The sequence below is a fragment of the Streptomyces sp. NPDC127177 genome (genome assembly GCF_042672475.1).
Classification (GTDB): domain Bacteria; phylum Actinomycetota; class Actinomycetes; order Streptomycetales; family Streptomycetaceae; genus Streptomyces.
Genome location: NZ_JBHXUW010000010.1, coordinates 57,672 through 144,500, shown reverse-complemented (window position 1 = coordinate 144,500; position 86,829 = coordinate 57,672). Strand labels below are relative to the sequence as shown.

At 70.9% G+C, this 86,829-nt stretch carries 67 protein-coding genes and 2 pseudogenes (1 of these 69 cut by a window edge); 48 read left to right on the top strand and 21 right to left on the bottom strand.

Going from position 1 to position 86,829, the window contains the following annotated elements:
- Positions 1 to 372: 372 nt before the first annotated feature.
- Complete coding sequence (gene serA, locus ACFVJX_RS09610; protein ID WP_384133173.1) at positions 373 to 1,965, top strand: phosphoglycerate dehydrogenase; 1,593 nt, start codon at positions 373 to 375, stop codon at positions 1,963 to 1,965.
- A 76-nt stretch (positions 1,966 to 2,041) separates the two neighbouring features.
- Positions 2,042 to 2,638 carry a TetR/AcrR family transcriptional regulator gene (locus ACFVJX_RS09605; protein WP_384133170.1) on the top strand — a complete coding sequence of 199 codons (597 nt, stop codon included), beginning with the start codon at positions 2,042 to 2,044 and terminating at the stop codon, positions 2,636 to 2,638.
- A gap of 1 nt (position 2,639) precedes the next feature.
- Here the strand turns inward: ACFVJX_RS09605 and ACFVJX_RS09600 are convergent, their stop codons facing one another.
- The gene (locus tag ACFVJX_RS09600) at positions 2,640 to 4,061 is read right to left on the bottom strand and encodes a PLP-dependent aminotransferase family protein (RefSeq protein WP_384133167.1); all 1,422 of its coding nucleotides are present in this window, start codon (positions 4,059 to 4,061) and stop codon (positions 2,640 to 2,642) included.
- Positions 4,062 to 4,108: 47 nt separating this feature from the next.
- Between ACFVJX_RS09600 and ACFVJX_RS09595 the strand changes: the two genes are divergently transcribed.
- A complete protein-coding gene (locus ACFVJX_RS09595) occupies positions 4,109 to 4,597 on the top strand; it encodes a carboxymuconolactone decarboxylase family protein (protein WP_384133164.1) in 489 nt (162 codons plus the stop codon).
- Positions 4,598 to 4,610: 13 nt separating this feature from the next.
- On the opposite strand, the gene ACFVJX_RS09590 is transcribed toward ACFVJX_RS09595, so the two are convergent.
- Positions 4,611 to 5,750, bottom strand: coding sequence for a PucR family transcriptional regulator (locus ACFVJX_RS09590; protein ID WP_384133162.1), 1,140 nt, complete (start codon positions 5,748 to 5,750; stop codon positions 4,611 to 4,613).
- 187 nt (positions 5,751 to 5,937) lie between these two features.
- Between ACFVJX_RS09590 and ACFVJX_RS09585 the strand changes: the two genes are divergently transcribed.
- Together ACFVJX_RS09585 and pruA are read left to right on the top strand one after the other, a co-directional pair.
- On the top strand, positions 5,938 to 6,864 hold the full coding sequence (locus tag ACFVJX_RS09585) for a proline dehydrogenase family protein (protein WP_384133159.1): 927 nt from the start codon (positions 5,938 to 5,940) through the stop codon (positions 6,862 to 6,864).
- A gap of 37 nt (positions 6,865 to 6,901) precedes the next feature.
- Positions 6,902 to 8,533 carry an L-glutamate gamma-semialdehyde dehydrogenase gene (pruA, locus tag ACFVJX_RS09580; RefSeq protein ID WP_384133156.1) on the top strand — a complete coding sequence of 544 codons (1,632 nt, stop codon included), beginning with the start codon at positions 6,902 to 6,904 and terminating at the stop codon, positions 8,531 to 8,533.
- A 360-nt stretch (positions 8,534 to 8,893) separates the two neighbouring features.
- On the opposite strand, the gene ACFVJX_RS09575 is transcribed toward pruA, so the two are convergent.
- A complete protein-coding gene (locus ACFVJX_RS09575; RefSeq protein ID WP_384133153.1) occupies positions 8,894 to 9,904 on the bottom strand; it encodes an NADP-dependent oxidoreductase in 1,011 nt (336 codons plus the stop codon).
- 118 nt (positions 9,905 to 10,022) lie between these two features.
- Between ACFVJX_RS09575 and ACFVJX_RS09570 the strand changes: the two genes are divergently transcribed.
- Both ACFVJX_RS09570 and ACFVJX_RS09565 read left to right on the top strand, forming a co-directional pair.
- Positions 10,023 to 10,934: a LysR family transcriptional regulator gene (locus ACFVJX_RS09570; RefSeq protein ID WP_384133150.1), complete on the top strand. Its 912-nt coding sequence runs from the start codon at positions 10,023 to 10,025 to the stop codon at positions 10,932 to 10,934.
- Positions 10,935 to 11,164: 230 nt separating this feature from the next.
- On the top strand, positions 11,165 to 11,293 hold the full coding sequence (locus tag ACFVJX_RS09565) for a hypothetical protein (RefSeq protein WP_384133147.1): 129 nt from the start codon (positions 11,165 to 11,167) through the stop codon (positions 11,291 to 11,293).
- Between the two features lie 19 nt (positions 11,294 to 11,312).
- Here ACFVJX_RS09565 and ACFVJX_RS09560 read toward each other — a convergent pair whose 3' ends face one another.
- Complete coding sequence (locus ACFVJX_RS09560) at positions 11,313 to 12,884, bottom strand: purple acid phosphatase family protein (RefSeq protein WP_384133144.1); 1,572 nt, start codon at positions 12,882 to 12,884, stop codon at positions 11,313 to 11,315.
- A 130-nt stretch (positions 12,885 to 13,014) separates the two neighbouring features.
- Between ACFVJX_RS09560 and ACFVJX_RS09555 the strand changes: the two genes are divergently transcribed.
- From ACFVJX_RS09555 to cimA, 4 genes are all read left to right on the top strand, one after another.
- Complete coding sequence (locus ACFVJX_RS09555) at positions 13,015 to 14,055, top strand: 3-isopropylmalate dehydrogenase (protein WP_384133141.1); 1,041 nt, start codon at positions 13,015 to 13,017, stop codon at positions 14,053 to 14,055.
- Positions 14,056 to 14,294: 239 nt separating this feature from the next.
- Positions 14,295 to 15,383: a branched-chain amino acid aminotransferase gene (locus ACFVJX_RS09550; protein WP_384133138.1), complete on the top strand. Its 1,089-nt coding sequence runs from the start codon at positions 14,295 to 14,297 to the stop codon at positions 15,381 to 15,383.
- A gap of 264 nt (positions 15,384 to 15,647) precedes the next feature.
- Complete coding sequence (locus ACFVJX_RS09545; RefSeq protein WP_384133135.1) at positions 15,648 to 16,979, top strand: MFS transporter; 1,332 nt, start codon at positions 15,648 to 15,650, stop codon at positions 16,977 to 16,979.
- 278 nt (positions 16,980 to 17,257) lie between these two features.
- Positions 17,258 to 18,865, top strand: coding sequence for a citramalate synthase (cimA, locus tag ACFVJX_RS09540; protein WP_384133132.1), 1,608 nt, complete (start codon positions 17,258 to 17,260; stop codon positions 18,863 to 18,865).
- A gap of 80 nt (positions 18,866 to 18,945) precedes the next feature.
- On the opposite strand, the pseudogene ACFVJX_RS09535 reads toward cimA, so the two are convergent.
- Positions 18,946 to 20,403, bottom strand: a pseudogene (locus ACFVJX_RS09535) (glycoside hydrolase family 30 beta sandwich domain-containing protein); the annotation flags it as partial.
- Positions 20,404 to 20,692: 289 nt separating this feature from the next.
- Here ACFVJX_RS09535 and ACFVJX_RS09530 point away from each other — a divergent pair.
- The 9 genes from ACFVJX_RS09530 (at position 20,693) to ACFVJX_RS09490 (ending at position 34,137) form a co-directional block, all read left to right on the top strand.
- Positions 20,693 to 21,667, top strand: a complete 975-nt coding sequence (locus ACFVJX_RS09530) for a LacI family DNA-binding transcriptional regulator (RefSeq protein WP_384133129.1) — start codon at positions 20,693 to 20,695, stop codon at positions 21,665 to 21,667.
- A gap of 139 nt (positions 21,668 to 21,806) precedes the next feature.
- Positions 21,807 to 23,483 (top strand): ABC transporter substrate-binding protein, encoded by a 1,677-nt coding sequence (locus ACFVJX_RS09525; protein ID WP_384133122.1) that lies wholly within the window; start codon positions 21,807 to 21,809, stop codon positions 23,481 to 23,483.
- A 38-nt stretch (positions 23,484 to 23,521) separates the two neighbouring features.
- Positions 23,522 to 24,580: an ABC transporter ATP-binding protein gene (locus tag ACFVJX_RS09520; RefSeq protein ID WP_384133119.1), complete on the top strand. Its 1,059-nt coding sequence runs from the start codon at positions 23,522 to 23,524 to the stop codon at positions 24,578 to 24,580.
- Positions 24,577 to 25,557: an ABC transporter permease gene (locus tag ACFVJX_RS09515; RefSeq protein WP_384133116.1), complete on the top strand. Its 981-nt coding sequence runs from the start codon at positions 24,577 to 24,579 to the stop codon at positions 25,555 to 25,557. Before ACFVJX_RS09520 ends, ACFVJX_RS09515 begins: the two co-directional genes overlap by 4 nt.
- A 3-nt stretch (positions 25,558 to 25,560) precedes the next feature.
- Positions 25,561 to 26,571, top strand: coding sequence for an ABC transporter permease (locus ACFVJX_RS09510; protein ID WP_384133113.1), 1,011 nt, complete (start codon positions 25,561 to 25,563; stop codon positions 26,569 to 26,571).
- Entirely contained in the window at positions 26,568 to 27,593 is a 1,026-nt protein-coding gene (locus ACFVJX_RS09505) for an ABC transporter ATP-binding protein (protein ID WP_384133110.1), read from the top strand. Before ACFVJX_RS09510 ends, ACFVJX_RS09505 begins: the two co-directional genes overlap by 4 nt.
- Before the next feature lie 57 nt (positions 27,594 to 27,650).
- Positions 27,651 to 29,069, top strand: coding sequence for a GH1 family beta-glucosidase (locus ACFVJX_RS09500; protein WP_384133108.1), 1,419 nt, complete (start codon positions 27,651 to 27,653; stop codon positions 29,067 to 29,069).
- Between the two features lie 55 nt (positions 29,070 to 29,124).
- Positions 29,125 to 30,999 carry a discoidin domain-containing protein gene (locus ACFVJX_RS09495; RefSeq protein WP_384133106.1) on the top strand — a complete coding sequence of 625 codons (1,875 nt, stop codon included), beginning with the start codon at positions 29,125 to 29,127 and terminating at the stop codon, positions 30,997 to 30,999.
- Positions 31,000 to 31,056: 57 nt separating this feature from the next.
- On the top strand, positions 31,057 to 34,137 hold the full coding sequence (locus ACFVJX_RS09490) for a glycoside hydrolase family 3 N-terminal domain-containing protein (RefSeq protein ID WP_384133103.1): 3,081 nt from the start codon (positions 31,057 to 31,059) through the stop codon (positions 34,135 to 34,137).
- A 94-nt stretch (positions 34,138 to 34,231) separates the two neighbouring features.
- On the opposite strand, the gene ACFVJX_RS09485 is transcribed toward ACFVJX_RS09490, so the two are convergent.
- The 3 genes from ACFVJX_RS09485 to ACFVJX_RS09475 all read right to left on the bottom strand — a co-directional run bounded on the left by ACFVJX_RS09485 (position 34,232) and on the right by ACFVJX_RS09475 (position 38,201).
- Positions 34,232 to 35,860 (bottom strand): hypothetical protein, encoded by a 1,629-nt coding sequence (locus tag ACFVJX_RS09485; protein WP_384133101.1) that lies wholly within the window; start codon positions 35,858 to 35,860, stop codon positions 34,232 to 34,234.
- A 209-nt stretch (positions 35,861 to 36,069) separates the two neighbouring features.
- Positions 36,070 to 36,615, bottom strand: a complete 546-nt coding sequence (locus ACFVJX_RS09480; protein ID WP_384133098.1) for a hypothetical protein — start codon at positions 36,613 to 36,615, stop codon at positions 36,070 to 36,072.
- A gap of 212 nt (positions 36,616 to 36,827) precedes the next feature.
- Positions 36,828 to 38,201 (bottom strand): PQQ-binding-like beta-propeller repeat protein, encoded by a 1,374-nt coding sequence (locus ACFVJX_RS09475; RefSeq protein WP_384133095.1) that lies wholly within the window; start codon positions 38,199 to 38,201, stop codon positions 36,828 to 36,830.
- A gap of 96 nt (positions 38,202 to 38,297) precedes the next feature.
- On the opposite strand from ACFVJX_RS09475, the gene ACFVJX_RS09470 reads away from it, so the two are divergent.
- The 6 genes from ACFVJX_RS09470 (at position 38,298) to ACFVJX_RS09445 (ending at position 44,682) form a co-directional block, all read left to right on the top strand.
- Positions 38,298 to 38,753: a hypothetical protein gene (locus tag ACFVJX_RS09470; RefSeq protein WP_384133092.1), complete on the top strand. Its 456-nt coding sequence runs from the start codon at positions 38,298 to 38,300 to the stop codon at positions 38,751 to 38,753.
- Positions 38,754 to 38,796: 43 nt separating this feature from the next.
- The gene (locus ACFVJX_RS09465) at positions 38,797 to 40,200 is read left to right on the top strand and encodes a hypothetical protein (RefSeq protein ID WP_384133090.1); all 1,404 of its coding nucleotides are present in this window, start codon (positions 38,797 to 38,799) and stop codon (positions 40,198 to 40,200) included.
- An 86-nt stretch (positions 40,201 to 40,286) separates the two neighbouring features.
- Complete coding sequence (locus ACFVJX_RS09460) at positions 40,287 to 40,889, top strand: dihydrofolate reductase family protein (RefSeq protein WP_384133087.1); 603 nt, start codon at positions 40,287 to 40,289, stop codon at positions 40,887 to 40,889.
- Between the two features lie 184 nt (positions 40,890 to 41,073).
- A complete protein-coding gene (locus ACFVJX_RS09455; protein ID WP_384133084.1) occupies positions 41,074 to 41,979 on the top strand; it encodes a GH25 family lysozyme in 906 nt (301 codons plus the stop codon).
- Between the two features lie 151 nt (positions 41,980 to 42,130).
- Complete coding sequence (locus ACFVJX_RS09450; RefSeq protein ID WP_384133081.1) at positions 42,131 to 43,267, top strand: glycoside hydrolase family 3 N-terminal domain-containing protein; 1,137 nt, start codon at positions 42,131 to 42,133, stop codon at positions 43,265 to 43,267.
- Positions 43,268 to 43,425: 158 nt separating this feature from the next.
- The gene (locus ACFVJX_RS09445; protein WP_384133079.1) at positions 43,426 to 44,682 is read left to right on the top strand and encodes an MFS transporter; all 1,257 of its coding nucleotides are present in this window, start codon (positions 43,426 to 43,428) and stop codon (positions 44,680 to 44,682) included.
- Between the two features lie 73 nt (positions 44,683 to 44,755).
- Here ACFVJX_RS09445 and ACFVJX_RS09440 read toward each other — a convergent pair whose 3' ends face one another.
- Complete coding sequence (locus ACFVJX_RS09440) at positions 44,756 to 44,983, bottom strand: hypothetical protein (protein WP_384133076.1); 228 nt, start codon at positions 44,981 to 44,983, stop codon at positions 44,756 to 44,758.
- A 56-nt stretch (positions 44,984 to 45,039) separates the two neighbouring features.
- Here ACFVJX_RS09440 and ACFVJX_RS09435 point away from each other — a divergent pair, with 56 nt between their 5' ends.
- From ACFVJX_RS09435 to ACFVJX_RS09415, 5 genes and pseudogenes are all read left to right on the top strand, one after another.
- A complete protein-coding gene (locus tag ACFVJX_RS09435; protein ID WP_384133073.1) occupies positions 45,040 to 45,720 on the top strand; it encodes a GNAT family N-acetyltransferase in 681 nt (226 codons plus the stop codon).
- Between the two features lie 116 nt (positions 45,721 to 45,836).
- Positions 45,837 to 46,203 (top strand): annotated as a pseudogene (locus ACFVJX_RS09430) (ATP-binding protein).
- On the top strand, positions 46,200 to 47,243 hold the full coding sequence (locus ACFVJX_RS09425) for an NAD(P)/FAD-dependent oxidoreductase (protein WP_384133070.1): 1,044 nt from the start codon (positions 46,200 to 46,202) through the stop codon (positions 47,241 to 47,243). The pseudogene ACFVJX_RS09430 and the gene ACFVJX_RS09425 overlap by 4 nt, the downstream one beginning before the upstream one ends.
- A complete protein-coding gene (locus tag ACFVJX_RS09420; protein ID WP_384133067.1) occupies positions 47,240 to 47,872 on the top strand; it encodes an SAM-dependent methyltransferase in 633 nt (210 codons plus the stop codon). Before ACFVJX_RS09425 ends, ACFVJX_RS09420 begins: the two co-directional genes overlap by 4 nt.
- A gap of 143 nt (positions 47,873 to 48,015) precedes the next feature.
- A complete protein-coding gene (locus tag ACFVJX_RS09415; RefSeq protein ID WP_384133064.1) occupies positions 48,016 to 48,573 on the top strand; it encodes a DinB family protein in 558 nt (185 codons plus the stop codon).
- A 121-nt stretch (positions 48,574 to 48,694) separates the two neighbouring features.
- Here the strand turns inward: ACFVJX_RS09415 and ACFVJX_RS09410 are convergent, their stop codons facing one another.
- The 3 genes from ACFVJX_RS09410 to ACFVJX_RS09400 all read right to left on the bottom strand — a co-directional run bounded on the left by ACFVJX_RS09410 (position 48,695) and on the right by ACFVJX_RS09400 (position 50,288).
- On the bottom strand, positions 48,695 to 49,237 hold the full coding sequence (locus ACFVJX_RS09410) for a hypothetical protein (RefSeq protein WP_384133061.1): 543 nt from the start codon (positions 49,235 to 49,237) through the stop codon (positions 48,695 to 48,697).
- Complete coding sequence (locus tag ACFVJX_RS09405) at positions 49,234 to 49,479, bottom strand: helix-turn-helix transcriptional regulator (RefSeq protein WP_384133058.1); 246 nt, start codon at positions 49,477 to 49,479, stop codon at positions 49,234 to 49,236. The genes ACFVJX_RS09410 and ACFVJX_RS09405 overlap by 4 nt, the downstream gene beginning before the upstream one ends.
- A 188-nt stretch (positions 49,480 to 49,667) precedes the next feature.
- Positions 49,668 to 50,288 carry a YceI family protein gene (locus ACFVJX_RS09400; RefSeq protein ID WP_384133055.1) on the bottom strand — a complete coding sequence of 207 codons (621 nt, stop codon included), beginning with the start codon at positions 50,286 to 50,288 and terminating at the stop codon, positions 49,668 to 49,670.
- A 225-nt stretch (positions 50,289 to 50,513) separates the two neighbouring features.
- Here ACFVJX_RS09400 and ACFVJX_RS09395 point away from each other — a divergent pair, with 225 nt between their 5' ends.
- Complete coding sequence (locus tag ACFVJX_RS09395; RefSeq protein ID WP_384133052.1) at positions 50,514 to 51,035, top strand: hypothetical protein; 522 nt, start codon at positions 50,514 to 50,516, stop codon at positions 51,033 to 51,035.
- Positions 51,036 to 51,110: 75 nt separating this feature from the next.
- Here the strand turns inward: ACFVJX_RS09395 and ACFVJX_RS09390 are convergent, their stop codons facing one another.
- From ACFVJX_RS09390 to ACFVJX_RS09380, 3 genes are read right to left on the bottom strand one after another with little or no spacing between them, the layout of a single operon-like run.
- Positions 51,111 to 51,866 (bottom strand): copper homeostasis protein CutC, encoded by a 756-nt coding sequence (locus tag ACFVJX_RS09390; protein ID WP_384134068.1) that lies wholly within the window; start codon positions 51,864 to 51,866, stop codon positions 51,111 to 51,113.
- On the bottom strand, positions 51,863 to 53,386 hold the full coding sequence (locus ACFVJX_RS09385) for a M81 family metallopeptidase (protein ID WP_384134071.1): 1,524 nt from the start codon (positions 53,384 to 53,386) through the stop codon (positions 51,863 to 51,865). The genes ACFVJX_RS09390 and ACFVJX_RS09385 overlap by 4 nt, the downstream gene beginning before the upstream one ends.
- A gap of 23 nt (positions 53,387 to 53,409) precedes the next feature.
- Complete coding sequence (locus ACFVJX_RS09380) at positions 53,410 to 54,630, bottom strand: ROK family protein (RefSeq protein ID WP_384134074.1); 1,221 nt, start codon at positions 54,628 to 54,630, stop codon at positions 53,410 to 53,412.
- 286 nt (positions 54,631 to 54,916) lie between these two features.
- Between ACFVJX_RS09380 and ACFVJX_RS09375 the strand changes: the two genes are divergently transcribed.
- The 5 genes from ACFVJX_RS09375 to ACFVJX_RS09355 are packed head-to-tail and all read left to right on the top strand — an operon-like array spanning position 54,917 to position 61,275.
- Positions 54,917 to 56,734 carry a peptide ABC transporter substrate-binding protein gene (locus tag ACFVJX_RS09375; RefSeq protein ID WP_384134077.1) on the top strand — a complete coding sequence of 606 codons (1,818 nt, stop codon included), beginning with the start codon at positions 54,917 to 54,919 and terminating at the stop codon, positions 56,732 to 56,734.
- A gap of 50 nt (positions 56,735 to 56,784) precedes the next feature.
- Entirely contained in the window at positions 56,785 to 57,744 is a 960-nt protein-coding gene (locus tag ACFVJX_RS09370) for an ABC transporter permease (RefSeq protein WP_384134080.1), read from the top strand.
- Positions 57,741 to 58,637 (top strand): ABC transporter permease, encoded by an 897-nt coding sequence (locus ACFVJX_RS09365; RefSeq protein WP_384134084.1) that lies wholly within the window; start codon positions 57,741 to 57,743, stop codon positions 58,635 to 58,637. Before ACFVJX_RS09370 ends, ACFVJX_RS09365 begins: the two co-directional genes overlap by 4 nt.
- The gene (locus tag ACFVJX_RS09360; protein ID WP_384134087.1) at positions 58,634 to 60,343 is read left to right on the top strand and encodes a dipeptide ABC transporter ATP-binding protein; all 1,710 of its coding nucleotides are present in this window, start codon (positions 58,634 to 58,636) and stop codon (positions 60,341 to 60,343) included. The genes ACFVJX_RS09365 and ACFVJX_RS09360 overlap by 4 nt, the downstream gene beginning before the upstream one ends.
- Entirely contained in the window at positions 60,340 to 61,275 is a 936-nt protein-coding gene (locus tag ACFVJX_RS09355; protein WP_384134090.1) for an ROK family protein, read from the top strand. The genes ACFVJX_RS09360 and ACFVJX_RS09355 overlap by 4 nt, the downstream gene beginning before the upstream one ends.
- 117 nt (positions 61,276 to 61,392) lie before the next feature.
- Here the strand turns inward: ACFVJX_RS09355 and ACFVJX_RS09350 are convergent, their stop codons facing one another.
- A complete protein-coding gene (locus tag ACFVJX_RS09350; RefSeq protein WP_384134093.1) occupies positions 61,393 to 62,040 on the bottom strand; it encodes a peptidoglycan-binding protein in 648 nt (215 codons plus the stop codon).
- A 291-nt stretch (positions 62,041 to 62,331) separates the two neighbouring features.
- Here ACFVJX_RS09350 and ACFVJX_RS09345 point away from each other — a divergent pair, with 291 nt between their 5' ends.
- Positions 62,332 to 63,456, top strand: a complete 1,125-nt coding sequence (locus tag ACFVJX_RS09345) for a DUF4185 domain-containing protein (RefSeq protein WP_384134096.1) — start codon at positions 62,332 to 62,334, stop codon at positions 63,454 to 63,456.
- Positions 63,457 to 63,579: 123 nt separating this feature from the next.
- Here ACFVJX_RS09345 and ACFVJX_RS09340 read toward each other — a convergent pair whose 3' ends face one another.
- A complete protein-coding gene (locus tag ACFVJX_RS09340) occupies positions 63,580 to 64,800 on the bottom strand; it encodes a glycoside hydrolase family 64 protein (RefSeq protein ID WP_384134099.1) in 1,221 nt (406 codons plus the stop codon).
- Positions 64,801 to 65,198: 398 nt separating this feature from the next.
- On the opposite strand from ACFVJX_RS09340, the gene ACFVJX_RS09335 reads away from it, so the two are divergent.
- The 9 genes from ACFVJX_RS09335 to ACFVJX_RS09295 all read left to right on the top strand — a co-directional run bounded on the left by ACFVJX_RS09335 (position 65,199) and on the right by ACFVJX_RS09295 (position 81,143).
- The gene (locus ACFVJX_RS09335) at positions 65,199 to 69,068 is read left to right on the top strand and encodes an endo-alpha-N-acetylgalactosaminidase family protein (protein WP_384134102.1); all 3,870 of its coding nucleotides are present in this window, start codon (positions 65,199 to 65,201) and stop codon (positions 69,066 to 69,068) included.
- Between the two features lie 129 nt (positions 69,069 to 69,197).
- Entirely contained in the window at positions 69,198 to 71,531 is a 2,334-nt protein-coding gene (locus ACFVJX_RS09330; protein ID WP_384134138.1) for a polysaccharide lyase 8 family protein, read from the top strand.
- A 78-nt stretch (positions 71,532 to 71,609) separates the two neighbouring features.
- Positions 71,610 to 73,001: a trypsin-like peptidase domain-containing protein gene (locus ACFVJX_RS09325; RefSeq protein ID WP_384134105.1), complete on the top strand. Its 1,392-nt coding sequence runs from the start codon at positions 71,610 to 71,612 to the stop codon at positions 72,999 to 73,001.
- Complete coding sequence (locus ACFVJX_RS09320; protein ID WP_384134107.1) at positions 72,998 to 75,334, top strand: tetratricopeptide repeat protein; 2,337 nt, start codon at positions 72,998 to 73,000, stop codon at positions 75,332 to 75,334. The genes ACFVJX_RS09325 and ACFVJX_RS09320 overlap by 4 nt, the downstream gene beginning before the upstream one ends.
- Positions 75,335 to 75,489: 155 nt before the next feature.
- Positions 75,490 to 76,923, top strand: a complete 1,434-nt coding sequence (locus ACFVJX_RS09315) for a hypothetical protein (protein WP_384134110.1) — start codon at positions 75,490 to 75,492, stop codon at positions 76,921 to 76,923.
- On the top strand, positions 76,923 to 77,942 hold the full coding sequence (locus ACFVJX_RS09310) for a hypothetical protein (protein ID WP_384134113.1): 1,020 nt from the start codon (positions 76,923 to 76,925) through the stop codon (positions 77,940 to 77,942). Before ACFVJX_RS09315 ends, ACFVJX_RS09310 begins: the two co-directional genes overlap by 1 nt.
- A complete protein-coding gene (locus tag ACFVJX_RS09305) occupies positions 77,939 to 79,186 on the top strand; it encodes a carbohydrate ABC transporter substrate-binding protein (protein ID WP_384134115.1) in 1,248 nt (415 codons plus the stop codon). Before ACFVJX_RS09310 ends, ACFVJX_RS09305 begins: the two co-directional genes overlap by 4 nt.
- Before the next feature lie 164 nt (positions 79,187 to 79,350).
- On the top strand, positions 79,351 to 80,934 hold the full coding sequence (locus ACFVJX_RS09300; RefSeq protein WP_385744207.1) for an acyl-CoA carboxylase subunit beta: 1,584 nt from the start codon (positions 79,351 to 79,353) through the stop codon (positions 80,932 to 80,934).
- An 11-nt stretch (positions 80,935 to 80,945) separates the two neighbouring features.
- Entirely contained in the window at positions 80,946 to 81,143 is a 198-nt protein-coding gene (locus ACFVJX_RS09295; protein WP_384128039.1) for an acyl-CoA carboxylase subunit epsilon, read from the top strand.
- Between the two features lie 213 nt (positions 81,144 to 81,356).
- On the opposite strand, the gene holA is transcribed toward ACFVJX_RS09295, so the two are convergent.
- Positions 81,357 to 82,343 carry a DNA polymerase III subunit delta gene (gene holA / locus ACFVJX_RS09290; protein ID WP_384128037.1) on the bottom strand — a complete coding sequence of 329 codons (987 nt, stop codon included), beginning with the start codon at positions 82,341 to 82,343 and terminating at the stop codon, positions 81,357 to 81,359.
- Positions 82,344 to 82,424: 81 nt separating this feature from the next.
- On the opposite strand from holA, the gene ACFVJX_RS09285 reads away from it, so the two are divergent.
- Positions 82,425 to 82,670 carry a hypothetical protein gene (locus ACFVJX_RS09285; protein ID WP_384128035.1) on the top strand — a complete coding sequence of 82 codons (246 nt, stop codon included), beginning with the start codon at positions 82,425 to 82,427 and terminating at the stop codon, positions 82,668 to 82,670.
- A 12-nt stretch (positions 82,671 to 82,682) separates the two neighbouring features.
- Here ACFVJX_RS09285 and ACFVJX_RS09280 read toward each other — a convergent pair whose 3' ends face one another.
- From ACFVJX_RS09280 to ACFVJX_RS09270, 3 genes are all read right to left on the bottom strand, one after another.
- Positions 82,683 to 83,567, bottom strand: a complete 885-nt coding sequence (locus tag ACFVJX_RS09280) for a YceI family protein (RefSeq protein WP_384128033.1) — start codon at positions 83,565 to 83,567, stop codon at positions 82,683 to 82,685.
- A gap of 186 nt (positions 83,568 to 83,753) precedes the next feature.
- On the bottom strand, positions 83,754 to 84,629 hold the full coding sequence (locus ACFVJX_RS09275) for an arylamine N-acetyltransferase (RefSeq protein ID WP_384128031.1): 876 nt from the start codon (positions 84,627 to 84,629) through the stop codon (positions 83,754 to 83,756).
- Positions 84,630 to 84,738: 109 nt separating this feature from the next.
- Positions 84,739 to 86,829 carry the 3' portion of a ComEC/Rec2 family competence protein gene (locus ACFVJX_RS09270; protein WP_384128029.1) on the bottom strand. Its footprint extends 615 nt past the window's final position, so only the last 2,091 of its 2,706 coding nucleotides appear in the window; its start codon lies off the right edge, out of view — the gene reads right to left on this strand; the stop codon is at positions 84,739 to 84,741.

Below are 86,829 nucleotides of genomic sequence, written 5' to 3'. Positions count from 1 at the left end.
AACGAGTACAAGAAGGCCGACAGCGACCACCTGCTGGAGACCACCGGCCGTGAGCTGCGCAAGCTCATGAGCTGGGTCAACGACGACGACGCGTAACAACGGTGCCCGGAGGGGGCGGACCGCGGTCCGCCCCCTCCGGGCATCAGCCCTGCTTCACCGCTGGAAGAGGCGGCGTCGTACGTGTGTACAAGTCGTCGGGCCTCATGCGGGTGATCCTTCCAACGGGGCGCAGTGTGCGTCGTCGCGCATGACTACACTTCTCCACACATACACGCGTCAGGCCCACAGTGTCGTGCGTCTTCCACGCGGCAAGCCCCTCCACCGCCTGCGGCCGTCGGGACGGCCGTCCGCACTGGATCTGTGAGGACTCACGTGAGCTCGAAACCTGTCGTACTCATCGCTGAAGAGCTGTCGCCCGCCACGGTGGACGCCCTGGGCCCGGACTTCGAGATCCGGCACTGCAACGGCGCGGACCGCGCCGAGCTCCTCCCCGCGATCGCCGATGTCGACGCCATCCTGGTGCGCTCCGCCACCAAGGTCGACGCCGAGGCCATCGCCGCCGCGAAGAAGCTGAAGGTCGTCGCCCGCGCGGGCGTCGGTCTGGACAACGTCGACGTCTCCTCGGCCACCAAGGCCGGCGTGATGGTCGTGAACGCACCGACCTCCAACATCGTCACGGCCGCCGAGCTGGCCTGCGGTCTGCTGGTCGCCACCGCGCGCAACATCCCCCAGGCCAACACCGCGCTCAAGAACGGCGAGTGGAAGCGCTCCAAGTACACCGGTGTCGAGCTGAGCGAGAAGACCCTCGGCGTCGTCGGCCTCGGCCGCATCGGCGTCCTGGTCGCGCAGCGCATGTCGGCCTTCGGTATGAAGATCGTCGCGTTCGACCCCTATGTGCAGCCCGCGCGTGCCGCGCAGATGGGCGTCAAGCTCCTCTCGCTGGACGAGCTGCTCGAGGTCTCCGACTTCATCACCGTGCACCTCCCCAAGACCCCGGAGACGCTCGGCCTGATCGGCGACGAGGCGCTGCACAAGGTGAAGCCCTCGGTGCGGATCGTCAACGCCGCGCGCGGCGGCATCGTCGACGAGGAGGCGCTCGCCTCCGCCCTCAAGGAGGGCCGCGTCGCCGGCGCCGGACTCGACGTGTACACCAAGGAGCCCTGCACGGACTCCCCGCTGTTCCAGTTCGACCAGGTCGTCTGCACCCCGCACCTCGGTGCCTCGACCGACGAGGCCCAGGAGAAGGCGGGCATCGCGGTCGCCAAGTCCGTGCGCCTGGCGCTGGCCGGCGAGCTCGTCCCGGACGCGGTCAACGTCCAGGGCGGCGTCATCGCCGAGGACGTCCGTCCCGGACTGCCGCTCGCCGAGAAGCTCGGCCGGATCTTCACCGCGCTCGCCGGTGAGGTCGCGGCCCGCCTCGACGTCGAGGTGTACGGCGAGATCACCCAGCACGATGTCAAGGTGCTCGAACTCTCCGCGCTCAAGGGCGTCTTCGAGGACGTGGTCGACGAGACCGTGTCGTACGTGAACGCCCCGCTGTTCGCGCAGGAGCGCGGTGTCGAGGTCCGCCTCACCACCAGCTCCGAGTCGCCCGACCACCGCAACGTGGTCACCGTGCGCGGCACGCTCGCCAACGGTGAGGAGATCGCGGTCTCCGGCACCCTGGCCGGTCCCAAGCACCTCCAGAAGATCGTCGCGATCGGTGACTACGACGTGGACCTCGCGCTCGCCGACCACATGGTCGTCCTGCGCTACCAGGACCGCCCCGGAGTCGTCGGCGCGGTCGGCAAGATCCTCGGCGAGGCCGGTCTGAACATCGCGGGCATGCAGGTCTCGCGGGCAGACGTGGGCGGCGAGGCGCTGGTCGTCCTCACCGTCGACGACGACGTCCCGGCGTCCGTGCTGACCGAGATCTCGGCCGAGATCGGTGCGGCCTCGGCCCGTTCGGTGAACCTGACCGACTGACCTGTCCGACAGCCCCGTACCCGGCATCTAGACGTGCGTCTTACACGGACGTCTGCATGCCGGGTACGCTGCTGTCATGGGACATCGTGAGGATCTGCTCGAAGGCGCCAAGCGCTGCCTGCTGGAGAAGGGGTACGCCCGTACGACGGCACGCGACATCGTGGCCGCCTCCGATACGAATCTCGCCTCCATCGGCTACCACTACGGCTCCAAGGAGGCCCTGCTCAACCTCGCCTTCATCAAGGTGACGGAGGAGTGGGGCGATGTGATGACCGAGGAGACCGACGAGGGCCCGGCCGTCGAGGAGACCCCTCCGGCGCCGATCGACCAGTTCCGCGCGACCTGGGAACGGGTGATCGGCAGCTACGAGCAGACCCGGTCGGTCTGGCAGCTCCAGATGGAGGTCATCTCCAGGATCGACACCGATCCCGAGCTGCAGAAGGCCCTGTCGGGGCCGCAGCGCGAGGGCCGGAACGGGCTCGCCGAGAACATGCTGGGCATCGACCCGGAGACCGAGCCCGAGCGGGCGCGGGTGGCCGGGCTGTTCTGTCAGGCCCTGCTCGCCGGTGTCATGGTCCAGTGGATGATGGACAGCGATTCGGCGCCGTCGGCGCAGGATCTGACGGACGGGCTGAAGGTGGTGCTGGAGGGCCGGGTGCCTCCGGCCGGTTAAGTCAGACGGGCGGGGGCAGGGCACGGCAGAGCGCGTCGAGCGCCGCTCCGAATGCGTGCTCCGGCGGGGAGGCGTAGCCCACCACCAGCCCGTCCGGGGCGGGCATCGTCGCGGCCGGATGGCGGAAACCGGCGAGACCGTCCAGGCCGACCCCCTGCCAGGCGGCGGCCTTGACCGCGGAGTGCTCGGTGCCGGGCGGCAGCCGCAGGACCGCGTGCAGTCCGGCTGCGATGCCGGTGGGCGTGATGTGCGGGGCGTGAAGGGCGAGCGCGGTGACGAGCCGGTCGCGCCGTTCGCGGTAGCGCCGACGCATCCGGCGGACATGGCGGTCGTACCCGCCGGAGTCGATGAGATCGGCGAGGGTCAGCTGATCGGGCACGCCCGCCCAGGCCTCCCGCTCACCCTTGGCCGCCAGAACCGGCTCGACCAGCCGCTCCGGCAGCACCATCCAGCCCAGCCGGACGGCGGGCGAGAGGCTCTTGCTCGCCGAACCGAGGTACAGGACCCGGTCGGGATCGAGCCCCTGCACGGCACCCACCGGGTCACGGTCGTACCGGAACTCCCCGTCGTAGTCGTCCTCCAGGACCAGCCCGCCCCGCCGGCGCGCCCAGTCGACGACGGACGCGCGCCGCCGCGGATGCAGCGGACCGCCGGTCGGGAACTGGTGGGCCGGGGTGAGCAGTACGCCCCGTACGCCCGGCAGTCCGGCCAGCTCGTCGACGCGCGCACCGTCCTCGTCGAGCGTCAGCGGGACCGTGCGCACCGAGGCGGAGTCCAGGATCGACCGGTGGAAGCCGAGTCCGTACGACTCCACGGCCAGCGGGCCGCGCAGCACGCCGCCCGCGAACAGCAGCCGCAGCGCGTGGGCGAAGCCGGAGCACACCACGATGCGTTCGGGCGTGGTCCGTACGCCGCGTGAACGCCCCAGATAGTCCGCCAGCGCGCGGCGCAGTTCGATCCGGCCCTGCGGGCCGCCCGGACCGAAGGCGTCGTTCGGCGCGGCGTTCAGGGCGCGCCGGGAGGCGGCGAGCCAGGCGGCCCGGGGGAACGAACCGGCGTCCGGCTTGCCCTGGCGCAGGTCGTGGGCGGGTCCGGCCGGATCCGCCGGCGTCTTCTTCGGTACGCGGGCCGGGGGAGGGGGCGCGCTGCGCGGGGCGACCCGGGTACCGGATCCCTGACGGGCGGTCAGCCACCCCTCCGCGACCAGTTCGGCGTAGGCGTCGGCGACGGTGTTGCGCGCCAGTCCGAGGTCGGCGGCGAGGGAGCGGTAGGGCGGCAGCCGGGTGCCGGGGGTCAGCCGCCCGTCCCGTACGGCGTCGCGCAGTGCGCGGATGAGGACGGCCCGGCGGCTGCCCGGGCCCGCCAGGTCGAGGAGCAGATCGCTTCCGCTCGTCGTCGCGGAATTGACCCATGAATCCGGCATGAGAATGCACCCCGTCCGAGGTCTTTCGGGCTCCTAGCGTAGGGGACATGACGAACCACGAAGCAGCGGTCAGTGCCGTCGAGACTCCTCGGATCAACTTCGCCAAGGCCGCCCCGAAGGTGTTCAAGGCCCTCATCGGTTTCGACGCCGCCGCCCGGCAGGGCCTGGATCCGGCGCTTGTGGAGCTGGTGCAGATCCGCTCCTCGCAGCTCAACGGCTGCGCGTACTGCCTCCACATGCACACCACCGATGCCCGCAGGGCGGGGGAGAGCGAGGAGCGGCTGCACATGGTGGCGGTCTGGCGGGAGGCCACCCATTTCTTCGGCGCCGGGGAACAGGCCGCGCTGGCCCTCACCGAGGCCGTCACCCTGGTCTCGCACGGCGGGGTCCCCGACGACGTCTACGCGCGGGCGGCAGCCGTGTTCGACGAGGCCGAACTGGCCGGACTGCTCGCCCTGATATTCACCATCAACACCTGGAACCGCATCGCCCTGTCCACCGCCAAGGTGCCCGGCACGGACGAGCGCGCGGCGTAGTCACGGGCGGCGCTCACAGCCGGGACGCCTTCAGCGCCATGTGCAGCAGCAGCCGGTCCTCGCCGTCGTTGAGGTCCAGGCCGGTGAGCTGCTGGACCCGGGAGAGGCGGTAGTAGAGCGTCTGGCGGTGGATGCCCAGCTCGGCGGCGGTCCGCGAGGCCTGGCCCGCGCAGTCGAGGAAGACCTCGGCGGTGCGGGCCAGATCCCGGTGCGGCGGGGTGAGCAGCGGGCGGACCGTGTGGTCGGGCAGCGAGTGCGGGACGAGCGAGGTCAGCAGACGGTACGGGCCGATGGCCGACCACTGGGCGACCGGGCCGAACCGGGACTCCGCCGCGGCCGCCCGGTTCGCGGCACAGGCCTCGTGCCAGGCGTCGGCCAGCTCCGCCAGGCCCCGGCGCGGGACCGCGATCCCGGCGGTCGCGGCCGGCCCCGCCGATGCGCGCAGCAGGCCGGCGGCGGTGAGCGCCGGGTCCAGCACGTCGGGCGACCGGAGCCGGACCAGAGCCGCCAGGGCGGGCGGGCCCGTCGGGTCCGTGGAGGGGGCGCCGGACAGGGCCGCCGCCGATGGCACCGTGCGGACGGAAGGCGGATCGTCCGGCCACGGGGTCACGCACACCACCGTGTGCAGCCCCTCCGCGTCCGGGCCGAGCGCCTCGCTGAGAGCGGCCACCGCCATGTCGCGCTGCCAGCCGCCCGCGGCCGTGAGGACCGCGCCGAACTCGCGGGACAGGTCCGTGCCCGCCCGCGCCTCGTCGGAGAGCAGCGCCCCGATCCGGGCCGCCACCTCCATCGCCGCGTCCAGCTGTCCGTCGGTCGGCCGGGGGTCGGCGTCCAGCAGCCATACGTAACCGAGCACCACACCCCGATGGCGTACCGGCAGACATATCCGGTCCCGGTTGACGCCGGCCTCCGGGGCGGCCGGGATGCGGATCGGGCCGGTGGCGCGGGTGATGCCGAAGTTCTCGAACCAGGCGCGGACCGCCGGGGTCGAGCGGCGGGTCAGGATCGAACGGGTGCGGACCGGGTCCATCGCCGTGTCGTCGCTGTCGTGGGCGCCGAAGGCGACCAGGCCGAAGTCCCGGTTCTCCAGCGTCGCCGGAGCACCGAGCAGCCCGGAGATCTCGTCGACCAGCTCCTGGTAATCGCCCTTCACCCGGTCATTCTCGCACCCCTTCAGACATATGTCTGAGATCCAGGGCACGGATGCGTGACAGCTGTCGATGGCACAGGATCGGAGGGATCCTTAGATTTCACGGTGGTTCTCCGTGCTGTACCGCCTCTGTTCCTCTGTTTCATGGGTGCGGTACGGCCTTCGTTCGTACTTTCCGTGGAGGTGCCCCGTGCTGGGTCCCGTGATTCTCGCCGCGTCTCGCAGCGACAGGATGCGTCGTTTCATCTCGGCAGCCCCGGGCACCAAGCAGGTCGTCAGCCGGTTCATCGCCGGCGAGACGGTCGAGCAGGTCGTCCCGATCATCGAGGACGCCACCGGCAAGGGCCTCGAAGTCACCATGGACGTGGTCGGTGAGGACATCACCACGCCCGAGCAGGCCGCCGCCGCACGCGACGCCTACCTGGAGCTCATCGGCCGGCTGAAGGATCTCGGTCTGGGCACGAAGGCCGAGATGTCCGTCAAGCTCTCGATGTTCGGCCAGGCGCTGGAGGGCGGACACGAGCTGGCCCTCGCCAACGTCCGCCCGGTCGTCGAGGCCGCCGCCGAGATCGGCACCACGGTCACGCTGGACGCCGAGGACCACACCACCCTCGACTCGATGTTCGCCATCCACGAGGAACTGCGGAAGGACCACCCGCAGACCGGATGCGTCATCCAGGCCTATCTCTTCCGCACGGAGGAGGACGCGCGCCGCCTCGCCGCCGCGGGCAGCCGAGTCCGCCTCGTGAAGGGCGCCTACAAGGAACCCGCCTCGGTCGCCCACCAGGACAAGGCCGAGACCGACAAGGCGTACGTCCGCATCCTGCGGACGCTGATGGACGGCGAGGGCTATCCGATGATCGGGTCGCACGACCCGCGTCTGATCGCCATCGGGCAGGAGCTGGCCCGCAAGGCCGGGCGCAAGCTGGACGAGTACGAGTTCCAGATGCTGTACGGCATCCGCAGCGACGAGCACGTCCGCCTCGCGGCCGAGGGCCACCGGATGCGCGTCTACACCGCATACGGCACCGACTGGTACGGCTACTTCATGCGCCGTCTCGCCGAGAAGCCGGCCAACCTGCTGTTCTTCGGCCGCTCCATCCTCACCAAGGGCTGAGCCCCTCCACCCCTCTACTGAAGGAGCAACGGACACCATGGACGCTGTCACCCAGGTCCCCGCGCCGGTCAACGAGCCGGTCCACTCCTACGCCCCGGGCTCCCCCGAGCGCGCCCGCCTGGAGGCGAAGCTCAAGGAGCTCAGCCAGAACCCGATCGACCTGCCGATGACCATCGGCGGCGAGAAGCGGATGGGTGGCGGCGAGCGCTTCGACGTCGTACAGCCGCACAACCACAAGGCCGTCATCGGCACGTTCGCCGGTGCGACCGCGCAGGACGCCCAGGACGCGGTCGACGCCGCCCTCGCCGCAGCCCCGGCCTGGCGTGCGATGGCCTTCGACGACCGCGCGGCCATCATCCTGCGCGCCGCGGAACTGCTCTCCGGCCCCTGGCGCGAGACGCTCGCCGCCTCCACGATGCTCGGCCAGGGCAAGACCGCCCAGCAGGCCGAGATCGACACCCCCTGCGAGCTCGTCGACTTCTGGCGCTTCAACGTGCACTACGCGCGCCAGATCCTGGCCGAGCAGCCCCCGGCCAACTCCCCGGGCGTGTGGAACCGCATGGACCACCGCCCGCTGGAGGGCTTCGTCTACGCGATCACGCCGTTCAACTTCACGGCCATCGCGGGCAACCTGCCCACCGCCCCCGCCCTCATGGGCAACGTCGTGGTGTGGAAGCCGTCCCCGACGCAGACCCACGCCGCCGTGCTGCTGATGCAGCTCCTGGAGGAGGCGGGTCTCCCCAAGGGCGTCATCAACCTGGTGACGGGTGACGGCATCGCCGTCTCCGAGGTCGCACTGAACCACCGCGACCTGGCCGGTATCCACTTCACCGGCTCGACCCCCACCTTCCAGCACCTGTGGAAGACGGTCGGCAACAACATCGCCAACTACCGCACCTACCCGCGGCTCGTCGGCGAGACCGGTGGCAAGGACTTCGTCGTCGCCCACCCCTCGGCCGACCACGCGATCCTGAAGACCGCGCTGACGCGCGGCTCCTTCGAGTTCCAGGGCCAGAAGTGTTCGGCGTCCTCCCGCGCCTACGTCCCGGCCTCCATCTGGAACTCCGGTTTCAAGGAGAAGTTCGCGGCCGAGGTCGACTCGATCACCATGGGTGACGTCACCGACCTGTCGCACTTCATGGGCGCCGTCATCGACGACCGTGCCTTCGCGAAGAACAAGGCCGCGATCGACCGCGCCGCGGCCGACCCGGCGTGCACGATCGTCGCGGGCGGAACGTACGACGACTCGGTGGGCTACTTCGTCCGCCCGACCGTCATCGAGTGCAGCGACCCCGAGAACGAGGTCTTCACGACCGAGTACTTCGGCCCGATCCTCGCGATCCACGTCTACGAGGACGAGAAGTACGACGCGATGCTGGAGCAGATGGAGTCGGTCTCCGACTACGCGCTGACCGGTTCCGTCATCGCGGGCGACCGTGCGGCGGCCGCGCACACGATGGAGAAGCTGCGGTACGCCGCGGGCAACTTCTACATCAACGACAAGTCGACCGGTGCCGTCGTCGGCCAGCAGCCGTTCGGCGGTGGCCGTGCCTCGGGTACGAACGACAAGGCGGGCGCCCCGCAGAACCTCCAGCGGTGGACCCTGACCCGGGCCATCAAGGAGACGCTGGTCCCGCCGACCGAGTACGTCTACCCCCACCAGGGCTGACCGCTCTCCGGGGCGCCGCCCGTCCGGCGCCCCGCCACGAACTCCGCCTCCCGACCGGTTCCCCTGCCGGCCGGGGGGCGGTTTCCATGGGCGGGTACGGGGGTGGGGGTGCGTCCGAGGCCCGGGGGCGTCCGGGTGGACGCCTTGTCCTCAATCGCCGGGCGGGCCTGGATCGCGGGGCGGACGGGCCTGGATCGCGGGTCGGACCGCCTGGATTCGGACGCCGCGTGGGCTCGGATCGCGCTACAGGGCTCCCGCGTCCCTTGCCGTCCAGACCGATGGGTACAGGGGGCGGTAGCCCAGGGTCGGTGGGTACGGGACTTCGGACCGCGGCCGCGGTGAGCGCCCGCGCAGCTGGTCCTACGCTCCGGTCCGGATCAGCATCTTTCCGGTGTTCTCCCCGCGCAGCATGCCCAGGAAGCCGTCCACGGTCCGCTCGAAGCCGTCGACGACCGTGACGTCGGGGGTGATCCGGCCGCTCCGCAGGTGCGGGACGAGCAGGTCCTCCAACTCGCCCTGTGCGTCCCGGTGGTTGCGGACCAGGACGCCTTCGAGCCGCAGGCTCTTGCCCACCACGTCGTAGAGGTTGCGCGGCGCGGCAGGCGGCCGGTCCGCCGCGTGGTACTGGGCGATCGCACCGACCCAGGCGATCCGGCCGAAATCGCGTACCGCCGAGATCGCGGCCTCCAGATGGTCCCCGCCGACGTTGTCGACCGCGGCGTCGACCCCGTCCGGGGCCGCCTTCGCCAGGAGGTCGCGGACCGGCCCGTCGTGGTAGTCGAAGGCCGCGTCGTAGCCGAGATCCGCCGTGAGCCGGGCGGCCTTCGCGGCCGAGCCGGCGCTGCCGACGATCCGGCCGGCCCCGAGCAGCCTGGCGATCCGGCCCACGGCGGTGCCGACCCCGCCCGCGGCGGCCGATACGAACAGGTCCTGGCCCGCCCGGAACTCCAGGGTGCGGGTGAGCGCCACATAGGCGGTCAGTCCCGTGCCGCCGAGGATCGAGAGGTGAGCGGTCAGCGGCACCCCTTCGTACGCGGGGAGCCTGCGGGTACCGAGGACGCCCGCGGTGACCAGGGCGTGGGTGCGCCAGCCGGACCGGTGGAACACCAGGTCGCCCTCGGCGAGGCCCGGGTCCCGGGAGGCGACGACCCGGCCGAGCGCGCGGCCCTCCAGCGGGGCGTTCAGCTCCCAGCCGCCGTCCATCTCCTCGCGGTGGTACGGGTCGACGGAGAGGTAGAGGTTCTCCACCAGCGCCTGTCCGGGGCCGGGGGCGGGTACCGGGGACTCGGCCACGGAGAAGAGGCCGGGGGTCGGGAATCCGGAAGGGCGGGCCGTCAGGTGGAAGGTGCGGGCGGTGCGAGTCGTCGTCATGGCAGCGACCGTAGGAAGGAATCCCCGGACCCGGCAGTGGGTTGCGTCGATGGAAAGACCGTTTCCATGAACGGCTTTCATGGACCGAGCGGATCGAACGAGCAGGGGGATTCCCGCCATGACCGATCTGGCCCCGCACGAGCTGCGCATCCTCGTCGCGGTCGAGGGCGCCGGCAGCTTCTCCGGCGCGGCAGCGGCGCTCGGTATGACGCAGTCGGCCGTCTCCCACGCGATCCGTACCGCCGAGGGCAGGATCGGAGCGGTGCTCTTCGACCGCGGCCGCCGGGGCGCCGAGCCCACCCCGGCGGGCGCGAGCGCCGTCGCGCACGCCCGTCGCGTCCTGCGGCTGCTGGAGCTGATGGGCGAGGAGGCGCGGGCCGCGGCGGCCGGGCCCGCGGAGAGCGGCGTGTTGGCCGGCCCGCTGCGGATCGCGGCCTTCCGGAGCGCCGCGCTGCATCTGCTGCCGCCCGCTCTGGAGCGGCTGCGTGCCCGCCATCCGGGGATCGAGCCGGTGGTGCGCGTGGTGCGGGAGCTGGGGCGCGGCACGGCGGGCGAGGTCCTGGACGGGCGGGCCGATCTGGGTATCGCGACGATCGGGACGAGTTCGCCCGTCCCGAAGGAGCTGGTCGGGGGAGTGCTGCTGGAGGAGCGGTACGCGCTGGCGCACCCCGCGGGCCATCCGGCACCGCGGACGCTGGCACTGGTGGACTGGGCGGAGAGCTGCTCCTCGTACACCCGGGACTGGTGGGCCGCGCAGGACTGGCTTCCGCGGGCGACGGTGGAGGCCGAGGACGACGGGGCGGTGCTCTCGATGGTGGCCCGCGGCCTCGGGATGGCGGTCATGCCGGAGTTGTCCCTCGAGGGAGCACCGGACACGGTGGTGATCGCCGATCTCGGACCGGACCGGCCGACCCGGTCGGTGGGCTATGTCACCACCCCTGAGCTGGCACGATCGCTCGCCGTGCGGGCCCTCATCCGGGAGCTGAGAGTGGGTACGGACGTACCGCGGGCAAACCTCCGTCTCAGATAGTAGGAAGTCCGAGTAATTGTGGAGACAGAACGGCGTGGCTGCCCTAGCTTTGTAGAAGCCGAACGTCTCGCTGAACCAGCGACTGGCGGTCGTGAGTGCGCGCCCCGAAGCAGGCAACCCCTGCGGCGTCCGCTCCCCGCCCCTTCCGGCGCCTCGAAATCCCTGATCTCGAAATCACCTTCACGATGTTCGATCTCGAAATCCTCGCGATCTCAAGGAGTCGATCCACCATGGCCGAGACCACTGCCCGCCGCGTCCGTCACAGCCACCGCCCGACCGAGTCGGAGCGGCAGAACGCCGCCGCCGCCCTGCAGCGCGCGCTCGACCGCAGGGACAACGGCGGTTCCACCGGCCACTGACCGGGCCATGAGACGGGGATCAGCCGCGGCTGATCTCGAAGTGGTCGATGCGCTCGCCGGACTCGGCGAGCGCGGTGACCTTCATCCGGGCCTGCCGCCCGGCCTCCACCTCCACCGCGAGGAACGAGAAGCCGGTGTAGCGCACGCGTGACCACTCGACGGTCTCGGTGGCCTTACCGCCGCCCTTGACCACGTGGTACGTGTCCACGCTCTCCTGGTCCTTGACGTGCCCCTCGTAGCTGTCGGGCGCCGGGAAGTCGTACAGCGCCTTGCCCGCGCCGCCCGCGGTCACGTACACGATGCCGTCCCGCCTCGGGTCGGTGCGCTCGCCGATCGGCACCGTGCGCTTGACGGTGTTCTTCAGGATCGCGTCGGTGCGCTCGTAGACGTGGTTGTGTCCGTTGATGACCAGGTCCACCTGGTGCTTCTCGAAGAGCGGCACCCAGGCTTCCCGCACGCCGCCGTCCGATGCGTGGGCATTGGTCGTGGAGAACGCGCAGTGGTGGAAGAAGACCACCAGGAAGTCGATGTCGTGGCGCGCCCGCAGCTCACCGAGGCGCCGGTCCAGCCAGCGGGTCTGCTTGCCGCCGCTGATACCGAAGTTGGCGGGGATCTCGTAGCTGACGTCGTTGGCGTCCAGCGCGATCACACCCACGTTGCCGTGCACGAAGGAGTACGCGCCGGGCTGGTTGACCGGGTCCGGGCCGTTGTCCGGCAGGGTCCAGCGGGCGTTCTGGCCGCCGTACCCGTCGGGCGAGTACCAGGCCTCCATGTCGTGGTTGCCGGTCGTCACCATCCACGGCACGGTCTTGGCGACGGTCTCCGTCTGGGCCAGGAACTGGTCCCAGGTGCGGGCGTCATAGACGTCGTCCGTCTGGCCGGCGCCCGACGGGTCGGCGTAGCAGATGTCGCCCGCGTGCAGGTGGAAGGCGGGGTTCTGGCCCAGGATCAGCTGGTCGTTGCCGAGCGCGTCGTAGCTGACGCCCTGGTCGCCGAAGGCGGTGAAGGTGAAGTTGCCGGCGCGCGAGGGCGCGGTGGTGAAGGTGCCGAGCGTGCCCAGGTTGCGGGTGTCGGCCGGGTCGAAGCCGTCGTGGCCGACACCGTAGTAGTACGTCGTGCCGGGCTTCAGCCGCTCCAGGCCCGCGTGCACGTAGAACTGCTCGGCGGCCGCGATCTTCCCGTCGTTCAGCTTCGGCGTCGTGAGGTGGCGGACCTCGGCGTCGATCTTCCGGCTCAGCGCCCACGGCTTGAGGCCGATCCGGATGTACGGACGGCGCACCGCGAACGGGACCTGCCAGGCGACCGCCATCTGCGTCTTCGGGTCGGCTCCGTAGGCCAGGTGCCGGCCGAACGGGGCCACCAGCGAACCGTCCACCCGGGTGGTGCTGCGCGAGGTGAGCACCGCGGGCGCGGCGTACGCGGGCGAGGCGGTCAGGGAGGTGCCGAGGCCGGCACCGGCGACGGCGGCGGTCGCCACGCTCGTGCGCAGTACGCCGCGACGGGTCAGCCTGGTCCGCAGGTATTCGTGCTGCTCGGCCATGCTCATGCGGCCGGCGAGCTTCTCGGGGATTCCGAAACGGGGGATGTCCATGGGCGACAACCTCCACCCGTTGCCTGACGGCACCCTGTCGGATGGGTGAACGGTACACGTACAACTTCCCATGTGTCCGCATGCTGGACGTGACGTGTCATGGGGTGGGACGAGCAGTAAGGTGCCGGACATGTCTCGCAGCATCAATCTCGCAGTGATCCCCGGTGACGGTATCGGCCAGGAGGTCGTGGCCCAGGGCCTCAAGGTCCTCAACGCTGTTCTCCCGCAGGATGTGAAGCTGGAGACCAAGGAGTACGACCTTGGCGCCCAGCGCTGGCACCGCACGGGTGAGACCCTCCCGGACGCGGAGCTGGAGGCCCTCAAGGGCCACGACGCCATCCTGCTCGGCGCGATCGGTGACCCGTCCGTGCCGTCGGGCGTCCTGGAGCGGGGGCTGCTGCTGAAGCTGCGCTTCGCCTTCGACCACTTCATCAACCTGCGGCCGTCGAAGCTCTTCCCGAACACCGAGACCCCGCTGGCCGGCCGCCCGGACATCGACTTCGTCGTCGTCCGCGAGGGCACCGAGGGTCCGTACACCGGCAACGGCGGCTCGCTGCGCACCGGTACCGAGCACGAGGTCGCCACCGAGGTCAGCCTCAACACCGCCTTCGGTGTCGAGCGGGTCGTCCGTGACGCCTTCGAGCGCGCCGCCGCCCGCCCGCGCAAGAAGCTGACGCTGGTCCACAAGAACAACGTCCTCGTGTACGCGGGCCACCTGTGGAAGAACACCTTCGACAAGGTCGCGGCCGAGTACCCCCAGGTCACCACCGACTACCTGCACGTCGACGCCGCGACGATCTTCTTCGTCACCCAGCCGGAGCGCTTCGACGTCATCGTCACCGACAACCTCTTCGGTGACATCCTGACCGACCTCGCCGCGGCCGTCTCCGGCGGTATCGGCCTGGCCGCCTCGGGCAACATCAACCCGACGGGAGCCTTCCCGTCGATGTTCGAACCGGTCCACGGCTCCGCCCCCGACATCGCGGGCCAGGGCAAGGCCGACCCGACCGCCACGATCCTCTCCGTCGCCCTTCTCCTGCGTCACCTCGGCCACGAGGCCGAGGCCGCGCGCATCGAGGACGCGGTCTCCGCCGACCTCGCGGAGCGCGATGGGAGTGCCCGCAGCACCGACGAGATCGGCGACGCGCTCGCGGTACGAGTAGCGGGCTGATCCGACGACTGCCTCAAAGCCGCCGGGTCCCACAGGCACCCGGCGGCTTCTCCTGTGCGGCCCCGGGTGTCACCATCGAACCCTGGACCGCAACCACGTCATTTCGTGCACGGCCTCCCGCGAGAGATAATCGAACGGGGCCGTGGCTCGCCATGAAGCTCGGACGTCCTACGACTTGTCCGGCGGAAGTGGGCGTGGGCGCGGTCCTACACACACAAAACGGTGAAGGACACGTACTCATGACGACGCCCACGATCGAGCTCAAGCCCTCCTCGAACCCGCTGTCCGACGCGGAGCGCGAGGCGATCCTGGTCAAGCCCGGATTCGGCCGCTACTTCACCGATCACATGGTGACGATCAAGTGGACCGAAGGCCGCGGCTGGCACGACGCCCAGCTCGTCCCGTACGCGCCGCTGTCGATCGACCCGGCCAACATGACGCTCCACTACGGCCAGGAGATCTTCGAGGGCCTCAAGGCATACCGCCGGCCCGACGGCTCCGTCGCCACCTTCCGTCCCGAGGCCAACGCGGAGCGCTTCCGGTCCTCCGCGCGCCGTCTCGCCATGCCGGAGCTGCCCGTCGAGACGTTCGTCGAGGCCTGCGACGCCCTCGTCCAGCAGGACCGGGCCTGGGTTCCGGAGCACGGTGGCGAGGAGTCGCTCTACCTGCGCCCGTTCATGATCGCGACCGAGGTGGGCCTCGGTGTGCGACCGGCCAACGAGTACCTCTTCCTGGTGATCGCCTCGCCGGCCGGCGCGTACTTCCCCGGCGGTGTGAAGCCGGTCTCCATCTGGCTCTCCGAGGACCGGGTGCGCGCCGTGCCCGGCGGCATGGGCGACGCCAAGACGGGCGGCAACTACGCCGCGTCCCTGCTCGCCCAGGCAGAGGCCGCCGCGAAGGGCTGCGACCAGGTCGCCTACCTCGACGCCGTCGAGCACAAGTGGGTCGAGGAGCTCGGCGGGATGAACCTGTACTTCGTGTACGGGGACAGGATCGTCACCCCCACGCTCACCGGTTCCCTGCTCGCGGGCATCACCCGTGACTCGCTGCTCAGGCTCGCGCAGGACCTCGGTTACGAGGCCGAGGAGAGCCGCGTCTCGATCGGCCAGTGGCGCGACGACTCCGCGTCCGGCGAGCTCACCGAGGTGTTCGCCTGCGGCACCGCCGCCGTCATCACCCCCGTCGGCATCGTGAAGAGCGCGAGCGGCGAGTGGACCCAGGGCGACGGCACCCCCGGCCCGGTCACCCTCAAGCTGCGTGAGCGCCTGCTGGACATCCAGCGCGGCACCGCCGAGGACACCCACGGCTGGATGCACCCCATCGGCTGAGGGCTGTCCCGTAATCCCTGGTGGATCAGTGCGAGGCGCCGTAGCCGGCGTCGCCCGCCGGGGATGACGGGACAGGTCTCAGGGGCCTCTCCGCGTCGCCGGCCCTCTCCCGGCCGGCGACGCGGCGGTCCCGGTCGCCGCGGGGCCCACCGCGGCGTTCCCGCGGAACCACCGCCGCTGTGAACGCAACGCACGCAAGTACGCCCGATCGTTGTCCTCTGCATCCTTGTTAGTTCTCCGGCCGTTGGGGCACGGTGACCAACCATGGGACGAGAGCAGTGGAAGAAGATCTGGGTCGGCTCGGCCGGCAACATGGTCGAGTGGTTCGACTGGTTCGTGTACGCGACCTTCGCGGTCTACTTCGCGGACTCGTTCTTCCCCGAGGGCAACGAGACCGCCAACCTCATGAACACGATGGGCATCTTCGCCGTCGGCTTCTTCATGAGGCCGGTCGGCGGGTGGCTGCTCGGCCGGATCGGCGACCGCAAGGGCCGGAAGGCCGCGCTCACCCTGACCGTCACCCTCATGTCGGCCTCAGCGATCCTGATCGCCGTCGCACCCACCTACGACGTGGCCGGGTACGGCGGTGTCGCCGTGCTGATGCTGGCCCGGCTGCTCCAGGGGCTCTCGGTCGGCGGTGAGTACGCCGCCAGCGCCACCTACCTCACCGAGGCGTCCGCACCCGAGAAGCGCGGCTTCGCCTCCAGCTTCCAGTACGTCTCCATGACCGCCGGCCAACTCGTGGGCCTGGGCCTCCAGATCGTCCTCCAGCGCAACATGTCCGAAGCGGCGCTGCACAGTTGGGGCTGGCGCATCCCGTTCGTGGTCGGTGCGCTCGGCGCCGCCATCGTCTTCTACCTGCGCCGCTCGATGCTGGAGACGGAGGTGTACGCCGATTCCGGCGCCGCCGGACAGCAGGACCGCGGCACGCTGAAGGTGCTGTGGCAGCACCGGCGCGAGGCGTTCCTGGTGATGGCGCTGACCATGGGCGGGACCGTCGCGTACTACACGTACACGACGTACCTCACCAAGTTCCTCTCCAAGAGCGCCGGCATGGACAAGTCCACCGCCTCGCTCGTCAGCTTCTGCGCCCTGTTCGTCTTCATGTGCATCCAGCCGCTGGCCGGGATGCTGTCGGACCGGATCGGCCGCCGCCCGCTGCTGATCACCTTCGCCGTCGGCTCCACCTTCCTGACCGTGCCGATCATGACGATGCTCAAGCACGCCGACACCTTCTGGCCCGCGCTCGGCCTGGCGCTGCTGGCCCTGGTCGTGGTCACCGGCTACACCTCCATCAACGCCTGCGTGAAGGCCGAGCTCTTCCCGACCGGCATCCGCGCCCTGGGCGTGGGCCTCTCGTACGCCGTCGCCAACGCGCTCTTCGGCGGCACCGCCGAGTACGTGGCGCTCTGGTTCAAGAACGCCGGAGCCGAATCAGGCTTCTACTGGTACGTGGCGGGCTGCGCTGCGGTCTCGTTGATCGTCTACCTGACCATGCGCGAGACCCGCGACATCGACCTGAACCGCGTCGTGGCCGGGCAGCCGAAGGGCCGGCCGAGGCAGGCCGGGGCGACGAGCGTCACGCCCGCATCCTGAGACGGGGGACGGCACGGGGGCGGTACTGTGCCAGACTGCTCCCGTGTCCTCGTTCGTCATGATTATTGGCAGCAGGCGCGCCGGTCCGCAGTGACCGTCCCGTACCACCACGTACGGCGCGGCCATCGTGCCCCAGACCCGCGCGCAGACCTCTCGCACCCGCGAGGGGTTTTTTGTTTTCCGGCCCTCACCTCGGCCGGGGGCGAGGCGCGCGGGATGATGGGGGCAAGTGGAGCCTGAACGTCCGGATCCACTCATCCGACAGGAGTCAGACCAGCATGACCACCAAGGCCAAGCCCACCGACGACAGCTTCCATGTCTTCGACACCACGCTGCGCGACGGTGCACAGCGTGAAGGCATCAACCTGACGGTCGCCGACAAGCTCACCATCGCCCGGCACCTGGACAACTTCGGCGTCGGCTTCATCGAAGGCGGCTGGCCGGGCGCCAACCCCCGGGACACCGAGTTCTTCGCGCGCGCACAGCAGGAGATCGAGTTCCGGAACGCCGAATTGGTGGCCTTCGGCGCGACCCGCAGGGCCGGCGGCAACGCGGCCGAGGACCCGCAGGTCAAGGCGCTGCTGGAATCGGGCGCTCCGGTGATCACGCTGGTCGCCAAGTCCCACGACCGCCATGTGGAACTCGCCCTGCGCACCACGCTGGAGGAGAACCTGGAGATGGTCCGCGACACCGTCTCCTTCCTGTGCGAGCAGGGCCGCCGCGTCTTCGTCGACTGCGAGCACTTCTTCGACGGATACCGCGCCAACGCCGAGTACGCCAAGGCCGTCGTCCGCACCGCGTCCGAGGCCGGCGCCGACGTCGTCATCCTCTGCGACACCAACGGTGGGATGCTCCCCGCCCAGGTGCAGGCCGTCGTCTCCACTGTCCTCGCCGACACCGGCGCCCGCCTCGGCATCCACGCCCAGGACGACACCGGCTGCGCCGTCGCCAACACCCTGGCCGCCGTGGACGCCGGCGCCACCCACGTGCAGTGCACCGCCAACGGCTACGGCGAGCGGGTCGGCAACGCCAACCTCTTCCCCGTCGTCGCCGCGCTGGAGCTCAAGTACGGCAAGACCGTGCTGCCCGAGGGCGCGCTCGCCGACATGACCCGGGTCTCGCACGCCATCGCCGAGGTCGTCAACCTCACCCCCTCCACCCACCAGCCCTACGTAGGTGTCTCCGCCTTCGCGCACAAGGCCGGGCTGCACGCCTCGGCGATCAAGGTCGACCCCGACCTGTACCAGCACATCGATCCCGCGCTGGTCGGCAACTCCATGCGGATGCTCGTCTCCGACATGGCAGGACGCGCCTCCATCGAGCTCAAGAGCCAGGAGCTCGGCATCGACCTCGGGGGCGACCGCGAGCTCGTCGGCCGCGTCGTCGAGCGGGTCAAGGAGCGCGAACTCAAGGGCTACACCTACGAGGCGGCCGACGCCTCCTTCGAGCTGCTGCTGCGCGCCGAGGCCGAGGGCCGGGTACGCCGCTACTTCCGCACCGAGTCCTGGCGCGCCATCGTCGAGGACCGCCCCGACGGCACGCACGCCAACGAGGCGACGGTGAAGCTCTGGGCCAAGGGTGAGCGCATCGTCGCCACCGCCGAGGGCAACGGCCCGGTCAACGCCCTGGACCGGGCGCTGCGGGTCGCCCTGGAACGGATCTACCCGCAGCTCGCCAAGCTGGAGCTGGTGGACTACAAGGTCCGCATCCTGGAGGGCCGTACCGGTACGGACTCCACCACCCGGGTGCTGATCACCACCGGCGACGGCAGCGCCGACTGGTCGACCGTGGGCGTCGCCGAGAACATCATCGCGGCGTCCTGGCAGGCCCTGGAGGACGCGTACACCTTCGGACTGCTGCGGGCCGGCATCGAGCCGACGGAGTAGGGCGGGCGCGGTCTCGGCCGCCGGGACGTACCCGTTGTCCCGGCGGCGGAGACCGCGTTGCAGATGTACAGCCGGACCTACCAGGTGAAGGTCGCCGATGTGCGACCGGGCAGCGAGTAAGTGAACTTGCTGTCGCCCCAGTTGACGGTGATCTGCTGGGCCGATTCGTCACCGTTGTACGCGATCAGCGCCTTCGAGCCGTCCGGGTTGCGCCAGGCGACGTTGGGCACGGCGGAGCTGGCCGTTGAGGCGATGCGGGAGGCTCCCGGGCGGACGAACTTGGTCAGGTGGCCCATCGTGTAGTACTCGATGTTGTAGTCGACCTGTCCGCTGCTGCCGTCCCCGTCGTGGACGGTGATCAGCCCGTCGCAGGTGCCGCAGCCGCCGTTGTGCGGGCCGCGGTCCTGGTCCACGGCCAGGGACCATTTGGTCACCGACTTCGCCCAGTTGCGGGTGTAGTCGATGATGTTCAGCATGTCCTCGCGCTGCTGGTCGGCGATCCAGGTGCCGCCCGAGTGCTCGGTCTGGAAGGCGTCCACCGACGGGTACCGGTCGTGCACCGCCGTCTGTTCGGACACGTCACCGCCGTACCCGTGCCAGGCGATCCCGCCGAAGTTGGGGTGGTCGCGCACCTCCGCGTCGTCCACGGTCGCCGCGGCGTACTCGTCGTAGGTGTCCCAGTTCCAGTCGTGCGCCAGCACCTTGGTGGAAAGGCCTGCCGACTGGAGCTTGGGGAGCAGCTCGCTCTTGGTGAAGTAGGCGAGCCCCGAGCCGTTCCAGCTCATCGAGGGGTAGCCGGAACAGCAGGTCGGCTCGTTCTGCGCGGTGACGTAGTCGACCGGAACGCCCTGGTCCCGGTAGGCCTGAAGGTACTTCACGAAGTAGTCGGCGTAGGTGCCGTAGTCCTCCGCCTTCAGCCAGCCGCCGTTCAGCTCCCCGCTGTCCTTCATCCACGCAGGGGCGGTCCACGGGGACGCCACCGTCGTCAGTGCCGGATTCAGCTCCCTGGCCTGCTTGGTGAGCGGGAGCACGTCTTCCAGATCGTGTGCGATCGAAAATTTCTCCAGCGTCGGGTCGGTCTCGCCGGCGGGGATGTCGTCGTACGTGTAACCGGTCCTGGCGAGGTCCGAGCCGCCCATCGGGTTGCGTACGAACGAGAGCCCGATGCCGTCCGTGGGGGAGAACAGCTTCTTCATCGTGGCGTCCAGGGTCGCCCGGCTCAGTGCCCCGCTGCTCTTCATCAGGTACGCGGCCGTGTCGGTGAACGAGGCGCCGCCGCCGGTGAAGGTCTGGTACCGGGTGTCCTCGTCGACCGTGATGTTCGTACCGTCGCCGCCGTTGCCCGACCCGAAGGTGACCGGGGTCTGGGCCTCAAGACCGCGGGTGACATGCCTGCCGCCGGAGTCGTCGGTGGTGGTCAGGGTGATGTCGACGCTCTCGCCCGCGGCGTGCGCGGTGGGGGACGAGAGCCCGGTGAGACCGGCGGTGGCGAGCGCTGCGGCGAGCAGCACCTGTACGGCTCTTCCTGTTCGGATCATGGCTGGAACCTTCCTCGGCGAGAGCGTGGGGACTTGCCGTCGAACGAGCCGTGAGTGAACTGCTCTTACGTGCTCACGTCAAGGGTGTCCGTGTTCAGGACTTGAACGAATCGGCCCGCCTCGCTGCTCGCGGAATGGGTACGGACCAATCTCGGTGTGAAGTATTGACGGCTCTGTTCCAGCGGGGTTAACTCACGCCACCAACGCCGGTACCGGTTCCGGAACCGGTTGCGGTACCGGTTCCATGACCGGCCGCACGCTCTGTCCTGTTGTGTCCTGGAGGCCCCCGATGCGTGTCACCATCGCTGATGTCGCCCGCGAGGCCGGCGTCAGCAAGACGACCGTGTCCCGGGTCATCAACACCAAGGGCGAAGTGGACGGTTCGACGGCCGCCCGTGTTCGTGAAGTGATTGCGCAGCTCGGTTATGTGCCCAGTTCGGGCGCCGTCGGTCTGGCCCGCGGCAGCAGCCGCACGGTCGGCATGCTGGTGCCCTCGCTGACCTGGCCGTGGATGGGCGAGGTGCTTCAGGGCGTCGTCGACACCGTAGAGGCGGCCGACTACGGCCTGCTGCTCTTCACCTGCAACCGCGGGGCCGAGTCCGTGGAGCGCTTCACCAGCCAGGTGTCGGCGCGGGCCTTCGACGGACTGGTCGTGGTCGAACCCGAGAACACCCTCGACCACCTCACCGCACTGCACCACGCCGGCCTGCCGATCGTGCTGATCGACGATCGCGGCCACCACCCCGAGTTCCCCTCCGTCGTGACCACCAACCACGAAGGAGGCGCGTCGGCCGCCCGCCATCTGCGGGCTGCCGGCCGCACCAGGCCACTGGTCATCACGGGCCCCCAGGACTTCGGCTGTGTACGCGACCGGCTCGCGGGATTCGTCTCCGTCCTGCCCACCGATCTCGTCGTCCGCGGGGACTTCACCGAGATCTGCGGCCGGCTGGCCGTGGAGAGACTCCTCGCCGCCGGCACGGAGTTCGACTCGGTCTTCGCGCACAACGACATCACCGCGGCAGGCGTGCTGCGGGCGCTGCGCGCCGCGGGACGGACCGTCCCGGGCGACATCGCGGTGGTCGGCTTCGACGACATCCCGATGGCCGAGCACACCGAACCCCCGCTGACCACCGTGCGCCAGCCCACCCGGCAGATGGGTGAGACGGCCGCACGGATGCTGCTCTCCCACCTCGGCGGCACGGCCGTGCCCGACGCACCACTCGTACTGCCCACCGAACTGGTCGTGCGCCACTCGGCGCCCTAGCGGCCGGGCCGGCCAGGCCCACCGCTCCCCGTACTCCGTGCAGCAGCCGGCTGCGCGCACCCGCACCGCCCGTACCCGGCGCGCCGAGCGCTGCCCGTTCCCGGATCTCCCAGACCCGCCAGTCCCTCCTGGAGTCGCCATGTCCGCACGCCGTCACCACACGCTCAGAGCGGTCGCGCTCGCCACCGCGGTGGTCGCGCTCGCCGCCGGATGCTCGTCAGCCAACTCGAACAACAACAAGAGCGGCAGCGGCGCTTCGGGCGTCCTGACCATCGGCAAGCCGGACGGGCCGCAGACGAACAACAGCAACCCGTTCCTGAACACCTCGGCGGGTGCCACCCTCGGCTACCGCTGGATGATCTACGAGCCGCTGGCGATGACGAGCCAGATCCGGCCCTCCGCGAAGGCCGACCCGTGGCTGGCGACGGACTGGAAGTGGGACCTCAACTTCACCAAGGTCACCTTCACGCTCGACGCCCGGGCCAAGTGGGCCGACGGCAAGCCGCTGACCGCCGAAGACGTCGCGTTCACCTTCAACCTGCTGAAGAAGCACCCGGCGCTCAACGCCGACGGCATCGCGTGGGGCGGGGTCGAGGTGCAGGGGAAAAAGGTCGTCCTGACCTTCGACGACTCGCAGTACGTCAACCAGAACAAGATCATCCAGCAGTACATCGTGCCCAAGCACATCTGGGAAGGCGTCAAGAACCCGGAGACCTGGCCCAACCGCACGCCCGTCGGCTCGGGCCCGTACAAGCTGAAGACGTTCACCCCGCAGACCACCACCCTGACCGCGACGCCCACCTACTGGAAGGGCAAGACGCAGGTCAAGGAGCTGCGCTACAGCACCTACAACGACAACAGCGCCGCCACCACCGCACTGGCCAGCGGCAAGCTGGAGTGGTCGTTCGTCTTCATGCCGAACTACAAGCAGCTGTACGTCGCCAAGGACCCCAAGAACTACAAGCTGTGGTTCCCGTCCGGGCTCGGCATCCACGGCCTGTGGTTCAACACCGCCCGCAAGCCGTTCGACAACCCGGCGCTGCGCAAGGCCATCGCGATGGTCGTCGACCGCAACGCCATCTACACCCAGGCCGAGGCGACCCTCTACCCGGAGATCACCAACCCGACCGGCATCCCGCTGCCCGCCGGCAAGTCCTTCATCGCCCCCGATTACAAGAACGCCACCACGAAGCCCGATGTCGAGGGCGCCAAGAAGGTGCTCGAAAAGGGCGGCTTCACGCTCAGCGGCGGTGTGCTGAAGGACCCGAGCGGCAAGCCGGTGAAGCTGACCTTCACCGACCCGGCCGGCTGGAACGACTACATCACCGGCCTCGCGATCATCAAGGACAACATCAAGAAGATCGGCATCGAGGCCAAGGTCAAGACGCAGACGGCCGATGCCTGGACCGCCGACGTGGCCAACGGCAACTTCGACGCCACCCTGCACTGGACCAACAGCGGCGCCACCCCGTACGACATGTACCAGAACATCATGGACGGCGCTCTGCTCCAGCCCATCGGCAAGCCCTCCCAGCAGGGCAACTTCGGCCGCTTCAAGAGCACCGAGGCGACCGATGCGCTCAAGGACTTCGCCAACGCCACGAGCGACACCACGCGCATCACCGCGATGAACGCCCTGCAGAAGATCATGGTCGAGGAGGCGCCGATGGTTCCCACCGCCGCCGCGCCCATCGGGGCCGAGTACTCCACCAAGAACTGGGTGGGCTGGCCCACCGAGGCCGACCCGTACGCCGACCCGCAGCACACCCAGCGCTCGGCGCTGGAAGTCGTGCTGAAGCTCAAGCCGTCGAAGTAAGGCCGTCGGCCTCACACCCAGGGATCCAGGTACCGGCCATGTCTGAACAGCTCGAAAAGAACCACGTCGTGCTCGAAGCACGCGGAGTCACCAAGCACTTCGCCGTACGGCGCACCGGCCGCGACCTCGTCGCGGGCAAGCGCCGCACCGTCCATGCCGTCGACGACGTCTCGCTGAAACTGCGGCGCGGCACCGTCACGGCACTGGTGGGGGAGTCGGGCTCCGGAAAGTCCACCGTCGCCAGACTGCTCGCCCAGCTGTATCCGCTCACCAAGGGCGAGATCCACCTGGGCGGACAGCCGGTGAAGGCCGGACGTGGCCGGTCCTTCCGCAGTTACGTACGCCGGGTCCAGCTCATCTTCCAGGACCCGTTCGCCTCGCTGAACCCGGTGCACACCGTGCGCTACCACCTCACCCGTGCCCTGAAGATCCACGGCCGGGCGGGCAGCGGCGAGGAGGAACTGGAACAGAACCTGACCGCTCTGCTGAACCGCGTCCAGCTGACTCCTCCTCATCAGTATCTGGACAAGTTCCCGCACGAGCTGTCGGGAGGTCAGCGCCAGCGCGTGGCCATCGCCCGCGCGCTCGGCGCCGACCCCCAGGTCCTGCTGGCCGACGAGCCCGTCTCGATGCTGGACGTCTCCATCCGGCTCGGGGTGCTCAACCTGCTCAAGGACCTCAAGGACCGCATGAACCTCGCGATCCTCTACATCACCCACGACATCGCCTCCGCCCGCTACTTCGCGGACTCCACGCTGGTGATGTACGCGGGCCGGATCGTGGAGGGCGGCGACAGCGAGACCGTCACCCAGCGCCCCGCCCACCCCTACACCCAGCTGCTGATCGCCTCGGCCCCCGACCCCGACCGGGTGGTCGCCGAGGAGGAGCAGGAGGAGACCGGCAGCGGCGAGCCACCCTCGCTCATCGCGCCACCGGCCGGCTGCCGCTTCCATCCGCGCTGCCCCAAGGCCCTGGAGCGCTGCCGCACCGAACTGCCGCCCCGCTTCGACCTGGCCGACGGCCAGTGGGCGGCCTGCTGGCTGTACGCCGACGGCGCCGACCGCGCCGGTGACCACGAGAAGGAGGCCGCGAAGTGAAGTACCTGCTCCAGAGGCTCGCCTTCTACCTGGTCACCGCATGGGCGGCGATCACCATCAACTTCCTCATCCCGCGGCTTATGCCCGGCGACCCGGTGCAGGCCCTCATCGCCCGCTTCCAGGGTCAGCTGGACACCAGCGCCATCGCCTCGCTGAAGGCCCTCTTCGGCCTCGACAAGCACCAGTCGCTCTGGCAGCAGTACACCGACTACTGGGGCCATCTGCTCGACGGCGACCTCGGCCTGTCCTTCACCTTCTTCCCGACGCCGGTCAGCGAGGTGATCGCGCAGTCGCTGCCGTGGACGCTCGCGCTCGTCGGCATCACCACGCTGATCAGCTTCGTGCTCGGCACCGGCATCGGTGTGTTCACCGGCTGGCGGCGCGGCTCCTGGATGGACAGCCTGCTGCCTGTCACCACCTTCATCTCCGCCATCCCGTACTTCTGGCTCGGCCTCATCGCCATCTCGCTGTTCGCCGTGAAGTGGCCGCTCTTCCCGGCCGCCGGCGGTTACGACAACTCGCTCGTGCCCGCCTTCGACTGGCCCTTCATCTCCAGCGCGCTCTACCACGGCGTGCTGCCCGGCCTCACCATCGTGCTCAGCGCGGTGGCCGGCTGGATCCTCGGCATGCGCAACATGATGGTGACGGTCTCCTCCGAGGACTACGTCATGGTCGCCCAGGCCAAGGGGCTCTCCGAGCGCCGCGTCATGTTCGGCTACGCGGCCCGCAACGCGATCCTGCCCAACATCTCCGGCTTCGCGCTCTCGCTCGGCTTCATCGTCGGCGGCACGCTGCTGGTGGAGATGGTCTTCTCCTACCCGGGCATCGGCTACCAGCTCTTCCAGGGCGTGGGCGCCAAGGACTACCCCCTGATGCAGGGCGTCTTCCTGATCATCACGCTCTCGGTGCTGGCGGCGAACCTACTCGCCGACGTCCTCTACATGATCCTCGACCCCCGTACCCGAAGGGAGGCCTAGGACATGGCTGTCACCGCCACGGAAGTCGCCGTACTCGACGCGACCGAGACCCCGGCCGCAAGCAAGCGCAGGTTCCGGTTCCTGCGCGGCCGCAAGACCGTCGTCGGGCTCTGCATCCTGCTCTTCTTCGTGCTGATCGCCGTCATCGGCCCGTGGATCGCCCCGTACGACCCGGACACGATGAGCAACCAGCTGCTCCAACCGCCGTCCGGCTCCCACTGGTTCGGCACCACCCAGACCGGCCAGGACGTGCTCTCGCAGATCCTCGTCGGCACCCGCGGCGTCCTCGTCGTCGGGTTCATCGCGGGCATCATCGCCACGATCCTGTCCGTGCTGATCGGCGTCAGCGCCGGCTTCCTCGGCGGCACCGCCGACGAGGTGCTCTCGCTGCTCTCCAACGTCTTCCTGGTCATCCCCGGACTGCCGCTGATCATCATCATCGCGAGCTTCGTCTCCGACACCGGCGACCTGCTGATCGCGGGCGTCATCGCCCTGACCTCCTGGGCCTGGGGAGCCCGGGTGCTGCGCGCCCAGACGCTCTCGCTGCGCCGCCGGGACTACGTCGAGGCGGCCCGCGCCACCGGCGAGTCGACCTGGCGGATCATCTTCTTCGAGGTGATGCCGAACCTCACCGCAGTCATCGCCTCCGGATTCGTCGGCACGGTCATCTTCGCGATCCTCTCCGAGATCACCCTCGCCTTCATCGGCGTCGCCGACATCTCCAACTGGAACTGGGGGACCGTCCTGTTCTGGGCGCAGTCCAACCAGGCCCTGGCCCAGGGCGCGTGGTGGTGGTTCGTCCCCGCCGGGCTCTGCATCGCCCTGCTCGGCATGTCGCTGGCCCTCATCAACTTCGGCATCGACGAATTCGTCAACCCCCGACTGCGCACCGAGACCGGCGGCTCGCGCAAGGTCCGGATGCGGGTCGGCTTCACCCCCGTCGCGCGCTCCGCCCCGGCCGCCGAACCGCAGGGCAGGCGCAACCGTACGCACGACAAGGAGTCCCGCTCATGAGCGAGCCCGTCCTCACCATCAGCGGCCTCAACGTCGACTACGGGACCGGCGACGACGCCGTGCACGCGCTGCGCGACATCGACCTCACCCTGCACCGGGGCGAAGTCCTGGGCCTCGCGGGCGAGTCGGGCTCGGGGAAGTCCACCCTGGCGTACGCCGTCACCCGGCTGCTCTCCCCGCCCGGCGTGATCACCGGCGGCCAGGTCAGCTACCACCAGCGCGACGGCCGGGCGCTCGACCTGCTGACGCTGTCGGCCCCCGAACTGCGGGCCTTCCGCTGGCAGGAGCTGTCGATCGTCTTCCAGGGCGCGATGAACTCGCTCAACCCGGTCCACACGGTCCACAGCCAGCTCACCGACGTACTCCAGGCCCACCGGCCGGAGATGCGCAAGGCCGAACGGACCGCACGGGCCAAGGAACTGCTCCAGCTGGTCGGGATCTCCGCCGACCGGCTCGGCGCCTACCCGCACCAGCTCTCCGGCGGGATGCGCCAGCGCGTGATGATCGCCATGGCACTCGCGCTGGAGCCCGAGATCGTCATCATGGACGAGCCCACGACGGCCCTGGACGTCGTCATGCAGCGCCAGATCCTGCGCCAGCTCGTCAAGCTCCGCGAGGAGCTGGGCTTCTCCGTCGTCTTCATCACGCACGACATCTCCCTCCTGATCGAGTTCTCCGACCGGATCGCGATCATGTACGGCGGGCGGATCGTCGAGGAGGCCGGGGCCTCCGACATCTACCGGGACCCGCGCCACCCCTACAGCGACGGACTCCTGCACTCCTTCCCCGCGCTGCACGGCCCCCGCCGCGAGCTCAGCGGCATCCCGGGCTCGCCCCCGCACCTGTCCGCGATGCCCGCCGGCTGCGCCTTCCACCCCCGCTGCGCCAAGAAGGTCGACGCCTGCGACAGCCACGTCCCGGTACTCGCCGCACCGGACGGGGACGGCTCCCGCTCGGTCGCCTGCTGGCTCCACCAGGAGGCCCCGGCCGCCGCAGCCACCGTTCCCGCCGCCCGGTCGTAGCGCCTCGGAGGGCCCGGCAACGGGGCCCTTCTTCGCCACGCACATCACAGGAGAACCATGAACCTCGTCACCCCCCAGGCATACGCCCGCGAGATCGCCGCCCAGGCCGTACCCGGTCTGCCCACGGACTTCCGCTGGGGCGTCGCCACAGCCGCCTACCAGATCGAGGGAGCGGCGGCAGAGGACGGCAGAACGCCGTCCATCTGGGACACGTACTGCAGGGTGCCGGGCATGGTCGTCCGCGGCGAGAACGGTGACGTGGCCTGTGACCACTACCACCGGATGCCCGAGGACGTCTCGCTGATCGCCGACCTGGGCGTCGACACGTACCGCTTCTCGCTGGCCTGGCCGCGCATCCAGCCCGGTGGCCGGGGCCCCGCCAACGCGAAGGGGCTGGACTTCTACAAGCGCCTCCTCGACGAGCTGGAGGCCAAGGGCGTCACCCCGTGGGTCACCCTCTACCACTGGGACCTGCCGCAGGAGCTGGAGGACGCGGGCGGCTGGCCGGTCCGCGACACCGCCCTCCGCTTCGCCGAGTACGCCGCCCTCGCCTACGACGCGTTCGGTGACCGGGTGAAGCACTGGACCACGCTGAACGAGCCGTGGTGCTCGGCCATGCTCGGGTACGCCTACGGCAACCAGGCACCCGGCCGGCAGAACTTCGGCGAGGCCATCCACGCCGTCCACCACCTGCTGCTCGGCCACGGTCTCGCCTCCCGTCACATGCGGGAGCAGGCCGCCGCACGCGGCAACGAACTCGAACTCGGCATCACCCTCAACCTGGGCACCGCCACCCCGGAGACCGGCAGCCACGAGGACGCCGAGGCCTGCCGCCGCGCCGACGGGCTCGGCGCACGGATCTACCTGGACCCGGTCGTCAAGGGTTCCTACCCCGAGGACATCGTCGCCGACCTCGCCGCGCAGGGCGTCGAACTGCCCGTCCGGGACGGCGACCTGGCGGCCATCGCCACCCCGCTGGACGTCCTCGGCGTCAACTTCTACCGCGGTTCGCTCTTCTCCGGCGTGACGGAGGAGGGCGCGACGGCCGACGCCGACGGGCTGCCCGTCACCCGCGTCGTCGAGCGCGACCTGCCACGCACCGCGATGGACTGGGAGATCACCCCCACCGCCCTCACCGACCTGCTCGTCCGCCTGGAGAAGGACTACGGCCTCCCGACGGTCATCACCGAGAACGGTGCCGCCTTCGACGACACCGTCTCCCCGGACGGCGAGATCCACGATGCCGACCGCACCACCTATCTCGCCGACCACATCGCCGCCGTCGCCGCCGCCCGCGACCGGGGGGCCGACGTCCGGGGGTACTTCGCCTGGTCGCTGATGGACAACTTCGAGTGGTCCTACGGCTACGACAAGCGATTCGGCATCGTCCGCGTCGACTACGACACGCAGGTGCGGACGCTCAAGGACAGCGCCAAGTGGTACCGCGACACCATCCACCTCACCCGCAACGCGTGACTGTGCCCGCGCGCGCAGCCGCGCAGCCCCCATTGATACGAACGGGAGCCCCACCGTGCCCTCTCGTACGACTCTGGCAGTTACCACCGCCGCTCTGATCGCCCTCGCCGCCCCCATGGCGTTCGCGGCGCCCGCCCCGCGGGCCGCCGCCCGGGCCGCGGCCTGGGACACCGACCGGGCGGCCGCCGCCTACAGCGCCGACCCCGGCGCCGTCACCGCGTCCGGCAGCGCGAGCAACGCCACCGGACCGGGGGCCGCCGCCGACGGCGACGGCACCACCCCCTGGGTCGGCAACGCCGCCGACGACGCCTGGATCGGCGTCGACCTCGGATCCGCCATCCGGATCAGCCGGGTCACCCTGGACTGGGACGAGACCGACTACGGCAGGAAGTACGTCCTGGAGGTGTCCGGGAACGGCACCGACTGGACCCCCTTCTACACCGAGGACGACGGCACCGGCGGCAGCGTCACCGCGCACACCTACCCGCAGGAGGTCACCGGCCGCTACGTCCGGATGCGCGGCGTCCAGCGCGCCACCGGCTCCGGCTACTCCCTGTACTCCCTCAAGGTGTACGGGGGCGAGCCCGCACCGGCCTCCACCACCCGCGCCAACCTCGCGCTGAACCACCCCGCCTACGGCGACCTCTACCAGGACGCCGGCAGTTCGCCCGCCTTCGTCACCGACGGCGGCTGGCCGGCCGACCTCAAGGGGGGCCAGTCCCGCTGGTCCAGTGACTGGAACGCCAACCGCTGGGTCGGCGTGGACCTCGGAGCCACCTCCACGATCGACAGCGTCGACCTGTACTGGGAGGCGGCCTACGGCGTCGACTACCGGATCCAGGTCTCCGACGACAACCGCACCTGGCGGACCGTCTACCAGCCATCCGATGGGGAGGTCGCCGCCCGCCGCGCCGACGTGAAGGCACCCGGCGACGCCGCCGGACTCCACGACACCGTGACCCTGCCCACCCCGGCGACCGGCCGCTACGTCCGGATGCTCGGCGTCGAACGGCGCTCCTTCTACAACCCCGCCCCGTCGACCGCCCAATTCGGCTACTCACTCTACGAGTTCCAGGTCTGGGGCACCGGCGGCAGCGCGGACGCCGCCTACCCGGCCCTGCCGAAGGACCCCGGCGGCGCGTACAGCACCACGTTCTACGACGACTTCACCGGCTCGGACCTCGACCGCTCCAAGTGGCGCGTGGTGCGCACCGGCACGGAGATGGGACCCGTCAACGGCGAGTCGCAGGCCTACGTCGACTCGCCGGACAACATCCGTACCGAGAACGGCTCGCTCGTCCTGGAGTCGAAGTACTGCAAGGGCTGCACCCCGACGCCCAACGGCACCTTCGACTTCACCTCCGGGCGCATCGACACCAACACCAAGTTCGACTTCACCTACGGCAAGGTCAGCGCCCGTATGAAGCTGCCGGTCGGTGACGGCTACTGGCCCGCCTTCTGGATGCTCGGCAGCAACGTCGACGACCCGGACGTCTCCTGGCCCGGCTCGGGCGAGACGGACATCATGGAGAACATCGGCTACGGCGACTGGACCAGCTCCGCGCTGCACGGCCCCGGCTACTCCGCCGACGGCAACATCGGCGCGCAGCAGACCTACGCCGACGGCGGCCGCGCCGACGACTGGCACACCTACGGCGTCGAGTGGACGCCCGAGGGCATGACGTTCACCGTCGACGACCGGGTCGTGCAGACGACCTCCCGCCAGAAGCTGGAGTCCACCCGCGGCCAGTGGGTCTTCGACCACAACCAGTACGTGATCCTCAACCTGGCACTCGGCGGCGCCTACCCCGCCGGGTGGAACCAGGTCACCGAGCCCTACTGGGGTCTTCCGCAGTCCAGCGTCGACCGCGTCGCACAGGGCGGCATCAAGGCGGAGATCGACTGGGTACGGGTCGAACAGAAGAAGTAACGGCCCCGGCAACGCAGTCCGCGCAGCAACGTAGCCCCGTCATCCAAGGAGCCGCACATGCCACCACGCACCCGTCACCGGGCGAGACCCGCGACCGCCGCACTGGCCGCCGCCACGGTCCTGGCCGGTCTGCTCGCCGGGGCCGCCCCCAGTTCGGCCGCCCCCGCGGCGGCCGACGATCCCGCCCCCGTGGCCATCGACCGTTTCGAGGGCGAGGTCCCCTTCGCCAACCAGCCCGCCGAGGGCATCTTCACCTGGGGCGGCGACGCGGACGACCCGCCGTCCCTGGCACTGAAGGAACGCGCGGACGCCCCGGAGGGCGCCAAGGTCCTCGAAGGCACCTACGACATCAGCGGTTACGGCGGTCTCAGCCACGACTACGCCGCCGACCGGCCCGCCCACGACTGGTCCGCCCACAAGGGCATCCGCTTCTGGTGGTACGGGCAGAACACCGCGCCCCTGCCGCCCGGTTCGGGCAAGAAGATCAGCTTCGAGATCAAGGACGGCGGCGCCGACGGCGAGGCCTCCGAGCTGTGGACGACCTCCTTCACCGATGACTGGGAGGGCTGGCACCAGGTCGAGATCCCCTTCGCGGACTTCGTCTACCGCGGCGACTACCAGCCCGTCGGCGGCATCGACCAGGTCCTGGGCCTCGACGAGATGTGGGGCTGGGCCCTCACCCTGCCGACCGGCGCCCCCGGCTCGTTCGCCATGGACGGCATGGAGCTGTACGGCAAGGCCGACGCGGCGCTCAAGGCGAGTGTCGTCACCGACGCGGCCGTGCACCCGGTCAAGCAGGGCGGCACCGCGGACATCGATCTCTCCGTCGCGACCACGGGCTCCCTCCCGCTGGAGGAGCCCGTCACCGTCGGGTACGAGACCAAGGGCGGCAGCGCCGGGTCCGGAACCGACTACACCCCGGTCAGCGGCACGTACACCTTCCCGGCGGGCACCGCGTCCGGCGCCACTCACCGCGTCACCGTCACGACGAAGAAGGTCACCGGCGCCGCGTCCGCGAAGACGGTTCCGCTCGAACTCACCGTCACCGGCGCCAAACCGCCCAAGGAGAACCCGCAGGTCGTCATCGACGCCCACGGGCTGCCCTACCAGGACGCCAAGCTGCCCGTGAAGAAGCGGGTCGCCGATCTGCTCTCCCGGATGTCGCCCGCCGAGAAGGCCGGCCAGATGACCCAGGCCGAGCGCAACGCCCTCGCCTCACAGGGCGACATCGCCACCTACGACCTCGGCTCGCTGCTCTCGGGCGGCGGTTCGGTCCCGACGCCCAACACGGCCGCCGCCTGGGCGAAGATGGTCGACTCCTACCAGCTCCGCGCCCGGGCGACCCGCTTCCAGATCCCGCTGATCTACGGTGTGGACGCGGTGCACGGGCACAACAACGTGATCGGCTCGACGATCATGCCGCACAACGTCGGCCTCGGTGCCACCCGTGACCCGCAGCTCGCGGAGAAGACGGGCGCCGTCACCGCGAGCGAGGTGCGCGCCACCGGCATCCCGTGGGACTTCGCGCCCTGCCTCTGCGTCTCGCGCGACGACCGCTGGGGCCGCGCCTACGAGTCCTACGGTGAGGACCCGGCGCTCGTGGAGTCGCTGGAGACGGTGATCCAGGGCATGCAGGGCGCGGCGTCCGGCAAGGACCTGGCGCGCAACGACAAGGTGCTGGCCACCGCCAAGCACTTCGTCGGCGACGGCGGTACGGAGTACGGCTCCTCCACCACGGGCTCGTACCCCATCGACCAGGGCGTCACCACGGTCACCCGGCAGGAGCTGGAAGCCGTCCACCTCGCCCCGTTCGGCGAAGCGGTCAAGCGCGGTATCGGCACGGTCATGCCGTCGTACTCCTCGCTCGACATCATCGGCGACGACAAGGGCCCGGTGAAGATGCACGCCGACGCCGAGATGATCAACGGTGTGCTCAAGGACCGGATGGGCTTCGACGGCTTCGTCATCAGCGACTACCAGGCGATCGACCAGATCCCCGGCGACTACGCGAGCGACGTGCGCACCTCGGTCAACGCCGGACTCGACATGATCATGGTGCCGACGGCGTACAAGGACTTCACGCGAACGCTTCAGGACGAGGTGACCGCGGGCCGGATCCCGCAGGCCCGGATCGATGACGCGGTCTCCCGCATCCTGACCCAGAAGTTCCAGCTGGGCCTGTTCGAGAAGCCGTACGCCGACACCGCCAACGTGGACAAGGTCGGCTCGGCCGAACACCGGGCCGTGGCCCGCCGGGCCGCCGCCGAGTCCCAGGTGCTGCTGAAGAACGACGGCGGCGTGCTGCCGCTGAAGTCCTCGCAGAAGGTGTACGTCGCCGGTTCCAACGCCGACGACATCGGTAACCAGGCCGGCGGCTGGACCGTCAGCTGGCAGGGCTCCTCCGGCGACATCACGCCGGGCACCACGATCCTGTCGGCCATGAAGAAGGACGCGGCCTCGGTCACGTACTCCGAGGACGCCTCGGCCGCCACGGACGGCTACGACGTCGGTGTGGTGGTCGTCGGCGAGACGCCGTACGCGGAGGGCGTCGGTGATGTCGGCAACGGCCACGACCTGGAGCTGTCCGCCGCAGACAAGGCGGCGGTCGACAAGGTCTGTGCCGCGATGAAGTGCGCGGTCCTGATCGTCTCGGGCCGCCCGCAGCTCATCGGCGACCGGCTCGGCGACATCGACGCGCTGGTGGCCTCCTGGCTGCCGGGCACCGAGGGCGACGGAGTGGCCGATGTGCTGTACGGGAAGCGGGCCTTCACCGGACAACTCCCCGTGACCTGGCCGAAGTCCGAGTCCCAGCTGCCGATCAACGTCGGCGACGCGGCCTACGACCCTCAGTTCCCCTACGGCTGGGGCCTCACCACCCTGAAGAAGCCACCGGCGGGCGGCGAGCTGACGCTCACCGCGCTCGCGCTGGCCGCCCAGGTGGCGCAGAGGACCGGTCTCGGCCGGACCGAGGTGGGCGGCGCCATCGTCGGCCAGGCCCGGCTGCTGGTCCAGCAGAAGATCAACGGAAAGCTGACGGAGAAGGTGTCCAAGCCGTTCGCCGACGCCGACCACCTGCTGCTGACCGGTGACCTGACCGGGGCGGTGGCGAAGCTGCGGGCGGCCTACCGGGCCGCCTGACGCACCGCGCGGGGCGGCCCCACCGCTCCGGGCCCATCATCCGGTACCCCGGCGTGCAGGACGCGCCGGGGCACCGGATCCTACGGGACAGCCCTCAGCTGCACGCCTCGATGGGCTTGAAGGAGCGGGCCCCGTTCGTCCCCTGCGGAGCCCCGAGGAACTCGGCCTTCTGGATCTTCCCGGTCTCCGTGTCGCTCTTCGCCGTGTATCCGAGCGACACCCCGGCCTTGATCTCGAAGCCCGACTCCTTGCTGTTGGCCTTCAGCTGGTGCGTCGTCCTGCTGCCGATGGCGTTGTCGTGGAGCAGGCGGGCGTACGGGTCCTTGCTCTTGGAGAGCGGCGTTCCCGGCTTGTCGGGCGAGTGCCGGGGAATCTCCTGGGTCATCATGCCGGTGAGCGTCTGGCCGTCCACGTTCGGCTTGCCCTCGGAACTGCCGACGATGTCGTTGTTCCCCCGGCCGATGGCCTCTTCCGCCATCTCGCGGTTGGCGCGCTGCTCGTCCGTGATCTCCGTCTCCGGAGGGAAGGCGAGGGTCGTGGTGGTGGTCTCCACGTTCTTGAGGGCGTCCTTGTTCCCGCCCTTGACGGTGCCCTTGGCGCCCTTGCGGTGCTTGCCCTTGCGGTGTTTGCCGCTGCCCCCCTTGGCCTCCTTGTCCGCCTCGGCACTGGTGGAGTCGCTGCCCTCCTTGGTGACCGTCTTGACGACGTCGATCCGGGCCAGCTTGCCCTTGTTCGGGCCGGAGGAGTACCGCGTGACGGTGATGGCGCCGTTGAAGCCGATACCGGCCTCGTTCTTGCTCTTGGCGGGGCCGTCCTTCTTGCCCCAGCTCTTGCTCGCCTTGGCGCTGACCTCGAAGTCGCGGGTGGTGGAGATGACCGGGGGATGCAGCCAGTTGTTGGTCGCGGTGCGCTTCGTACCGCTCGCGTCGACGGCCCCGGTGATCCCGTAGGCGTTGTTCCCCGTGTCGCCTTCCAGCCCGAGCTCGGCGTTCGCCTTCACCTTCGTCTCTTCGGTGGTGATGTGGTTGTCCTTGTACTCCTCGCTGAAGTTCTTGCGCTCGTCCTTGTCGAGGTCGACCCCGAAGATCCGGAGGAACCCCTTTCCGGCTTCCTTCGGAGGCGAGTCCTGGAGGTCCTTGACCTTCTCCTGGAACTCGGATGCCTTCTTCGGGTCGGAGAAGACCCAGGAGTCACCGTCCTTCACCTCCACCCCGGCGCCCAGATCGAGGACGTTGACCTTCTTGCCGCCGATCTTCGCCTTGACCCCGGTCTCCAGGCCGGCCGAACCGCCCTCCTGGACGGTGATCACGACGCGCTTCCCGGTGCCCTTCTTGCCGTCCGGGAGGGTCTCCGACTCGTCGGTGAACTCCTCCCGCTTCATGGTGAACTTGCTGCCCAGCTTGACGAAGGCGACCTTCGCCTCCTGGCCCGTGTCGCTCTGCTCGTTCTTCGTGTTGCAGAGCACGGGCCGGTAGGCCTTGTCCCTGTCCTCGGACTTCGGGCCCTTGGCACCGACGGTCGTGATGTCGCAGTTCGATCCGCCGGTCAGGCTGCATATCTGTGCGGCGATCCGCTGTGTCAGACCGCCGCCGATACCCGTGGCGGCCATGCCTCCCACCACCGCGACGACCACCACGACGACGCCCGCGTAGTCGATGGCTCCCTGCCCGGCATCGGCCGACGACCGGCCGGATATCGACCTCGGCCATTCGAAGGGTTTCATGTCCCCCGCCCCCTCCCCGCGGGGCATCCGCGGGGTGATGAAATTTTTCCAGAATGTGTGAACGCCTCGCGTGCACAGCGAGACGGCGGCCCGTAACCGCTGCTGTACGAACACGGGTCACGGGCAACGAAAGGACGCCGGTCGCTACCCGACCGGCTTGTGGACCATCTGATGCGACGCGGCCCGGAACCCCGGGCCCGCCGCCCGAATCACTCGGAGCCGACGACCTGGACCGTCTCGACGACCTTCTCCAACTCGTCCGAGCTCAGAGCGGATTCGGCCGCGTTGATCCGGACCAGGAACGTGTCGCCGCTCTTGTCCGTGCCCACCACGTCGACCCCGTTGACCGGCTCGCCCTTGGGCGGTGCGCCCGCTGCGCCGGTTCCTTCGAAGGAGTAGTTGATCCGCTGGCCGTCATCGGTGCCGCTGACCTCGTAGTCCTTGAACTTCTCGATCTTCGACCGGAGTTCGTGGTCACCGAGGGCGGAGGCCGCCGCCTTCTCGGCGTCCCCGGAGTCGTCGTACTTCAGCACGACCGAGATCTTCCCGAGCTGACGCCCGTCCCGCTCCAGCACCGCCGCCGCGTCGGCCGCCTCGGGCCGCTCCGCCTCGGACTGCGCCTTCCACTCCGAGGGGAAGTCCACTGTGACCCCGGGCGACTTCAGCCGCTCGTAGCCCTGCGCGGGCCCCTCGCTCTCCGCGTCACCCCCACAGCCGGCCAGCAGCAGCACCGCGGCCGTCGCACCGCCCAGCACCGCGACTCCCCGCCGGATTCCCCGTCGGCCTCTTCGCACCGTTGCGCCTGTCGGTCCGCGGTGCTCCATGCTTGTGGTTCCTTCCGTGCGACGTGATCAGTGTGGGGAGTTGATCTCCTGGGATGATACTGATCAACATTTTGGACGCACATGGGCCCTCGGACCCAAATCCTTTTCCCTGGATGTGATATGACACACCGTCCGGTGTGAGGTCACACCTCGACGGCGGCGATCCCCGCATCCGTGACCACATACAGCCTGCCGCCGTCGACCAGGGGGACACCGCCCGCCCCGGGCTCGCCCGTCACCCGCCAGCGCGCCGCCCCGGTGCGGGCGTCGTACGCCCACGTCTGCGAGGTGTGGCTCACCAGGACCGAGCCACCCGCCGCGGCCGGCGCCGAGGTGCAGTCGTCGGAATCCGTACGCCACAGCTGCTTTCCGTCGGACAGGGCCCGCGCCGTCACATAGCCGCCGGGCTTCTTCTCCCCGCCGGTGAACGGAATGTGGAAACCCGAGCCGGACGCGTGCGCGGCCCGGAAGCCGTCGCTCGACGCCAGGAAGACCGCGGAGTTGCCCGACGCCACCTCGGGAGCCACCGGCGAATCGACCGTGACGCGCCAGCGCCTGTCGCCCGTCGCGGCATCGTAGGAGTACACCGCGCCGGTCCCGCCCTCACAGGCGTGGACCGTGCGGCCGTCTGCGGAGACGGTGAGCCGGGCGCCGGGGTCGTCCTCGAACTCCTTCGGCGGCGCGGGGGACTTCCAGCGCCGCTCCCCGGTGGACAGGTCGTAGGCGGCGACCTCGTCACCCTTGCCGGACCCGGTCGCGTACAGCAGCTCCGGCCCGAGCGCCACGCTGTCCTGCTTCGGCAGCGACCAGCGCCGCTCGCCCGTCCCCGCGTCGAGAGCCGAGAGTCCGTCGCCGTCCCGGGCGTCCGCGATCAGCTGTCCGCGCGAGCGGTCCGCCAGCAGCAGCCGGTTGCCGCCGGCCCGCCACTTCACGCGCCCGCTCCCCACGTCCAGCCCGCACAGCACGCCCTGGACCAGGGTGCGGGTGCCACCGGCCTCGTCCGCCGCCTTCTCCGTCTCCATCAGCACGCAGAGCGTCCGGCCGATGACCACCGGAGCCGCCGGCGGGCCGCCGCCCAGCGCTTCGCTCGCCCAGCGCCGGCTGCCGTCCGCGTCCGCGAAGGCGTTGACGTGTCCGCCCTCGGCCACGGCGTAGACGGTCCCGTCGGCCACCGTGACGGGACCGAGCGCCGCTTCCCCCTGCTTGCCGCCGGTCACCTCGGCCACCCACCGCCGGCGTCCGCCGGAGGTGCTCACCGCGTGCACGGAGAGCGGGCCGCTGCCCGTGACGTAGAGGGAGTCGCCCGCGACCGTCAGCCGGCTCGTCCCGGCGTCGGCCCCGTCCATCGCGTACGTCCAGGCGGCCCTCCGCTCGGCCGGGGTGGCGATGGCCGGGCCGCCGGAATCACCGAAGACCCGCCACGCCACCACGGCCCCGGCACCCACGACCCCGGCCCCGAGCACGGTCCGGCGGCCGATGTGTCGTCCCTGGTTCCTGGACCGACCCCGTGCGTTCACTGCTTGACCCTTCGCGTCCGGCGGCTGAGATAGCGTGTGCGACTCGCGACCCGTGACATGACAAGCCCGAGGAGTGAGAGGTACCGGATGTACGGCATGCGCACCAACCAGGCCCCCGCGTCAGCACATCACATACAGACATGGGGGAGCCAGGCGCGCCCCGGCTGGTTCTTCCCCCTGGTCCGTTCCTGGGCCGTCGGTCTCCTCGCCCTGACGCTGATGAGCGTCGTGGTGAACTACGCGGTCCAGGACGTCTTCGACTCCCGCCTCTACTCCTTCGGCTGGCGGGTCGCCCTCATCTACGTTCCGAACGTGCTGACGATGACCGCCTGCACCCTGGCCGCCGCCCGCGTCCACCGTGCCCCGCACCGCGACTCCCTGCCCCGCCATCTGACGGCGGCCCTGACGGTCCCGGCCTTCACGCTGGTCCTGTCCCTGGTCAACGGCTGGAGCGACCTGGACGCCGAGGTCGGCTCGATGATGCTCGCCGCCGTGCTGCTGGGGAGTACCGCAGCGCTCGCCCTGGACAGGGTGCTGGAGGGCAGGCGCTGACTCCCGCGACGCGCGTGCCGTGCATCTGGGTTACGTTCGAGGTATGCGGAACAGGTTGTTCCCGACCCTGCTGGCCGGCCTGCTGCTGATCCTCTCGGCGGCAGCCCTGGGCCTGGCCGCCCCGGCGTCGTCCTCGCCCGCCGCGCTGCGGGCCTCCACGGTGAACGATGTCGCGCAGGCGCTGCGCAAGAGCCCGGTGTACGTCGATCCGGGCGCGGCCGGACAGCTCTCCCGCGCCCAGGCCGCCGCCCTGACGAAGAAGATCAAGAGCGCCGACAAACCGGTGTTCGTGGCCGTACTGCCGCAGACCTCGGCCTTCCCCGCGTCGAGCGTGCTCAGGACGCTGCGCGCCGACACCGGAATCACCGGTGTGTACGCCATCCGCCTCGGCGACGGCTTCAACGCCGGCAGCGACCCGCAGGTGATGTCCCAGCAGGCGGTACGCAACCTCACCGCCGCCGTGAAGGCGCCCGGCTCCGGCACCGACGCCGCGACCCAGCTGAACTCCTTCGTCGACCGGGCCGTCGAGCAGGCCCGCGGCCACGCCCCGTCCTCCTGGGGCGGCTCCTCGTCCGGCCGGAGCTCGCCAACCGCCGGCCTGATCGCGGTCGGCGCTGTGGTGGTCATCGGCGGCGCGGGCGCCTACGCGGTCGTGCGCCGCAACCGCAGGCGCAAGGAGGCCGACGAGCAGGCCGCGCTCGACCGGCTGCGGGTCGTCGTGGACGAGGACATCACCGCGTACGGGGAGACACTGGACCGGCTGGACTTCCACCCCGCGGAGACGGGCGCCGACGACTCGATGCGCGCGGACTACGAGCGGGCCCTGGACTCCTACGAGAGCGCGAAAGCGCGTATGGCGCACGCCCGGCACCCCTCGGACGTGCGCGGGGTGACCGAGGCCCTGGAGGACGGGCGCTACTCGCTCGCCGTCCTGGAGGCGCGGCGCACCGGCGCCGAACTGCCCGCCCGCCGCCCGCCCTGCTTCTTCGACCCGCGCCACGGGCCCTCGGTGGCCGACGTCCGCTGGTCCCCGTCGGGCGGTACGGCCCGCGAGGTCCCGGTGTGCGGCGCCGACGAGGTCCGGCTGCGCGACGGCGAGGACCCGATGAGCCGCACCGTCGACATGGGTGACGGCCGCCGCCGCCCCTACTGGGAGGCGGGCCCGGCGTACGGCCCCTGGGCGGGCGGCTACTTCGGCGGCGGCCTGCTGCCCGGCCTGCTGGTCGGCACGATGCTGGGCTCGATGCTCTCCACCCCGGCGTACGCGGCGGAGTACGGCGGGGGCGACTTCGGCGCGGGCGGCGACTTCTCGGGCGGTGACTTCTCCGGCTCGGACTTCGACTCCTCGGGCTTCGGCGGCGGCGGGTTCGGTGACGGCGGAGGCTTCGGCGACGGGGGCGGCTTCGGTGGCGGCGGTGGCGGGGACTTCGGCGGCGGCGGTTTCTGAGGCCCTCCGCGCGGCAGCGATGAGTTCCGGTCGCGGTGGCGGTCTCTTCTCCCGTACGCCTGATCCGACCCCGAGGAGTGACTGACATGCGCATCGCCATCAGCGAGTTCATCAGCCTGGACGGCGTCGTGCAGGCGCCGGGCGGCGCGGAGGAGGACCCGTCCGGTGGCTTCGCCCACGGCGGCTGGTCGCACCCCTTCTTCGACCCGGAGGTGGTGGGCGGTGCCTTCAACGACTCGCTGGACGGGGCCGGGGCCCTGCTCTTCGGCCGGCGCACCTGGCAGACGATGGCCGCGGCATGGCCCGAGCGGGCCGGTGACCCGTTCGCCGACCGGATGAACGCCATCGAGAAGTACGTCGTGACCGACACCCTGGGCGACTCCGACCTGACGTGGGACAACACCGAGCGCATCCCCGGCGGGAAGCTCACCGCCCGCATCCAGGAGCTGCGCGGGACGGGTGACGGCGATCTGCTGGTCATGGGAAGCCCGACGCTCGTGCGCGGCCTGCTGAGCGAGGGCCTGGTCGACGAACTCCGGCTCGTGATCATGCCGGTGCTGCTGGGCGGCGGAAAGTCGATCTTCCCCGAGGACGGCGGACTGCGCGCGCTGGAACTGGTCTCGGCCGTCACCAGCGGCACGGGCGTACAGGTGTGCACGTACCGTCCGGCGGCCGAAGTCCAGGCATAACCGCCGGGTGAAGAACCGTCAGTTCAGAAAACTTCTGTCGGGCGCCGGTCGTTTGTACAGCTCACCAGGGCGCAGAGAGGTCTAGACAACTAACGAAACGGAAAACTATTTACCACGGCCTGTTCCTGTGGCTGACTGTGTCGTGTTCGCGACAACTCGACGCGCGTAGACCGTCGCGGACCGCATGTCCCCCCACAAGCAGGAGGCCACCATGTTCCCCCGGAGCATTTCCCTCAGGTCCACCCAGAAGAGACTCACCGTGGCCGGCGTCGTCGGCATGAGCGCCGCGCTGCTGCTGACCCTGATGTCCGGCCCCGCGTCTGCGGCGCCCGTACCGGACAACCCCGTGCCGTACGGCAAGGGGTACATGGGAGTCGGCTACCTCCAGGACGGCAAGGACTTCAAGCCGGACACCGGCCGGCTGCACGTCGGGGCCCAGCCGGACGCTGGCCTCAAGGCGAACCCCGAGGGCATCGACGTCTCCAGCTGGCAGGGGGGCATCAACTGGAGCTCCGTCCGCGCGGCGGGCATCGAGTTCTCCTGGATGAAGGCGACCGAGGGACTCACCTACACGGACCCGACGTTCAGTGCCAACTACCTGAACTCCTACAACGCCGGTGTGATCCGGGGCGCTTACCACTACGCGCGGCCCGACGTCTCCGGCGGCGCCGCCCAGGCGGACTTCTTCGCGAGCAACGGTGGGGCCTGGTCCCGCGACAACCTCACCCTCCCGGGCGTGCTGGACATCGAGGGCACCTGCTACGGCTACTCCCAGGCCGCCATGCGCCAGTGGGTCCTCGACTTCTACAACACGTACAAGGCCCGCACGGGTCGTGACGTCGTGATCTACACCAGCCCGAGCTGGTGGAACGAGTGCACCGGCGGCTGGGACGGCATGTCCGCCCGCAGCCCGCTGTGGGTAGCCAACTGGACCACCGGCACCCCCAGCATCCCGGCGGGCTTCCCCTTCTGGACGGTCTGGCAGTACACCTCCACCGGCGCGGTGAACGGCGTCTCGGGCAACGTCGACCGCGACCGCTTCAGCGGCGACCGCTCCCGCCTGCTGGCTCTCGCCAACAACACTCCGTGACGGTGGACGCCGGAACAAGTCTCCCCCTCCCGGGCGTGGCCTCTGCGTGAGGGGTACACGGGCCGGAGCGGTCCTCCCCGGCTGCTCCGGCCCTTTCGTTTCCCTCCCGAGGTCCCGTCCGGCTCCATGACCGTTCACGAAGGAGCAAGTCATGAGCTCGACACCACCCCTCAGCAGGCGCGGTGCCCTGATCGCCGCAACCGCCGCCCTGGTCGGCGGGCTGGGACCGGCGGCCGGTTCGGAGGCGGCCGTGCGGATTCCCGAGAGCGCGCGCATCCGCGCCGCTGCCCTCTCCCCCCAGCAGCGCGCCGGGCAGTGCGTCATCCACTCCTACCCCGGACTCACGCCTCCCGCCTCCCTGATGAACGCCATCAAGGAGGGCCGCACGGCAGGCGTGATCTTCTTCGGGGAGAACGTGGACAGCCTCAGCCAGATCGAGGGCGTCATCCAGTCGATGAACGCGGCACACGCCTCGTCGCCCGTGAAGGCCCCACTGCTCCTGATGACGGACCAGGAAGGCGGCATGATCCGCCGGCTGCCCGGTGAACCCGTCATGTCCGCCAAGGACGTCGGCGCAGCCGCCGACCCGCACCAGTGGGCCGACTTCACCGGCAACGGCGCGGGCGTGAACCTCGCGGGCGTCGGCATGAACGTGAACCTCGCGCCGGTCCTCGACGTCTACCGCACGGACGGCGACTTCACCGACCAGTACGAGCGGTCGTACAGCAAGTCGGCCGCATCCGTGGCCAGTTGCGGATCGACCTTCATCACCGCTCAGCAGGGCGCCGGCGTCGCCGCCACCGCCAAGCACTTTCCCGGCCTCGGCCCCGCGTCCGCGAGCCAGAACACGGATCTGCGTCCCGTCACCATCACCACGTCTGCCGCCACCCTCCGCAGCGTGGACGAGGCACCGTACCGGGACGCCATCGCCGCCGGTACCAAGCTCGTCATGCTGTCCTGGGCCATCTACACCGCCCTGGACTCCGCCCGCCCCGCCGGGCTGTCCCCGACCGTCGTCGGCGAACTGCGCAACCGGCTCGGCTACACCGGGGTCACGATCACCGACGCCCTGGAGGCGGGTGCCCTCCAGTCCTTCGGCAGTACCTCCAAGCGTGCCGTCCAGGCCGCGTCCGCGGGCATGGACCTCCTGCTCTGCTCGTCCCGCAGCGTCTCCCAGGGCGACGAGGCGGTGACCGCACTGAGCGACGCCCTGGCGTCCGGTCAGCTCAACGGCACCGCTTTCGACGCCGCCGCCGCACGCGTCAACGCCCTGCGCGCCGGGCTCTGACGGGCCCGGGGCAGTGGCCCGGCACGCTCAGCGGGAGTCTTCGCACAACCGGTGGTTGTGCCGGGTCTGAACGGTTGTTTGCTCTCCCCGCCCCCGACTCGCTTTGATGCCGATGACCGGCGCACCGCCGGTCCGGGTCGGCGGGAGGCATGTGGGGCATGGCGGGCAGACGGGCGTTGGGGCGGCGGTTCGGGTGGCTGTGGGCGGCGTACGCGGTCAGCTCGTACGGGACCGGGCTCGGGTTCGGCGCGCTCCCCCTGATCGCGGTCCTCGTGCTGCACAGCGGGCCCACCCAGGTGGCGGCGCTGGCCGCCACCGGGCGGGCGGTGGGGGCGCTGCTCGCGGTGCCGCTCGGCCCCTGGGTGGAGTTCCGGCACAAGCGGCCGGTGATGATCGCGATGGACCTGATCCGGTTCGCGGCCCTGATGAGCATCCCCGCCGCGTTCGCGCTCGGACTGCTCGGCTTCGTCCAGCTCCTGCTCGTCTCGGTCGTCGTCGCGGCGGCCGACATCGCCTTCAAGGCGGCGAGCGGCGCCTATCTGAAGACGCTCGTACCACCGCGAGACCTCCTCGTCGCGAACGGCCGGTTCGAATCCACGACATGGACCTCGACCATGATCGGACCACCGCTCGGCGGGGCCGCGATCGGACTGTTCGGCCCGGTGACGACCGTGGTGGCCGACGCGGTCAGCTACCTGCTCTCCGCGCTGGGCATCCGTGCCATCGGCGGAACGGAACCCGGCCCCGCGCGCCCGGCCGCGCCGCGACTGCGGACGGACGACCTGCTCGACGGCTGGCGCTACATCCTCGGCCATCGCGCGTTGCGCCCGCTGCTCATCAACTCGATCGTGGTCAACGGCCTGATCATGGCCTCCGGGCCGCTCCTCGCCGTGCTCCTGCTGGGCCCGCTCGGCTTCGCACCCTGGCAGTACGGTCTCGTCTTCGCGGCCCCCTGCGTCGGCGGCCTCATCGGCTCCCGCCTCGCCCACCCGCTGGCGGAGCGGTTCGGCAGGCACCGGACGATGATCACCTCAGGGGCGCTGCGTGCCTGCTGGCCCGTCGGTCTCGCGTTCGTCGGGCCCGGCGTCCCCGGCATGGCACTCATCATCGTGGTCCAGCTCGGCCTGGTGACCTGCTGCGCGCTGTTCAACCCACTGCTGGCCACCTACCGGCTCGACCACACCGCCCCCGACCGGGTGGCCCGCACCCTGTCCGCCTGGTCGATCAGCAGCAGCGCCGCCATCGCGGCCATGACCGCCCTGTGGGGCCTGCTGGCCGCCGCCACGAGCCCGCGCCTCGCCATCGCCGTCGCCGGAGTCGTCCTCCTGGCCACCCCGCTGCTGCTCCCGCGCCGGGAGAAGGAGCCGCCCGGTAGCGAGCCCACCCGCACCGAGAAGGCCATCGGCCCCGCCTGAGGCCTCCCGCGCTGTCCGCCGCCTCGGACCGCCCGTGGGCGGGAGCGTACGGCCTCCGCGATCAGGTCGTGGATCAGGAACTCGCCGGGGGCCCGGTTGCCTTGAGCCGGTCCAGGTCGTCGGGCCCCAACCAGCCGAGGGCGGAGTGCTTGGACCACTCCGGGCCGCGCCGCTGGGCGAAGGCCGCGCCGTCCCGATTGAGGACGACCGCACCGACGGTCCAGGCCGTTCCGGGTGCGGCGACGGGCACCTCCACGCCGTCCGCCACGGTGAACGAGCGGTTGTCGTTGTCTGCGGGCATACGCACCGGCGTAGGACCGGCCGACCCACCGGATGTGCTCATGCTCTAATCGCCTGATGACGAAGATCGAAGCAGGGCTCATACGGCGTTGGCTTGACGGCTGGACCGTCGCCCGCTCCCTGCCCGAGGCCGAACCGGTCGATCCCGCCGGGAGCGGCCTGCGGTCCGAGTGCGACCAGCCCGGTCGCGAGGTAGAGGTGTTCGCACTGCGTGCGGACGAGGACCCCGAGTCCTTGGCACAGCTGGCGTCAGTCGTCGCCGCCGCGCAGCAGCCCACCTGGCTCACCGTGCCCACGCTGAGCCCGGGCACAGTCGAAGCCATCGTCAGCGCCGCCGGACTGAAGTTGGTCCACCGGTCCGAGTGGCTCATGACGACCGATCTGACCGAGCACCCGCAGTACGTGCCTGCCGCGCCTTACGAGCGCGAGGTCCGCACCGAGGGGCCGGTCACGGTCGTCTCCCTTCGTGATCCTTCGGGAGGCGTGGCAGCGCGCGGCTCCATTGCCGTGGTTGGTGCTGAGGCGATCGCCGATCGCATCGAGACGGACGCAGCGCACCGCCGACGCGGACTGGGCCGGGCCGTGATGAGCGCTCTGGCGGAGGCCGCCGTGTCCCAGGGGGCCCGTACCGGTCTGCTCATTGCCAGCGAGGAAGGCCAGCGCCTCTACTCCGCCCTCGGCTGGCACCACAGGGCCGATGTCCTGATCGCGCGGGGGCCGGTGGGCCCCTCCACCTGACGGGACGTGCCTCGTCGTGCCTCTATTCGGCCATGCTCCGTCAGATTTGCCGACTGCATGCGGTTGCTCTCCCCGCCACGGGCTCCGGATGACCCGTCAGAGGTCGTACAGCCGAGCTGTACGACCTGACTCGCGACGACGTACTGCTCTGCGTGAGTGAGCTCGTCATCAACGCGCTCGTGCACGGGGTGCCGCCGGGGCGCGGGTTCCGTATCCACCTGCACTGGGAGCGCGCCGACGGCAGGCCCAGGATCGAGATCCAAGACAGCGGCGGCGGTGACGCCCCCGCGGCTTCGTGCCCCGCTCCCGAGGCGGAGGGCGGGCGTGGGCTGCTGCTGGTATCGGCGCTCGCCGACGCGTGGGGTGTGGGGGAGCGGAGCCCCGGCAAGGTCGTCTGGTGCGAGTTTGCCGAACCCGCAAAGATGTTTGCCGATGTCCGGGGCTGAGGCGCACCATCTCCGCAGATGGAGGTGTTTCGCATGAGCGACATGACGCAGATGTACGACGTGGTGGTGATCGGCGGCGGGGCCGCGGGTCTGAGCGGGGCGCTGGCGCTGGCCCGGGCCAGACGGTCGGTGCTGGTGATCGACGCCGGCAGCCCGCGCAACGCACCAGCGGCCCACGCGCACAACTACCTGGGCCGCGAGGGCACCCCGCCCGGGGAACTGCTGGCCGGCGGGCGCGCGGAGGCCGCCGGGTACGGGGCCGAGATCGTCGAGGGGGAGGCCGTCTCGGCCGAGCGGCTGTCGGGCGGGGGCGGGTTCCGGGTCGTACGGGAGGACGGGACGGCCGTCACGGCGCGACGTCTGCTCGTCACCACCGGGCTCGTCGACGAGCTGCCGCCGATCCCCGGTCTGGCCGAGCACTGGGGCAGTGGCGTGCTGCACTGCCCGTACTGCCACGGCTGGGAGGTGCGGGACCGGCCCGTCGGGATCGTGGCCATGAGCCCGATGGCCGTGCACCAGGCGCTGCTCTGGCGGCAGTGGAGCGACGACGTCACGCTCTTCCTGCACACCGCGCCCGAGCCGGACGACGAGGAGTACGAGCAGCTCGCCGCGCGAGGAATCGCCGTGGTGGACGGCGAGGTGACCGGTATCGAGTCGAGCGGGGACCGGCTCAGCGGGGTGAGGCTGGCCGGCGGGCGGGTCGTGCCGCGTGAGGCCGTGGTCGTCCAGCCGCGGTTCACCGCGCGGTCGGGCGTCCTGGACGGTCTCGGCCTGCATCCCACCGCGCTGGAGACGGGTGCCCACACCGTCGGTACGTACATCGCGTCCGATCCCTCCGGTGCGACCGAGGTGCCCGGAGTATGGGTCGCCGGTAACGTCACCAACCTGATGGAGCAGGTCATCGGCTCCGCCGCGGCGGGGTTGAAGGCGGCCTCCGCCCTCAACGCCGATCTGGTGGCCGACGACACCCGGCGCGCGGTCGGGGCCCGCCGCGCCCCGTTCTCGGCGGAGGCCGAGCGACAGGTGTGCGAGAAGACGCTCGGAAGCCGCCGTCACGGACTGCAGGAGACACGATGACAACCGACAGCACGCCGCCGTCCGACGCGGAACTCTGGGACGAGCGCTACCGCGAGAGCAACCGGATCTGGAGCGGGAACCCCAACACCGCGCTCGTGCGTGAGGTGGAGGGCCTCACGCCGGGGCGCGCCCTGGACCTCGGGTGCGGAGAAGGGGCCGACGCGGTCTGGCTGGCGCGCTGGGGCTGGCAGGTCACCGCCACGGACATCTCGCGCGTCGCTCTCGACCGGGCCGCCGAGCACGCGGCCGACGCGGGCGTCGCCGACAGGGTCGACTGGCAGTTCCACGACCTCGGGGTCTCCTTCCCCGAGGGGGAGTACGACCTCGTCTCGGCCCAGTTCCTGCACTCGATGGGCGATCTGCCGCGCGAACGGATTCTGCGCCGGGCCGCGGCGGCCGTCGCACCCGGCGGAGTGCTGCTGATCGTCGGGCACGCGGGCTTCCCGTCCTGGGAGCACAACCACGCGGACATGCACCTCCCCACCCCCGACGAGGTGCTCGTCTCCCTCGAACTCCCGGCGGGGGAGTGGGACGTGCTGCTCAGCGAGGAGCACGAGCGCGTGCAGAACGACCCGGACGGGAATCCGACCACCCGCACCGACAACGCGCTGAAGCTGCGCCGACGCTGACGCCTGGTCATATGGTGGGCGCGCCGTCCGGCGTCACGGTCGGCACGTCCACCATTCCCCGTCCGATCAGGTCGGGATCTGGCCTATACGGCTCCTACTGTGGTCCTCGACCGGCGGAACAGGAACGACCGAAGGCAGAGATGATGAACATCAACGAGCAGGACACCCGTGACGCGGCCGAGACCCCGGCCGTCAGCGCCGAGCGCGCCGACCTGCTGGAAATGCTCGCCAAGCAGCGGCACTTCCTGCGCTTCACCACCCGTGACCTCACCGACGAGCAGGCGCGACTTCGGACCACCGCCGGTGAGCTGTGTCTGGGCGGTCTCATCAAACACGTCGCCTCGGTCGAGCGGGCCTGGACGGCCTTCATCCTGAAGGGCCCGTCGGCGATGCCGGACTTCACCGCCATGACCGAGGCCGACTTCGCCGAGCGCGTCGACGAATTCAAGCTGCTGCCCGACGAGACGCTGGCGGGCGTGCTCGACGACTACGCCGAAGTGGCCCGCCGGACCGATGACCTGGTCGTCACCGTGCCCGACCTGTCCCACACCCAGCCGCTGCCGAAGGCTCCGTGGACCGAGCCCGGCAAGCAGTGGTCGGTCCGTCAGGTGTTGATGCACATCGCCACCGAGACCGCCCAGCACGCCGGCCACGCCGACATCCTCCGTGAGTCGCTGGACGGCGCCAAGAGCATGGGCTGACCTCGGCGGCCGGGGGAGCGGGCGGCCGGAGCGGCGAACCTCGACGCTCCGGCCGCCCAACCGTTGAGCGGATCATGAACCCTTGCCCGCGGAGACCGCCGCGGGGACGAACGATGCCCGGCTACGGGGCCTCCGGCTCCCCGGCCGGCTCGTCCTGCGCCGCGAGGCCGGCCATCCACAACGGCATCAGCCAGTGCGTGATGAACACCGCGGCCAGGACGGGTGCGAGCAGGGTTCCGGCGGGTACGTGACCGGCCCGACCCGCCGCTACGACGCCGACGACGGCGCACGCCAGCAGATACGTGGTCAGGCGGTGCGCCCGTGCCCGCACCCTGTCCCGCTCCGCGAGTTGGCGTTCGTCCAGGACGTGCGAGCGCAGTTCCAGCAGCCCGCGCGTGGCGCCGTTGATCACACCGGTGGCCAGGCACCAGGGAAGGAGCAGGGCGAGCAACGCGACGGCGGGCCAGAGCCTGTCGGTGGCGTACGCGCCGACGCAGGAGGCGACGCCCGCCGCCGTGAGCACCACATGGGCCGCGACGGCCGCGCGGCGACGCGTGGCCGTCGCGTACAGCGCGAGCGCCTGACGGTTGTTCATGAGGGCGAACATGCGCCGGTCGTGGCGCGTGTGGTGGGTGCGCCGGGATGTCCCGGTGGTACTGGTCATTGCTTCCTCCCGTAGACCTCGTCCGTGAGCGGGCGGAACGGGCGGAGGGAGAAGAGCGCCTCCACCGGCAGATCGAAGAACTCGGCGACGCGCAGCGCGAGATCGAGGCTCGGGTTGTACTGCCCGCGCTCGATGTAGCCGATGGTCTGGTAGTGGGCGCCGACCGCTTCGGCCAGCGCCTGTCGCGACACCTTGCGTTCCGCGCGCACTATCGCCAACCTGTTGTGAACCTGCTCGCTCATGTATAAGAAGTACTACATTCGAGAGCGGATTGACAACAGGGTGATCGGTGACCCGATAGTTCCGTGGTCGCCGGTCGCCGGTCGCCGGTCGCCGGTCGCCGAACGCTGAACGCTGAACGCCGAGCGCCCGCCGTCCTCCCCGTGCGGGGCGGAAGGCGGGCGCGCTCGGGCCGGTGGTCGCCGGGGTGTCAGGCCTGCGGTTCGGCGGCCTTGATCGCGGAGATGTCGAAGTTCAGCTTCACCTTGTCGCTGACCATCACGCCGCCGGTCTCCAGCGCCGCGTTCCAGGTCAGGCCCCAGTCGGAGCGCAGGATGTCCGCGCTGCCCTCGAAGCCGACGCGCTCGTTGCCGTACACGTCGGTCGCGGAGCCGTTGAACTCCAGGTCGATGGCGAGCGGGCGGGTGACGTCCTTGATGGTGAGGTCGCCGGTGACGCGGTACTTGTCGCCGCCGAGCTGCTCGGCCGCGGTCGAGCGGAACGTCATGAGGGGGAACTTCTCGGCGTCGAAGAAGTCGCCGCTGACCAGGTGGCCGTCACGGTCGGCGATGCCGGTGTCCACGCTGGCGATCTTGACGTCGATCGAGGCGGCGGAGCCGGCCGGGTTGCTGCCGTCCAGTTTCAGGCTGCCCTCGTGCTCACCGAAGGAGCCACGCACATTGGTGACCATCGCGTGGCGCACGGTGAAGCCGATGCTGCTGTGGGCCGGGTCGATCGTGTAGTCGCCGGTGAGGGCGGCCAGTGCCGGGTCGACGGCGGCGGTGGTGGCGGCGGTCTGGGCGTCGTTGTTCTTGCGGTTGAACAGAGCCATGGCTCCTCCTCGGGGACGTGATCGAGCGAGGCTCGACGTAGTTGTTTAACCTTCAACGACATTGACTGTAGACCCATCTTGTTCAAAGTTCAACATCTAGGGTCGCCACTTCTGCGGTTCTGCGCCACCTGTTCACGCGGCCGTTACGTCAGGCCCCCTGGCGACGCGCGTAGAACTCGGGCACTATCTCCCTGCCCGATTGTCATGCACAGGAGGAGTCCCCCCATGGTGTCCCGTATGACCCTGCGCCCCGTCCTGACCGCTCTCGCCCTCGTCCTGGGTGTCCTCTTCGCCCCCGGAGTCGGCGTGCTCTCCGGCGCGACGGACGCCTTCGCCGTCAGCAAGCTCACCCACAGCCAGGCGACCGCCAGATTCACCTCGTCCGGCGTCACCTGGTCGTCCTCCGGTGGCTGCTCCAACCGCAACGTCGCCACCTGCACCTCCTTCGACCAGCTCAACCTGCCGAGCGCCCAAGGTGCCCAGACCCTCAAGAGCGCCACGGGCTGCGCGCTCAACATCACCGGCGGCACCGAGACCGGGCACGCCAGTGGCACGTACTCGCACTGGAACGGCTACAAGCTCGACTTCGGCAAGAGCACCTGTCTCACCAACTACATCCACGGCGTGTTCGCCTACATCGGCCTGCGCGGCGACGGCGCGCCCCAGTACCAGTCCGGCTCCGGCAACATCTACGCGGACGAGGGCAGCCACTGGGACGTGACCTTCTACAACTGCGGCGGCTGCTGAGCGACCCGGGACCGCGTACGACGGCGCCCTCGACCTTCCGGAAGGTCGAGGGCGCCGTCGTACGTGTGGCCGACGTCAGCCGGCCGCCTCCAGCGCACGCCGCGCCTGAGCCACCACTACGGGGTCGGTGACGAAATGGGTGTCCTGCTCGGCCGATGTTCCGCCCGCGCCGAGGGGCACCCAGGCGCCGCCGGGCCGGCGCGGCGCCCGGGTCTTGGCGGAGAGGTGGACTGCGGCGACACCGGACGCCGTCAGGGCCGGGATGTCGGCGAGGCGCACGCCGCCGCCGGCCATCACCTCTACCCCCGGCGCGGCGGCGACCATCGCGGCGATCACCGCCCGCCCCCGGGCCGCGGTGGGGGCGCCACCCGAGGTGAGGACCCGGGTCAGACCGAGTGCGGGCAGCAGCGCCGCGCCGGCCACCGGATCGGCGGACTGGTCGATGGCACGGTGCAGCGTGATGTCCACCGGGCGGCCCGTGGCACGGGCCGCCTCGGCGAGCCGGGCGATCGCCGCGGTGTCCAGAGCTCCGTCGGCCGTCAGCGCGCCGATCACCACTCCGGCGGCGCCGGAGGCCACCACGGACCGCACATCGGCGGCCATCAGGGCGAGCTCCTCCGCGTCATGGACGAAGTCGCCGGGCCGGCATCTGACCAGCACCTGCACCGGGAGCCCCTGCTCGGCGACCGCCTCCACCAGCGCGGCCGACGGGGTCAGGCCGCCCAGCTCCAGGGCGGTGCAGAGCTCGACCCGGTCGGCGCCGCTCTCCCGGGCTGCGCGGGCGCCCGCCGGCGAGGTGACGGCGATCTCCAGGGCAGGACGTGCGGTCACTCGTCGTCCCCGGTCAGCGGCCGGTCCGAGGCGGGGATGACGCGGGCGAGAAGATCCGGGTCGGCCATCTCGCGGTCGAACGGGAACATCGGGCGCCTGATGCGGTGGTGGCCCAGACGCACCAGGTCCTGGTCCACACCGCCGGGGGTCAGCGCCATCTTCCAGCCGGCCGACATGTCGAAGAGCTCGGGCTCCAGATAGCCGATCTTCACGATCACGATGTCGGCGCCCCGCGGATCGAGGTCCAGGCCGGTGAAGTCCTGTTCGTGGTGGTAGGGCTTGCGGAGCTCGGTGAGGATCGCGTACACGCTGCCCACCCGGATCACGACCTCGGTCCGGGCGTCCCGGTCGCCGTGCCGGACGGCGTGCACCGTACCGGTCAGGGTGACCGGGCCGGCGTGCCGGTCGTCCACCTCCGCCCCGGCGGTGACGGTGACGGTGGCGCCCACTCCGGCGGCGACGGCGGTCTCGACGGCGGCCGGGCCCGGCACCGATGCGTAGATGACGGTCGGGCCGTCCTCCGCCCGGAACTCGGGGCGGGCCAGCAGCCGGGCCAGCCCCCAGCTCACGTCACCGGCGCCGCCGGCGGTCGGGTTGTCCCCGGTGTCGCTGATGAAGTACGGGCGCCGGTCGGATCCCAGGGCCTCGTCCAGGATGCCGTCGAAGGTGCCGGTCGGGGCGACGAAGGCGAAGTCGTCGCGGGCCTTCCAGAACCCCTGGGCCAGGAGCTCCGCGCCGGCCGACACGGCGGCACGGTCGGTGCCGGTGACCACCACCGCGGCGCGGTTGCGGGGTTCGTCGGCCCAGGCGTAGCCGACCCAGATGGCGGCGTCGGTCACGCCGTCCATCGCCTCGACGTCGTCCACGGCCGCGTACACGCTCCTGGCCGGCTCGATGCGGGTGGAGGTCTGTTCGCCGGCCAGCAGCACCGGCACCGGCACCCATGCCTTGACCGGGCGCGGCGCCCCGGACGCCAGCAGCTCCACCAGGTTGCGGACGGCCCGCTCCTTGGTCTCCATGTGGTCCTCGTGCGGGGCCATCCGGTAACACGTGATCAGATCGCTGCCGTGGACGAGCTCGCGGGAGACGTTGCCGTGCAGGTCCATCGAGGTGGAGACGAGGACGTCGGGGCCGACGGTGGCACGGATGCGCTCCAGCAGAACGGCCTCGGCGTCGTCGACGCCCTCCACGGTCATCGCACCGTGGATGTCGTACCAGAGGCCGTCCGGGCGGGGCAGTGCGGCGAGCCTTTCGATCAGCTCGTCGGTCAGCTCGGCCCAGGCCTCGGCGGTGACGGTACCGCCCGGCAGCGACTTCCCGACCAGGGCGCCGTGCCAGGAGGCCGCCTCACGCAACTCCTCGCCGGGGGCCAGGAAGGGGTAGCGGTCCAGCACCTCGGCGCCGCGCGAGGGATGGAAGGCGGCTGCCCGCGTCCGGGCGGGGGAGAAGGTGGAGGACTCGATGCCGAGTCCGGCGATGGCGATGACCGGGCGGGTTGCTGCGGTGCGGGATTGCGACATGGCTCCTCGTAAGGGGTGTGGCGTCAGAGGTGACGGGGCGCGAGCGTGCCGAACCTGCCGGTCCCGTCCACCTCGTGCAGGGCGTGCGCCAGGGCTCGCTGCAGGGCGAACTGCCCGGCGCCGACCAGCCCCGCGTCGGCGCCGAGCCTGGTCCGCTCGATGGTGAGGTGTTCGGTGACGAGTGGGTGGCAGCTCTCGTAGAGCCGGCTGCGCACCGCGGCGACGAACTGTTCCAGGGTGGAGAGGATGCCGCCGAGGTAGACGGCGTCCGGATTGAAGAAGTTGACGTTGGCGGCCAGCACCTGGCCCAGGTAGTCGCCGGCCCTGCGGACCGTGCGGGTGGCCAGTGGGTCCCCGTCGAGGGCCAGTCGGGCCACGTCCTCGGGGCTGTTCACATCCGTCCCGAGCTCGCGCAGGATGCGGACGAGGGCGGCGCCGGACGCCACGGTCTCCAGGCAGCCGGTGTTGCCGCAGGAGCAGGGGATATCGGCACCGGCGTCGATCCGGATGTGGGTGATGTCCCCGGCGGCGCCTGTCGCGCCGCGGTAGAGGCGCCCCTGCGCCATCACGCCCGCGCCGATCGCGGACCCGATCTTCACCATGATCGTCTGGGCGTGGCCGTCATCGCGCACGGTGTGCTCGCCGACCGCCATGCAGTTGGCGTCGTTGTCCACGGCCGCCGGGAGGCCGAAGCGCTCCTCCAGCCAGGAGGCGACCGGGAAGCGGTGCCAGCCGGGCATCCGCGACGGCCGGACGACCGAACCCGAGGCGATGTCCACCGGCCCGGGAAGTGAGAGTCCGACCCCGCGCAGGCGGCCGATCCCACGCTGTTCGGCCAGCGCCTCCAGCGCCTCGGCCAGCCGGGGCAGGGCGGCTTCGGGCCCGTCGGCGATCAGGAAGGGGACGGTCGAGACGTCGGTCAGCCCGCCGCCGGGAAGCACCACGCCGATCCGGGCGTGCCGGCCGCCGAGGTCGGCGGCCACGGCGAACTCGTCACGGCTCCCGAGCCGCAGTGCCTTGCGGGGGCGCCCGCCGGTGGAGGACTGAGTGCCCTCTTCGGCGATCAGACCGCGTTCCACCAGTTGCCCCACGGCGAGGGAGATGGTGGAGGCGGCCGCACCGAGGCGCTCGGCGAGCTCGGCACGTGACGTCGCCTGGCCCGACGCGATGAGTTCCAGGACCCGCATGGCGAGCGCCGGGGTCCCTTTCGTGGCCTTGCGGTCCCACGCACTTATTCCAGTCATGTACAAAGTTACTTCCGCAACGTGGTGTGTGGCGCAGACGATACGCCCGCACTTCGCGCAGCGAAACAGCGTCCCGAAAGAAGTGCGTCACCCGGGAAACCCCCTATATCGCCCCTAAGTGTCCCAAGTGGTCGGGCGAAATGGGGCGAGCCGACTTTCATCGAATTTGCAGTAACTTACTTGTTACTAATTCTTGTTTGTTTCTTCGGCGGCTCCGGCGTTAGCTGTCGTGAACGCAGCGCCGGCCCCCCGGGTGCCTGCGGGCCCTCTCACTCCGAGGAGAATCATGTTCCTTACTCATGCGGCGAGCCGCCGCCGCTGGGCCCTCGTCGCGGGCGCTGCCACCACTGCGACTGTGCTGCTGTCCGGCTGTTCCGGCGGGGGCACGTCCTCGTCCGGTTCCGCCTCGTCGGACAGCATCAACTACGCGCTGCCGGCCAACTTCACGCCGAACTGGATCCTCCCGGTCGGGACCGCCGCGCACCTGAACACCAACAACTCGTCCATATCCCAGTCCCTCTGGGAGCCGCTGATCGCGTACGACGGCTCCACCGGCAAGGTCGGCTGGAACAAGGACAACTCGCTCGCCACGGCCGCGGACTTCGCCAAGGACGGCAAGAGCGTCACGATCACGCTCGGCAACCGGCACTGGAGCGACGGCAAGCAGATAACCTCGCGCGACGTCGAGTTCTGGTTCAACCTGGTCAAGGCCAATAAGAAGGACTGGGCCAGCTACAGCCCCGGCAAGGCGCCGGACAACTGGACCTCGCTGAAGACCGTCGACGACACGCACTTCACCATCGCCTTCGACCAGGCGTACAACCAGCAGTGGATGCTGGCCAACGAGTTGAGCATGATCCGCCCGATGCCGCAGCACGTCTGGGACAAGACGAGCGACGCGGGCACCGTGTCGGACCTCGACCGCACCGAGGCGGACGCGAAGAAGGTCTGGGAGTATCTGAACGGCGCCGCCAAGAAGATCTCCGGCTATGCGAGCGATCCGCTCTGGAAGACGGTCAGCGGCCCGTACACCCTCAAGTCGTTCTCCACGGCCGGCAAGGTCCAGCTGCTGGCCAACGCCAAGTACGACGGCGGCGGCAAGGCGAACATCAAGACGGTGAACCTGCTCCCGTTCACCACCACGGACGCCGAGGAGAACGCGCTCCGCGCGGGCACGGTCGACTACGGCTACATCAACGCCACCAACCTCAGCCAGGAAGCGTCCTTCACCGCCAAGGGCTACACCGTGAAGCCGTGGTCCGGCTGGGCCATCACGTACATGCCCTACAACTTCAACAACCCCGCCATGGGCCCGGTGTTCAAGCAGCTCTACGCCCGACAGGCGATCCAGATGTCGGTGGACCAGACCACTCTCTCGAAGGTCGTCTTCAACGGCACCGCCGTCTCCACCTACGGCCCGGTCCCGCAGGGCCAGAGCTCGGCCTTCGTCTCGCCCGAGCAGAAGAACAACCCGTACCCGTTCTCCACCACCAAGGCCAGGCAGCTGCTCACCGACCACGGCTGGACCGAGCAGAACGGCACCATGGTGTGCACCGCTCCGGGCACGGGTGGCAACCAGTGCGGCGCCGGAGTGGACAAGGGAACCAAGTTCCGGATGCAGGTGCTGTCGCAGTCCGGCTCGACCGTGACCGACAACATGATGAGCGCCCTGCAGTCGTCGTTCGCCAAGACCGGAATCGAATTCGGCATCAAGACCGCCCCGGTCAACTCCGTCCTCGCGCAGTCCGGCCAGTGCAAGGCCGAGGACGCCGGCTGCAAGTGGCAGCTGTCGTTCTTCGGTTCCGCGGGCAGCTGGTACTTCCCGGCCTACCCGAGCGGTGACTCGCTCTTCGCCTCCGGCGGCGGCTCCAACTTCGGCAGCTACTCCAACCCCGCCGTCGACAAGCTGGTCACCCGGACGACCACCTCCTCCTCCGGCGAAGCGGTCCGCGAGTACAGCGCCGCCCTGGCCAAGGACCTCCCGGTCGTCTGGCTGCCGGAGCCGGACTACCAGGTCTCCGTGGTCAAGAAGGGCCTGGGCGGCTTCGCCCAGGACTCGCTCGCCAACTTCCACCCCGCCATGTGGAAGTGGACGACCAAGTGAGCCCGGCCGGGGACCACACCTACCGCTGAGCCGAAACGACCGGAAAACACATGCGTACTTCCTCGTACCTGATCAGGCGGGTCCTCCAGGCCGTCGTGGTGATCGTCATCGTGACGATCGTGGTGTTCGGTCTGCTGCACGCCCTGCCCGGGGGGCCCGCCCGCGGGATCCTCGGACCACAGGCCACGGCGCAGCAGATCGCGTCCTTCAACCACGAGCAGGGCCTCGACAAGCCACTTCCCGTGCAGTACTTCTACTACCTGAACCAGCTGCTGCACGGCGACCTCGGTACCTCGTACACCCTCAACGAGCCGGTCTCCCAGCTGATCACCGAGCGGCTCGGCAAGACCCTGCTCCTCACCGCCCTGTCGGCGATCGTCGGCCTCCTGCTGGCCATCCCGATGGGCATGTGGCAGGCCGTCCGGCGGAACAAGCCGGTCGACTACGTCATCACCACGCTGAGCTTCATCGCCTACTCCACGCCCGTGTACTTCCTCGGGCTGATCCTGGTGCTGGTGTTCAGCCAGGTGCTGCCGTGGTTCCCGTCCCAGGCTCCGCAGGGGGACACGCTCGCCCAGGTGTTCTCCGAGCCGCAGGCCCTGGTGCTGCCGGTCGTCGCCGGCGCCGCCTCGATGGTCGCGGTGTTCAGCCGCTACATGCGGGCGGCCACCCTGGAGAACCTCTCCGAGGACTACGTCAGGACGGCGCGGGCCGGGGGCTCCCGCTCCCGCGCCATCCTGTGGCGGCATGTGTTCCGCAACTCGCTGACACCGGTGGTCGCGATGCTCGGCTACTACGTGCCGGTGCTGTTCGGCGGTGCGCTGGTGGTCGAGCAGCTCTTCAACTACCCCGGTATGGGGCTGCTCTTCTGGACCGGCGCACAGTCCTCCGACTACCCGGTGCTGCTGGGCTGCGTGCTCGTCATCGCGGCCGCGACCGTGGTCGGCACGCTCCTCGCCGACATCGTCCAGCGCATCATCGACCCCCGAGTTAAGGCAGGCCGGGCATGAGCGCCACCATCCAGCCGGGGCGGCTGCCCGGCACGGCCACCACCGCCACGGCGTCCGGCTCCCGGCTCGCCGTGCGGCGCTTTCGCCGCAACAGGCTCGCCGTGGTCGGGCTCGGCGTCGTGGTCGTCTTCTTCCTCTTCTGCTTCGCCGGTCCGCTGGTGTACTCCACCGACCAGACCCACACGATGCTCCAGCAGGTCAACCTCGCCCCCAGCGGCTCGCACTGGCTCGGCACCGACGCCGTCGGCCACGACGTACTGGGCCGGCTGATGTACGGCGGCAAGGTCTCGCTGATCGTCGGCCTCGCCGCGGGCATCCTGGCCACGGTCATCGGCACCCTGTGGGGCGCCGTCGCCGGCTACGCGGGCGGCTGGGTCGACGCGGTGATGATGCGGGTCGTGGACGCGGGGATCGCCATCCCGGCGCTCTTCATCCTGCTGGTGGTCTCGGCCATCACCACCCCGGACCTCACCGGACTCGTCGTCATCCTGGGCTTCGTCTCCTGGCTGGTGCCCTCCCGGCTGATCAGGGCGGAGACACTGAGCCTGAAGAACCGCGACTACGTGCTGACCCTGCGGGCGATCGGCGGGACACACAGCCGGGCCATCATCCGGCACATCCTGCCGAACTCGGTCTCGACCATCATCGTCGCGGCCACCTTCCAGATCGCCGACGCCATCCTGCTCGTCGCCTACGTGTCCTACCTGGGCCTGGGCGTCCAGCCGCCGTCCACCGACTGGGGCGGCATGCTCTCGGCCGGCCTCACCGCCGCCTACTCCGGCTACTGGTGGCTCATCATTCCGCCCGGCCTGGCCATCATCCTGGTGGTGTGGGCGTTCAACGCGATCGGGGACGGGCTCCGCGACGCATTCGACGTGAGGGGACGCGGATGACCGTCACCCAGGGCCCCGCCGCTCCGCAGGCCGGCCCGATTCTCGAACTCGACGGCCTCGGCGTCGTCTTCACCACCGAAACCGGAGAGGTGCCGGCCGTCCGGGACGTCTCCCTGCACGTCGAGCCCGGCGAGACGCTCGCCCTCGTCGGCGAGTCGGGTTCCGGCAAATCCACCATCGCGCTGGCCGCTATGGGCCTGCTGACCGGCAACGCACGGGCCACCGGCAGCGCCGTCATCGCGGGCACCCAGGTCGTCGGCGCCCGCGAGACCGACCTGGCGGCTCTGCGCGGCCGGACCGCCTCCATGGTGTTCCAGGAACCGGCCACCGCGCTGGACCCGCTGACCCGGGTCGGCAGGCAGATCGCCGAGGTGATCCGCAACCACCGCGAGATATCCGCCAGGGACGCCGCGGCCGAGGCCGTCGGGCTCCTGCGCAAGGTCGGCATACCCGAACCGGAGAAGCGGGCCGCCGCCTACCCCTTCCAGCTCTCCGGCGGACAGCGCCAGCGCGTGGTCATCGCCATGGCCATCGCCAACGAACCCGCCCTGCTGATCGCCGACGAGCCGACCACCGCGCTGGACGTCACGGTGCAGGCCGAGATCCTCGACCTGCTGCGCCGGCTCGCGGCGGAGACCGGCACCGGCGTCCTGCTCGTCACCCACAACATGGGTGTCGTCGCCGACTTCGCCGACCGCGTCGCCGTGATGTACCGGGGTGAGATCGTGGAGACCGGACCCGTCGAGGACGTGCTCCTGCGCCCGTCCCACGACTACACCCGCCGCCTCCTGGCCGCCGTGCCCCGGCTGTCGGTGGCCGAGGCGGGCCCGGCGGTGCCCGCCGCCCGCACCGCGGACCCGGACACCGCACCGGTGGTCGAACTCCACGACGTCTCCGTGGTCTTCGGCCGCGGCAGGAACGCCGTGCGCGCCCTGGACGGTGTCTCCCTGGCCGTCCACGCCGGTCAGACCCTTGGCCTGGTGGGCGAGTCGGGCTCCGGCAAGTCCACCGCGTCCAGGGTGGCGCTCGGACTGATCGCGCCGAGTTCCGGCACGGTCTCGCTCTTCGGCTCCGACCTGGGGCGCATCCGGTCCCGGGCCCGCCGGGCGCTGCGCGCCGGCATCGGCGTGGTCCTCCAGGACCCGGTCGCCTCGCTGGACGCCCGGATGACGGTCGGCGAGTGCGTCGCCGAGCCGCTCAGGGTCCACCGCCGCGGTCTGAGCGCCAAGGAGCGCCGCACCAAGGTCGCCGAGATCCTCGACCGGGTCCGGCTGCCGCGTGAACTCGCCGCGCGGGCGCCCCGCGAGCTGTCCGGCGGCCAGCGCCAGCGCGTCAGCCTGGCTCGGGCACTGGTCCTTGAGCCCCGGCTGCTGGTCGCCGACGAGCCCACCAGCGCGCTCGACGTGAGCGTGCAGCAGGCGGTGCTCGAAGTGATCTCCGAGCTCCAGGACGAGCTGGGCTTCGCCTGTCTCTTCGTCTCCCACGACCTGGCCGTCGTACAGCACTTCGCGCAGCGCGTCGTGGTGCTGCGGGGCGGCCGGATCCAGGAGCAGGGCCCCACCGGAGCGACTCTCCTGCACCCGGAGACCGACTACACCCGCGGCTTGCTGGCCGCCGTACCGGTGCCCGATCCGGTGATCCAGCGAGGCCGCAGGGCCGAACGGCTGGCCGCCCTCGCGGCCGGCCGGCCGGAGGTCGAGGGATGACCCCGTACGACCGCGGGCTCTTCGCCGGAGTGGACATCGGCGGCACCACCACGCAGGTGGTCCTGTGCGCCGATGACCTGAGTGTTCTGAACCGCGCCGAGGTGCCGACCCCGGCCGCTCACGGCGGCCCGGCCATGATCCGCGCGGCACTGGACGCGCTGGCACCGCTGGTGGAGAGCGCCCCCGGCCGGCTCACCGGCTGCGGGGTCGGCGCCGCCGGTGTGGTGGACTCCGCCACCGGTCACATCCTGGTGGCAAGCGACTCCTTCACCGGCTGGGCCGGTTTCGGGGTGACGGACGCCGTCCAGGACGCGCTGGGCGTCCCGGCCTTCCTGGACAACGACGTCAACGCCTTCCTGTACGGGGAGGTGTCGGGCGGCGCCGTGCGCGGCGAGCCCGACGTGCTCGGGATCACCCTCGGCACCGGAGTCGGTGGCGCGCTGTGGAGCGGCGGCGCGCTGTTCACCGGCCCGCACGGCGCGGCGGGCGAGATCGGGCACATCCCGGGCTTCGGTGACCTGCTCTGCTCGTGCGGCGGACGGGGGCACCTGGAGACCCTCGCGTCCGGCCGTTCCATCGGCGCCCGCTACACGGAGCGCACCGGCCGGCGGCTGACCGCCCGCGAGGTCGCGCGAGCGGCGGACGGCGGTGACGAGGACGCCCTCGCGGTGTACCGGGCCGCCGGTGCCGGGATCGCGCGGGCGATCGTGATGACGGCGGGCGTCGTGGACATCACGACCGTGGTGGTGGGCGGCGGCGTCAGCCACGCCTGGCATCTGCTGCGGCCGTTCGTCCTCGCCTCGCTGGCCGCCGAGCCACCGGTGAGCGGTCACCCCGTGCGGCTGGTCAGGTCGGCCCTGGGTGCCGACGCGGTACCGGTCGGCGCCGCCGCACGGGCCCGAGTGGAACTCGCGACGAGTTCCCCGGTCTGAGGCTCCCGGCCCCGTCCCGTGTCCGAGGCTCCCGGCCCCGGGCGCGTCGGCGCCCCCGTCCAGAAGGGCGGGGGCGCCTGCGCGTGGGGGTAGCGGCAGTGGGTCCGGTGGTGGGTCTCAGTAGATCGGGTCGACGGTGGGCCCCTCCTGGGCCAGCAGGTCGCGGGCGAACTGCTCCCACTGCGCGTAGGCGTCCGGGAAGGCCGACACCTGCACGGCCTGGCACACCTCGCCCGGTGGCCTGGTCTGCCAGTTGGCGATCTGGATCAGACCCGGATTGCTGCCGAACGGGGCCACCCCGTAGAAGGACTTGGACGACGTGGGGACGTCCGTGATCTGTTCCGGGGTGCCCCAGCCGGTGCTCGGGCGCTGCTGGAAGATGCCGAGCGAGTCGTGGTCGACCGGGGTCAGGTAGTTGACGAACTTCGACTCCTGCATGGCCGTCATCAGTGCGATGACCTGGCCCTGCTCGGGAATCTGGGCGCCCTTGCCGACGCCGATGACGGTGCGGGCGTTGGCGAGTTCGGCAGGGCCGAGGTCGGCGGCGACCGTGAAGACCGTCCGCAGTTCGCTGTCCGGAGCCGCCTGGAGGGACTTCGCGGTGGCCGCGTCGACCGAGCCGGTGGGCCGCAGACCGTGAGCCGCCTGGAAGGAACGCAGACCGTGGGGGGTGGGTGCCGCCTGTGCGGTCGCCGGAACGGAAAGCAGTATCCCGGCGGTGGCCGCGGCAGCGGTTATGAGCTTCAGCATTCTCTTCTGTCGCATGGCGGCACGGTGTCGCGGACCCGAATACGGAGTCAAGCCCTCTGTTCGGCAGCGGAGTTGACTGTCCCGGATAAATCAACCGTCGTCCCTGGTAAGGGGGTTGCCGGCGAATGGAAATGGTGGCGAATTCACCGCGGTGGAACACCGGCCGTCAGCGGTTCGACCAATGACGCAATTCCCTTTTGTTGCCCGTTGTCGTATGTGCTGGATGTGGGCGTCTGTTGCCATGACGCATGACCGCCCTATCCTCCGCAGGGCGATGTCGCGCACGTCCTCCCCACAGGAGTTGCCATGCACGGATTCACCCGGCCCCAGCCCGACCGGGACGGTGACGGCCGAGGCCGCGTCCACCCGAGCCGCCGCACGCTTCTGCGCTCCGGTGCGGGCGCCGCACTCGCCGTCGCGGGCCTCGCGGCCGGCGCGCCGGGCGCAGCTGCCCGGGAGCGCGCCGCGCCGTTCGTCACCGGCGGCAAGGTGCGCAACCTCACCGGGCCCGCCGAGACGGGAAGCTTCGCCGCACCCTGGACCGACCTGGGGATTCCGGCGCGCTGCCCGGACGGATCGATGCTCTTCGTGTGCGGGGACACCTTCGACGGAGGCGGCGTCGGCGGCCCCGACTGGCGCGCCCCGGTCGGGCTGCGCGCATCGAACGCCGCTCCGGGCTCGCTCGTCATCGACGGCAGCGTGGGCGGCGCGCACGCGGCCGGCCTCGTGCCGGAGGGCCATGACGGCGGCACCACGGCCATTCCCTCCGACGTGTTCACCGTCGGATCCACGATGTACATGCACCTGATGCGCGGCGTCATCTACCGGACCCACCACTCGGACTTCTGGCGCTCCGACGACAACGGCGAGACCTGGCAATACCTCTGCCAATGGCCCGGGGACCAGTACAACGGGCAGTTCCAGCAGAAGACCTACGCCGTCGCGGACGACGGTTACTGCTATGTCCTGTCGACGGCCTTCAACCGCGATGTGACATCGGATCTGCTGCTCCACCGGGTTCCGCAGAACGACCTGGGAAATCCCGCCGCCTATGAGCCGTGGGGTTATGCGGGCGGGGTCTGGGCCTGGGGAAACCCGCCGACATCCGTGAGCGCACCGCGTCGCTGGGGTGAGATCTGTTTCCGGGCCATGGACGGGAAATACGCACTCACCTGGCTCAACATGGCCCCGCTCGACATCCGCGCGCAGGTCTTCGCGCTGCCGACCGCGAACCTCTTCACGACACCGGAACAGACCATGATCGTGCCCACCGTGCCGGGGCTGGAGACCGGCAACGCGGTCGCGAGCCCGTACGGCGGCTTCATCGTCCCCGGGTCCACCTTCGGCGACTTCCACATCGCCGTCAGCCAGTGGTTCGACGACCAGAACTACCGGGTGATGCAGTACCGCATCAACGGCCTGGCGGCCTGAGGACAGGCCCGGCGCCCGGAACCCGCGCGGGCAGTTCGGACCCCGGGCATGGAAGGACCCCCGTCCCGCCCGGACGGGGGTCCTTCCGGCCTTGTGACGGAGCCGGTCCCTGTGGTGGAGAGGTCAGGAACCGACACTCACGGTGAAGCGCCGCGGGTTGCCGTCGTTCGCGGCGCCCGAGACGTCCGGCTCACCGTCGGGGCGTACGTCGTCGTACGGGAAGGCGTAGCCGATCGGGCTGTTGGCGTGCACGATCCGCGACCAGTGGTTGGTCACATCGCCCTTGTAGTAGTCCGCCACCGTGGTGCCGTTGGGCTGCTCCGGGTGGCTGAGCATGATCGAGCGGTTGAAGCCGGCCGCGATCCGCGCCAGCAGGGCCTTCTTGTCGTCGTTGTCCGCCGGGTTGTTGGCGAACGGACCGCCGTTGCAGGTGAAGATGTCCTGCGAGTTGGGCTTGGAGAAGGTGTGCCCGCCGTTGAAGGTCAGGGTGTCGCCCTCGACCCGTCCGGTGAAGACGCCGCGTCCGCCCTGGATGTCGATCCGCAGGTCCGTCGAGCGGTACTTCTCCCAGACCTCGTCGACCTGCGAGCTGAACAGGTTCCCGAACGGCATGTCGCCGCCGGACGAAGCCATCAGGTTCTGCGGCGAGATGACCCGGAGGACGTTGCCGTCCGAACCGCGCTTCACCAGCTGGTCCCAGGGCTGCCCGTCGGCGGCGGCCTGAGCGGTGAGGTCGTCGGCGATCTTCTGCACGGCGCCGTTCGGGAGCGGGGCCACGGTGTGCGTGGTGTCCCCCTCCAGGGTCAGCCCGATCGGCAGCGCGGTCACCAGGTCGACGTAGCTGATGTTCGCGTACAGCTGCTCCGGGTTGAAGGTGAACTCGCAGAACGACCAGGTGCGCCCGTAGTTCGCGTCCGTGGACGTGGCGAAGGCCGGCTCGACCAGGGACGGACCCGGGTTCAGGAAGAAGTCCAGGGTGTCGTCGTGCACGAAGTAGACCCGTGCCCCGTACATCTGGGGGAGTGTCACGACGACGGGTGCCCCACCGGCCGCGTTCAGCGGGATGGCGCAGTCGACCGGCAGCGGGGTCTGCGGCTCCGCCGGGGACTCGGGGTGGTAGACGCTGCCGTCGGCCCGCAGCAGCACCCACTTGTCGGTGCCCTGCTCATGACCGGTGACGTACGCGTTGACCTTGCCGGACAGGGACTTGTTCTCCAGGGCCAGTTCGCAGGTCGCGGCGGACGCCGACGCGCTCGGACTCAGCGCGCTTCCCCAGAGGGGGTAGGTGAGTGCGGTCGCGGCGGCGGCGGCGCCGCCCGTCAGGAACAGTCTGCGCGAAATCACGAGGGGACTCCTGAGGCGTGGGGGGTGTGGAAGTGAGGGGGTGGTGAACGGTGGGGGACAGGTGGACGCGGACGGCAGAATGGTGCGGGGAGGTGGAACCAGCGCGTCCGCGGTGCGCACCACTCTCGTCAGGGCTGCGGCGACCGTCAAGACTTGTGACTGAGAGCGCTCTCAAAAAACAAAGGTCTTCACAACTCGATGCTTCAAACGGCTACTTGGTGTATCCGGCCGGTTCGGATCCGCATACCGTGATCAACACCTGAACCCAGGACCCACGGAGGCGCCCCCACTTCCCACGTGCGCTTACTTGGACTTACGCAGAGCGGTTGTTGGACTGGAGAGGCCCTCGGGGCCGTACGTCGTTGACGGTGTCCGGACACGGCGACTACGCAGAGCACATGTCGCCAAGATTCACTACGGCGGGCGCTGCTGCCGCCGCCTCAGCCGCCGTCCTGGCTCTGGTGGGGACCGCCCTCCCCGCCTCAGCCGCCGCCCCCTCACCCCCCGCGGCCGAATCGGCCGTCCCGGCGGGCGCCGTCATCGCCTCCGCGCAGCTCGCCGTCGCCGTCGCGGACGACTTCCCGCGGGTACTGACGTACACCGACCTGGCCTCGGGGAACCAGCTGTCCGGCAGCACCCGGCCGGTCACCGCCGTCACCCTCAACGGCAAGGCGCACACCGTGCGGCTCAAGGGCGCGCCCAGGGTCACCAAGTCGGCCGCCCGCTACACGCTCACCTTCGCCGATCTGCCCGGTGTCGAGATCGACGCCTCGCTCTCCGTCTCCGGACGCGCCACCACGTTCAAGGTGACCGCCGTCCGCGACACCGCGGCCTTCCGCGTCGGCACGATCGACATCCCCGGCCACGACCTCGTCTCCGTCGCGAGCACCGACACCGGGGCCGCGACCGCCTTCACCCGGCTGGACGCCGACTCGACGAAGACCGCGGACGTCTTCGCGAAGGTCACCGACGCCACCGAGCCCGACACCGCACCGGTCGGCGCCGCCTACGCGATCGTCAACACCGGTTCGCTGGCGGCCGCCGTCGAGTCCAACTCCTCGTACGACAAGCCCTCGGGTGCCACCGACGGCGACGACGCCCGCTTCTGGCACCAGGCCCGCAAGGGCGACGACGGCTCCACCCGGGTCGGTGTGTGGTCCGGCCAGTGGACCTACCGCGGCGACGGGGCGCCCGAGCCGGAGAGCGGCGACGACCTGCCCTGGGCGAAGGTCGTCGTCACGCCCGACGCCAACGGCGACAGGACCGTCGACTGGCAGGACGGCGCCGTCGCCTTCCGCTCCATCGGTGTCGTCGCACCGGGCAGCGAGGACACCGCGGACCGGGTCGTCACCCACATCCCGTTCAACTTCGCCAGCCAGGCCACCCACCCGTTCCTGCGCACCCTCGACGACGTCAAGCGGATCTCCCTCGCCACCGACGGTCTCGGACAGCTCGCGCTGCTCAAGGGGTACGCCTCCGAGGGCCACGACTCCGCCCACCCCGACTACGGCGGCAACTACAACAAGCGCGCCGGCGGGCTGAAGGACCTCAACGAGCTCCTGAAGGACGGCAAGAAGTGGGGCGCCACCTTCGGCGTCCACGTCAACGCCACCGAGGCCTACCCGGAGGCGAAGGCCTTCGACGAGAACCTCGTCGACAAGACGAAGCCCGGCTGGGACTGGCTGAACCAGAGCTACTACATCGACCAGCGCCGCGACATCAACAGCGGCGACCTGGCCAAGCGCTTCCAGCAGCTGCGGGACGAGACGAACAGCAACCTCAGCATGCTGTACATCGACGTCTACTACACACACGGCTGGATCGCCGACAAGACCCTCCAGTCGATACAGAAGCAGGGCTGGAACGTCTCCAGCGAATGGGCCGACAAATTCGAGCGGGGCTCGCTCTGGTCGCACTGGGCCAATGACCTCGACTACGGCAGCGCCACCAACAAGGGCCTCAACTCGCGGATCATCCGGTTCATCCGCAACGACGAGAAGGACGTCTGGAACAACGACCCGGTCCTCGGCCAGAGCGCCATCGACGAATTCGAGGGCTGGACCGGCGAGACCGACTGGAACGCCTTCTACGACAACATCTGGCAGCGCAACCTGCCCGCCAAGTACCTCCAGCAGCAGAAGATCACCCGCTGGGACGGCAACGACATCACCCTCACCGGCGGGGTGAGCGGCACGGTCGAGGACGGCAGGCGGACGTTCTACGACCACGGCCGCAAGGTGCTCAGTGGCACCGACTACCTGCTCCCGTGGGACGGCGGCAAGAAGCTGTACCACTACAGCAAGTCGGGCGGTACGAGCAGCTGGGCGGTGCCCTCCAAGGGCACGTACACCGTCTACAGGCTCACCGACAACGGCCGGGTCAAGACGGGCACCGTCCGCCCCGTGGACGGGAAGATCACGCTGAAGGCCGAGGCCGGACAGCCGTACGTCCTCTACCCGGACAAGGCGCCGAAGGCCGCGGACGCCAAGTGGGGCGAAGGCACCCTCGTCGACGACCCCGGCTTCAACGACAGCAGGCTGACCGACTGGTCGAGGACCGGCACCGCCGTCCGTGACACCGACAGCCAGGGCCGCAACAGCGCGAAGCTGTCCGGCACCGGCACGGCGGCGCTCTCCCAGTCCATCGGCGGACTGAAGCCCGGCACGCGCTACACCGCCTCCGCCCTGATCGAGGTCGAGCCCGGCAGGACCCGGCACACCACCTTGTCGGCCGGCGGGAAGTCCGTGGCAGTGGACCGCTCCACCGCGAAGGACCAGGTAGCGGCATCCGACTGGCACGGCACGTACTTCCAGCGGGCGAAGGTGAACTTCACCGCTCCCGCCAACGGGCGCACCACCCTGCGCATCGAGGCCGCCAAGGGCAGCGCGGCCACCGTCCGCGCCGATGACGTACGCGTCGTCGCCAACGCCCCGGCCGGCAGGAAGAACACCGTCGCGTACGAGGACTTCGAGGACGTCGACCAGGGCTGGGGCCCCTTCCTCAAGGGCGACGCGGGCGGCTCCACCGACCCCCGCACCAGCATCTCCCAGCTGCACGCCCCGTACACCCGGGCCGGCTGGAACGGAAAGCTCGTCGACGACGTGCTCGGTGGCAAGGAGTCCCTCAAGGCCCACGAGGAGAACGCCGGACTCGTCTACCGGACCGCGCCCTGGACCGTGCCGATGGCCGACGGGCACCGCTACAAGGTCGAGTACGACTACCAGTCCAGCCACGCCGGTGCCTACGAGTGGGTCGACGGCTACGACCGGATCACCGCGGACGGCAAGCCGGAATCGGTCGGCAACCGGACCACCGCGATCGGCGCGCAGCACAGCACCGGCCACTTCACCGAGACCGTCACGGCGGGCTGCGGCGACACCTGGACCGGGCTGCGCAAGCGCGAGGACGCCCCCGAGGGCGCGGACTTCGTCCTCGACGGCTTCACCGTGACCGATCTCGGCGCGGCCCCGGCGGGGGAGCGGGCCGCCTGCGGCACGCTCACCGTGCAGCCGGCCGCACAGACCCTGGAGCCGGGCACCGCCAACACCGTGAAGGCGAGCTTCACCAACCACGAGGCCACCGAGGTCACCGGGGTCTCGGTGAAGCTGACCGTCCCCGACGGCTGGAAGGCCGAGCCCGCGGGCCCGGTCGCCTTCGACACGGTCGCGGCCGGTGCGAAGGTCACCGGAAGCTGGCAGGTGACCCCGCCGGTGGACGCCGAGTACCGGACGTACCGGCTTGGTGCCGAGGCGGCGTACACGGTCGGCGGTGCACAGCGGAACCTCGGCGCGCAGACCTCCGTGCGGACCCTGCCGCCGCCGCCCACCAAGGACAGCTGGGCCAGTGACCTGGACTGGACGGCCTCCGAGAACGGCTGGGGTCCCATCGAGCGCGACCTCTCCAACGGCGAGACCGGTACCGGTGACGGCACCCCGCTGACCATCGGCGGCACCGTCTACACCAAGGGCCTCGGCAGCCACGCACCCGCGAAGGTCAGCTACTACCTGGGCGGCAAGTGCACCTCGTTCACCGCCGAAGTGGGCGTGGACGACGTGCAGAAGAGCGCCGGCAGCGTGCAGTTCTCCGTGACGGCCGACGGCACGGAGAAGGTGAAGTCGCCGGTGCTCAAGGCCGCCGACAGCGCCTGGTCGCTGACGGCCGACGTCACCGGGGCCAAGTACGTCGAGCTGGTGGCCGGCGACGGCGGTGACGGCAACGGAAACGACCACGCCGACTGGGGCGACGCCCGCTTCCACTGCGGAGGCTGAGCGGCGGCGCACGGGAAGGGGTCGGGACCGGCACCCGTCCCGACCCCTTCCCGCGCACCCGGACGCGTGCTAGACCAGCGACCGTCCGGTCTAAACCACTTGGATCCCGGAGGTACTGCTGTGTCACTCCTGCCCGCCTGGTCCCGCCGCACCTTCCTCGCCACCGGCAGTGCCACCGCACTGGGCCTGGCGCTCGCCGTCCCGGCCGCCCGCGCGGCGCAGGACGAGGACGAGTTCGAGACGCTCCGGCTGCGCTGGAACGGCCTCTCGCTCGGCACCGGATACGACCCGGCCACCGAGCCCTACGCGTCCCGGCTCGCCGCAACCGGCGAACTCGCCGCCGGGTTCCGCGCGACGATGGCCCCCGCCGCGGACTCGCTCTGGGCCGGGCACACCTTCGACCCGCCGGACGGCATCACCTGGAGCTACAACCGGCTCTGGACGATGACGCAGGCCTACGCGCAACAGGGCACCGGCCGCACGGGGGACACGGATCTGCTCGACGGCATCGTCCAGGGCCTCGACCACCTGTCCACGACCGTCTACAACCCCGCCACGACCCCGTACGGCAACTGGTGGGAATGGCAGATCGGCAGCCCGCGCCTGCTCATGGACATCGTCGCGGCCCTGCGGCCCGAGCTCGGCGATGAGCGCGTCCAGGCTGCCTGCGCGGCCGTCGACCACTTCATCCCCGACAGCGCGCTCACCGACTACAGCGGCACATCGACCGGCGCCAACCGGGTCGACCTCTGCCGTTCCGTCGCCCTGCGCGGCATCCTCGGCCGCGACGACGCCAGGACGGCGCTGGCCCGCGACGCGCTCTCGCCCGTCTTCCCGTACGTGACCGAGGGCGACGGCCTCTACGCCGACGGCTCGTTCGTCCAGCACACCTGGATCGCCTACTCCGGTACGTACGGCCAGGTCATGCTCGACGGCCTGGGCCGGCTCTTCGCCCTGCTGGCCGGCTCCACCTGGGAGGTCACCGACCCCAACCGGCAGATCATCCTGGACAGCGTCGAGCACGCCTACGCGCCGCTCATCCACGACGGTCTGATGATGGACAGCGTCAACGGCCGGGCCATCAGCCGGGGGCTCCTCAAGAGCGACGAACTCCAGGTCATGCGCAGCGACCACTTCCACGGCCAGGGACTGATCGCCGCCGTGGCCCTGCTCGCGCTCGGCGCCTCCGCCGCCGAGCGCGACCGGTGGAACGGCATGATCAAGGGCTGGACCGAACGGGACACCGTCAGCCCGGTCCTCACCGCCCCGCAGTTCGGCGTCGCCGACCTTTCCAGGCTGCACGCCGCCGTCTCCGCCCCGGTCCCCGCCGCACCCGAAGCCGTCGGCCACACACTGTTCACCGCCATGGACCGGGCCGTGCACCGACGCCCCGGCTGGGTCGCGAACCTCTCCATGTCATCGGAACGGATCAGCTCGTACGAGTGCGGCAACGGCGAGAACCCGCGCGGCTGGCACACCGGGGCCGGGATGCTCTACTGGTGGCAGGGCGCCGACGGCGGCGGCCAGTACACCGACTGGTTCTGGCCCACGGTCGACTGGTACCGGCTGCCCGGCACCACCGTCTCCACCAAGCGGCTCGCCGACCGGGCCGGCGGCGAGTGGGGCGAACCACGGCCCGACGTGCGGTGGGTCGGCGGAGCGCACGACGGCGAGTTCGCCGCCGTCGGCCAGCATGTGAAGGGCCTGGACTCCACCCTGGAGGCCCGTAAGTCCTGGTTCTGCGCGGCCGACACGGTCATCTGCCTCGGCGCGGGCATCACCGCCGCCGACGGGGCGGACGTCGAGACCGTCGTCGACAACCGCAACCTCGGCCCGGACGGCGGACAGACCTTCACCGTCGACGACCGCGAACGGCCGCGCTGGGCCCATCTGGAGGGGCACGGCGGCTGGGTACTGCCCGGCGGCGCCGCGCTGCGCACCCTGCGCGAGGCCCGTACCGGCGCCTGGTCCGACATCAACACCACCAGCTCCGCCGAGCAGCGGACCCGCCACTGGCAGACGCTCTGGCTCGACCACGGCACCGACCCGGCCGACGCCTCCTACCTCTATCTGCTGATGCCCGGAGCCTCCCGCCGTACCGTCGCCGCCCGCGCGGCCGACCGGCACTGGCTGACCGTGCTCGCCAACACCGCCGCCGTGCAGGCCGTCGCCGTGCGGTCGCTCGGGCTGACCACCGCCAACTTCTGGCAGCCGGGCACGGCCGGGCAGCTCTCCTCGACCGGGCCGGCCAGTGTGCTGGTCCGCGAGGGCCGGGGCACGACGGCGATCCGCATCAGCGGCCCCGACCGCAGCGGCACACCGTTCGAGGTGGTCTGGGACCGGCCGGTACGCGAGGCCGTTCCGGCGGGCCCGGGCATCGAGGTCCGGGCCACCGGCCGGCGGCTGGTGCTGGGCGTGGACCCGGGCACATCGGGGGCCACACTGCGGTGTGACTTCCGGTAAGCCACCGGGGTGCTTCCGGCGGGTGAGTCTGCCGGGAGTCTGGGAAGGACGGCCGTCGCACGCGTACGCTCAGGAGCCATGGGGGAGTTGAGAGCGGACTGGCGGCTCCGGTTACGCCGCGGCGGTGCCGGGGAACCCGTGTGCGGGGCCGGGGTGCTGCTCACCCAGGACCGGATGCTGACCTGCGCGCACGTCGTCGGCGAACCGGACACCAGGATGTGGGTGGAGTTCGCCGAGAACCCCGGGATCCCGGCGGTCGGCGCCCGGGTCGCGCCCGGTGGCTGGCTGCCCGGCCTGGACGGGACCGACCGTGAGGACATCGCCGTACTCGCCCTGGACAGCCCCCGCCCGCAGGCGGCGCCCGCGCTGCTGGGCCGGGGGCTGGAGCGCGGCGGCGAGGTGTGGATCGGCGGCTACTCCCAGGCCTTCGACGACGGCATGTGGCTGGCCGGCCGGATCAGCGGACTGCACGGCGCATGGGTACAGCTGGACGCCGGGACCAACGCCGAAGTGGTGCGCCCCGGTTTCAGCGGGGCGGCCGTGCAGACACGGGGCGAGGGGCCGGGCGCCGAGCGGGTCGTCGGACTCGTGGTGAGCTGGCGCGGCGATCTGGAGCTGGCCCTGCCCACCGAGAACGATCTGGCGTTCTCGTACATGATCCCGGTCGACCGCATCGCCGAACTGGTGCCGCTGGTCGCCGAACTGAGCGGGACCGACGGCTGGGACGGCGGGCTGTCCCGGCGGCTGAGCGGCTGGTTCGCGGGCGGCGACCAGCCCGCGGTGCGGTTCGCGCTCGTCCCGCGAGGCGGCGGCCGCGACCGCACACTCCAGCACCAGCTCCACCGGGCGCACCTCGTCTACCAGGGCGGGCGTACCCGGCCCGAGGAACTCGTCGAGACCCTGGTCGCGCAGCTGAGGCCCCCGCGGTACCAGCTGAACACCTACCGCGACTGGCTGCTGGAGGGCGGCGCCGCACCGGACCGCTCGGGCGCCGGCCAGCCGGCCGGATCGGGCCCCGTGCTCGCCGTGGTCGGCCTGGACGAGGACCCCGACCCGGCCGGGCTGGTGCCGCTGCTGGCCCGTGTACGGAGCCTCGGGTTCCGGCTGCTGGTCGTCTTCCGCAGCGGCAGCGGCGCCGGACTGGCCGAGGTGGCGCAGCACCTGCTGGTGCCCGCGCTCGACGAGCGGGCCGGGGCACTGGTGCACCGCGTCGAGCGCATCGAGCAGGAGTGGGCGGGACTGCGGAACATGGTGGACTCGGCATCGCTGGTGCCCCGGCCCACCATCGACGCGGCCACCCGCCACCGCCAGTTGCGCGCACTGCGGGCACTGTCGGACCCGCAGCGACAACTCGAGGCGCTGAAACAGCTGTTACGCGAGTTACGGGCTGACCTGGAGCGGCAGCACGGCACCGGCTCCGCTGATCTGCCGGGGCAGCGCAACGGTCCGGGCCCGGCAGGGCGCCCATGAGGATTCCGTGCCCGCACCGCCGTTTCACCGGGGCCCCCTGCGGCGGAGCCGTCCACTCCACGGGCTACTGCGACACCTGCGGCCGTGACGAGGCGGCACCCGGGCTGCCGCCGCTGCCCACCGCCCCCGAGGAGTACGGACCCGCCGCACTGCTCGAACTGCCGCTGCTGGAGCCGGGCTCCCCGGCCGACCGGCTCAGCGCCGCCGAACAGCCCGTCCGCATCGTCATGACGTGCTCGGCCGAGGCCTGCGGCGTCGCGTTCGTACCGCCGTACACCGCTGCCCCGCCGCCGGACGAGGGCCACTGCCCGCACTGCGGAGCCCGCTACTCCTACCGCCCCGAGCTGACGAGGGGCGGCCCGCCCCTCCAGGACCAGTACCGCATCCGCGGCCCCATCGCGCACGGCGGCCAGGGCTGGGTCTACCTGGCAGAGGACACCCATCTGGAAGACCTCGTCGCCGTCAAGGGACTCCTCAACCGCTACGCGGAGCGCGGCGCGGTCCAGGCCGGTGAGGAACGCCGCAGCCTCGTCGCGATCCGGCACGAACGCATCGTCCAGATCCGTGACTTCGTCAGTACCCGCAACACCGACGGCACCGTGTCCGGCGGCTACATCGTGATGGAGGACGTCGGCGACCGGACGCTCTCCGCCGTCGTCGAATCGACCCGGCAGGGCGCCTTCGTCCTCGACATCGAGCACGTCATCACCTACGGCTGCCAGATCCTGGAGGCACTCGCCCATCTGCACGGCATGGGCTTCCTGTACGGGGACATGAAGCCGTCCAACGTCATCCACCACCGCGACGGCATCAAGGTCATCGACCTCGGCGGGGTACGCAAGGCCGGGAGCACCGACCCCCGGCCCGTGATCACCCCGGGGTTCGCGGCGCCCGAGACGGACGGCAGCCGGCCCCTCACGGTCGCCCACGACATCCACACGGTCGGCGTCACCCTGGCCGAACTGGCCGGCTGGGCGGTCGGCGACGACGTGCCGGGACTCGGCATCAGCTCGTTCCGGCTGGTGGTGGAGCGGGCCACCGCGAACGACCCGGAGCGCAGGTTCGGCTCCGCCGATGACATGGCAGGGCAACTGCGTGGTGTGCTGCGCGAGATCCGGGCCCTGCGCGGCAAGCGCGACCAGCCCGAACCCTCGGAGTACTTCACCCCCTCCACCGAACTGCTGGGCGTCCGGCTGGGTTCGGTGCCCGACTACGCGCACTGGCTGCGCCGCCCGCCGCACAGCCGCCGGGAGACACCCCAGGCACCCGCCCTGGACGCGGGGCTGCCCACCCCGACCGAGATCGCCCGCAGGCTGCCGGTGCCGCGGCCCTATCCCGGCGACCCGCAGGCGGCCCGGTTCGGGGTCAGCAGCTACGACCCGGGGCAGCCGCTGGCCCAGCCGGCCCGCGGGGAGCCGTCGGTGGAGATCTGTCTGCACAACGCCCGGCTGCTGCTCGGCCAGGAGGGCGGCGACGCCCTCGCGGCGGCGCGGGAACAGGTCGAGGCGGCGGCCGCGATACCGGGCCCGGGGCCGGTCCGCGAATGGCGGCTCAGCTGGCACCGGGGGCTCGTCGCGCTGCGCGGCGCCGATCTGGCGGCCGACGGCGAGCGGGAGCCGCTGCTCGAAGCGGCCCTGGAGCGGTTCTCCGCCGTGCACCGGGCGCTGCCCGGCGAGTACGCGGCGAAGCTCGCGCTGGCGTACTGCGCGGAGCAGCTCGGCGAGGACCGGCAGGAGACCGTGGAGCAGCTCGGTGTGAACCGTCCGCAGGGCGCCGGGTTCGCCGCGTACGAACTCTTCCGGGCCGTGCACGCCCGCAACCCCTCGCACGTCGGTGCCGCACTGGGGCTGGCCAGGATCGCCCTGGCACGCGGCGACCGTGCGGCTGCGATCGAGGTGCTCGATCTGGTGCCGGACGAGTCGCGCGACCACACCGTCGCCCGGATCGCCGCGTTCCGCATCCGGGCGGCCCGGCTCGCGGCGGGGGACCGGCCGCTCCCGCCGGAGTCGGAGATCGACGCCTGCCTCGCCGCGCTCGCCCCACGCCCGGGCCCCGCCGCGGCGGTGGTCGCCGGCGACGAACCCGCCTGGCTGCTCCGGACCGAGCTGTACGAATGGAAGCTCGACGCGGTGCTGGCGGCGGCCGGCCGCCCGCGGCCACGCGGCGGATGGCTGCGGATGGGCCTGCCGCCCCCGGCGGGGCCCGGGGAGCGGGCCGTGCGGGTGGAGCTGGAGCAGTGCTACCGCTGGCTGGCCCGGCAGCGGCAGGCGCCGGCCGAGTACGAGCGGCTGATCGACCTCTCCCACGCGGTCCGCCCGCAGACCCGGTTCTGACGGCCGCCGGGCCCGTGACCGCGAGCCGGGCCCGTATCCGCCAGCCGGGCCTGCAACCGCAAACCCCGCCCGTATCCGCAAGCCCGGCCCGTGACCACGAGCCCGGCTCCTGACCGCAGCCCGGCACGTAACCGCCGACCACTGGAGGCAGCCCCATGGGCGTTACCGACCCGCCGCCCGGCCCCCGGCTGCCCGTCCGTCTGAAGGTGTCCGTCGACGTACGCCGCGATCAGCAGCCGCACCGAGACGCCCGGATCGACGCCCATCTGCGGGTCAAGGCCGCGGGCGTGGGACCCAGCGACGAAGTGCCTGCCGTCGAACTCGCCGTCGTCATCGCACTGGACGTCGCCGCCGAGCGCCTGGAGGACGCGGCCACCGCGCTGGCCGCCGCCCTGCGCACGCTGCCCGAGGGCCTCTCCTTCACCGTCCTGGGCGGCGCCGACGCGAGCGGAGCGCCGAGCGCCTGCTATCCGTTGCGCGGCCGGTGGGCGCTGGCCGACACGGCGGAGAAGCGCCGTGCCGCCTTCAGCGCGGGCCGTGTCGCCCCGGCCGCCCGCGACCGGCCGCCCACCGGATACCCCGCCTGGCTCGCCGCAGCCCGCGAACTGCTCGCCGAGCGCCCGCTTCCGGTGCGGCACCTGCTGATGATCACCGACGGCGGCAGCCACGACGCGGCGGACCGTGCCGACAACCCGGACGACAGCGCCCTGCTGAACGAACTGGCCTCCTGTGCGGGGCAGTTCACGGCCGATGTGCTCGCCGTCGGCCGGGACTGGGACCCGGTGCCGCTGCTCGCCGTCGTCGAGCGGCTGCACGGGACCGCCACCCGGGTTCCCGAACGGTTCGCCCCGGCCGTCGCGGATGCCCTGCGGCGGCTGCGCCGGGTCCGCAGCCCCGAACTCCCCGTCTCGGTGAGCGCGCGCCCGGCGGTGCGCGAGGTGGCGCTGACCGAGACCGCCCCCCGTCAGCAGAGCCTCGATGCGGTGCGCCGGCCGCAGGAGCCCCACCGGTTCGACTTCCCCACCCACCAGTGGGAGCCGGGCGCCCGCGACTACCTCCTCACCCTGCACGTCGACGCCGGCACCGACCCGCTGGGCGCGCTGCTGCAACTGGCCACCGTCTCCGTGGGCGACGCGACCACGGCCCTGCTGGTCCGCTGGCTGCCGCCCGGGGTCGCGATCGGGGCGGGGGCGGCGGACGGCGGGGGCGGCACCCTCCAGGCGGTGAACGCCGCCACCCAGATGCGGACCGCCCTCACCCGCGGATACGCGGCCCTCGACCCGATGAGCCATGACGAGGCGGAGCAGCAGTTCGGCCTCGCGGTCAGGCTGGCCACCGAGATCGGCGCCACCTGGGTGCTGGAGAACGTCCGGGAGGTGGCCGAGATCCTCGACGGCCCCCGGGGCCTGGTCCGCATCGGCCCGTCCGTGGACCGGGGGACGGTGCGCAGGGGCCGGCTGGACGTCGCCTCCGGCCATCTGCTGGAACTGCCCGAACACGCCACCGGGAAGCCGGTGAAATGCCCGCGGTGCCGCCACCTCGCCGGGCCCCGCGCCCGCTACTGCATCGCCTGCGGGGGGAGTCTGTGATGCCCTGGCCGACCCGCTGGACACGCTCCCCGCAGACCCGCCGCCGGAGCGGGTCCCGCACCCGGCGGCTGCTGGAACTGCACCTGCTCGTCCTGATGGTGACCGCACTCGTCTCGATGACCCTGCTCCTCGTCTCCTACCGTGAGGTGCAGAACTCCGCGGGCGAGATGCGCACCCGCGGCGCACCGGCCGTCCAGGGGGTCGCCGCCACCCAGCTGGCGCTGCTCCGCGCCCACCACGAGGCACAGGACTCGGTCCACCGAGGCATCGACGACGTGGTCGGCGCCGGTGCGCGCTACGAGAACCAGCTGTCCGCAGCCGACCAGGGCCTGTCCCGTCTCTCGGACGTACAGATCGACGGCGAACGCGGCCGGGGCGTACTCGAGACGGTCAACGGACTACTGACCTCCTACGGCAGTTCGATGACGGCCGGAGCCGTCAAGTACGTGGACAACGACCGGATGCAGCGGCAGAAGTTCGCCGAGGCCAAACGCATCCTCAGCCGGAAGGGCACCGGGGTGGTGCCGCGACTGGACGTCCTCCAGGGCCACCAGATGCAACGCGTCGACCGGGTCAGTTCCATGGGCGCGCTCCAGCAGACCGGCTGGGGGCTCGCCGAACTGGGCCTGCTGCTCCTGGCCCTGACCACGCTCTCCGCGCTGTGGCTGCTGCGCCGCCGCTGCGGTCGCAGCCTCGACCCCTGGCTGCTGCCGGCGCTGCTGGCCGCAGTCTTCCTGGCGGTCGTGCCGCTGTGGGCCACCAGCGTCACCCAGGAGCGGCTGGACGCCGCCCGTGACCGGCTGGTCCTGATCGAGCAGCGTGCCCACGACGGCGCGGACCTGGCCGAGTCCCAGCAGGACGTCACCGTCAACTCCGCGGTGCTGCGCGGCGGTCTCGCCGCCCAGCGCTGGCAGAGCTGGACCTACTACGGGGTGCTGGGCGGCGGCGTATTGATCGTCCTGCTGCCGGCCGTCGGCATCTGCCGGCGGCTCAACGCCGACTACTGGAGGGCGGGATGACCCGGCGAACCCGCGCCCTGCTGCTCGTCCTCGTCCTGGTCCTCACCGCTGCGGGCTGCGGGCTGTCGGCCCCCGGCGGCAGCGACGAGGAGCCGAAGGTGACGATCCTCGGCCCGTGGACCGACGACCAGGAGCGGCAGTTCAAGGAGGTGCTGGACGGCTTCGGGATCCCGTACACATACCAGGGGACCGCGGCCACCCGCGAGGTGCTGCTCGCGGAGGTCCAGGCGGGCAACCCGCCCGACATCGCGATCCTGCCGGGCGTCGGTGAACTCGTCGAGTACGCCGACGAGAAGCGGCTGAAGTCGCTCCGCGGGCTGTACGAGCCCAAGGAGTACGGGAACCCGTGGCAGCCCAGGGCGGAGGGGATCGACGGTGAGCTGTGGGTACCGCTCAAGGCCGACCTCAAGTCGATCGTCTGGTACCGCGAGGACGGCGGGCGGTTGGCCCCGGACCGCGCTCCGGCACCGCTGGACTCCTGGTGCATCGGGATGGGCGACGACGGCTCATCCGGCTGGCCCGGCAGCGACTGGATCGAGGACCTGATCCTCCAGGGCGCGGGCCCCGGGCTCTACGAGCGCTGGGCGACCGGCGACCTGAAGTGGACCGACGAGCGCGTGATGAACGCCTGGATCACCTGGGCCGGGCTGCTGGCCCAGGACCGGGAGGCCGCCGGCAGGGCGCTGATGGAGGACCACCGGGGCCCGGTCGGTGGGCACGGGCTGCTCTTCGGCGGCGGCTGCGGCCTGGAGCACCAGGGCTCCTTCGCCCGCGCCTTCTACGGGGACCGCAAGGACGCGGCCGGCTTCATGGACTCGGCGCCCCTGCTCCCCGGCGGCTCCTACACTTTGAAGGCCCACGAGGTGTCCGCCGACTTCGCCGCGCTGTTCGGCACCAGCGGTGCGGCCCGTGGCATGATCAGGCGGCTCGCCTCCAGGGACGGCCAGGAGGACTGGGGGCGCAAGGGCGGGGTGTTCTCACCGAACGCGGCGGTCCCGGCCAAGAAGGGCGCGGTCGAGAGGCGGATAAGCAGCCGGCTGGCCGGCCAGGGGGTGCCGCTCTGCCTCGACGCCTCCGACGTGATGCCGGCCGCGGTGCGGGACGCCTTCTACGAGGCGGTTCTGCTGACGGTCGCGCACCCGGACGAACCGGTACTGGACCGGTTGAAGGACATCCAGAAGGTCCAGGACGCCCAGCCCCGCACCACGCCCAGGCTGACCGGGGTGTGCGGCAGGCCACAGTGAGCCTCCGTCGAGTGCTTGTGGAGTCCCCACAAACGGCGACCGGTCGGGGCTAGCACTTCGCCTGCATGCTCCGCGTCTTCTGTCAGGCTCCACCAGGAAACCGGGCGGGAGACTGTACGGAGTCGACGGCAGGATTTTCTTGCCGGTGTTCGTAGGGTCGACACATGACCGTTGTGGACGAAACCCCGGGCGAGCAGAGCGACACCCATGGCCGTGTGGCTGAACTGCTGGCACTGCGCGAGCAGGCCCGGCGCGGACCGAGTGACCGGGCGACCGAGGCGCAGCACGCCAAGGGCAAGCTGACGGCACGGGAGCGCATCGACCTGCTGCTGGACCCGGGCTCGTTCCACGAGGTGGAGCAGTTGCGGCGGCACCGCGCGACGGGCTTCGGGCTGGAGGCGAAGAAGCCGTACACCGACGGTGTCATCACCGGCTGGGGCACGGTCGACGGGCGGACGGTCTTCGTCTACGCGCACGACTTCCGGATCTTCGGCGGCGCGCTGGGCGAGGCTCACGCCACGAAGATCCACAAGATCATGGACATGGCCATCTCGGCCGGTGCCCCGCTGGTCTCGCTGAACGACGGTGCCGGCGCCCGTATCCAGGAGGGCGTCTCCGCGCTCGCCGGCTACGGCGGCATCTTCCAGCGCAACACCCGCGCCTCCGGTGTCATCCCGCAGATCTCCGTGATGCTCGGCCCGTGCGCGGGCGGCGCCGCCTACAGCCCGGCGCTCACCGACTTCGTCTTCATGGTCCGCGAGACCTCCCAGATGTTCATCACCGGACCGGACGTCGTGAAGGCGGTCACCGGCGAGGAGATCACCCAGAACGGCCTCGGCGGCGCGGACGTCCACGCGGGTGTCTCGGGCGTCGCCCACTTCGTCCACGACGACGAGGAGACCTGCCTGGCCGAGGTCCGCTACCTGATCTCCATGCTGCCCTCGAACAACCGGGAGGTGGCCCCCGTCGTCCAGGCCGACGACCCGGCCGACCGCCGCAATGACGTGCTGCTGGACCTCGTGCCATCGGACGGCAACCGCCCGTACGACATGCGCAGGGTTCTGGAGGAGATCGTCGACCACGGCGATCTGCTGGAGATCCACGAGTCCTGGGCCCGCAACATCATCTGCACCCTGGCGCGGATCGGTGGCCGGGTGGTGGGGATCCTGGCCAACCAGCCGCAGTTCCTGGCCGGGGTGCTGGACATCGAGGCGTCGGAGAAGGCGGCCCGGTTCGTCCAGCTCTGCGACGCGTTCAACATCCCGCTGCTGACGATGGTCGATGTGCCCGGCTTCCTGCCCGGCGTCTCCCAGGAGCACGGCGGCATCATCCGGCACGGCGCCAAGCTGCTGTACGCCTACTGCAACGCCACGGTGCCCCGGATCTCCCTGATCCTCAGGAAGGCCTACGGAGGCGCCTACATCGTCATGGACTCGCAGGCCATCGGCGCGGATCTCACCTATGCCTGGCCCACGAACGAGATCGCGGTGATGGGCGCGGAGGGGGCGGCGAACGTCATCTTCCGCCGGGAGATCGCGGCTTCGGACAGCCCGGAGACGGTCCGGGCCGAGAAGATCGCCGCGTACAGGTCGGAGCTGATGCACCCGTACTACGCGGCGGAGCGGGGCCTGGTGGACGACGTCATCGATCCGGCCGAGACCAGGGCGGTACTGTCCGCCGCGCTCGCCATGCTCAGCACCAAACACGCCGACCTGCCGTCCCGCAAGCACGGCAACCCCCCGCAGTGAGGAGCCCGAGGATGAACGAGCCGGACGCACCCCTGTTCCGCGTGGTGCGGGGCGCCCCCTCGGAGGCGGAGCTGGCCGCCCTGACGGTGGTCCTGCTCTCCCTTGGCGTGGAACCGCCGCCCGCGCCGCGTGTCGCGGAGGTGGAGTCCCTCGCCGCCTGGCGCAGCCGCCCCTACCAGCCCCCGGTCAGCTGGCGGCGGGCGGCGTAGGGGGTTCTGCGGGGAGGGGGCTCTGCGGGGAGGGGCGGGCCGGGCTGGGCCGGGGCCCTGCGCGTTCAGCGCCCCTGGCCTGGTGGGCGGCGTAGGGCGGGACGGCTCTGCGGAGTGCGGAGACTGGTAGGCCGGGCCCGCCGCCCCTGGCGGGCTGCACAGGGCGGGAACGGCTGCGCGGAGACGGGCAGGCCGGGCCCGGACCCTGCGCGCTCAGCGCCCCTGGCGGGCGGCCCGGGCGACGGCGACGACCGCCTTCTCCAGGGCGTAGGCGGGGTCGTCGCCGCCGCCCTTCACCCCTGCGTCCGCCGCGGCCACTGCCTGCAGGGCGGTGGCGACACCCGCCGGCGTCCACCCGCGCATCTGCTGACGCACCCGGTCGATCTTCCACGGCGGCATGCCCAGCTCACGGGCGAGGTCCGCCGGCCGGCCCCCGCGCGCCGACGACAGCTTGCCGATCGCCCGCACCCCCTGCGCGAGCGCGCTGGTGATCAGGACGGCCGCCACCCCGGTCGACAGCGACCAGCGCAACGCCTCCAGCGCCTCCGCCGCCCGCCCCTCCACGGCCCGGTCCGCGACCGTGAAGCTCGACGCCTCCGCGCGGCCCGTGTAGTAGCGCCCGACGACGGCTTCGTCGATCGTGCCCTCGACATCCGCGACGAGCTGCGACACCGCGCTCGCCAGCTCCCTCAGATCGCTGCCGATGGAGTCGACCAGCGACTGACACGCCTCGGGGGTCGCCGAGCGGCCCAGCGCCCGGAACTCACCCCTTACGAAGGACAGCCGCTCGGCCGGCTTGGTGGTCTTCGGGCAGGCCACCTCCCGCGCCCCCGCCTTGCGTGCCGCGTCCAGCAGCCCCTTGCCCTTGGCACCGCCCGCGTGCAGCAGCACGAGGGTGATCTCCTCGACCGGGTCGTCGAGGTACTTCTTCACGTCCTTGACCGTGTCGGCGGAGAGATCCTGCGCACCGCGCACGATCACCACCTTGCGCTCGGCGAACAGTGACGGGCTGGTCAGCTCGGCGAGCGTGCCCGGCTGGAGCTGGTCGGACGTGAGGTCACGGACGTCCGTGTCGGCGTCGGAGGCGCGGGCCGCCGCCACCACCTGCTGCACGGCACGGTCCAGGAGCAGGTCCTCCTGGCCCACGGCGAGCGTGAGCGGGGCGAGCGGGTCGTCGGTGGAATTCCTTCTGGTGGCCATCGCCGTCCAGCATCCCACGCGGCACCGACAACCCGGCCGGCCAGTGTCCGGGCACCGGGGCCCGTACCGGAGAATGACCGGGTGAGCGATGTGAGACATGTGCTGGTGCTGCCCGACCGCGACACGGCGCAGGAGGTGGCGGGCGAGCTGGCCGACCGGTTCGGGGTCGCCGAGGAGCCGCAGCTCGTGCGCGACGCCCTGGCCGGCGAGGACGACGCCGAGGACGCCCAGTGGCTGGTGGTCGTCGAGGACCCGGAACAACAGCTGGACCCCGCGGCGCTGGACGCCTTCGCCGCGGAGTACGAGGGGTGGCTGGAAGCCCCCTGAAGCCGCTCCGGCTCAGCCCTTCGGGACGATCTGGATGTCCATGTCGATGGTGATGCTGGAGCCGACGGCGGCGATCCCGCGGGCCGGCATCGTCTGCCAGGTGAGGGTGAAGTCCTCGCGGTGCAGCTCGGTGGTGGCTCGGCAGGCGGCCCGCGTCTCGCCTTCGAGGCCGTTGCCGAGGCCGAGGTAGTGGGTGTCCAACGTGACCGTACGGCTCACACCGTGCAGGGTGAGCGCACCGCTCACCCCCCAGCGGCTGCCGCCCCGGTGGACGAAGCGGTCGCTGTAGAACTCCAGCGTGGGATAGCGGCCGACGTCGAGGAAGTCACCGGAGCGCAGGTGGTCGTCACGCATCTGGACGTTCGTGTCGATCGACGAGGCGTCGATGATCACGTGCATGGCCGAGTTCTCCATGCGGTCGGCTATCCGGACCGCGCCCGCGAAGGTGTTGAACCGGCCGTGGATACGGGCCATGCCGATGTGCCGGGCCGTGAAGCCGATCTGCGAGTGCATCGGCTCGATCTCCCACTCGCCCGGGTCGGGCAGCTGTGGGGGCGCTGAGACCTGGAGGGGCACATCACCCAGGCCCGCGTGCTCGCCCTCGCCGACCGAGACCGATCCGTGGAAGGGGGTGAAGCCCTCGGCCGTGACGGCCAGCCGGTACTCCCCCGCCGGGACCGTGGCGAGAACATTGCCGTACGGGTCCGTCTCACCGCTGACGATCTTGCGTCCCGAGGCGTCACTCACGACGAACTCGGCCTGGCGAACGGCCTCGTTGACCGGGTCGAGCACCCGGCAGCTGAGGACACCGGCGGAGTCCGGTACCGCGAGTCCGGCGAGGGCACTGCCACGCGCGGCACCCGTCGCTCCCTTGTTTCCGAGCCAACGGCGGAACATTTTCACGTACTCCCGGGGGCGCATTCACCTTGGGGCCGGATGGCTGGACTTCGTTGTCGGAGCAGCGGCCCACCGACGAGCATGCATTCGATCACTCTTGCGGCGTTCGAGGCAAACAGAGCACCTCGCAGGGGCTTGGGTGGAGGTGTTACCTATGGTCCGAATTGATCACTCCGTTTGTGCGTGTCACTCATTCGGGGCAGAAGCACCTTCCGTGCGAACGGCCGGAATTTGGTCGAGCCGCACTCCGAAGTGGTCGCGGTAGGCGGCGAGCACTTCGTCGTCGCTCCGCAGCGGTGTCTCGTGGCGCTCGCTCCCCACCGTCGTGACGAGCTTCCGGCCGCTGAGCGTGATCCGGCCGGTGGTGGTGAAGCGCGAGCAGACCGTGGACCGGGTGAAGCCGGAGTCGGGTGAGGTGCGGTGGTACCAGGCACCGACCCTGAAGTCCGCAAGCGCCCGCGGCCGCGGGTCCAGCCGGAACTGCGGCACACCGTCACGCAGCACCTCGACGTCCCCGCCGCCGACGGGTCCCCCGGCGGTCTCCGTCGCCCATGGGTTCTCGGCGCTCTCGGCCTCGTCGGCGGGCGCCGGCCTGACCAGGAAGGTGCCGCGCGGGTCCTCCTGGTCCGCGCGGTCGTCGAGAGCGAGCGGATACCGGGCATGGTCGCCGAAGCCCACGTCGGCGAGCCACGGGCCGGAGCCGTCGTCCGTCGCCACCCGGAGCGCCATGTGGTCGTAGGGGATGCCGAGTTCCCCGCCCGCACCGTGGACCCGTGCCTGGAGCAGCGTGACACCGAAGCCCAGCTCCCGGAGCAACGCGGCGAAGGCGCCGTTGAGTTCGTAGCAGAATCCGCCGCGCCGGCGCGCCACGATCTTGTCGAGCAGCGCCCGCTCCTCCAGCACGATGTCCTCGCCGAGATGGATCGAGAGGTTCTCGAAGGGCACGGCGGTGAGATGGCACTGTTGCAGCTCGCGCAGGGCCGCCGCGTCGGGGCGGCCGGGCCTGGGGGCGCCGATGCGTGCGAGGTAGGAGTCGACGGTCTGCGGCTGCTGCGGGTCCATACCGGCAGTCTGTCCCGGGCCACCGCAATCCCGCCATGAGCCCGTGGTCCTAGGACCGTCGGCGGAGGTACGGCGGGCTCCGTGCCCTGCGGCCCGGCCGATCGCACGGTCACGACCGGCCCACCGCCCGCAGCCCCGCCCCGGTCCCCGTCATCGCGATCGCACCGTCCCTGTCGGTGCGGAGCACCACCGCTCCCCCGGCCCTGAGCGCCTCGACCGTGCGGGCGGCCGGATGGCCGTACGGGTTGTCCCGGCCCACGCTCACCAGGGCGAACCTCGGATGCGCACTGCGCAGCAGCGCGGCGTCCTGATGCGCGGAGCCATGGTGGGCGACCTTGAGCACATCCACCCGGGGGAGGCTCGGGTAGTACCGCAACAGCGCCTGCTGGGACGGAGGTTCCAGGTCACCCGGCAGTAGCAGGGTCAGTCCGCCGGCCCGTACGAACAGGGTGACGCTGGCGTCGTTCGGCTCCCGCGGAACGGGCCCGGCGGACGGGCCCGCCGACGCCCCGCCCACCGGCCACAGCACCTGCCAGTCGAGCGCGCCGATCCGTCTCCGTTCACCGGGTACGGCCCGCACCACGGGGACCCGGGCGGCCGCGGCCGTCCGCCTCACGAACGCGGCCTGTTCAGGCGGTTCGTCCAGGCTCGTCGTCTGGATCGCGCCCACCGCCCTGCCCCGCAGCACCCCGGGCAGGCCCCGGACGTGGTCGGCGTGGAAGTGGGTGAGCAGCAGCAACGGAACCCGGGTGATCCCCAGGTCGCGCAGGCACCGGTCGGCCGGCCGGGGATCGGGCCCGGTGTCGACGACCACGCCCGAGCCCGGCCCCGCCGCGAGCACCAGAGCATCGCCCTGGCCCACGTCACACATCGCGAACGCCCAGCCGGGCGGCGGCCATCCGGTCAGTGCCCGGGTCAGCGGCACCGGGCGCAGCACCGCGAGGACCAGCAGCAGCGCCGCGGCCGAGCAGACCCAGGGATGCCGTCCGATCCGCCGGGCGAACAGCACCACCGACCCGGTCAGCACGGCCAGCAGCAGCGCCCCCGTCCGGCCGTCGGGCCAGTCGATCTCCGCACCGGGCAACGCCGCCCCGGTCCGGGCCACGGAGGCGATCCATCCGGCCGGCCACCCCGCCGCCCGGGAGAGCAGTTCGGCCGCCGGTATGGCCACCGGGGCCACGGCGAGCGCGGCGAACCCGAGAACCGTGGCCGGCGCCACCGCGAACTCGGCCAGCAGATTGCACGGGACCGCGACCAGGCTCACCCGGGAGGCCAGCAGCACCACAACGGGCGAGCACACCGCCTGCGCCGCCGCGGCGGCGGCCAGCGCCTCGGCGAGCCGCGACGGCACCCTGCGCCGTCGCAGCGCGTCGCTCCACCGAGGGGCGATGGTCAGGAGCGCTCCGGTGGCCAGGACCGACAGGACGAATCCGTAACTGCGCGCCAGCCAGGGGTCGTAGAGCACCAACAGCAGAACGGCCGCGGCGAGCGCGGGAATCAGCGTCCTGCGCCGGCCGGTGCCGATGGCCAGCAGCGTGATCAGGCCGCAGGCCGCGGCACGCAGCACACTCGGCTCGGGCCTGCAGACGATGACGAAGGCGAGTGTGAGCGCACCGCCGAGCAGGGCGGTCATCCGCAGCGAGATCCCCAGCCGCGGCGCCAGTCCACGGCGTTCGGCACGCAGGGCGCTGCCCGGTGGCCCGATCAGCAGGACGAGCAGGATCGCCAGGTTGGCACCCGAGACCGCCATCAGGTGGGTGAGGTCGGTCGCCCTGAACGCGTCGTGCAGTTCCGGTGTGACCCGGGTGGTGTCGCCGACCACCAGTCCGGGCAGGAGCGCCCGCGCGTCGGGAGCGAGTCCCTCCGTCGCCGTGCGCAGTCCGGCGCGCAGGCGGCCCGCCGTGCGCTGGAGGAACGTGGGCGGGCCGGTGACGCGGGGCGGGCCCTTTCCGTCGGGGCGGAGCACGGCGACGGCCCGCTCCGCGCCGTGCAGGGGAGGTGCCAGCCGGCCGCCGACACGTAACCGGGTGGAGGGCAGCAGCTGCTGCCACCGCGCGGCCGTGCTGCCCGGCGTGACGATGACCAGCACCGGCGTACGCAGCCGGGTGGCCGTGCCGTCCTGGCCTGCCAGCTGGGTGATCTCGGCATCCAGGAGGAGGGAGACGGGGGTGCTGTGGTCGCCGCGCACCCGGGGGAAGGT

Excerpts from the sequence above, each read along its gene's own strand:
- ACFVJX_RS09605 (WP_384133170.1), top strand. The coding sequence starts at position 2,042 with ATGGGACATCGTGAGGATCTGCTCGAAGGCGCCAAGCGCTGCCTGCTG.
- ACFVJX_RS09600 (WP_384133167.1), bottom strand. The coding sequence starts at position 4,061 with ATGCCGGATTCATGGGTCAATTCCGCGACGACGAGCGGAAGCGATCTG.
- ACFVJX_RS09595 (WP_384133164.1), top strand. The coding sequence starts at position 4,109 with ATGACGAACCACGAAGCAGCGGTCAGTGCCGTCGAGACTCCTCGGATC.
- pruA (WP_384133156.1), top strand. The coding sequence starts at position 6,902 with ATGGACGCTGTCACCCAGGTCCCCGCGCCGGTCAACGAGCCGGTCCAC.
- ACFVJX_RS09575 (WP_384133153.1), bottom strand. The coding sequence starts at position 9,904 with ATGACGACGACTCGCACCGCCCGCACCTTCCACCTGACGGCCCGCCCT.
- ACFVJX_RS09570 (WP_384133150.1), top strand. The coding sequence starts at position 10,023 with ATGACCGATCTGGCCCCGCACGAGCTGCGCATCCTCGTCGCGGTCGAG.
- ACFVJX_RS09565 (WP_384133147.1), top strand. The coding sequence starts at position 11,165 with ATGGCCGAGACCACTGCCCGCCGCGTCCGTCACAGCCACCGCCCGACC.
- ACFVJX_RS09560 (WP_384133144.1), bottom strand. The coding sequence starts at position 12,884 with ATGGACATCCCCCGTTTCGGAATCCCCGAGAAGCTCGCCGGCCGCATG.
- ACFVJX_RS09555 (WP_384133141.1), top strand. The coding sequence starts at position 13,015 with ATGTCTCGCAGCATCAATCTCGCAGTGATCCCCGGTGACGGTATCGGC.
- ACFVJX_RS09550 (WP_384133138.1), top strand. The coding sequence starts at position 14,295 with ATGACGACGCCCACGATCGAGCTCAAGCCCTCCTCGAACCCGCTGTCC.
- ACFVJX_RS09545 (WP_384133135.1), top strand. The coding sequence starts at position 15,648 with ATGGGACGAGAGCAGTGGAAGAAGATCTGGGTCGGCTCGGCCGGCAAC.
- cimA (WP_384133132.1), top strand. The coding sequence starts at position 17,258 with ATGACCACCAAGGCCAAGCCCACCGACGACAGCTTCCATGTCTTCGAC.
- ACFVJX_RS09530 (WP_384133129.1), top strand. The coding sequence starts at position 20,693 with ATGCGTGTCACCATCGCTGATGTCGCCCGCGAGGCCGGCGTCAGCAAG.
- ACFVJX_RS09525 (WP_384133122.1), top strand. The coding sequence starts at position 21,807 with ATGTCCGCACGCCGTCACCACACGCTCAGAGCGGTCGCGCTCGCCACC.
- ACFVJX_RS09520 (WP_384133119.1), top strand. The coding sequence starts at position 23,522 with ATGTCTGAACAGCTCGAAAAGAACCACGTCGTGCTCGAAGCACGCGGA.
- ACFVJX_RS09510 (WP_384133113.1), top strand. The coding sequence starts at position 25,561 with ATGGCTGTCACCGCCACGGAAGTCGCCGTACTCGACGCGACCGAGACC.
- ACFVJX_RS09505 (WP_384133110.1), top strand. The coding sequence starts at position 26,568 with ATGAGCGAGCCCGTCCTCACCATCAGCGGCCTCAACGTCGACTACGGG.
- ACFVJX_RS09500 (WP_384133108.1), top strand. The coding sequence starts at position 27,651 with ATGAACCTCGTCACCCCCCAGGCATACGCCCGCGAGATCGCCGCCCAG.
- ACFVJX_RS09490 (WP_384133103.1), top strand. The coding sequence starts at position 31,057 with ATGCCACCACGCACCCGTCACCGGGCGAGACCCGCGACCGCCGCACTG.
- ACFVJX_RS09485 (WP_384133101.1), bottom strand. The coding sequence starts at position 35,860 with ATGAAACCCTTCGAATGGCCGAGGTCGATATCCGGCCGGTCGTCGGCC.
- ACFVJX_RS09470 (WP_384133092.1), top strand. The coding sequence starts at position 38,298 with ATGCGCACCAACCAGGCCCCCGCGTCAGCACATCACATACAGACATGG.
- ACFVJX_RS09465 (WP_384133090.1), top strand. The coding sequence starts at position 38,797 with ATGCGGAACAGGTTGTTCCCGACCCTGCTGGCCGGCCTGCTGCTGATC.
- ACFVJX_RS09460 (WP_384133087.1), top strand. The coding sequence starts at position 40,287 with ATGCGCATCGCCATCAGCGAGTTCATCAGCCTGGACGGCGTCGTGCAG.
- ACFVJX_RS09455 (WP_384133084.1), top strand. The coding sequence starts at position 41,074 with ATGTCCCCCCACAAGCAGGAGGCCACCATGTTCCCCCGGAGCATTTCC.
- ACFVJX_RS09450 (WP_384133081.1), top strand. The coding sequence starts at position 42,131 with ATGAGCTCGACACCACCCCTCAGCAGGCGCGGTGCCCTGATCGCCGCA.
- ACFVJX_RS09445 (WP_384133079.1), top strand. The coding sequence starts at position 43,426 with ATGGCGGGCAGACGGGCGTTGGGGCGGCGGTTCGGGTGGCTGTGGGCG.
- ACFVJX_RS09440 (WP_384133076.1), bottom strand. The coding sequence starts at position 44,983 with ATGCCCGCAGACAACGACAACCGCTCGTTCACCGTGGCGGACGGCGTG.
- ACFVJX_RS09435 (WP_384133073.1), top strand. The coding sequence starts at position 45,040 with ATGACGAAGATCGAAGCAGGGCTCATACGGCGTTGGCTTGACGGCTGG.
- ACFVJX_RS09425 (WP_384133070.1), top strand. The coding sequence starts at position 46,200 with ATGAGCGACATGACGCAGATGTACGACGTGGTGGTGATCGGCGGCGGG.
- ACFVJX_RS09420 (WP_384133067.1), top strand. The coding sequence starts at position 47,240 with ATGACAACCGACAGCACGCCGCCGTCCGACGCGGAACTCTGGGACGAG.
- ACFVJX_RS09415 (WP_384133064.1), top strand. The coding sequence starts at position 48,016 with ATGAACATCAACGAGCAGGACACCCGTGACGCGGCCGAGACCCCGGCC.
- ACFVJX_RS09410 (WP_384133061.1), bottom strand. The coding sequence starts at position 49,237 with ATGACCAGTACCACCGGGACATCCCGGCGCACCCACCACACGCGCCAC.
- ACFVJX_RS09405 (WP_384133058.1), bottom strand. The coding sequence starts at position 49,479 with ATGAGCGAGCAGGTTCACAACAGGTTGGCGATAGTGCGCGCGGAACGC.
- ACFVJX_RS09400 (WP_384133055.1), bottom strand. The coding sequence starts at position 50,288 with ATGGCTCTGTTCAACCGCAAGAACAACGACGCCCAGACCGCCGCCACC.
- ACFVJX_RS09395 (WP_384133052.1), top strand. The coding sequence starts at position 50,514 with ATGGTGTCCCGTATGACCCTGCGCCCCGTCCTGACCGCTCTCGCCCTC.
- ACFVJX_RS09385 (WP_384134071.1), bottom strand. The coding sequence starts at position 53,386 with ATGTCGCAATCCCGCACCGCAGCAACCCGCCCGGTCATCGCCATCGCC.
- ACFVJX_RS09380 (WP_384134074.1), bottom strand. The coding sequence starts at position 54,630 with ATGACTGGAATAAGTGCGTGGGACCGCAAGGCCACGAAAGGGACCCCG.
- ACFVJX_RS09375 (WP_384134077.1), top strand. The coding sequence starts at position 54,917 with ATGTTCCTTACTCATGCGGCGAGCCGCCGCCGCTGGGCCCTCGTCGCG.
- ACFVJX_RS09370 (WP_384134080.1), top strand. The coding sequence starts at position 56,785 with ATGCGTACTTCCTCGTACCTGATCAGGCGGGTCCTCCAGGCCGTCGTG.
- ACFVJX_RS09365 (WP_384134084.1), top strand. The coding sequence starts at position 57,741 with ATGAGCGCCACCATCCAGCCGGGGCGGCTGCCCGGCACGGCCACCACC.
- ACFVJX_RS09360 (WP_384134087.1), top strand. The coding sequence starts at position 58,634 with ATGACCGTCACCCAGGGCCCCGCCGCTCCGCAGGCCGGCCCGATTCTC.
- ACFVJX_RS09355 (WP_384134090.1), top strand. The coding sequence starts at position 60,340 with ATGACCCCGTACGACCGCGGGCTCTTCGCCGGAGTGGACATCGGCGGC.
- ACFVJX_RS09350 (WP_384134093.1), bottom strand. The coding sequence starts at position 62,040 with ATGCGACAGAAGAGAATGCTGAAGCTCATAACCGCTGCCGCGGCCACC.
- ACFVJX_RS09345 (WP_384134096.1), top strand. The coding sequence starts at position 62,332 with ATGCACGGATTCACCCGGCCCCAGCCCGACCGGGACGGTGACGGCCGA.
- ACFVJX_RS09335 (WP_384134102.1), top strand. The coding sequence starts at position 65,199 with ATGTCGCCAAGATTCACTACGGCGGGCGCTGCTGCCGCCGCCTCAGCC.
- ACFVJX_RS09325 (WP_384134105.1), top strand. The coding sequence starts at position 71,610 with ATGGGGGAGTTGAGAGCGGACTGGCGGCTCCGGTTACGCCGCGGCGGT.
- ACFVJX_RS09320 (WP_384134107.1), top strand. The coding sequence starts at position 72,998 with ATGAGGATTCCGTGCCCGCACCGCCGTTTCACCGGGGCCCCCTGCGGC.
- ACFVJX_RS09315 (WP_384134110.1), top strand. The coding sequence starts at position 75,490 with ATGGGCGTTACCGACCCGCCGCCCGGCCCCCGGCTGCCCGTCCGTCTG.
- ACFVJX_RS09310 (WP_384134113.1), top strand. The coding sequence starts at position 76,923 with ATGCCCTGGCCGACCCGCTGGACACGCTCCCCGCAGACCCGCCGCCGG.
- ACFVJX_RS09305 (WP_384134115.1), top strand. The coding sequence starts at position 77,939 with ATGACCCGGCGAACCCGCGCCCTGCTGCTCGTCCTCGTCCTGGTCCTC.
- ACFVJX_RS09300 (WP_385744207.1), top strand. The coding sequence starts at position 79,351 with ATGACCGTTGTGGACGAAACCCCGGGCGAGCAGAGCGACACCCATGGC.
- ACFVJX_RS09295 (WP_384128039.1), top strand. The coding sequence starts at position 80,946 with ATGAACGAGCCGGACGCACCCCTGTTCCGCGTGGTGCGGGGCGCCCCC.
- holA (WP_384128037.1), bottom strand. The coding sequence starts at position 82,343 with ATGGCCACCAGAAGGAATTCCACCGACGACCCGCTCGCCCCGCTCACG.
- ACFVJX_RS09280 (WP_384128033.1), bottom strand. The coding sequence starts at position 83,567 with ATGTTCCGCCGTTGGCTCGGAAACAAGGGAGCGACGGGTGCCGCGCGT.
- ACFVJX_RS09275 (WP_384128031.1), bottom strand. The coding sequence starts at position 84,629 with ATGGACCCGCAGCAGCCGCAGACCGTCGACTCCTACCTCGCACGCATC.